We start from the raw sequence: 115,343 nt of genomic DNA, 5'->3' as shown, positions 1-115,343 counted from the left end.
AGCTATAGAAAATGATATAGTAATCTTTTTAAGCATCGGTTATTGCTTTTCTTGCTAAACTATCAGCCTCCTCATTATGTTTATCGCCATTATGAGCTTTAACCCACTTCCAACTAATTTTGTGTTGTGAAGCAATATTATCCAATTTCTTCCACAACTCCATATTTTTTACTAACTTTTTACTACTTGTCTTCCAGCCATTCATTTTCCACTTATTTATCCATTCTACTATACCATATTTAACATAGAGACTATCCGTATACAAATTAATATTACAAGAAAATTTTAATACTTTTAGTCCATTAATCACTGCTGTCAACTCCATCTTGTTGTTTGTAGTATTTTCTTCCCTACCATAAACATCTTTTCTATAGTCTTGAAATAATATAATAGCCGCCCATCCCCCTGTGCCAGGATTACCAGAACATGCCCCATCCGTGTATATTGTTACTTCCTTTCTACTCATTTTAACTATAATAAATTAATAAAGTATATAGTTGCTCTCCTATGAAAGTAGAATTCTAATGAAACCTATAGATATAAAGGCAGCTTAAGCTGCACCTTTAAATTTTATTATAGAAACAAAGAAAAGTGCTACAATGAGCGTTGTTAGAAGAAAAAGTAAAAAATAGTTTTTATGTTTCTGCTGCTCTTTCATACTCAAAACAAATCAATAGAACATAAAATAATACTAGCAAACAGAAAAAATAGATAAGGAATTGAATAAGAAAACATTCTTTTTTGTGAGTTGTGATCTTTCAATTTCATAACAGATACAGCATACCAGATAAAAATGCAACCTCCAAAGATTGCCATACCTAGATAAAATAAAACCTTTCTCAAGAATAAGGCTGGAAGTAAACTAGTCAATACCAGCAATACACTATAAACTAATATATATTTTCTTGTTTTCTCTGCGCCATAAACAATATTGAACATTGGAACTGACGCTTTCACATAGTCTTCAGAATTATTTAAAGATAAGGACCAAAAGTGTGGCGGAGTCCACATAAAAATTATTAAGAATAGAACAAAACTTCCCCAACTCACAGAATTAGTCACAACTGCCCAGCCAATCATTGGAGGAAAGGCACCTGATGCACCACCGATAACAATATTCTGCGGAGTACGCCTTTTGAGCCAAATTGTATATATGAAAACGTAAAATAATATACTAACTGCAAGCAAAATAGCAGAAACATAGTTTACTGCTATTGCCATAATGAATACTGACAATATTCCAAGAGTTACACCAAGTTCAAGTGCACTTTCTGCAGAAACCTTACCAGAAGGTATAGGACGAGTTTTTGTTCTTTTCATGAGCAGATCTATGTCCCTATCATACCACATATTTATAGCACCTGCAGATCCTGAGCCAAGAGCAATACACATAAGAGATACTAATGCCAGAAAAGGATGAATATTACCTGGAGCAGCAACTATTCCAGCAACTGCAGTAAATACCACAAGGTACATTACCCTTGGCTTCAGTAAATGCCAAAAATCTAATACTGTCGATTCAACATTGAACAAAGTATTTGTGTGCATTCTATTTTATCATTGGTGGTTTTTCAAAAGCATGAAAAGGTGGCGGTGAAGACACCGTCCACTCCAAAGTATCACCTCCCCAAGGACTATCTCCAGCTTTCTTGCCCCATTTGAAGAGATGTATAACTATAAACACAAAAAACATAACTGAAATGAAGGACATGTATGAACCAATTGAGGATATATAATTCCAAGGTATAAACGCGTCAGGATAATCAGGTATACGTCTTGGCATACCAGCTAATCCAAGGAAATGTTGAGGTAAAAAAGTGATATTTGTACTAATAAAAATAAGCCAAAAGTGTATTTTCCCCAGGCACTCATTGTATTGCTTACCAGACATTTTACCTATCCAATAATAAAAGCCAGCAAAAGCTCCAAATAAAGCAGCTAGCGACATGGCATAATGAAAGTGAGCAACAACATAATAGGTATCGTGCAAAAGCTTGTCTATTCCAGCATGAGACAGAATTATTCCAGTTGTGCCGCCGCCAACAAACATAAAAATAAAACCAAGTGCAAATAGCATAGGTGTTTTAAATTCGATCGCTCCACCCCATATAGTTGCAATCCAACTAAAGACCTTTACACCAGTTATAACACCAATAAAAATTGTGGTGGTGCTAAAAAATACAGCAATGTTCTCACTAAGCCCAATAGTGAACATATGATGAGCCCAAACCATGAAACCAAATACTGCTATACCTAGCATAGCATGAATCATTCCCATATAACCAAATATAGGCCTATGAGAAAAAGTTGACACAACTTGGCTTATGATGCCAAATGCTGGAAAAATAATTATATAAACTTCAGGATGACCAAAAAACCAAAATAGATGCTGAAATAACACAGGATCACCACCACCAGCAGGATCAAAAAAGGAAGTACCAATATTACGATCAGTAAGCAGCATAGTAATAGCACCAGCAAGCACTGGCAAGGCAACAATTAGCATGAATGACGTTAGTAAAACAGACCAAACAAACAGTGGCATCTTAGTCAATGACATTCCCTTTGCACGCATGTTAAATATAGTAACTATAAAGTTAATCGCTCCAACAATCGACGATATACCAGCAACATGGAGTGCAAATATAGCAAGATCAACTCCTGCACTTGGATGAAACATCACTTGTGATAAAGGTGGATACAAAGTCCAACCTGTTCCAGGACCTTCACCAACAAACACTGAAAAGATAAACAAAATAAAAGATGACACTAATAACCAAAAACTTAAGTTGTTCATACGAGGAAATGCCATATCTAATGCACCAATCATAAGAGGCACAAACCAATTACCAAATCCTCCCATTAGAGCTGGCATTATCATAAAAAATACCATTATTAACGCATGCCCTGTAACCATTACGTTATATAATTGATAGTTGTTGTTGAATACATTAATGTGTATTAGCTGAGTACGAATAATTACAGATAATAATCCACCAATAATTCCAGCTAATATAGAAAAAATAATGTATAGAGTTCCTATATCTTTATGATTAGTAGAAAATAGCCAACGTCTTATACCTTTTGGTACGTCACTCATAATCTATACCCCAAATTTAACTTGCTAACTTTTTATTTTCAATCCACTTACTAAAATCTTCCTTACTTACTGCTTCAATAACAATTGGCATAAATCCATGACCTTGACCACACAATTCATAGCATTGCCCATAATAAATACCAGGTTTTTTGACATTAAACCATGCTTCATTAAGCCTACCTGGTATTGCATCGATTTTTACACCAAAAGCTGGCACCCCCCAGCTATGTATCACATCTCCTGCTATCACTTGCAAACGAACGTTAGTATTGACTGGTAAAACTACGTTATTATCAACAGAAAACAGTCTCAAATCTCCTTTGACAAAATCGCCCTTTTCCTTAATATAGCTATCAAATGACACACCTTGATATTCTGGATATTGATAGCTCCAATACCATTGATGACCAATAACTTTTAGTATTATATCAGCTTTAGGTATTTTTTCCTGTAGCTTAAGTAATTTGGCATTTTTAAAAGCCAATGCACTAACAATAATCATTGGTATAACAAACCAAACAATTTCTAAAAAGACATTATGATGAGTTTTACTTATATTTGTCACTTTACTTTTACGAAAGCGAAACATTGCATAAGCTAGTAACGCCCACACAAAAAGCATTATTGTAACCATTACACTCATCACAAACGAATGTGACTTAGCTACAACTTCCATTATCTCAGTTGCAGGAGCAGGAAACCCAAACTGCCAAGAAGTAGGAGCAGAAGCAACTGATATACTTGAATAAAATATTAACAACAGCGCTAACAACTTCACCATGTTTATTTTCTATAAAATTAAGTGACATTGACATACTATGATAATAGTATATATAAACTTACTATGCAAGCAGAAATTAGCAATGGTTAATATTTTTTTAGCATTCAATAGCTATAATTATAATACTAATTTGAGAAAAAAGCATTTACATGAATCTGTTTTAAGTTAAAATATTATAATATTTTAAATTAAGTATTTACTTTAAGTAAATTTTATAATAAGTTTAGTAGTGTCTGTTATTGCTAATAACCCTCTAGCCTCACACCTAAAAGCAGTAACAGACACTACTAAACTTTATGGTAAATTTATTTAATTCATATATCAGTATACTGGCTTACACCAATATTTATATATTATAGAAAATAACCATAGAACTTACTATATATCAATATAAAATTTCCTATATACAAGGAATAGATAGACAATATATGGAAAAGAAGCCATGCTGAAGTAAGTAAAATAGCGAGGTTTAAGTGGCGTTGAAATTATTGAATGACAAAGTTGTGGAATCAGCAAGAGAAATGCTGAAAGAAGTGCAAAATAATGCATATGTTGCAAAAAACAAATGCTATATGAATAGAACATCTAAAATTTTGAAGAAAGTAAAATTGTTTACTTTTCTTTAACTTCGTAGAAAAACTGGATTAAATCAGAGTCAATTTAAAATAGATACAAGAAAACCATAATATTCCCATATCGAGACTATTAGTAAGCATCACAAACAAGAGTTATTCATCTTTGATAAATCGTGATTTAACACACATTCGAAAGCTGGATACGGTTAGTTTAAAATAGCACTAGAATAAGGTTAAAGTAAAATTAGGTAGATAAAAACTTCATCTCTTTATTAGACCAAATATCAACACTAATTGTATAAATATATTTCTTGAATAAATGTATAATTTATAAGATAAGCCTTTTTTATCATGGATAATTCTAGATTGAGAGCGCTTTGTGCAAATTTATTACCTCTCTTTCTCACTTCATAATTAAACAACTTTGCAATACTTTAATCTATTCAAATTGACCATGATTTAATCCAATTTTTCTACAAAGTTGAAGGGAGTAAACAATTTTACTTTCTTTAAAATTTTAGATGCTTTATTCATATAGCATTTGTTTTTTGCAACATATGCATTATTTTGCACTTCTTTTAGCATTTCTCTTGCTGATTCCACAACTTTTTGTCATTCAATAATTTCAACGCCACTTAAACCTCGCTATTTTACTTACTTCAGCATGGCTTCTTTTCCATATATTGTCTATCTGTCCCTTGTGTAAGGTAAACTGGTATTACACGATCATCTATATGTTTGAAACTTCAATAAATGCCTGGTCCGATGTTTGTGTAACTCAGATAATTAATAAAGAATATAAAGGTGAAACTTAAAAATAATGTTAGATAAAGATAATCCAATAATAAAAGAATTCAAGGAAACTGGAGCGATTTTGCACGGACATTTTGTGCTGTCATCAGGACTGCACAGTGATACATATATACAATGCGCTAAGATTTTTGAGAATCCAAATAAAGCAATGAAAATCTGTGAGCTACTGGCAAATAAGATAAAAAAAGAACTAAACAGCTCTATAGATTTAATACTCTCTCCTGCAATTGGTGGGGTAATTGTGGGCTATGAAATTGGCAGACAACTTGGAATGAAAACAATATTTTGCGAGCGTGTTAATAGCAAATTTGAACTGCGCCGTGGATTCGAAATCAAACAAGGTGAAAAAATATTACTAGTTGAAGATGTGATAACTACAGGTAAATCTTCACTTGAAGCTGTGAAATGTGCAGAAGATATGGGAGGTAAAGTCATTGCTGAAGCTTCCCTAATAAAGAGGAATAGTGAAACAAAATTACCTTTTCCTGTTATATCTTTACTTGAGCTCAGCATTAAAAATTACAGCGAAGCAGAGCTTCCTGAAAAATTGAAAAAACTGCCTGTAATAAAACCAGGAAGCAGGGAATATTTAAGTAATTGCTCCTCAAAGTAATCTTACTTTCAATATCATCTAAATGCGCCTTATATTTATAACATTTCTAGCTTTTTTACCTATTTGCAGAATTAGAGAGCAAGAACTTCTACCACGAATTTTGCCTCTCTTTTTTTCTAGTAAATTTCCTATCCATTTGGCGGAGTGGTAAGATAAAACGAACAAGATAGTACTAAAGAATAATAATGTAGCAAAAATAAGGTAATGATAGTAAATCTTTTAGGACTTTGCACTAAAGTTTAGAATGGAAAATGGCAAAATTAGAAGCAAAATAGAAAGATTGGAAAGAGAGAATAAAAGTTTAGAGCTTAGAGAACAGAACATCAAAAATAGAAAATGCTGAATTTAAAGAAAAAGTTCGGTTTAAATTCAAAAATCCATCAATACTAATACCAATTATTTCTATATCAAAGAATAGATAGAAAGTAATAAAAAAGGAGCCATACTAAAGCAAGTAAAATGGCGAGGTTTAAATGGTGTTAGATTAAAATTATTGGATAAAAATGATGAAATTAACATTAAAGAGATGCTGAAGAAAATACAAAATAACACAAATTGTAGCAAAGAAGCACAGTATAACAGCTAAAATTTTGAAGAAAAAAAATTGTTTACTTCCATTTAATATGCCAGAAAAACTGGATTAAATCAGAGTTAATTTGAACAAGATAAAGTGAAACAGGAAGAATTTTTAAAAAACTTAATGAGACTATTGGTAAGTATCTTAAACAAGAGTTATTTTTCTTTGATGAACCGTATAATTTGGTACATTAGGAAGTTGGATACGTATAGTTTAAAAAGGGCGTTAAGGCACAGGTTAAAGTAAAATTAGAGTGCAGTTAATCCAGAAATGGAGATAGTTCTAGCTTATGTAGTAAAAAAAATGTTTCATTTCAAGAATAGCGCTAACTTCATGGATAAAGTACCTTTACACCAAATGTTAACGCTGATTGTATGAATATATTTCTTAAAATAAATATAGAACATTTTATATAATTAAAGTCTATAATACAATTGCTTTGCTTGAGGCACTTTCTACAAAAAGAGAACTGGTATTACTAAAGGTAATGTCTCGAACACCTTTAGTACAAAAAATTAAACAATAGTACGCCAAGTACAAAACCTCTTACTGTTTTAACCATCCAGATTGAAAAGTTATATAACATAGATTAACTAGATGATAGGAAATTTTACAAAAATCCATTTTTAACTTACACTACAATTTTAAACCTGCAATTTATGGGCAATAGCCTTATAATTAAATCTTTATCAGTGTTATGTATCTTTTTATTCTCCTTATACGTAATACTGCCAAATTTCTTTGATAATAAGTTTTTCATCTCAAAAAAGAGAATAAGCTTAGGGCTAGACCTAAAAGGTGGGTCATCTTTACTCCTTAGTGTAGATTTGGATTTCTATTTCAAAGAAAAGTTGAGTATATTAGCCGATGAGATAAAAGAAAGCCTGCTGACAAAAAACATTGAATCTAGTGTACAAGGCGGTAAACAAGTAGTTGTGATTTTAAATAATATTGATGACCATAAAAAAGTTTCAGCATTAATTCATAAAATAAACCCAAATTTAGAGATGAGTAGAAAAGATACTTCGATTTTCATTTCATACAGGCCTTATTATAAGGATTCTTTAACCAATCAAGTAGTTTCAGAGTCAATAAATAATGTCCAAAAGCGTTTAGATAAACTTGGTACTAAAGAGGTAAGTATACAAAAACAAGGACAGAATAAGATATTAGTTCAAGTACCTGGAGTAGAAAGTACGGAACAAATAAAATCTCTGCTTGGCAAAACTGCTAAGCTAACTTTCCATTTAGCGAACACTAACGTAACTAAAATACAGGATATAGACCACGAAACAACTGTCATACTCAAGGATTCTTTAGGTAATTCTTACCCAATATTCCGCAAGACTGAAATAAGCGGTGATTCCCTGCTTAACGTATCAGTTAGATTTAGTTCATTTAGTAAACCAACAGTACATTTTAAATTTGATCGCATAGCAAGTAAAAAATTCGCAAAAATCACTAAAGAAAATGTGGGAAAGCCCTTTGCAATTGTTTTAGATAACATAGTCTTAACTGTGCCAGCAATACGTGAACCAATTCTAAATGGAGAGGGAGAAATTAGTGGTAATTTTACTGAAAAACAAGCAAGCGAACTTGCAATACTTTTAAAATCTGGCGCATTACCAGCACCACTTGAAATAATAGAAGAAAAAAATATTGGTCCAAGTCTTGGAGAAGAGTCAATAAAAGCAGGAGAAATAGCAGCGATAATCTCTACCATAGCAGTTGCTTTATTTATCATTATCATTTACGGCAAATTAGGCTTATTGGCCTCTGTTGCACTGCTTTTTAATGTAGTCTCCATACTGTTAATTTTCACCTTACTTGAAGCAACTCTTACTCTACCTGGAATTGCCGGCATTGCGCTAACTGTCGGTATGTCAGTAGATGCAAATGTTTTGATATTTGAACGTATTCGTGAAGAAGTAAGATCAGGAAAAAGAATAGTTCGCGCTATTGAAGAAGGATTTAAGAATGCAATAAAGACAATCCTTGATTCAAATATCACTACGTTAATTGCTGCTGGGATAATGTTTGTTATTGGTAGAGGAGCAATTAGAGGCTTTTCTGTTACCCTATCGATAGGGACCTTATGCTCAATGTTTTCTGCAATTACAGTCACAAAACTCCTAATAAAATTATGTATCAACCCCAAAAAGCTGGTGCTTTAAGTTATTAATATCAATTCTCATTGTTAGTAAGTCAAGTAAGTAATATTGTAGAGTAGGAAGAGATGTAATGAATTTGGCATAAAGTGCTCTCAAGCAAAGCAATTGCATTATAGACTTTATTACGGCAATAGTCTTGAAGAGCTCAGGTAAGTATAGTGATAAATATGTAATCTTCGATATTTTTAGGTACCTTATAAACTTCTGACTTATGTCAATTATCATAATCCATAGTAAGAAAGGCTTCTCGTATCCTTTATTGCAACATTTGTTCAAGAAATGTATTTATATAACCAATGCCTAACATTCAGTATAAGTAAATTAAAACTCTCTCCATTTCTAGATTAACTGCAGTAAGGAAGGCTAGCTAAAATTTTCAAGTGATTTTTATAGCTCTCATGCTTAGATATAAACCAGTTTCTCACACACATATTTTACTACATGATCCGCATTGATATTAAAATATTCATAAAGTGTTTTATAAGGTGCTGATTCTCCAAAGCTTTTCATGCCGATAAATATACCATTTGAACCTATATATTTATGCCAGCCCATTTCACTTCCAGCTTCAATTGCAACTTTAACGCTGTTATTATTTAATATTACCTCTTTATATTCATCGCTTTGCTCATCAAAAAGTCTCCAGCATGGCATAGAAATAACCCTTGTACCTATACCTTTTTTCTGCAATTTTTTTCTCGCTTCAATTGCAATTTCAACTTCAGATCCAGTTGCAAATATTGTCACTTCTAACTTTTCTAAGCATTCACACAAAATGTATGCACCAAACTTTGACAAGTTAGTAGATTGATCCACATCAGAGTGGAATTTGCGCATGTAGCCCAAGTTTTGCCTTGAAAGCGCAAATAGTGTAGGTGACTCTTTTTTTTCTAATGCAATGCTAATACACTCTAGAGTTTCAATTGCATCAGTCGGCCTAAAAATATACAAGTTTGGCACAGCACGCAAAGAAATTAAATGCTCTATCGGCTGGTGAGTTGGACCGTCTTCTCCTACTCCAATTGAATCATGAGTCATTACATATATAACCTGTTGTTTCATTAAAGCTGAAAGACGTATAGCAGGTCGGCAATAATCAGAAAATACCAAAAAAGTGCCGCCATAAGGAAGAATTCCACCATGAAGAGCCATCCCATTCATACAAGCAGCCATAGCATGTTCTCTCACTCCATAATGGAGGTAAGAGCCACTATAGTTATTACTATCTATTACCTTCATATGCTTATATTTAGTGCAATTTGATCCAGTAAGATCAGCAGATCCTCCAATTAATTCTGGCATAGACTTAGTTAAAAGTTCCATTATCTTGCCAAAAGAAGATCTTGTAGATTCATTTGGCATTGTTTTATGTATTTGTTTCTTTAAGTTAGCTAAATCATCATTGATATTATCTGGTAAGCGTTTATCCAGCCTTCTTTGAAGCTCTTTATTTTTATTAGATTTCAGTGCTTGACACCACTGAAATGAAACTAAATTATAATTTAGTTTTGCTCTCTCAACCGTTTCCATCCAAGCATTTTTCACGTCTTTTGGTACATAAAATGGCTCGTAATTCCAGTTTAATTTCTCTCTCATCTGTTTTATATCTTCCTCCGTAAAAGCACCACTATGAGCAGAAGGCGCACCGGCACGACTTGAGAATTTTCCAATGATGGTTTTGCAGCAGATCAATGTAGGTTTGTCAGACTTTTGCGCTTGTTCTATTGCAAGAGATATAGAGTTAAAGTCATGGCCATCAATTTTGTTAACATTCCATTTATATGCTAAAAAACGCTTTTCAGCATCATCAGAGCAAGAAAGGTGAGTAGCACCATCTATAGAAATATCATTATCGTCAAAAAGGGCTATCAACTTATTCAATTTAAGATGTCCAGCAAGTGATGCTGCTTCATGGCTTATTCCTTCCATGAGACAACCATCCCCTAGTGTTACATAAGTGTAGTGATTGATTCCAAACTGCTTTTCAAGTATCGACTCAGCAAGTGCCATGCCAACAGCAGTAGCAAACCCCTGCCCTAATGGGCCTGTTGTTGCTTCTACTCCAGGAGTCAAACCAAACTCTGGATGACCTGGAGTTTTGTATGTGAGTTGCCTGAAGTTTTTTAGCTCATCTATACTAATATAACCCGTCAAATATAATATAGAGTATAGCAACATTGAACCATGGCCATTTGATAGAACAAAACGGTCTCTATTATACCATTTAGGATCGTTAGGATTATGATTAAGATACTTAGCAAATAGTACAGCTGCAACATCTGCCATTCCAAGTGGCATACCTGGATGCCCAGAGCTCGCTTTCTGTATTGCATCAATTGATAAAAAACGGACGGCATTTGCCATGGATTCTAAAGGTAAGCGATTCATGTGTTAATAGAAAAACTCAAAAGTGAAAGTGAAGTATAAGAAATTATATTGGTAAAAACAAGTTGACACTCAATGCTAAAATCCTTAATAACCTAGAGTTAAATTGTGAGAGTTTTAATATGACAACTATTATCAATAGAAAGTATAGGATCAGTCGTAGACTTGGTATAAACTTATGGGGTAGAGCAAAAGATCCAGTAAATAAAAGGAAATATCCTCCAGGTCAGCGTGGCATACTTGGATTCAAAAGGTTATCTGATTTTGGTAAGCAATTTGCTGCGCATAAGAAGTTTAAGTTTTACTATGCAATTTCAAGTAAGCAGCTCAGGCGTACCTTTTTAGATGCTTATAACAGAAAAGGTTATACAGCTGATAACTTTATTGGTATTTTAGAATCAAGGTTAAGTTCTGTCTTATACCACTCCGGCCTTGTGCCAACAATTTATTCAGCGAAACAGCTCATATCTCATAAACATATTACAATTAATGATAAAGTTGTTAATATACCAAGTTATCGAGTAAAACCTGGTGATATAGTAAAAATAAGAGAGAGGGCAGCAAAAATTCCTATAATAGTAGAGGCCACACAAAAACAAGAGCGCAAGGCTCCTGATTACTTAGAGGCAGACAGTAAAGAGTATTCAGTAAAGTATTTAAGAACGCCTCAATATTCCGAAGTTCCTTATTCAGCAGATATGGAAGTTAATTTAGTAGTAGAGTTCTACTCTAGGTAAATAATAAAGAGCCCGTGTGGCGGAATCGGCAGACGCAGCGGACTTAAAATCCGTGGGTTTTGTGAACCTTGGGAGTTCAAGTCTCCTCATGGGCACCAATTTAATTTATCAGAAGATATGAAAATTTATTAGGAGGTATATATGAAATGGCTTGATGTAGAAAATATCGCAGAAGCTTTGGAAGAAAAATTTCCAAGTGAGGATATAATTAACATTAGCTTTACTAAGCTTAAGGAAAAAGTCTTAAATCTAGAAGGATTTAGTGATAATGAAAAACATTGCAATGAAAAAATACTTGAAGCTATTCAAGCAGCTTGGATTGAGGAAAGATCTTAATACAAATTCTCATTATCAATTAGTCAAATGGTATAACATTGCAAAGCTGTTGAACTACGGAATGAGAAAGAGATGCAATAAATTTGCACAAATCAATATCTTTAGGTAATTTAAAATTTTTAATTTATGTTAATTAACACAATCCATAATAAGAAAGGCTTATCGCGTTGTAAAATATTATAACATTTATTATGAAATATATTCATACAATCATGTGTTAACATTCAGTGTAAATAAGCTAGAATTCCTTCATTTCTAGGGTTAATTGTACTGTAGAGATAAAAATTTTCCCTGCTTAACTTTACTTTAACATGTGTTTTAACGCCCTCTTTAAACCACTAGTATCCAATTTTTGAATGTATGCCAACTACAATTTATCCTTGCTACTTAAATTATAATTTAAGAAAGAAAAATACTCCTAATTATTGACTTTAATTTAATCTAATTTTTCTACAACATTGAGGGGAGTAAACAATTTTACTTCTCTTCTAAATTTTATATGCTTTATTTATGTAGTCAATGCTGTTATTGAAATGCAATATATTTTTGCTACGGCTGTTATACTGTGCTTTTTTGCCGCAATTACAGCATTTAATTTCTTTGCATATATGCGTTATTTTACAGTTTCTTCAGCGTTTATTTTTCAGTATGTACCCTTTCTTCACTTTGTGTAGTGCTAATTGGGTATAATCAGGGCTTCTTTTGCCTTTCTTTTCCACGTTTTGCAAGTTTCTTAAACATTAAAGTAACTTGTCTTTTTCTAGATTATACAGGAGGTCTATTTCACTGTGTTATTATGTGCTTGTACACTAAGATTAGTATAGCTAGTTTAAAACTATAATTTAAGATGAGATGCGGGAGTGATGAGATTTGAACTCACGACCTCATGCGTGACAGGCATGCGCTCTAACCAACTGAGCTACACCCCCCATTTGTCTTTGGTATTATTAACTTTAAAGTTAATAAAAGCACTGCTTTTTGTCAATATTTTTTGTTTGCATTTTGTTGTCTTAATATATTATTATACAAATAATTTAATTTCACACATGGCTCACGCAAGTAGTCCTATTAAGGGTTCTGCCATGGAGGATAAACTATTTGGAGGATAAGAGTATGACAAATTTACCTAGAGTCACTATACGTGATTTGGCTGGATCTGGCGTACATTTTGGTCATAAAACTAGTCGCTGGAATGCAAAAATGGCTCCATACATATATGGGATACATCAAGAAAATCATATACATATAATTGATCTGCAGAAAACATTACCATTGTTACAGGCAGCCATGAAAGTTTTATATGATGTTGCATTTCAAGGTGGACGTATTCTGTTTGTTGGTACAAAATTTCAAGCTTTGGATATTATTGCAAGTGAAGCGGTTCGTTGTGGTCAATATTATGTAAATTATCGATGGCTCGGTGGTATGCTTACTAACTGGGGAACTATTTCTTCTTCGATAAAAACGCTAATTCAATATGAGAAGATACTAAATGATGAAAATAACATCTTAACGAAGAAGGAATTGGGAAATATTGAAAAGAAAAGGCAGAAATTTGATAAGGCGCTGGGTGGTATTAGAGAAATGGGAGCAGTTCCAGATATTTTATTCATCATTGACACTAATAAAGAGCACATTGCAGTCAAAGAAGCTAAAAAATTAGAAATTCCGGTAATTGCAATACTTGATACTAATTCTGATCCAGATAGTATTACTTACCCTATACCGGGAAATGATGACTCAAGAAAATCAATAGAGCTCTACTGTAGATTAGCTGCTGACTCTATATTAGCTGGAATAGAAGCTAGTTTGGTAAGGTCAGGAGTCAAAGTTGGTGATATAAAAGATGAAGAGCTTATTCAAAAAAAAGGAGATGGCATTATACGAACTAAAAAGTGACGTAGTAAAGTTTATAATGAAAACGAAAAGGAGGTAATAACAAATGAAGATAAATCAAGATAATATAAGGGAACTACGTGACAGGACAGGGCTTGGTTTAAGTGATTGTAAAAAAGCGTTAGAGGAGTGCAGTGGTAACATCAAGGAAGCCATTGATAAGTTACGTGCAATAGGGCTTGCTAAAGCTGACAAAAAGGTTGATAGAGTAGCTTCAGATGGACTAATTGCTATGCATTTATCTGAAAGCTGTGGTGTATTGATTGAACTGAATTGCGAAACTGATTTTGTTGCAAGAAATGAGAAATTTATAGAACTAATTTCAAATTTAGCATTAATTGCTTACCAAGAACGCTGTACTAGCATTGATAAATTGAAAAACGCCAAATACAAAGGCATTGGCACAGTGCAGGAAGCTATCATAAATGGTACATCAGTTCTTGGGGAAAAGCTAAAACTAAGTAAGCTTTGTTATCTAGAAGCTAAAAACGGAGTTATTGCCGGTTATGTGCATGGTGATGTGCATAGCTTAGGTAAGACTGGTGCTTTGGTTGCATTGCAATCATCTGGCGATAAGTCAAAGTTGCAAGAAGTTGGAAAACAAATAGCAATGCATATAGTTGCTATGAAACCTGAAGCTCTCTCTATAGATAACTTAGATCAAACAAAGGTAAACAATGAGCGTTCTATAATTGAAAAGCAAGTAAAAGGTTTAAATAAATCTGAAGAAGTGACGAAAAAAATAGTAGACGGTCGAATGGCTAAGTACTATGAAGAAGTTGTTTTACTAGAACAAAAGTTTATAAAGGATGACAAAATGAAAATTTTTGATTTCATGAGATTAAGTGAGTCTAGTGTTAATGCTTCAGTTGAACTATCCGATTACAAGCTGCTTGTTTTAAGTGGTAAAGGTTAAGTAACTTAAAATGCATGCCTCAACTGATGAAGGAAGTAAAATAAAATACTCCAGAATATTATTTAAAATCTCTGGCGAGGCTTTGATGGGACCTCAGCCTTTTGGTCATGATATGGGAGTCATAGGCGAGTTATGTAAAGATATAGCTGACATTTACAAGCTTGGAGTTCAGGTATGCATTGTTGTTGGTGGTGGTAATATCTTTCGCGGCGCATCTGCATCTTTGAGTGGTTGTGAAAGAGCGAGCAGTGATTATATTGGAATGCTTGCAACTATAATAAATGCTTTAATTTTACAAAACTTTTTAGAGAAAAATTCAGTAAGTTCTAGGGTACTTTCTGCAATACCTATGTCCACTATATGTGAACCTTATATAAGAAGGAAAGCTATTCGTCATTTAGAAAAGGGTAGAATAGTGATCTTTGCAGCAGGTACAGGTAATCCATTTTTTACTACAGATACAGCTGCAGCTTTACGTGCTGTTGAAACAAATTGTGATGCTATCTTAAAAGGCACACAAGTAAATGGTGTATACTCTGCTGATCCCCAAAAAAATGAAGATGCTATAATGTATGATAGACTTTCTTACATAGATTTATTAACTCGTGATTTAAAAGTCATGGATGCATCAGCAATCTCACTTGCACGTGAGAATTCTATTCCAATTATAGTTTTTTCTTTGAAAGAAGAAAAAATAGTCAATATTGTTAAAGGTTATGGTACTTACACCATAGTTTCAAATTGTAAATAACAGTAATTTATGTTAAACGACGTAAAAACTAAAACAAAAGGAAGGATGCTAAAAACTATTCAATCTTTTCACAATGATATTAAAGGTATACGCACTGGTAGAGCTAGCGCATCATTACTTGATGGAATAGTTGTAAATATCTATGGTGGGCATCAAAAACTAAATCAAGTTGCAGGTGTTTCAGCTATAGACAATAAAACCCTGTTAATTAAAGTTTGGGACATTAGCATTATAGGTGAAGTAAAAAATGCTATATTAAATGCTAACCTAAATTTAAACCCTGTTATTGAGGGTAATATCATAAGTATAATTCTCCCAGATCTAACGCAAGAAACCCGTAAAAGGTTGGTAAAGTTATTGCACCAATTTGCTGAGAATGCGAGGGTTGCCATTAGGAATATACGCAGAGATATTATGGAAGAAATAGAAAGAATGCAGGAAAATAAAGAAATCTCAGAAGATGATTTTTATAATGCTAAAAAAGAAATACAGGATATTACTAATGATAATATTAAAAAAATTGATGGTGAACTATCTATCAAAGAAAAGGATATATTAAATTACTAAGCGAATATGAAAGTAGTGAATAACATCATTTCAGTGCCAAGGCACTGTGATCTAGAAAATTTCATTTAAGTCAGAACTAGGGAATTCTAAATGTTGAATCTTAAGTCTCTACCAAAACATTTAGCAATCATTATGGATGGTAACATTAGATGGGCAAACAGTAGAGGAATGGTAAAAATTGATGCTTATAGAAAGGGTAGTGAAGTTGCATATAATATTACTAAGTATTGTACAGCTCTAACCATACCCTATTTAACTTTATACGCGTTTTCCATGGAGAATTGGTTTAGACCTAAAGAAGAAACTGACTGTCTATTTGACTTATTTTACTCCATTCTAACTGATGGAGATAAAGTTAATTTCTTTTACAACTATAACATTAAATTGAATTTTATTGGTAATTTAAGTCTCTTACCTAAAAAAATACTTGACCAGCTTAAAAAAGTAGAAGAAATGACACGTAAGAACAATGGTCTATTGCTTACCATAGCAGTCAGCTATGGAGCAAAACAAGAAATTATACACGCTGTAAGGAATATCACAAGAGAAAATATTGATTGTATATCAGAAGGCGAATTTGAGAAATTTCTATATACTAGAAATCTGCCAAAGTTAGATTTATTAATTCGCACTGGTGGTGAAAAAAGGTTAAGTAACTTTTTATTATGGCAAGCAGCCTACGCTGAATTGTATTTTTGTGATACTTTATGGCCTGATTTTTCTTGTCAAGATTTGAGCAAAGCATTAGAAGATTATACAAAAAGAGAAAAAAGATATGGCAGATAATAATTTTATAATTAGGACACTATCCTCAATCGTAATATTGCTCATATTTTCTTTTGCAACATATTTCAGTGATTTATCGTTTTACTTATTAATTTTTTCGATAGCAATTTTATCTTCCTTTGAATGGCATAACCTAACCCAGGGAAACAGAATCTTGTATGTTTTCGCATTATTATTGATTGCACTACCAAATGCCTCATTAATATATCTATACAATCTACCACAAGGAAAGTACACGTTAATATGGCTCATCTTAACTATTTGGAGCATCGATATCACTGCCTATCTATTTGGAAAAAATTTTGGTGGGGCTAAAATTTGCCCAATTATTAGCCGTGGCAAAACTTGGTCAGGACTTCTTGGTGCAATCTTAGCTGGAATAGTGTGTACAATTTTGGGATCAATACTTTTTAGCCTATTTTCAATTTTGCATTCTCCAATCATTGGACTTGCAGTTGCTCTTCTAGCACAACTTGGAGATTTTACTGAATCACTTGTCAAAAGAATCTATAATGTTAAAGATAGTGGAAGTGTAATACCTGGCCATGGAGGAATACTTGACCGTATGGACAGTTTCATTTTCACCACTCCCTTTATTGTCATCTATATAAGTTAACTAGCAAGTACTATCAAAGCTCATCCTTAGCCATTACTTCCTCCTTGACTGCTTCTACAGTGCAGTCATGAATAAATGTCTTTTCACAGTAAGGACAAGCTATTTTCTCCTCTTCTCCCATATCTAAGTATATTAATGGGTGACCAGAACCCTCGTTGTTTTCATCACCATGACAACAAACTTTTCTTTTATTAACCCTCACTTCTGCCATGTTGCTCCTTGTAATTTATAATATTTTATGTATTGAATATATATGTTTAGGAATAGAAAATAAACACTATTCTTCACTTCTTATCCTGTTTAAATCAATCAACTCTTTCTGAACACCCACTGGCACAAATTTGCTAACACTCTCTCCTAATCTCGCTATTTCTTTTACAAAACTTGATGAGATAAACTGAGCATCCTCAGAAGCAGGAAGAAAGACGGTTTCAATTTCAGGAAGAAGTTTATAGTTTACCCAACTCATCTGAAACTCATAATCAAAATCTGACACTGCTCTTAATCCTCTAATAATAACAGAAGCGTTCTGCTCTTTAGCAAATTTTACTAATAATCCATTAAAAGATACAACATTTACGTCAATTCCTAATCTTTTAATTTCATTTTTAGCCATGCTTGTACGTAGCTTTGTATCGAAAGTAGTGTGCTTATTAATATTTTCTGCAACACCAATAATTAGTCTATCTACTATCTTGCATGCTCTTTTTATTATGTCAATATGTCCAAAGGTGATAGGGTCAAATGTACCTGGATAAATACCTATTCTACTATTAATGTTCATTATTTATTTTTATACAAATCGCTTTAAAAACTTTTGATAGACATAATAACATTTTTTACCTAAAAATGAAAACAGACAGTTGGCCTGATAGCTCAGTTGGTAGAGCAAAGGACTGAAAATCCTTGTGTCGCTGGTTCAATTCCTGCTCAGGCCATTTTTCCTTTCTTGTCAAAACTAATATTTTATTGTAAAATATTTTGTAATGTATTATAATATTAGTATGGATATTGAGAAAATAAATCATAATATATCAATATTATAATAAAATGTTTAACACCCTATTAATTATAGTTCTATTATTAAGTAATATCATTTATGCTGACGTTAGTGAAAGTGCATATCAAATAGACAGTGATATAGTAGTTGGTCTGTTAAAAACAGAAAAAGAAGCATATCAACATGAACTTGGCTTATTTCAAAATCTCTATGAGATGTTCAACAATCTTGGAGCTAAAACTGTGCTTATCGATTTTAACCTTAAAAAAATCCAAGAAGAATCACTTAGCCTTACAAAACAAGACAAGCTGCTAGCAGAAAAGCTGATGTTAGACCAAATAAAAATTAAAGTTGGGCACTTCATTAAGAAGTACAAAATAAACAGAATACTTATTCTTGGAAATTGCTATAATTTACATTCAGAACCCTTTCCGCCTACTCCTTGTTACCAGCTTGTTATTGAAGCTATTGTGAAAATAGTCGATGATAATCCTACAATTCATTTGCTTGGCATATGTGGTGGCTTACAAGGAATTATGAGCACAAAAGGAATTGAAGTAGTACATGCGAAAAATTTTGTAAACAATGAAGAACAGAAAGGATCTCATTTGAAATCTGTGCCTAATTCACAGCAAGAAGGTATTTCTCTCCAGCAGATAAAGATCATTCCAAATAGTCGTCTAGCAGAGGTGGTAGCTAAATTTTTACCACCTAACGAAAATGGCTGGTTTTCAGCATATTTCCCAGGTGCTCATTCATGGTTAGTGAGCAATACGTCAGAAAACAGGAAGAAATTGGGGTTGCTTGGATATAAAATTGCAGCATTCTCCAACAATGGAATAATAGAAGCTATTGAAGATAAGCATGGTAACATTTACTTTCAAAGTCATCCAGAAGGACTTATTGTAAAGTCAGATAAAAGACTCCACTTATCCAACTACAAGGCACATCAAGTTTCAACACTGGTTGCTATAGCAATTATAAACGATTTTCTTTATCGTACTTAATGAAGCATTATGAGGACTTTGATTGAGATTTAATGACCAATAAAATTGCAAAGTCGTTTAATTGTAGAGTGAGAAGAAAGAGAGGTAATAAATTTGCACAAAGTGCTCTCAAGCAGAGCAATTGTATTATAAACTTTATTATATAAAATGTTCTGTTTTATATATAACCAAAATCTCTTAATAAGATTGAGCTCAGGTAAGTATGGCGATAGGCATATAATCTAGATATTTTTAGGTATCTTTAAATTTTTTGACCTATCACAATAAACCCATTTATCCATTAAATTGGAGGGAAGTAAATAATTTTTATTTCTTCAAAATCTTAGGTGCTTTATTTATGCAATTAGGTCTGTTCTTGAAATGAAACATATTTTGCTACGGCTGTTATACTGTGCTTTTTGCTACAATTATAGTATTTAGTTTTTTTATACATATGCGTTATTTCGCACTTCCTTCAGCATTTCTTTTGCTGATTTCACGACTTTTTTATCTAATAATTTCGATTTCAATGCTATTTAAACTTCGCTATTTTGCTTACCTCAACATGGTTTCTTTTAGTTTTTTCAATGCACTGCCGAATGCAGAGTTCTATTTACTCCAAACGTATTACATGTATACTTATTACTAAATTAATTTTAAAATGATAAAAAATGAATAAATCTAAATCGATCCGTAATATTGCAATAATCGCACACGTTGATCATGGAAAAACTACTTTACTTGATAACATGTTAAAACAAAGTGGCACGTTTCGTGATAATCAAGAAGTTCAAGAGCGAGTGATGGATAGCGGCGATCAAGAGCGCGAACGTGGAATTACAATACTTGCAAAATGCACATCAATAATGTGGGGTGACGAAAAGATCAACATTATTGATACACCAGGACATGCAGATTTTGGTGGAGAAGTAGAAAGGGTATTATGTATGGCAGATGGCGTGCTGCTACTGGTTGACGCTGCAGAAGGTCCTATGCCACAAACTAAGTTTGTATTGTCAAAAGCACTAAAAGCAGATTTGAAGCCAATTGTAATAATCAATAAGATCGACCGACCAGATAGCAGAATTGATGAAGTGCTGAACGAGATATATGAACTGTTTTTTAATCTTGATGCAATTAACGAGCAGCTAGATTTTCCAGTATTGTATGCCTCTGGTAGAAACGGCTGGTGTATTAAAGAACTTTCTGATGAAAGAAAAGATTTAAGTCCATTATTTTCAGCGATTATAGATTACATAAAACCTGCCAATTATGATCAAAATGCATCTTTTGCTATGCTAGCTACTTTACTTGAATCTGATAAATTTCTTGGCAGAATATTGACAGGAAAAATTTATCAAGGAATTGCAAAAGTTAATTCAGATCTTAAGGTACTTAATCTTAATGATAAGGTAATAGAACGAGGGAGATTAACTAAGTTACTTTCATTTTCTGGCTTAAAACGTATTCCAGTAGAGCAGGCTGTAGCAGGTGACATAATCGCAATTGCAGGACTTGCAAAAGCTTCAGTTTCAGATACTATAGCTGGATTAGAAGTTACAACTGCAATAAGCTCAACTCCGGTTGATCCGCCGATAATGGCAATTACTCTTAGTGTTAATGATTCACCTTTTGCTGGACAAGAGGGAACAAAACTTACTTCCACTATTATAAAGGATCGTTTATATGCAGAAGCAGAAACAAACGTTGCAATTACCGTAACCCCAACGCCAAATGGTGAAGCATTTGAAGTAGGTGGACGTGGTGAACTGCAGCTTGGAGTGTTGATCGAAAATATGAGAAGAGAAGGTTTCGAACTTTCAGTTTCGCGTCCTCGAGTATTATTTAAAGAAGAAGGCGGTAAAAAGCTTGAACCTATAGAAGAAGTAGTAATTGATGTAGACGATGAATATGGTGGAATCATCATGGAAAAACTCAGCTTCAGAAAAGGCAAAATAACTGATATTAGGCCTTCTAGTAATGGCAGAACAAGGTTAACATTTTTAGTGCCATCAAGGGGATTGATTGGTTATCAAGGAGAGTTTTTAACTGATTCTCACGGTACTGGTATAATCAATCGTCTATTTCACAGTTATGCTCCATATAATGGTCCAATTTCTGGAAGGCGTAATGGAGTTTTGATTTCTACGGATAAGGGTGAGGCTGTGGCGTATGCAATTTTTAACCTGCAAGACAGAGGAATCATGTTTATTAAACCACAAGATAAGGTATATTGTGGTATGGTTGTTGGCCAGCATAATCGTAACAATGATTTAGAGATAAATGTACTAAAAGGTAAGCAATTAACAAACATAAGAGCTGCAGGTAGTGATGAAGCTATAAAACTTACCCCACCAAAAACAATGACTCTAGAAGACATGATAGCGTATATAGATGATGATGAATTGGTGGAAGTCACTCCAAAATCTATACGCCTACGCAAGAAATTTCTCGATCCAAATGAACGTAAACGTGCAGAAAGAGCAAAGAGTAAATAGAAGTTGAAAATTGTCAATAGTAGTGTATAATTACTAACGTTTCCTAATTGTACTTAATTGTAGCTTTTTCTAAATTTCTAGATTTAAAAAATGATGTAGACCTTAAAGGAAGAATAGTTTCTTTGCAGAAAGAGGCAGCCATCTTTGAAGATAAACTTGATTTTACTAAAGAGAAAGGCACCAAAATTGTAGTAATAAAAATAGCAAAAAACCTATCAGGTTAAGATTAAACAACTTTAGGAAGGAATTTCATAGAAGTTTTATATGATCAATGAAGAAATTATAAAAGAGCACTTAAAAAAAGTCACAGAGCAAAAAAGTGGTAAAGATGTAATCGCTCTTGGCATAATATCTTCAATCGTTATTAAAGGTAAAGATATTGGCTTTGTGCTTGAAGTTTCTGGTGATACACAAGCAAATGAGGAATTAAGAAAAAATTGTGAGAAAGTTGTTAAAGCTATACCAGGAGCAGGAAAAGTAACTGTGGTTGCCACTGGAAGAAAACAAGCTGGGCAACAAAGAACTAAACTTCATATAAAGGGAGTGAAAAATATAATTGTTGTTGCCTCCGGTAAAGGAGGTGTTGGCAAATCTACAGTTGCACTAAATCTTGCTTTCTCTTTGGCAAAATTAAAACATAAGGTTGCACTGGTTGATGCAGATATATATGGACCTTCAATTCCCAAAATGCTTGACGCTGAAAAATTAAAGCCAAAGATACAGGATGGTAAGGTAATGCCCATAGAGAAGTATGGATTGCATACTATTTCAATTGGCTATTTTATTGATAAGGATCGTGCAGCAATATGGCGTGGCCCTATGATCACGAAAGCGTTTTATAGTTTGCTAATGGGAACGAGATGGCTGGATATAGAATATTTGATAATTGATACACCACCTGGAACTGGTGATGTACACCTAAGTTTAATGGAAAATTTTAACTTAACTGGAGCAATAATAGTCTCAACTCCACAAGAACTCGCCTTGATTGATGCACGTAAAATTTATAATATGTTTACAAAACTTAGTGTATCGATTGTCGGCATTGTGGAAAATATGAGCTATTTTATTCAAGATAACTCAAAAATATATATATTTGGAAAAGATGGCACAAAAGTAATGTCCGAGGAACTAGGAATCAAACTCTTAGGAAGAATTCCTCTAGACCCACAGATATGTTACGCTTCAGATTGTGGAAATCCTTTAATACTAAGTAAAGACTTAGCAAAAATTTATGAAGACTTTGCTAAAGATGTTAGGTCTTTAATATAGAGTCCTATAAAGTTTATTTAAACTATTTTCAAAATAGATAAAATATAATTTTAAAATTATGTAAATAGAATGAATTACGATGTAATTATTTCAGGTGGTGGATTACTTGGCCTTATTACTGCTATTGGCTTAGGTAATAACTCTGTATCCATAGCCGTGATTGAAAAAAACAATTTGCCACGTGTAGTTGACGATAATCGAGCATTTGCTATTTCCCAAGGCTCAAGAAAAATACTAGAGAAGTTAGGGATCTGGCGCTTTATAGAAAGCGAAGCTGAGCCAATACTTGATATATGTATATTAGATGAAAATAGCCCCATCACTGTGCATTATGATCATAAGATGGTTAGTAAAGAACCTATGGGCTATGTTATCAACAACACTGTTATATGGAACGCGATTAATAACAATTTTTTGAATAAGATAAATATATATTCCCTGCACTCTTATAGAGCAATTACTTGTGATGCAGGATACGTGGAAGTTACTCTTGACAATAACCAGAAATTGATATCATCACTATTTATTTGTGCTGAAGGCAAAAACTCAAAACTACCAGTATTATTTTCTATACCAATAATAAAATTCGATTATAAACAAATCAGTATAGTATTTAATATAAAACACAAATTGCACCATCAAAACTTAGCTGTGGAGAGGTTTTTTCCTGGTGGCCCGTTCGCAATTCTGCCGATGAAAAGTGGTTATGCTTCTTCAATAGTTTGGACAGAAAAATCTGAAATTTCAAAAATGCTAATGAATCTACCCAAGGAAGAATTCATCATAGAACTTAAGAAAAGGTTCGGTTCTTATCTAGGAGAGATTAAGCTAGATGGCGAAAGAAAATCTTATCCTTTGAGTTTTGCTTTTGCAAAAAAGCTGTACAAAAGCAGAGTTTTGCTTATTGGGGATGCAGCACATTCAATCCATCCAGTTGCAGGTCAAGGACTTAATCTCGGGATTAGAAACGTAGAGAGCGTTATAAGGCAGATAGCTGCTGCAAAAGTAGCCGGTATTGATGTTGGCAGTAATTACTTGTTAAAGAAAATTTCACGTGATAGATGCTTTGACAATTTCACAATGGCGCTTGCAACTGATGGATTGAATAGGATATTTTCTAATAGAATATTCTGTGCTAAAGCACTAAGAAGTTTTGGCTTAATGGCAGTTGAAAATTCAAATTTCCTTAAAAAACGCTTCATCCGACATGCTATGGGGTTTATCTAAAATAGTTTTAGTTGCTAAATCAACCTTAAGGCACAATATCATATTCGTTCAGCTAAGCGGTAAAAGACAATAAACAGAAGATTACAGAAAGGGCTAATTCCTTTCAAAGAAGGCATTTCTTTATTACGATTGTATAATACCAATTTCCATTGTTAGTAAAGATCTAAATAAGTGACAAATTTTTATGCACCAAATTTTACTTGTGTTTTAGTACTAGTTTTCCTTGTATAAGGTGAGATGAAGTAAGTAAAGTTGAAATCAAAATTATTGGATAAAAAAAGTCGTGAAATCAGCAAAAGAAATGCTGAAGAAAATGCGAATAGCACATATGTTGTAAAAAAAACTAAATACTGTAATTGCAATAAAAAAGCATAGTATAACACTGTAGCAAAAATATGTTGCATTTCAAGAACAACACTAACTGCCATAAATAAAACACCTAAAATTTAGAAGAGAGAAGAGAAGAAAAATTATTTGCTTCTCTTCAACGTTATAGAAGAACTAGATTAAATCAGAACGCTACCGTTAAAGAAATGAGAATAAGAATCTGAGAAAAATTTAGCTTTAAAATGTCAGCAAGTCTACAATACACCATAATATACAAAATACATCAAGACCAATTCACAATGAACAAGATAAAATAAACAGGAAGAATTAAAAAATTAAAATGTTAATACTGATTATATGAACATATCTCTTAAATGAATGAAGCCTTAGTAAAGGCCATAACAAAATGGATTTACTTGAGAACGCTTTGTGGCAAATTTATTACCTCTCTTTCTCACTCCATAATTAAACAACTCTGTTGTATCACTTATTTGAACTTACTAACAGTGAGAACTGGTAATAGTTTTATATTGCCACTTCGCAAGTTACACCACAGCGTTGTCATTATTTTTGAAACAATTATAAAAACACCAAAAAAATACAGCAGTGATATTCTATCAAATATTGCCAAAGCAAAGCTGCATCTATTGCTACTATCATAATCATCTGCCACCTATGGTTATGAGTATATTTTACTATACCACTGCTAATGTTACATTGTCAGTATTTGTACAGAATATAAATGAGAGAACTAAAGGCATAAGCAGAAAAAGTTCCTTCCCAATTATTTCTATTTTATGTATTTGCAAATTCCTCTACTGCATCATCTTTACACATCAAACTTCCAGGCATTATTTTGAAATAACTATAGAAGCACCAAAAAATACAGCAGTAAATGCATCTAGTACAAAAAGTGCTGGACATATGGCATTCTGCCAAATATCGCAAGCAAAGCTCGCCTATCATCACACTATCCGTGATCATTTGTCCTATGCTGTGAGTGTAGTTTACTATTTTGTATATCACTAATAATGTTACATCACTTTTATCAGCACCAGCATTTTTATCAAACGCAGTAGAAGAAATCTTTTCATTATATCTTCAATAGTTTTTACTTTACCATACTTTAATTAAATTTAAGTAAATTCTACTAGAAATAATATTGTAAGAATTTCTTTTGAGCCTTGTCTTTAAGAAGCTATACTGAAGTATAGTAATATCAATTTTCATTACTAGTGAGGTAAATAAGTAACATTGCAGAGTTGTTTAATTGCACAGTGAAAAAGAGAAAGTAATAAATTTGTATAAAGCACTCTTAAACAAAGCAATTATATTATAGACTTTATTACACAAAATGTTCTATTTTATATATAGCCAAAATCTCTCAATAGGATTAAACTCGAATGAGCATAATGATATATGCAATCCGATATTTTCATGTATATTAAAATTTTTTGACTTATCCAACTAGTGCAATCCATAACAAGAAAGGCTTCGTAGAGATAATTTTTTTCTACCTAATTTTACTTTAATCTATGTTCTAACACCCTTTCCAAAATTGCCCGTAGCCCATTTTGTTTAGTGTGCTTCTAATAATCTCAGAAGCAAATAATTTTTCTTCTCTTCTAAATTTTATGTGCCTTATTCATGGCAGTTAGTGTTGTTCTTGATGTGTTTATCAGTTTCTTACATTTGATCTAGAACACAGCTAAACTAAAATTAGGTAGATAAAAATTTTATCTCTTATGAATATATTCCTTAAATAAATGTTACAATATTTAAGAATACGAGAAGCTTTTCTTGTCATGGATTTATATTAATTGGTATAAGTTTAAAACTATGGAAACAATAGGTTAAGCGTGTTAAGAGCATTAGCAAGACGAGATTTTAATTGATTTGCATATTTATTCCAATCTTGTATTTCCTTTCTTGCAACACCTGAGCAAACTGCGGCTTTTGCAACTGCAGAAGACACCATAGAAACTAATCTTGGGTCAAATGGAGTAGGTATTATGTATTCACGTCCGTAGCTCATTTTACGACCTCCATAAACTGCAGATATTTCTTCAGGTGCTGGCTCACGAGCAAGCTTTGCTATTGCATCTGCAGCTGCAATTTTCATTTCATTATTTATTGTCATTGCATGTACATCAAGCGCTCCTCTAAATATATAAGGAAATCCCATTAAATTGTTAACTTGATTATTGTAATCTGATCTCCCAGTTGCAATTATTGCATCTGGCCTCACAGATTTTACAAGTTCAGGTCTTACTTCTGGGTCAGGGTTGGCAAGAGCAAAAATGATTGGGTTTTGACCCATATTACTTAACATCTCTTCATTCAATACATCTTTTGTAGATAGCCCAATGAATACATCAGCGTCTTTTATTGCATCAACTAGAGAACGTTCTTTAGTGTCCGTTGCATATTTTTCCTTCCACTCATTCATGTCCTCATTTCTTCCTTTATATATTACTCCTTGTTTATCACATAGCACTATATTTTTAGCACCCATGAACTTGAGCATTTCTAAACATGCAATACCTGCTGCCCCAGCGCCATTTATAATAATTTTAACATCTTCTAATTTCTTTTCAGCAATATCAAGAGCATTTTCTATGCCAGCCGCAACAACTACTGCAGTTCCATGTTGGTCATCGTGAAACACTGGAATGTCCATCAATTCATTCAGACGCTTTTCTATTATAAAACAATCTGGTGATCTTATATCCTCTAAATTTATTCCTCCCCAACTTGGCCCAAGATATCTTACTGCATTAATAAAATCTTCTATATTTTCTGTATCGACTTCTATATCGACTGCATCAATATCAGCGAAACGCTTAAATAGCACAGCTTTGCCCTCCATGACAGGTTTTGAAGCAAGAGGACCAATATTACCAAGCCCAAGTACTGCAGTACCATTTGAAATAACAGCAACACAATTGCTTTTTGCCGTATAATTATAGACTACATCAGGATTTTTAGCTATTTCAAGACATGGAGCTGCAACTCCAGGTGAATAAGCAAGTGACAAGTCATGCTGAGTAGACAAAGACTTTGTTGGTAAGGTAGATATTTTACCAGGATTGCCACCTCTGCTATGATACTTCAGTGCATCTTGTTTTGTTGTACTATATAAATCATCAGTCATCACTACATCCTTATATTTTGAGCTTATGGCCAGTAAACTTTTAAGTATATTAAGTTTTTATAAATGTTCAATTGCAAACTATTAACTTGTGAATTGTGCTCTACTTCTGTATAAGCTTATCATGCTGGATTGAAATTGCACTACATGTTTAAGAAAAACTTGCCCAACTCACTTACAATTTCCCGCGCACTTGCAATACCAGCAATAATATTGAGCTTTTATATAGAAAACAAATATGCAAACTCGATAACAATATCAATATTTATATTTGCATGCATTACAGATTTTTTTGATGGTTACCTAGCACGTACGTGGAAAGTTCAATCAAAATTTGGCAAGCTGTTTGATCCAATTGCTGATAAATTAATAGTGGTTTCAACAATAATGATGCTAGCTTATAAGCATAAGATCAATGATTACACGATAGTACCATCAGTTATTATCGTTTGTCGGGAGATACTAGTTTCTGGCTTACGGGAATTTCTAATAGCTAAGAATGTTAACTTACCTGTAAGTAAAGCTGGAAAAATCAAAACATTTTTACAGATGGTTGCTGTAGTGGCACTAATAATGAACGATTACGAAGCAGCTCAATATATGGGTGCAATTTGTTTATGGATTGCTGCTGTTATGACTGTGTGGTCAGGCTATAGTTATACTTTAGCTGGTATTAAGCAGATTGATTAAATTTCTTGAAGATTAATTAATAGACAAAATAGGTTGCTACTTCAGTAGTTTTGATTAAATAATTAAAATCTTGTATACTATATTAGTTCATAGATCAATAGGATTCGCATGACTAGTAACTTTGGAATTAAATTTTCTGCTGAAGATTTTTCCGAGATTTCTGGCCAACAGTTGATGAAAAAGTTAAAAAAGATAAGTTTAAATAAGAGTTATTAACACTAAAGAAAAGGGAATTATATAGACAATATGTACCATTGGTTATAATGATTCCATTTGCGTTGCTCATGATTACTGAGCTGGAAAAAATATATGTAGAGCGACCAGGTGTTATTCAGTATAATAAGTATTGGACTATGCTATATTTTACTACCTTTTTCAGTTCTATCTCCTAATTTGCAAGTTATATCTAATTTACAATAATAGAAAGATAACACAATAAAGAACGAGAATTAGAAAATATTAAAAATAAAAGAGAAGTAAAAAAGAAAAAGTATAATCGTCTTAATACAGGTCATTGCTTAGCTTATATCGAAATAATATCAACTGTGTTGGTCATTATTGGTCAGATAATGGGTAAAGTATTGCCATTTGAAGCGGTAGAGGGAGCGCTTTTTCACAGCCGGTATACTTTTCTTTTGTCATAGCTTTTTACAATTAGAAAAAAGAAAATAAGAAAAGTGAAACAGAGAAATTTAGCCATAGTGACGAACTCAGCAGAAATAATAGCGATATACCTCTATAGCATGTAGATTAACACTTACGGTTCTTCTGCCATGTTAATAAGAAGGACAATGTTAATAACATCTGCATCTTGCACATTCTTATAAGAAGAGAGTTGAAGAATGTGATGAAAGTTGGTGAAAATATAATAGGCACTGGCATGATCTAACGTATATGATGAAATATTCATAGTAAATAATGCCATTTCAGCCCGTAATGCTGTTATATCACTGCGATATAGATCACATTAATAAGCAGCAGCTGTTGATAAATCTCAACACATTGAGTTTTTTGCCGTTTTATCTGCATAAGCTGAAGATAAATAAATGTCCTAAGTTCTATTAGAAGCTACTTTTAAACCTTAGTTTATCAAATAATAATGTCCATACAATTGGTCTATGAATTAAGAAATGACGCTTTAACTTTTAAATAATTCCAGAAATTTATTTATCTAGATAATATTTAGTCTATACTTTACGTTATTTTGATCAAAGAAAATCTTTATGTATAAGACTTTAATCGTGTACTTTATTTTTTTAATTTGCTCCTTTATGCAGTCATATGCGAGTGATGATACTCATCTTGAAAAAAGTGAGACTAAGCTATATGAAGAAGCAGTTGAGCTTTTTGACCAAAAAAAGTATAAACAAGCTATCAGAGTATTTCAAAAAATTGAAGATCTATATCCTTTTTCATATTGGGCAATGAAAGCAAAATTGTTGTCTGGTATTTCTCACTACAATATAAGCAACTATAGCAGTGCTGCAAGTGATATGGAAGATTACATATATATTTATCCAAATGGTGAGGATTTACCATACGTGTATTACTTAAGGGTACTATTTTATTATATACAAATTAATAAAGTGCAATTTGGGCAACAAACTGCATATAAGGCTTTGGAGCTGGCTACAGAGTACGTTAACCTTTTTCCAGATAGTAAATATACAGAAGAAATAAACGAAAAAGCAAAACTAATCACTAAGCATATATTAGCAAAGGAATATTCTATCGGTAAGTTCTATTTTAAGCGTGGTGAATATTTAGCAGCAATTAAGCGTTTTCAAAATATAATAAGCAACAGTGATTCTAGCTATTTCCCCAGATCCGTTAACTATTTAATAGCAGCTCATTTAGCTCTTGGTCTTGATCTAGAAGCTTGGCAGTATGAAAGCCTATTAGTAGAGAATCCCAAAGAGAATACCGTAGAACAACAACCTTGAAAACTTTCTTTAGCTTTCTCCAACTTTAGTATATAATTCATAATTTTAACTATTTGAATATGGCTGGTCATTCACAGTTTTCAAATATAAAACACCGGAAAGGTGCCCAGGATGCAAAGCGCTCTCAAAAATTTACAAAACTCATTAGAGAAATAACAGTCGCTGCAAAGCAAGGGCTACCTGATCCCGAACTCAACCCGCGTCTTCGCTCTGCCATATTTGCCGCACGCAAAGAAAATCTGCCAAAAGATAAGATAGAAACAGCAATAAAAAATGCAGCTGGTAATGTTGCTGGGGAAAATTATGAAGAAATACAGTATGAGGGCCATGGACCTTCTGGTACTGCACTCATTATTCATGTCTTGACGAACAATCGCAATCGAACTGCCTCTGAGATGCGTTATATTTTTTCTCGCAAAGATGGAAGTTTAGGAGAAACAGGAAGTGTTAGTTATCTCTTTGATCATGTAGGTCTGATCGTTTATAAAGCAGAAGGTATAAATTTTGAAGATTTATTTAGTCATGGAATTGAATTAGAAGTATTAAATATTGAGGAAAATGACACAGAAGAAGTATATGTTATAACCTGTAAAGTGAAAGATTTTGGCAAAGTACGCAATGCTTTCTATGCAAAGTTTGGAGAGCCAGAACTTGCTCGCCTTTCATGGCAGCCAAAGGACCTAATTAAAATTAGCGATAAAGAATTGATCGATAAATTATCTAGATTGATTGAAGAGCTGGAAGATAATGATGATGTGCAATACGTTGAAGGTAATTTTGCTTTTGCTGATCTGCAACTTGAGTTATGAAATTAACCATACTTATACTACTTTTTGTCTTACCATTACATATCACTAGAGCATCAACAGATCTTTCAATGTCATTCTTAAGTGTAATCAGAAGAAAAGAATCAGTGCCAAACAAACAACTGTGTGAACATTGCGATATAAGAATAATTTCTACCAAGAGAGAGATTATTCCAGTGACTAGACATCATAATTTAGTAAATTCAATTACAAATGAACACATTAAACAGTTATGTGATAAAAACTGTGATTTAGTATCATACACTGAAATGGCAGGAGAGAATTTAAAGATAACAGAAAGCAACACAGTAAACTTAGTGCATGATAAAAAGTTGTTATTCATATCCAGTAACATAAAATCTTCTTTCTTTGCTGTAAGAATTGAACAAGAATTAGCACCAAACACAGCGATGAAATTAATTGAAATATACAAAGATCTTGGTATTGATTTAAAAAAAGATATTATATCAGAAAGTAAACTAGAAGTTCTTTTTGGGAGATTGCTTAATAAGCAGGAGATTGAAGAGAAAATTTTATATACTTCATTGACAACAAACAAAAAGGCCATTAGTTTGTATCATTACAAATTAAAAAACGGCAGAGAAGGGTATTTTAATAAAGAAGGAATAAGCTTAAAGGACGATGGCAAAGTTTTCATAAAGCCTTTAAATAGAGGAGATTATCGTATATCTTCACTATTTGGCAATAGAAAGCATCCTATTCGTGGTAAAATTGCTTTTCATAAAGGGATAGATTATGCAGCCAAACCTGGCACTCCTATATTTGCTACTGCAGAAGGTATAATAGAATACATAGGAAATAATAGAGGATACGGCAAGTACATCAAAATAAAACACAAGAATGGGTATTCAACCTGCTACGCACACGTGAACGGATTTAGTAGTGATGTGAAGCTAGGCTCTAGAGTAAAGCAAGGACAAGTTATCGCTTATGTTGGTAGCACTGGCGTTACAACAGGACCACATTTACATTACGAAGTTATATACAACGGCAAATACGTTGATCCACTTACAATAGTACATAAAAGCAAAATGAGGTTACTTGGTCATGAATTGAGGGAATTTAAATTATTAATAAGTAAAATAGATAAAACTATCAATAGGGAGAGTTCAAGTGACAAAAAAGTTTAAGGATGATATAGGTAATAATATGATAAATGATAGAAAATTGAGTCAACTCCAGATTTTTCCTATACTAATAGTATTAGGATTAATTTTATCAGTACTTTTTGCAGCATATGATAATGCAACTACACTTGGAATTGCTACTATTTTAATGTTGGCTTTTTCTCAAGGATTTTTTATCAATGACCCTAATGAAGCAAGAGTAATAGAATTTCTTGGTCATTATATTGGAACTTACTTTAAGCATGGGATGTTTATCACACTTCCATTTTCAAACAAATATATCATTTCCCTGAAATTTCAAAATATCAATACAGAAAAAATAAAAGTGAACGATGCAAACGGGAGTCCAATCGAGATCTCAGCAGTGATTGTTTGGAGAGTAAGTAGTCCTGCAAAAGCACATTATAATGTTAATAATTATCATGACTTTGTTTTCGTACAAAGTGACTCGGTAATTAGAGAATTGGCAAGCAATTATCCATATGATAGTGAAGGTGATGAGGAGTCTTTGCGTAAAAATTCCAATAAAATTTCAAGTGAATTGCGGTTAATGTTACAGCAAAGACTAGACATTGCTGGAATTGAAATTACAGAAGCAAGGATATCATATTTAGCATATTCATCTGAGATTGCACAAGCAATGCTAAGGCGTCAACAAGCACATGCTATCACTTCTGCAAGAAAATATATAGTGCAAAATGCAATAGGAATTATCGAAGAAGTAATGGCTCATTTTGAAAAACATAAAAGCATACAATTGGATAAAAAGCAGAAAGTTCAATTGATAAATAATTTACTAATTTCCTTGATCTCTGAGCAAGATGCACAACCAACGATTAGTTTAAATAGTAATTAATTACAAATGGCAATACTAATTCTCATTGTTATTATTTTAATAAATGACATTGCAGAATTATCTAATTGCGAAGTGAGAAAGAGATGTAATAAATTTGCACAAAACGCTCTTGAGTAAAGATAAATTTTATACTAAAAAATCAACAGTACTATGATAAGAGAGCCAGTGAAATATATTAAGTAATTTTTCACATCTTCATGAGCTACATAATTGATCCATAAGTCTAATAAAAATTCACATATATAAGAAAGATTGCTAATATTATCTAGAAAGAAATCATTATTATAATTATGCCAAAACGTACAGATATAGAATCTATACTAGTAATAGGGGCAGGTCCGATAATTATAGGTCAGGCATGCGAATTCGATTATTCTGGAACTCAGAGTTGCAAGGTATTAAAGAACGAGAATTATAAGGTCATTTTGGTTAATTCTAACCCTGCAACTATAATGACTGATCCTGAGTTTTCTGATGCAACATACATTGAACCTATATTACCCGAAGTCATAGAAGAAATCATAATTAAAGAGAAGCCAGATGCAATATTACCAACAATGGGCGGGCAAACTGCTTTGAACTGTGCAATGAAACTCGCAGATGATAAAGTATTGGATAAATACAACGTAAAGCTAATTGGCATAAACAGAGAAGCAATTAAAAAAGCGGAAGATAGAGAATTATTTCGCCAATCTATGGATAAAATAGGGCTAAAATACCCTAAAAGCATCATTATAAAAAATCAAGAACAAATAAGGGAAGCTCTCGATTATATAGGGTTACCTGCAATCATACGCTCATCATTTACTCTTGGTGGTACAGGTAGTGGCATAGCGTATAATAAAGAGGAGTTTTTTAACATTGCAGAGGATGCCCTGAAAGTTTCACCGATAAATGAAATTCAGATAGATGAGTCCATTATCGGCTGGAAAGAATACGAAATGGAAGTTATCCGCGATTGCAAAGATAATTGCATAATAGTCTGCTCGATAGAAAATGTCGATCCTATGGGAGTGCACACAGGTGACAGTATTACCGTTGCTCCTGCTTTGACTCTACGTGATGCAGAATACCAACAAATGAGAAATGCATCTATAGCAGTACTTAGAGAAATTGGTATTAGTGCAGGTGGTGCAAATGTCCAATTTGCGGTTAATCCTAAAGAAGATGGAAGCCTTGTTATAATTGAAATGAATCCAAGAGTTTCTCGTTCTTCTGCACTCGCCTCAAAGGCAACAGGTTACCCCATAGCAAAAATTGCAACAAAGCTTGCTGTTGGCTATTCACTTGATGAAATACGCAATAATTGTACACCAACTATACCTGCTGCATTCGAACCAGTGGTTGATTACGTTGTTACTAAAGTTCCTCGTTTTGATTTTGAAAAATTTAAGGGAACAGATTGTGAACTGTCAACTTCCATGAAATCAGTGGGAGAAGTAATGTCTATAGGTCGCACTTTTAATGAGTCATTACAGAAAGCTTTCCGCTCACTTGAAACTGGCCTTACAGGACTTGACGAGGTATTTTCTAAGGACACGGATGTTGATTACATAAAATCACAATTAGCAAAATTGCTACCAAATAGATTGCTAATTGCTGCTGACGCAATGCGTCATGGGATTAGCATAGAAGAAATAAATTCAATTACAGGGTATGACTTATGGTTTTTGCAGAATATACAGCAAATCATCTTGGCTGAACAAAAAATTAAAGAAATTGGCTTGCCTGAAACAGCATACGAAATATTAGAACTAAAAAAGATGGGGTTTTCAGATGCAAGGTTGGCAAAGTTAAGCAATAAATTTATTCCAGCTTCGTGTACTGCAGATCAAGTAGAGCAGATTGAAAAAATGAGAAAAAAGTTTGGTGTTAGTCCAGTTTACAAACGTGTAGATACGTGTGCAGCTGAATTTGAATCTAGTGCTGTTTACATGTACGGTTGTTATGAAGGAGACGTTATAAATAGAACTGAATGTGAAGCAGACGTTTCTGACCGAAAAAAGGTTGTAATTTTAGGTAGCGGACCAAATCGTATTGGTCAGGGTATTGAGTTTGACTATGCGTGTGTGCATGCAGTTTCTGCTGCCAGAGAAATGGGATATGAAACAATAATGATTAATTGTAATCCTGAAACTGTTTCAACTGATTATGATACCGCTGATCGTTTATATTTTGCTCCATTAACTATAGAAGATGTACTTGAAATACTAAGTAAAGAGCAAGAAAATGGTACACTAGTAGGTGCTATAGTTCAGATAGGTGGTCAAACACCTTTAAGGTTAGCAAAGATACTGAACAAAAGGGGTTTTAATATCTTGGGTACGTCTTTTGACTCTATAGATCTTGCTGAAGATCGTATGAGGTTTAGAAACCTTGCTTTACAGCTTAATTTAAAACAACCAGAGAACTTTATCTGTTATTCAGCAGAAGAAGCGTTAGCTAACGCAGAAAAAGTAGGTTTTCCATTAATAGTTAGGCCATCCTACGTCCTAGGTGGTCAATCTATGTCAATTAAGTACGATATTGAGAGCTTTAAGGAATATGTACTTGATCAAACTAAAATTTTTAGACATGGGTCGCTGCTGCTTGATAAGTTCTTAGTTAATGCAGTTGAGGTCGATGTTGACGCTATATGTGATGGAAAAAAAGTTTTCATTGCAGCAGTTATGGAGCATATTGAAGAAGCAGGAATTCACTCTGGTGATTCAACTTGTTCAATACCGACAAACACATTAAATGATGAAATCATAAAAGAGATTGAGCTACAGACTGAAAGAGTAGCCCTTAAATTGAAAGTAAGAGGTCTGATAAATATTCAATTTGCCATACAAGAAAATGACATATATATACTTGAAGTGAACCTAAGAGCTAGCCGTACAATTCCTTTTATTTCCAAAGTAATCAATGTTCCTATTGCAAAGCTTGCTACTCAGGTTATTTTAGGTAAAAAATTAAACCAAGAAAAAAAATCTCTTAATCACTTTGCAGTTAAAGCTGCTGTTTTCCCGTTTGCGCGTTTTTCAGGAATTGATACCCTACTTGGTCCAGAAATGAAGTCAACAGGGGAAGTAATGGGAATCGACTCATCCTTTGAAGCAGCACTTGCAAAAGTGCACATGGCTGCAGGATATAAGCTGCCAACAAAAGGGACAGCTCTAATCTCAGTACAAGATGATGATAAAGAGTATATATTACCAGTTGCACGAATGTTGAAAGAGATGAATTTTAGAATATATGCCACCAAAGGTACAGCTTCATACCTGAACAATAACGGCATTGCTGCGGAAGCTGTAAATAAAATGAGAGAAGGTAGGCCACATATAATTGACATGCTCAAAGATGGAAAAATAAATCTGGTAATCAATACCTCGAAAGGTATAAAATCAGTCTCAGACAGCAGAGATATTCGCAGAACTGTTATTTTACAAAATATAGCTCACAGCACCACGGCTTCTGGAAGTAAAGCTTTAGTGCTTGCAATTCAATATATAAAGAACAGCAAGCTAAAAGTGAAGTCATTGCAGCAAATACAAAACTTTTAGTACTATAGCTAAAAAATAGTTTTGTATATATAAAGTTTCATATTCTTTATGCAAAATGTTCTGTTTTATATACAACCAAAGTCTCTCAATAGGATTTAGCTCAAATAAAATATGGTAATAGACATATAATTTTAATAGAGATAAAAATTTTGTCTATCTAACTTTACTTTTAGTCTCGTTAAGTTTTTTACTCTTACTGTCCACCTCTATTATTTATCAGTCTTTTTCAGTGAAAATTGGTGTTATTATACAATTGTACATCACATTAGATATACAAAATTTAAATAAGCTCACCTAGTGCCCTATTGATCAAGAATTTTCGTGTTCTTTCTAAGATAAAAGAAATTGCAAAATGCAATAGTTATTTTTATAGTCTACAAAAAAAACGTAGAGGTATACAATGAATCCAGTAATATGCGCACTAGATACTCAAGATTTAAATGAGGCCATATCTTTGGCTAATACTTTGCGCGATAAGGTTGGTATGATAAAGCTGGGGCTAGAATTTTTTGCCGCTCATGGTCCTTTTGGAGTAGGAGAAGTTGCAAAGCACAACGTACCAATTTTTTTAGATCTGAAACTGCACGACATTCCAAACACTGTAGCTAAAACAGTTGAAGCAATAAAAGTTTTGAACGTTGAAATACTAACACTACATATCAGTGGTGGAACAAAAATGCTTGAAGAGGCTCTAAGTATAGTAAAAGATACAAAAATGAAACTGATTGGAGTAACAGTATTAACCAGTATGAACAACGAGGATTTAAGTGAGCTTGGAGTAGCAAGAGAGGTAAAATCACAGGTAATTCTATTTGCAAAGCTTGCAAAGAAGGTTGGGTTACATGGAATAGTTTGCTCTGCGTCAGAAGCTCAAGAAGTGCGTCAAGAATGTGGTAAAGACTTTAAAATTATTACTCCAGGAATTCGTGTAAATTTTGATCATGATGACCAAAAAAGGATAGCAACACCAAAAGAAGCAATGAATTCAAGAGCTGATTATATCGTAATTGGTAGACCAATCACAAAAAGTGATAATCCTGCAAACAGTGCAGAACTAATATTGAAATCACTTAATTAAAACTGAGACTCTAAAAAAACTAAAAGTCAGAAAATTATCTATCTTATAGAGGATCCAGATTTTGTTAATTAGGTAAAAGCCAAAGATATAAACCTGTGCACCTTTCTTGTCATCCAAAGTATTTTTGATTTTAATGCCTAAGCATGGTTTCTTTTTCATTATTATCTATCCGTTCCTACATAGTGGAAATTGGTATAAACAGCCTTACAGTGTCGCTTTTTGACTTACTAACAGTGAGAATCAGTATTAATGTAGTTTCTTGGGGAATAGACAGTGGCAAATTGCATACACAAAATGTTACAACCTTGCTACACTTACAGCAATATCTGCTTTACTCATCACTGGTAACTTTGATATAATTATTAAGCTAAGATCTATAAAGTTTATAAATGGCAACTTTAAGTGTAAGAGAAGCTTTATGTACAGCAATTAGAGAAGAAATGCAAAATAACCATGATGTATTTATCATGGGTGAAGAAGTTGCTGAGTATAATGGCGCTTATAAAGTAACAAAAGGACTGCTGAAAGAGTTTGGAGAAAATAGGGTAGTTGATACGCCCATTACTGAACACGGATTTGCTGGTCTTGCCATTGGAGCGGCATTTGCTGGACTAAGGCCAATAGTTGAATTCATGACTTTTAATTTTTCTATGCAAGCTATTGATCAAATTGTAAATTCTGCAGCAAAAACAAACTATATGTCGGGTGGACAACTTGGATGTCCCATAGTATTTCGTGGACCAAACGGTGCTGCAGCAAGAGTTGCTGCACAACATTCTCAATGTTTTGCATCTTGGTATTCGCATGTACCTGGGTTAAAAGTAATAGCACCTTATTTTGCCTCTGACTGTAGGGGGCTGCTCAAAGCAGCAATTCGTGATCCTAATCCAGTAATATTTCTAGAAAATGAGATCGCTTATGGGCATCAGCATGAAATTCCTGATTCTGAGCTGTCGAATAAAGATTATCTACTTGAGATAGGTAAAGCTGCTGTTATCCGTGAAGGAAAGGACGTAACCATTACTGCTTTCTCATTGAAATTAACTGACGCTTTAAGCGCAGCAGATTTACTTTCTGGTGAAAGTATAGAAGCTGAAGTTATTGACTTAAGAACTTTAAGACCTCTCGACACTGAAACCGTTATTAATTCTATTAAAAAAACTAATAGATTAGTCAGCATAGAAGAAGGTTGGCCATTTGCCGGAATAGGAGCAGAGCTTTCAGCTGTTATTATGGAACATGGTTTTGATTATCTTGATGCTCCAGTTGTACGCGTAACTGGCAAGGACATTCCCCTTCCCTATGCTGCAAATCTAGAAAAAAAAGCATTACCGCAAGTAGAAGATATAGTTGAAGCTGTACATCAGGTTTGTTTTAGAAGAAAATAAGCTTCACATCGTTCCATTAAAACAGTATTCCTGCTTATAATTTCATACCAATTTTCATTAACAAGAAAAGCTTTTAGTTTGGAAAAAATATAATTTATGATAATTTGCTAATTTTTCTATTCTCTAATGTATCAATCACCTATCTTCAAAGCTTGAATAAAAGCATTATGTGGAATGTTCACGTCTCCTACAGAATGTAGTCTTTTCTTACCTTTCTTTTGCTTTTCTAAAAGCTTCATTCTTCGTGTTACGTCTCCACCATAGAGTTTAGCTGTTACATCCTTTCTGTATGAATTAATCGTTTCTCTTGCAATAATTTTACTACCTACTACCGCTTGAATTACAATTTTATATTGCTGACGTGGTATTAAATCTTTCAAACGTGCACATATTTCACGTCCTCTTTTCTCGGCCTTACTTTTGTGAACAATACAGGCTAATGCATCTACAGATGTCCCATTAACTAAAAAACTTAATTTATCTATTTGACTTTTCTGATAATTAGAAATTTCCCAATCTAAACTTGCGTATCCCTTAGAAATTGATTTCAACTTATCATAAAAATCAAAAATAATTTCAGATAGTGGCAACTTATACTTCAACAATGCTATCGTCATGTTATCAACATAAGATAAATCTTCCTGTTTTCCTCTCCTCTCCTTACATAGAGATAAAACTTCTCCTAAATATTGGTCAGGTACCATTATGGTTGCAGCAATCCACGGTTCTTCTACTATTTCAATCTTCATTAGATCTGGCATGTTACTTGGGTTATGAATATTCAGAACTTCACCACTTTGCGTTGTAACTTTATATATAACACTAGGTGCAGTTGCCGTTAAGTCTAAATCAAATTCTCTCTCAAGCCTTTCTTGAATAACTTCAAGATGCAGCATTCCCAAAAAACCGCAACGAAATCCATAGCCAAGCGCATCTGAAGCTTCAGCTTCGAAGGTAAAACTTGCATCATTCAAATGTAACTTCTCCAGCGCCTTTCTTAAATATTTAAAATCATCTATTTTGTTAGGAAAAATACTACAAAATACCACAGGGTGTACTTCTTTAAAGCCTGGCAATGCCTCACTGCAAGGTCTTTTTTCCTCAGTAATAGTGTCTCCTACTTTGTAAGCTTCTACTTCTTTCATTGAAGCAGTTATAAAACCAATTTCACCCACTGATAATTCACTTGTTATTACCTTTTTAGGAGTGAAAACACCGATATTGTCTACTTGATATGCAGCATTATTAGACATCATAACAATCTTCATACCTTTTTTTAGCACTCCATTTTTAACTCGGACTAAAATTACTACCCCCAAATAATGATCATACCAACTATCAACTAAAATCGCCTGCAGTGGAGCATTTATATCACCATGTGGAGCTGGAAGCTTTGTTACTATTGCTTCCAATACATCTCTTATTCCAAGTCCAGTTTTTGCCGATATTAAAATTGATTCACTAGCGTCAACACCAAGTACCTCTTCAATTTGAAGCTTTACCTTTTCCGGATCTGCAGCAGGAAGATCAACTTTATTGAGTACAACTATTATTTCATGATTATTGTCAATTGCCTTATGTACATTCGCAAGAGTTTGAGCTTTAACTCCATGACCACTATCTACTACTAAAAGCGAACCTTCACATGCAGCTAAGCTTCGACTTACTTCATACGAAAAGTCAACATGACCTGGAGTATCCATAAGGTTCAAACAATATCGATTACCATCATTTGCAGTATAGTTTAGCCTTACCGTCTGTGCTTTGATCGTGATCCCACGTTCTCGCTCTATATCCATTGAATCAAGCACTTGATTGGTCATTTCTCTTCCCTTAAGACCGTTACATTCCTCTATTAAACGGTCAGCAAGCGTTGATTTACCATGGTCTATATGTGCTATTATAGCAAAATTCCTTATATTATTCATTGATGGCCTATTTTACTACTCATTTAAGTAGAACTATTTTACATTTTAAGTATTATAATGGCAATTATTTGTTAATAAACTTATCTACTCCTTTAATATAGAAGACACTTTTTTTGAGTGAGAAATTACTTTATTAATCATATAACTTTCATGATTGTTATCTATTTTAGATAATTCATACAAATAGTTCACCATTATTCCAGCTGACTGAACTATACCCTTTTCAGAAGTATCCGCCATCCAATTCAGTTGTTTTATCGACGCACCATTACTTAAATGAAAATGCGCTACTGGATCATAAGCACTACCATTATTGTTTTTAACCTTTAGCAAATAATGTGCACAAAGTTTCAGCAAGCATTGTTTAATTCCATTTTCACATTCAACGTTAGTTTTCAGTTGATTTATACCTCCTAAAATCTCGGCACTAGATTGTTTTATATTTAGTTTGCATAATAAAGTAATATCCTTGATTAAATTCTCCTTTAGCCATTTTACAAAGCCAGGTATTGGAGAAAGAGTTGCGTACAACTTTATACTTTTAAAGTCCTGTGATAATTTTTCCACAACCCTTTTGATCAAAAAATTACCAAGACTGATTCCAGATAATCCTGCTTGGGTATTTGATATTGAATAGAATATGGCAGCATTTGCGTTACTTGGATCGCTTGAAGGTATCGACTCATCTAAAAGATGTTGAATGCTATCTGCAACTTCATTCATCAACGCAACCTCTACAAAAATTAAAGGTTCATTTGGTATTTTATAATGAAAAAAAGCAAAACAAAGACGATCAGAATCCAGCCTATTTTTTAAATCACCCCACGAAGAAATTTTATGCACAGCTTCATATTTTATAAGTTTTTCTAACAATGATGCAGGTGAATCCCAAGTTATTTGACGAAGATCTAATAGATCAACATCAACCCAAGTACAGAGTATACTTTTTAATTCATTCTCTAGAGGATTTAGACTTCTATATTGGCTCTTTAATTTAAGCACATCAGAACGCATATCAACAATAAATTTAAGACCTTCTGGTAAAGAGATAAACTGCTTCAATATTTTAGAACGTGGTGATTCAAGAATTTTTATTAAGTCCTGTTCAAACTTATAGCTCAATTCGGAATCTAGATCTGTCTTATATCCTTTTATTTTTTCATCTATTTCCGCTTTGTTAGGATTAAATTTTTCTGCTAGAGTTTGCAGAAACTTTATTCTGCCCTTCTCTGATAAACTTAAGTACAGATTACCAAGAGATACAGTGTTTTTACGTGCCGAAACCTCCCCACCCTTTGGATTTAAGCACTCACTCATCTTCAAAACTAAACTATCAATATCTCGACTATTGCTTAAATTTGGGCTAACATTGCCAATCCATGATCTTACAGCATCCGCCATTCCACCCAATATTTTAGAAAAACCTTTTGCTGTTTTTTTATCTTCAATTTTCACTACATTAATTTTAACTAATAACTCTTTTGCTATGAATTCCTTTCATAGTATATCTATATTAAACCAAAGAAAAATCTTAATCTACATAACAGTTACTTTTATCAAATGATTAATAATTTTAATAACATAATTAACCATAAAATGTTAACAAAAAAAATGTTATGACAAAAGCAAAAGAAGCCAAATAGTTATATCAAGGCTTCAAGCTGAAAAGCTTGACTTCAGCAAACTAATACCAATTTTTATTGTTAATTGGTCAATAAGTGCACTGTAGAGTTGTTTAATTGTGGAGTGAGAAAAGAGAAAGGTCGTAAATTTATATAAAGTGCTCTCAAGCAATAGGTACCTTTAAATTTGTTGACTTATGCTAATTAAATAATCCATGACAAGAAAAGTTTCTCATGTTCTTAAATATTGAACATCTGTTTAAGAAATATATTTATACAATCAGTATTGACACTCGGTGCAAATAAAAAGATAGAACTCTATAGAAATAAAAGTTTTGTTTACCTAATTTTACTTTAACCTGTGTTCTAATGCCCTTTTTAAACTACCAGTATTCAACTTTTGAATGTGTGCAAAATCGAGATTTTTGCATATTTAAGGTGTATATAGACTTGCTAGCATTTAAACCAAATTTTTCCTGGATTCTTGAACATTAATATTAGTTTTTTGCACTTATACTTCAACTTATTCAAATTGACTCTGATTCAATTTAGTTTTTCTACAACACTGATGAGAAGTAAACAATTTTCCTTCTCTTCCAAATTTTAGATACTTTATCCATGCAGTTAATACTGTTCTTAAAATACAACATATTTTTGCTACAGTGTTATACTATGCTTTTTTGCTGCAATTGCAGCATTTAGTTTTTTATAACATATATATCATTTCGCATTTTTTTTAGCATTTTATGCTGATTACATAACTTTTTCATCCAATAATTTGATTTTAAAACGCCATTAAAATTTCACTATTCTTCCTGCTTCAGTATAGCTTCTCTTCCATTATTGCCTATCAGTTCAGTTCCTTGTATAGGGTAAACTCTTCCTAGGGGTTTGAAAAAACATTATACCATTAGTAAAGAAAAACAATAACAATTAAATGATACTGTAAAAAAAGCCTACTTGATGTTATTATTGAGTATTTTTTAAACTTCATCGAGAATGATCGTCAGTAACACAAAACCTAAAAACAAACAGGGCACTTATAATAGAATAAAAACGCGATAACACTGAAGCCTAGCTAAAAGTAGACAGTTGCCTAAAAATGGTAGAATCATCAGCACATTGTAGAAGAATTTTAGTTACTAAATCCTCTAATTTTTACCCTCTTACTTAACACATATCAGCATCATCTATTATTTTAAAATAAACCATTACTAAATATACATTACTGTGAACTTCTACAGATTTAAGATGTAGCTTCTTTTATATCATCCAAATCTTCTATTACAAGATCAGGTCATATACCAATTGCAGAAGCAAATTTTCCACTTCATCTATAGTAACATTAGTATTTTCTTATATACATACTTTAACTTATTAAAACTGACTACGATTCAACCCCTAATTTTTCTACAAAGTAAAGTGGAGCAAACAATATCCATACTCCTTCAGCATTGCTTCTATTATCTATCCGTCCCTTTTACAGGGTAAATTGGTATGAGTACATAAATTTAAGCAATTTTGTAAATCTTCTGTCTATTGCAATAGTGCACTTATCATAAATAATTTACTTGATAAGTGAAATATTATTAAATCTATAATCAGCAATTTTCATTGATTTTTCATGCTACAAAAACTCTGCAACACGAACAGAAAAACCTTCTTAAAGTACTCAATAAGTACTATTTTAAGCGTCCTATTACCGATAAACGGTGTATATTTAAATATGAACATGCGGCAATAATTTTTCTCAATTGTCTTCAAACTCAGCTCATTTTTCTCTAATATGCTATACAACAATAAATTGAAAACATTTTCTTTTGTAAACTTGCTAATTCTATAACTACGCTCAACAACAGCCTTACCTATTTCCCCAGCTCTTCTCTCTCGCAATCTTGATATCATTTTCTGCAAGTTTATACAGCTGAATATTACGCACTGTGATAATAGAAAAAGGAAGCATTTGAGAAAAATGACATCGTCTGCTAAGTGTAAAATTACCATAAATCTTAATGTTCATACAGCGTACTTTAGGCCTAATGATTGCAAGCAATTTAAAAAGTTTATTTTAAAGTATAACGTTCACGTAATTTATTCAAGGGATTTACTTAATGGCAAGATTTGCCCTGATATACTACAATCTTCAGAAGCTAGCTCTACAAACTTGTCTGTTAGTTTATCAGGTAATATTAACTCAGATATATCTTTTCCAGGAAACGCTTGCTTATACATTTCACTATCAACAGGTCCTTCCGAATACACAGCATTTACACACAATTTTGTATGTTTTGTCTCAGATGCATATATCTTTACCATAATTTCCAGTGCAGCTTTACTTGCAGCATAAGGTAGCCAATATGGATAAGAAGAAGGAGAAAGCGTCACTTCTGACGTCATGAATACCACTCTTCCAGAATTGGACTTTTTTAGCACTGGATCTAAGTTTTTTAGTAAGTACCAATTTGCAGTAAAATTTGTATTCATTACATTCTGTAATTCCTCAAGCTCGCACTCATGAACAGGGTTCAATTTACCTAAAATTCCAGTACATGCAACTAATATATCAAGTGCCCCAGACTCTGATAATTTTAGGCTTTCTATCATATTTACTAATATCTTTACATTCTCAAAGTCCAAAAGATCAAGTTGAATTAGCTTAACAGAATCCACTTTAAATTCCTTAAGCTTTTCAATTTCATCATATAGCGGCTTGAGATTATCAATGGATCTAGAAATCAAAATTACATATGCACCTTCTCTTACAAACCTTTTTGCAACAGCAGATCCCATTCCACCTGAAGCCCCGGCAATTAAAGCTATTTTGCCTTCTAACTTACCCATTTCTTTTTCCTTAGCGAGAGACCCATAAAAACATTTTAGCTGAAAATTAAACTTTGCTCCATATATAAAAATTAAACTCACCATATAAAAAAATAGTAATGACACTACCACACCACCCAAGCTTCCATATATTAAATCTAGTTGATCAAAGGAAGCCCTTAAGTATTGCTTGAAAGCTGAAGCAGAAACTATCCAAAGCATAACAGCTATACAAGATCCAGGAAATACATCTGACACATTTTGTCTTATGTTAGGCAGCATAAAATACAGCCAGGAAACCACTATGAAAAGTATGAATTCAATGAGAAGATATTTAGTATAACTTAGCCCATGGTAAGAAAAATCGATTAGCATTGGTACTAACGTAGAAAACACTATAGTTAGAGTTATGATAAGCGTAACCATCAAGAATTGTAATATACTTAATATTCTTCTTAATATATAAGGAGGTGAAACCGGAACTTTATAGGCCTTATTCAATATCGTTCTCAATCCTTCAATTGTCGATGAAGCAGTCCAAATAGCACCCACAATTGCCAAAGTTAATAAACTTTGTGGCGGACCTGATATTATTTCCCTAATGCGCGGCATTAAAGATACCAAAATATCCTGCGGCATGCTATCAATTATAAATGTCCAGCCAATATTATATTGGTCTAAGAAATTTGCAAATGTTGACGATAAAGTTATTAAGACAATAAGAAATGGAAATATCGATAACAAGATTAAAAATGATAAGTATCCTGCATATTCCATTCCATCATTATAAATTGTATCAATCAAAGCACGATAAAGACAATAAACAATACTATAAAATCTCTGCAATAACTTATTCACTATATTACAAATAAACCAAGTAAAATATTCTAAATAAAATAAAATATATTTTTAAGCAAAAAACCCTCTAGTAATACTGTGTATTGTTATACACTATTATTTTTTTGTCATCCATCCATGCTCTCCTTTTAAATAAAACTCATTTACTTATTTAGGTGATATATGATAATGCAAGAAACCCTATAATATATGAATTGAATAGAGGTCACGGCAATCAAATTAGCCCCTAGCCCAGTTTAATCTTTGAATCTTTAGCAGGAATTAATCTTAGATTTAATAATATTATATGGTGCAGCTACTGCGGAACAGTTAATAGAGAGTGAATTAACTTAAAGTAATAGCAAATCAACTGCAGATTCGTAAAACACTTTTGTCTTGCTCTCGTTCTTCATTCAACTTATTAACATAACTAATCTTTCCTTGCTTAAAAGTTCCTGGTTGTGTTGTATTTTGCTCTAAGTCTCTTTCTTGTTTCCCAGGATTAGCCATACTTTCATCATGTTTGCTCAACTCACCCTCCAACTCTTCTTCAAGAATCGACCTCTTAGCATCAAGTTCTTTCCATGTATCTACAATCTCACGTATAGGGTAGTCTCTTTTCTCTAGCTCTGATCTTTTTCCATCTTTAATGACCAAATAATCACCTTTGGCTTTCCGACAACATTCTTTTAATTGATACTTCCACATAGTCCAGTAAGCATCACTATACTTATCTTTATTTGCTACCAATATACAAATTGGCACCTTTAACAAGGTAGCTAATATATTTACCGAATTCTTTACTATCACTGCAGGAGTAAATAAAAAAAAATAACCAAAAAATTTTGCGACCAGATTTTGTTTGCCTATTAAATACTCTCCCAACTCCATAGGAACATAGGTCAGCAATTTAGCACAAATCTTAGCTAAGCCTGCAGCAAAAATAACAGGAACAGATATAATACTCTTGTCTAGCTCCAAGTTATTACTTTGATCTCTAATTTCAAAAAAACTAGTGTTTAGTCTCTTATAATCACTAATATATAATAATTCTCCATTTTTCCCTTTTTCGTCAACAACTTCTTTGACTCCATTACTTCTATTATCCCTAACTTCCTTAGTAGACATAGAAGAATTGGTGAATTCAAATGAATATGTAGACTTTTTAGTTTTTTGAGCTTCAAAAATTGGCAAATCTTTTTCAAGGTCTATTCTTGAAAACCCAAATAACTCATAAAACCCACGATAATCATCATTACTACGCTTATCCCCACTAATCTTGCCTTTATCAATTAAAAATCTAATGGTAAAATAAGACTTGTCACCAATTTCCGTAACCTTAGTTAATTCAAAAAATGGCCATCCATCTTTGTTTTTATTGCCATATAAAAGTTTATAAGTTGGATTTTTATCCTTATCTAGTACAGGATTTCCATGCATATCAATATTTTCTATGATTTTACCAAATTTTACAATTCGATCATAGTTTTTTGGATATCGAAATTTTTGTCCATCTTTATATATCATTACCTTTCTAAGGTCTTTGACATAAACTTGAGACTCGTATGGAGTAAACAGATCCTTTACTTTCAGTATAAAATCTGCTCCTACTTTCTTTAATGTCTCTAACATATCATCAGACTAAGATTACTATAAACACTATAGTTTAATAATAAAATTAACACTTTAATAATCTATTAATATAGAGCTGGCAATTTTACAAGAAAATATGCTTATAAAAGAAAAAAATTGTAAAGGTAAGAATTATATAAGTAATGCTTGATAAGTACTTTATACATGTAATTATAAAAATCCTTAGAGGTATGCTGTGTATATAATCTTCACACACTACCTGCATTCCAAGAACTGCGTGCCAGAAAATATAAAACAGTAATACAACAAAAAATAGAAGCTCTAGAGGATGATTAATAGCCTGAAATAATTTTTCATTAAAAGATAAAGATCCATTAGCATAAAATGCACAAGAAAATGAATAAATAAACCATGGAAGTAAAAATATTAAAACTATAGCAGAAGTACGCTGAACCCACCAATAATATACTGCATTTCCAGGTTGACTCATATTAACACAAATAAAAAAGCTATAGTAGAAAAAAGCAGCGTTACTGCCAGTAGCATAGCACTTTTTGAAACATCAGCAATCTCTAAGTTAAACCCAGCATCCCATAATAAATGACGAATACCATTAAGAAAATGGTATAAAAAACTCATAAAGCATAGAACATAAGCTAGCTTAGCAATAAAAGTAGATAATAATACTTCTAAATACTCTACCACAAGTAGAGCAGGAAAATAAATATGTAATATAAAATACCAAGAAAGCACCACTAATAAAAGGAATAGTAAGATACCAGTCAATCTGTGTACCATAGAGAAGAAACCAGTAACTTGTATTTTATATATCTGTAAATGCGGAGAAAGTGGTCTATCACTCATAAAATTCCATTATTAGGAAATTAAAAAAATAAAGTAGAAGTAAAGACAGCAGTATAGTACATAATAGCATCACTATTGAAAGTGATGAATCATGCACAAAGCCCAAGGAGGTAATCCAGCTGCAGATTCCCCTACTGCTACCTTGTTACGACTTCACCCCAGTCACTGATCCCACTTTAAATAACTCCTTCCTTACGGTTAGGTCATTAGTTTCGAGTGAAACCAATTCCCATGGCGTGACGGGCAGTGTGTACAAGACCCGAGAACGTATTCACCGTGGCATGCTGATCCACGATTACTAGCGATTCCAACTTCATGCACTCGAGTTGCAGAGTACAATCCGAACTGAGATGGCTTTTAAGGGATTGGCTTGGCCTCGCGACTTTGCAGCCCATTGTAGCCACCATTGTAGCACGTGTGTAGCCCACTCCATAAGGGCCATGATGACTTGACATCATCCCCACCTTCCTCCAGTTTATCACTAGCAGTTTCCTTAAAGTCCCCAGCATTACCTGATGGTAACTAAGGATGAGGGTTACGCTCGTTGCGGGACTTAACCCAACATCTCACGACACGAGCTGACGACAGCCATGCAACACCTGTGTGAAATCCGGCCTAACCGACCCTATTCCTTCGAATAGGTATAATTTCCATGTCAAGGAGTGGTAAGGTTTTTCGCGTTGCATCGAATTAAACCACATGCTCCACCGCTTGTGCGGGTCCCCGTCAATTCCTTTGAGTTTTAATCTTGCGACCGTAGTCCCCAGGCGGAATGCTTAACGCGTTAGCTGTAATACAGAAAGTAAACTTCCCATATTTAACATTCATCGTTTACAGCGTGGACTACCAGGGTATCTAATCCTGTTTGCTCCCCACGCCTTCGCGCCTCAGCGTCAGATTTGAACCAGATAGACGCCTTCGCCACTGGTGTTCCTCCTAATATTTACGAATATCACCTCTACACTAGGAATTCCTCTATCCTCTCTCAACCTCTAGATTAGCAGTTTTAAAAGCAATTCCAAAGTTGAGCTTTGGGATTTCACTCTTAACTTACTAATCAGCCTACGCGCCCTTTACGCCCAATAATTCCGAATAACGCTAGCCCTCTCCGTATTACCGCGGCTGCTGGCACGGAGTTAGCCAGGACTTCTTCTGTGAGTACCGTCATTATCTTCCTCACTGAAAGAGCTTTACAACCCAAAGGCCTTCTTCACTCATGCGGCATGGCTGGATCAGGCTTTCGCCCATTGTCCAATATTCCCCACTGCTGCCTCCCGTAGGAGTCTGGACTGTATCTCAGTTCCAGTGTGGCTGATCATCCTCTCAGATCAGCTATAGATCATTGCCTTGGTAAGCTATTACCCCACCAACTAGCTAATCTAATATAGGCTCATCTAATAGCAATAAATCTTTCCCCCGTAGGGCGTATACGGTATTAGTTGCCGTTTCCAACAATTATTCCGTACTACCAGGTAGATTCCTATATATTACTCACCCATCTGCTACTTAGCTATATTATAGTAAGCTATAATATAACCACGTTCAACTTGCATGTGTTAGGCCTGCCGCCAGCGTTCATTCTGAGCCAGGATCAAACTCTCAAATTTAGACTTTAACCTATAAAAGGTTAAGGGTATATCGGATAAATCCGATAAAAAAATAATTTAGCCTTATACTGCTGTCTTTATTTCTACTCTAGAAATATTTTAACTTCCAACTATTCAAACAACTTTAAAAATATTATTACATGACGTAATAACTATGTCAATATATTTTTGCAAATTAATAAAGCACTAAGATATAAGTACATATCTATTGAGATATTACTATGAAGAAATACATCTTTTTACTTGCATTGGTATCAACATTAGTAAGCATTATTATATTATACTTATTACGTAATATTGATAACACAAAACAATCTATAACCGCAGGTAATCAGTTTTATAAAATACTATTCTTTAAAAAAGAGAATAACCTACTAGAAAAAACAGATTCAAATTGGAAGCATTTAGCAAATTTTGAAGGTGCATTTAATCACATCTTAAATTTAACACTAACAGACGCACTATCTATTTATAGTGATATGGCAAATAATAAAGAAATTCCTAATGTTTTACGCGAGCTAGCTCAATATTTAGAAGTAATAAATTTACTTCACTTAAATGGTAAAAAAATAAATGAAGATAAAATCAATAATCTAGAATCAAGCACAGTATACCCCTATTCAAGCCAAGAAGCTATTGCTATAGTAAAGATACATAATAATGACATTAAAGGTGCGATTAAAACATTACTTTTACTATTAAATGATAGGAAATGCCCAACTCTAATAAAGGATAGAGCACAAGAATTACTTCAGATATACGGGAATTAAAACCTGTTAAATTTTCTGTATAATCATATATCTTTAGCAGTGCACTTGAGTATCTAGTCATCATTTTTAGGTGCTGATGAAAACGAATTATTTACTTCGCAATTTGTATGAGTTAATGACAAAAAATAGAATATTCAGCATCTCACGCTTAATTTCCTGCATTAAAAGCATTTAAGACAGAGGATTTTGAACACTAGTTCATGAGTTTCTTTTGCCTTTTTCTTGCTTAATAAATTTCTGAAGTATTTATGGTAGAAGCAACTTAAGTCGGCAGCATTATAAAAAAAGTCAACTTAAAAAGTGAATTATCTACTTTTCTCTATGCTATGCAAGAAATCTATCCAAATTAAAGCTTAAAAGAAAATTTTAGTACCTGATAACAATACAATTCAGAGTATAAAATTTTTATTCTTTCTCAATAAAACATAAAAAGCCCCTTTACTACCATGTTTTTTTGTAGCCCTTTGATAATATAGAATCATATGCCGAACTTTAGTATCATCTAACCACCTACTTAAATTATTTTTTATAGTGTCCGTTTTACCTGTTACATTACTTTGCCCCGTAATTATCAATAAACACCTACTTCCTGCTTGATAATTTTTAATAATAAAATCTATCAATTTACAGTAAGCACACTCTATATTATAGCCATGAAGGTCTAGTCTATCATTTATAAAATATTTACCCTTATCAATTTTTGATTTTGTGTTATAGTCAAGGCAAAATGACAAGCTAATATTGTTAGTGCTAAAAAATTTTTCTTGTAAGTCAGAAGTACCTTTATTGACTATAGATTTTACATCCACCTTATGATCTACTTTCAAAGTAACTTTTTCACATTTTGTTAGCTTAACGTTTTTTTTCCAATCTAAATCATCGTCTAACATAAATATATTAATTAAATTATACAATTTTACAACAATATCTAAATATAGTAAAATGTTGCTCATCTTATAAAATTAGACTTTCGACAACATGATGAAACCGTCAAAACTTAATGAGAACTTTTGGTTGTATGGGAAACACACCTGCATGTCAGCACTAAAGAACAAAAATAGGCTGTGTATAGAACTATTGGTAACAGAAAATTTCTATAGAGAATATGAAAAAGAAATTATGCAATGTGCAAATAATAAGGGTATTAAACTCCAGCTAGTGAAGAATAAAATACTTAATGAAGTTCTATCTAAAAGTGCTAACCACCAGGGAATTGCTTTAAAAGTTGCCCCTATTTCCCATACCTTGAGCATTGAAGAAATATCTAAAAACTCGAGCGACAGCTCTATTATAGTCATCTTAGATCAAGTTACTGATACGCACAACATTGGATCAATTTTAAGAACATCAGCTTGTTTTAATATTAACGCATTGATTTTACCATATAACCATTCACCAAGTGAAAATGCTTCTATCGCAAAAGCAGCAAGTGGAACATTAGATGTTGTCCCTCTAGTATACGTCACAAACATAGTAAAAACTATGGAATATTTTAAAAAAGTAGGTTACTGGTGTTATGGTTTTGATAGCAATGCTAAAGAGAACATAGATGAAATAAAGAGCTTTGGGAAAAGAATAGTAACCATTTTTGGTTCTGAAGAGAAAGGAATACGGAAGTTGGTTAAAGAGAATTGTGATCATCTTTTAAAAATCCCAATGTCAAATGTAACTGATAGCTTAAATGTTTCAAATGCAGCAGCAATAGGATTGTACTCTATCTATACTAAAACATTGCATATTAGTTATAATAAAAAGTGATTTTATACTTGATAAAAGTGCAGTTTCGTATTACAATAAGTATTATTAAGGGACAACAAGGAGTATATTATTATGTCTTATATGAAAAATGAGCAGGATATCCGTTCTCAAGGCGTTTACTATAGCGCTGGGCTTAGAAATTATCTAACTAAAGTATATAATTATATGGCTTTAGCTTTGGGTGTGACAGGGCTTGTTGCATTTCTAACGGTATTTTTTGGTCTTTTCCAGGTAATTTATTCTAATCCAGTTCTGTCGATTGTAACAATGCTATCTCCAATTGCACTGGTATTTTACATGTCTTATAGGCTTCACTACCTAAGTGCTCAGTCTACAGTCACTGTATTTTTCCTGTTTTCAGTTCTAATGGGAATTTCTCTATCCTATATTTTTATAGTTTACACTGCAGAAAATATAGCAAGAGCATTCTTTATCACATCAATCATGTTTGGTTCTATGGCTTTATACGGCAACAGTACAAAAAAAGACTTGACTAGTATTGGTTCATTTTTAATTATGGGAACCTGGGGATTAATCATTGCATCTATAGTTAATTTATTCCTTGGAAGCAGTCCTCTCTACTTTACAATATCATTCATATCAGTAATAATCTTTACCTTCATGACTGCATACGATGCTCAGAGAATCAAAGATATTTATTATAGGTATAATGATGGCTCAGAGGTTACAATTACTAAGCTAGCTATACTTGGTGCAACTAATCTTTATTTTGATTTTATCAATATATTTCTTAATTTACTCAAGTTACTTAACTTGTTCAACAATAGGGATTAGATGCTTTCCTTTGGAAAAAGGAGTGAGAGTTCTATAGTTTTTTTTCTAACATCTTTAGTGATATTGATGCTGTGTCTTGCATATGCATCGGTACCACTGTATAACATTTTTTGTAAAGCTACTGGATACGGTGGTACAACAAAAAAAGCAACAGGTGCGATAACTAACATAACCAGCCAAAAAATTAGGGTTTATTTTAACGCTGATATAATGCCAGAATTACCATGGAAGTTCAACTCAGAAACTAACTATATTGACATAAATATAGGAGAACAAAGCCTAGCTTTTTATTACGCAGAAAATCTATCTAATCAGCCTTTACTTGGAATGGCAGTATATAATGTCATACCTTTCAAAGCAGGTAAGTATTTTAACAAAGTTGCGTGCTTCTGTTTTGAAGAGCAAATGTTGTTACCTAAACAAAAAGTAGCTATGCCAGTAGCTTTCTATATAGATCCTAGTATAATGCTTGATGATAGCACAAAAGATTTAAGTGAAATAACACTATCATATACATTTTTTAAGCTTAAATAGTAGAAAATGTGAGTCTCTTATACCAATTTTCAAGGTCAACTGCATTGGAGTAAAAATTTTGTCTACCTAATTTTACTTTAACTTGTGTTTTACTATTCAGGATACTTATCAATAGCCTCATTAAGTTTTTTTTAACTTTTTCTGTCTACCTTTATCCTGTTCATTGTGATTAATCTTGACATAAGATACAAAAACTTCATTTTTTGCACATTAATGCAACATATTTTTGCTACAGATGTTATACTGCGCTTTTTTGCTGCAATGAGACAGTACTTGTTTTTTTGTAACACATGCATTATTTTGTACTTCCTTCAGCATTTTTTACCAATTCCACGACTTTGTCATCTAATAATTTTGTTGATTATAACACAATTTAAAAATCTCGCTATTTTACTTACCTCAGCAAAGAATTTTAACTTATTTGCACCAGATGTCAACCTAATTGTATGAATATATCTTCTGAACAAATGTCGCATAATATCTGAGAATGCAAAAAGCCTTTCTTATCATGAATTGTTGTACTAGTTGGTATCCATTACTATACTGATCTGAGCCCTCAATCCTATGAGAGACTTTTGATTATGTATAAAACAGAACATTTTCGTAATAAAGGCAATAACACAATTGCTTTACTTGAGAGTGCTTTGTACAAATTATTACCTCCATCTTTTCCACTCCGTAATTAAACAGCCTGTAATGTCTCACCCATTTAACCTACCACAATGAAAATTATCATTAGCACTTGCTTATTCCCTCTGGTTATTTTTTTAATCTTATATCTTAGAAGTGGCACTTATTTTTCCTTTATTGGAATTAGTAATTCACTTCATCAGTAATTTGTTTATTACCAGCACTTTTTTTGCTGTATCACGTAGTAGTACAAATAAGATTTAGCACAACCTCTACACTGTCATTGAGGGCATCATGGATAACAAAAACACCCTTACTATGTGTTTAATTTCTCTGTTTTCCAAGCACTTTTCGCAGTCACTCAATCAATTAGTAGTGTTGCTAAATTATTACTGCCTGAAATGTTTTTGGCCTCTGCTTTTTATTTCAACTGCAATTGGCACATCTGTGACGCTGTACTTGGCGATAACTTTTTCAATGGATATCTGATATTACTATTGCATCTATTTTCTTCACAAGAAGCTTCTAATATATACATAATTAAAAAAAAGTGTTAGTGAACCAAGTCATATAATGTATAAACAAGATCAAAAAGCAATATCACAAAAACCTAGACTGAATTTACCGTAGCGGGTATTGCATCTATATTCACTGTTTTAGTTGCTAATAATAGCTAAGTGATAATATTGCACCGTACCGTAGTGCACATTTACTAGATATTTTTGCTTGTATTCAATAAGGTATTTTGTCTTATGATTCTCAACTACTGCCTAATAAGAAGTATAGCTTCCGTATCACCTATCTCTTTATTAACTCAGGTGTATTACTGCTTTTTATATTTTTTATTTACCTCATCTCTTCCAATGGCTCTATGTTAAAGATAGAAAGTCCAGAAGCGATGACATGTGCTAAAGCTCGTACAAGAAACATTCTCGCAGCGGTAAGACTTAGGTTATCTTCTAGTATGAATCGCATATTTAAATTACTCTTTCCATAACCCCATAAAACGTGAAATGCTTCTGCAACTTCAAGCAAATAGAAAGTGATTCTGTGCGGTTCATAAAGCCTTGCTGAAGTTTCCACTACATCTGGCCATTTTGCCAAGGTTTTTATGAGAGAGAGCTCTTCATTGGTCCTCAAGAGTGAAGGATTCGCTTTTGGGAGTTTTTTTGGAGCGTTGCACATCAGTGAATGAGCACGAGCATGCGCATATTGCACATAAAAAATAGGATTGTCTTTTGACTGCTTTTTAACTTTAGTAAAATCAAAGTCAAGAACCATGTCGTTCTTGCGTGTTAGCATTATAAAACGAGTAATATCTTTACCAACTTCTTCTACTACATCCCTTACTGTCAGAAAGTTTCCTGATCTCTTCGACATCTTAACAAGTTTTCCATTCTCAAAAAAATTCACAATGTTATGCAGTTTTACCTCTATTTTTGCTTGATTATCACTTAGCACAGGAATAACTGCTTTCAACCTTTTTGTGTAGCCACCGTGATCACTACCAAGTGCTACTATCATATTGTTAAAACCACGTGATATTTTATCAAAATGGTAAGCAATGTCTGAAGCAAAATAAGTCCAACTGCCGTCTTCTTTTTTCAGTGCACGATCAACATCATCACCAAATTCTGTAGAGCGAAACAACATCTCCTTCCTGGAAATCCAATTTTCACTCCCTTTACCCTTTGGTTCTTTTAGGTATCCTTCATACACTAAGCCCTTATCAGATAACAGCTTTATACTTTTTCCAATCTTACCACTTTTTTGTAGCTCATACTCTGAAGTGAAAACATCATGCCTTACTCCAAGTAAATTCATGTCTTCCTTTATCATCTCTAAGATGGAGTTTAAAGTATATTCTCTAATTATTTGATTATCCTGCTTTTCTAGAAGCCCTTTGCCATATTTTCTGGCTAGACCTTCTCCTATTGGCTTTAAATATTCACCAGGGTATAAACCTTTTTCAATGTTAATTTTTTCTCCTAGAGCTTCTCTATATCGCAAATACACAGAACGAACTAGCCTGTCTATCTGTACTCCTGTATCATTAATATAGTATTCCTTAGTAACCCTATAACCAACCTTTTTCAGCAAATTTGTTAAAACATCACCAAATACTGCACCTCTTGCATGACCAATATGCAGTGGGCCAGTTGGATTTGCAGATACAAATTCAACATTAATAGCCTGGTCATTTCCAATGTTGAGAGTACCAAACTCCGTTTTTAATTCATTTATCTGCTCTAAAATCTCATACCATACTTCTACCTTCAAGTTTATATTGATAAAACCAGGGCTAGCTATTTCTACTTTTGCAATCTCATCAAATAGTGCAAATTCTCTAGCTAAAACCTCTGCAATCTCGACAGGTTTCTTCTTTTCGTGCTTTGCAAGCACCATAGCAACATTTGTATAAATATCACCGTATGCTCTATTGCTTGGAGGCTCCACAATAAAACTTACTGCACTTGACGTTCCTTGCTTTAACTCACTTAATTTACTTAAAATTAAGGAAGAAATCCGTTTAAAAATATTCATCGACTGAAAAAATCACGAAAACCTCTAACAATATAGCAAATAAATAAGGCTAATGAAAGGGTTGCGTTATATATACCAAATTATTGGATAGAAAAGTCGTAAAATCAGCAAGAGAAATGCTGTAATTGCAGAAAAAGTGCAATATAACAGACCGCATATTACGCTAATTCTCATTATTAATGAGTCAGACAAGTGATATTACAGAGTTACTCAATAACGAAGTGAGAAAGAGAAATAATAAATTTGCATAAAGAGCTTTCAAGCAAAGCAATTGTATTACAGACTTTTAAATTTTTTTGACTTATGCCAACTAGTACAATCTATGATAAAAAAGGCTTCTTATGTTCTTAAGTGTTGTGATTTATTCAAGAAATATATTCATACAATTAATGTTAACATTCGGTGAAATAAACTATAACCCCTTCTATTTCTAAAATAGAATGCACTGTGGAAATAAAAATTTCATCTACCTAATTCTACTTAACCTGTGTTCTTGCACCAAATCGCAATTTATCAAAGAAAAATAACTCTTGTTTTTATAATACTTACCAATAGCCTCACTAAGTTTTTTTAAAACTCTTCCTGCCTACTTTACCTGCTCATTTTGATTTCAACGCTATTTAACCCTCGCTATTTTACTTATACTCCACCACGGCCTTTCCCATTATTATCTACTAATTCCTTGTACAGTGAAAATTAGTACTAGAACACAGTTTAAAGCAAAATTAGGCAGACAGAATTTTTATCTCTACAGTACAGTTAATCATAGAAATGGAAGAAGCCTTTTGCGTAATAAAGTCTATAATACAATTGCTTTGCTCGAGAGTGACTTATGCAAATTTATCACATCTCTTTCTCACTCCGCAATTAAATAATTCTGCAATGTCATTATACATTACAAGAGTTGTGATATGTATTATAGCAATAATAATATAAATAATTAGAAAAATCGTACTGGTAAATGAGAAGTTATACATTTTTAAAATAGTATTAAGTTATTATAGGTTAAAACAGTTAGGAATTTAATGATTTTCTTCTAAGTTCAGTACATTTATCCAATGATAGCAGTATAACTTGAATTTTTTTGATTTGCATAGCACTTTAACAGTCATACCACTTATATTTTCGTTAATTTTGCATACAATCCATCTTTACTCATTAAAGAGTCATGGGTTCCTACTTCTTCTACTTTTCCATGATTAATTACTATAATCCTATCAGTTTTAAGTGCAGTTGATAGCCTATGTGTAATCATGATTGTTGTTCTATTTCGCATTAGTTTACTTAGTGCCTTTTGCACGAGGTTTTCACTTTTATAATCAAGAGCAGAAGTTGCTTCATCCAGTATTAAAATTTGGGGATTTTTTAGTATGGCCCTTGCTATTATAATACGTTGTTTTTGTCCTTCGGAAAGTTTTAATCCTCTTCTTCCTACAAATGTGTCAAATTTATCAGGCAGCTTTTCAACAAATTCCATCGCATAAGCACTGATAGCTGCTTGCTTCACTTCCTCATATTCAGCATCTGGTTTGCCATACAGTATATTTTCCAGTATTGAACACGAAAATATCATATGATCCTGTGGCACTAAACCAAACAATGATCTAAGATTACTTAAAGCAATTGATTTAATATTACACCCATCAATAGTAACGCTACCTTTGCTTGGATCATGAAAACGGAGCAGAAGCTTTAAAATAGTACTCTTACCACTACCAGATGGGCCAACGATCGATACTGCCTGGCCAGGCTCTATAGAAAATGATACATCATCTAGTGCTGGCTTATCAGGTCGAGACTCATAAAAAAATGTTACACCATTAAAGGAAATTCCCTTTTGAATATCACAAATTTTTACAGGATCATCAATATCCATTATGGAGCTTTTCATATTCTTAAATTCAAACAAACGCTCTATTATTCCAAAGCCACGCTGTAGGTCACTAATGTTATCACTCAAATTGTTTACAGCTCCTGCCGCAAGTGCTGAGTAAAATACAAATGAAGATAATTCTCCAATGGTTATATTCTTATTTAAGACTTCTTTAATACCAAAAAAGAGTAAAATTACCAATGAACCTATCACACACGCTATAACCAAGGTTACTAAAATAGCACGCAAGAATACTAATTTTACATATGACCTCGACACTGAATCTAAATACTCCTTAAAACGGATTTTTTCATTTTCTTCCAATACAAATGATTTGATAGTTACTATAGACCTAAAATTTTCTTCACTAAATGATGCAAGCTCACTTAGCTTATTCTGAGCAAAGCATGCATAATTGCGTACTTTCTTCCCAAGTGAAGTCATGATAATGAGTAGTATTGGTATTATTGCCGCAGCATATGCAGTTAAATGTAGGTTTGTATATAGTAGCATAACAACACTACCAATCAAAATTACAGAATTTCGTAATATGGTTAGTAAGCTGCTATTCATTATCGATTGCAGCACAGAGGTATCAGTAATTAGCGCTGAGATGACATCTTGAACACTTGTATTCTCAAAGAAACTTGGTTGCAAATCAGTAATATTGCCATACAAGTCATATCTTATTTTTGCAATAACTTTTTCGCTGCCAATTCCAATGAAATATAACCTAATAAATGCGGTGAGAGAAATGACTAAAACTATAAACATAGTAACTAATAGCTTGGTGGTAAAATTGTGCTCCGCACCAAAATCAATTATGTTACTCAAGCCTCTACCAAAAAGGAGAATTGTTAAAGCTGAAAATAAAACGGCAATAAAAGCTATGATAAAATAATGCAGATTAGGTTTTATGTAATAAAATAATTGCCTGATATTAGATCGCATCTTATTTTGAAGTTTCTGAAATTAAGTATATGGGTTTTAATTTCAGGAGAAAGAGGAAAGGTATAGTATAAATGAACTAGTTTATAGTGCGTCTTTCAAAGAAAGACACTTACGAAAATTTAATATGATAGCCTAATTTCTACTAAAAGGCAGCATCATAACAACTACGATGCTCAAAAGATAAAAAAAATCACCGTAGCTAAGTAGCGGTAAGATTATGCCAGTGATTGGAAAAATGCTCAATGTTACCACATATGTTTATTACAAATTGTGTAATAAATTGAATTAAGATACCAAAAATCACCAGCAAATTAAATAGTTCATTTTTTCTATATGCAATAGAAAGTAAGCGAGCAGAAATGGTGCAGAATAACATCAATGTGGCTAAACACATAATCAAACCAAATTCCTTTACTAAAACAGAAAATTAAAATCTGTGTTGACAATCAGGAAGAAAGATCTTTACACTGCCTTCACCAGGCCAAATATCAGTTAACTGACCTTTTTTGAATACTTCTAATGATTTTAAAACTTGAAGATTGTCGTGCTGCGTAAATTAAAGAGAAAGTTATAAATCCTCACAACCTTAGATAAGATGAACTGAAATTTTGACAATATGTACCAACTTTCTGTGCCCTTTGTCTCTATACCAAGTATTAACACACCCACCATTAAAATAATAAATAAAGTAAGACTTGCAAATAAGAGGTTAAGTATAGTTTTTGTATTGAGAAAAGAAAATGTCACTAAGGTAATCAATGATAGAATTATATAAAGTATGTGGCGTCGTATAAAAGTAATCTTGTGGCAAAGAAAGACTGTGCAATTACATGGCTTGCAGAATAGACAATAATGAATCTCATAGCTAACAAAAAAACTACTGGAAGAATAAGATAATCATCCAGTGTTCTATAATAAAGTTTAATATTCATTTTGTTCCAATATATAATGCCACTATTCCATAACTTATATTATGAGATTCAACTTTCTTAAAGCCCACCTCTTCAATTTCCATTTTGAATTCAGTCTGAGCTGGAAACTTTCTGATGCTCTTCACTAAATATTCATAAGAGCTCTTGTCTTTAGCAACTACATTGCCAATCTTAGGAATTACTTTGAGTGAATATAAGTCATAAAGTTTAGTAAATATCCTGTCTTGATAGTGCATAGGAGCAAATTCTAAGCAGATAAATTGTCCATTGGGTTTTAGTACTCTATACATCTCACTTAAAGCTTTTTTGCGATCGGAAACGTTTCGAATACCAAAAGCTATTGTGCAATAATCGAACTCAGAGTTTTTAAATGGCAAATTTTCCACACTTGCATGCACCCAACTAAAATTAAGCTGATTTGAGTTTATAGCTTTATTACGTCCTTTACTTAGCATGTTTTGATTTATGTCACATACTGTAACCTGGACACTCGGCTCTCTTCTTACTATTCTTATTGCTATGTCTCCTGTTCCCCCAGCTACATCTAGAACCTTAGAGCCCTTTGTAAAAGGCACGCTATTTACCATCTTATTCTTCCATAGTCTGTGTACTCCTAGGCTCATTATATCGTTCATGATATCGTAATAATTTGCCACAGAATCAAAAACCTTCTTAACTAATTCTGACTTATTCATACCTTTCTTAATTTTTATTAAACATTGCATAAAGTTATTGAACCATTATCATAAAAATACATCCAGTAATTCTATTACTAGAATACTTTCTTAATTTTTAATTATGTCCTTCAATATCATACCCAGTTTTGGGCTATGCTATTATAAAATTCAAGCACACCTAAAATTTTCTATTGAAATAAGTAAAAAATTCTCTACTCTTGAGCAAGATAAATCTTGATGAACCATGCATACTAAGCTTAAGTAGCATAGAAGATTTAAATTACTTCATAAAACATTAGATATACTTTATATACTAACTTTTCTATATTATTTTCTAACTTAGGTGTTCTTGTTAAACTTAAAAAACTAGACCACTTGAACGACAAAGGTATTTTAAAATCAGGTGGTTAAATTAATGTACTAATAAAGAAAATATATTATAATAAGATTTCTGTACTCAAGCGAATCATTAAGTGGTAATAATTCTTCCACAGAAGATCATCTCTCTTATCGTGATACTTTCTGTAGCAATTGTCGATATGGCAACTGACCTGTATTCAGTTGCACTACCAAGTATTGCCAATTATTTTGAGGTAGGAGGTCATGTAGTACAACTTACAATTAGTTTAAATTTAGTTGGATTTGCGATGTCTGGATTAATTTATGGTCCATTATCTGACTATTATGGTAGACGTCCAGTAATGCTGATTGGTATGACAATTTTTACTTTAGCAAGTATTGCATGTTACATAGCTGATAACATTGTGCTCTTAATACTAATTCGCTTTATACAAGGGGTAGGAGCTGGGGTTACAGGTGTTGTTGGATACGCAGCAATAAGGGATATGTACTCTGGTAGTGAATACTCAAGGGTAATTTCAAAGTTAAATATGATAGTAGCACTTTCACCTGGAATCGCTCCAGTGATAGGTAGTCATATGATTTCACATGGTTATCACTGGAAATTTTTGTTTTTTATCATATCACTAGCAGCAATTATTATGCTTACATTTATCTACTTTAAGTTACAAGAAACACTCAATATTAATAGAGCTAAGATTAGCATAACTAATATAATTATTGATGTCTCTAAGCAATATATATCAATATTTAGGAATTACCGTTTTCTTGGATTTTCAGCTATTCATGGATTAACTTTCATGTGGCTCTGGGCATATATTGCTAACTATCCTTTCATATTTGAATCTATGGGCATTGATGTGCGAAATTTCGGTTATTTTATATCAATCATAGTCATATTTTACATAATCGGAACTTTAATTAACAGAAGATATATCCCGAAGGTAGGAGTTAGCAGGATGTTAATGATAGGTTTAGTATTACCAATAATGTCTGACTGTTCGCTAATATATCTTTATCTAATAGATAAATTAAACATATCCACCCTCATAATATTTTGGGTTCCAAACAATATTGGACTTGCATTGATAATAAGCAATAACGTAACCTCTGCATTAGAAACTATCAGAGGCATAGGTCTAGGTAGTGCAGTCCTCTCATTCTGCAATATGATGTTTGGAACTATCGGAATATATATAGTGGGAAAATTCTTTTCTTATGGAGTTTTATCAAATTTACTACTGACAGTTATATGTTCTACAATCGCAATTCTTATATACTTCTTACTTAAATATGCTGAAGAATACTTGAATAGCTGATGGTAATAGACTTTACCACTACACTGCACCAATGTACGCGGTTTGAACATTTTCTTCCACTCCATCTTTACTCTCTTTACTAGTTACTATGCAACAGAATCCCCTTGCGTAACTTATTTAAATTAATTAAGATGAAGGATATCTAATACTAATTTTTACTATACAAGAAATTGATAGACAATAATAGCAAAGTTTAAATAGTGTTAAAACAAAAGTTATTAGATGAAAAAGTTATGAAATCAACAAAAGAAATGCTAAAGAAAGCGTGAAATAACGTACATGTTGAAAAAAACTAAAAAAGTACAGTATAATAACCAGTAGCAAAAACATGTTACATTTCAAGAATAGCACTAACTGTTAAAATTTGGAAGAGGAGAAAAATTACCAGCTCCCCCTCTTTCAACGTCATAGAAAAATTATATTGAAGAGGCAATAAATTTATATAAAGTGCCCTTAAGTTAGAATTGACGAGTAAGTGTGGTAGTAGATATACAATCTTCGATATTTTAGGTACCTTTAAATTTTCTAGCTCATGCCAACTAGCAAATTTACTGTTCAAAAAATATATTCATACAATCAGCGTTAATATTTGCTATAAATAAGCTAGAATTCCCTCCATTTCTAGAATTAACTGCACTGTAGAAATAAAAATTCTTTCTACCACTTAATTTTTTACTTCAACCTATATCTAACACCCTTTTTAAACCACATGTGTTCAACTTCTGAATGTGTGCCAATCCGTGATTCATTAATATGAATTGATCTTGACGTAAATACACAAAAACTTCATTTTTAAGGTGTACTTGTAAACTTGCTGATTTTGCACATATACTCCAAGTAGTAAACAATTTTTTTCTCTTCTAAACTTGACGTATTTTATCTATAAAGTTAGTTCTACTCTTGAAATAGAACATATTTTTGCCACTGGGTACTATACTGTACTTTTTTGCTGCAATTACAGCATTTAGTTTTTTAAACATATGCGTTACTTCCATTGTGTGCTTTTAATTTTCATATTCCTCTCTTCACTAATAACCCTTTGGCTTTTTAGCTTTAGCTAGGCACTATTATGAAAATAGGTTAATTTTTTATAAAAAGTCTGTGCTATTAACATAATAACAAGAATTACACAAGTAATAAATATGAAGACAACTAGGCAGTTTCTAGCTTTATTTTTGTTAAGAACGCTGACTCAACTTCAGATACCTTCTGCTCACAGTGAACACTTCCGGATCTCGAGAAGTCAGCTTGAGTATAGCTAATATATTAATAAACAATAAAGCAGCGATCGAAATATCGGCAACATCCCATAGCAACTGAACTTTACCTATTGAACCAAGTGGAATAACCGCAGTGAAAATTACAATCCAGATTTTAGTGTATTTATCATTTTGAAATACATAACGTATTGTCTGCTTCGAGCAAAAAAACCAGGTGAAAATAGTAGTAAAAGCAAAACAAAACATTATGGCCATAATTAGATAGTCAATACAAGGCCAATTTATTACTTTTCTAAAAGCAAATATGCACATGTTAGTACTCTCTAAATTAGTAACCCAAGAATCTGTAACAAGCAGTACCATCGTTGTAATAAATACTATGAATGCAACTATAAAAGGTGATATTATCGTGATTAAACTCTGTTCGATAACAAATTTATTATTATTTTTCTTAGGAACAATTGAAGAGTGTACAACTCCTTCAAGGCCAAGCCCTATGTCTGTTGCAAAAATACCTCGCAAAGTTCCTACTTGAATAATAGTTAACGTTTCTGAAACTAAACCTAAAGATAAACCAAAATTGAAGCTACTAGTTGTAAAAAAACTGCTTGTTATTAGCTTTAGAGAAGGAAGAATATTTTCATTAAATTTAAATAATATAATACTGCAAAGTGTGAGGTAACTTACCGTCATTATCGGTATCATAGCAGATATGAAAATTTTAGTTTTCTTTAAGCTGAGAGCTGAAATAACAAAAAATATTATGGCCATTATAATCCCACCAGTAACCACAGGCACATCTATCATATCAAGTGGTATTGACAAAGAATTTACCTGAACAAGGTTACCAACGGTTGTTGAAACCATCATCATAATAACTAGAAATATAACTGTAGCTTTTCTAGAATTAAATGCATCAGCCATATAGGCCATAGGGCCACCTATAAACCTTCCATTCTTTTTCTTTCTGTTCTTTATACTCAGGTAACAAGTGATATATTTTATCACAGAAGTAATAACAACAATTATCACCATCCACAAAATAGAACCAGGTCCTCCAGTTTTTAGAGCAACAGCAGTTCCTGAAATATTTCCAACTCCTAAATTTCCTCCTAAGATTGTAAATAGGGCAGCTATAGAGGAAAATTTATTTTCCCCTTTCTTAACTCCAATAAATGAAAAGGCATGTGGCAACCTAAATATTTGCAACCACTTTAGCCTAATTGATAGGTAAACACTAGCGACTAGTATTAGTAATATCGTTGGTAGTAATAAAATAGACTTTACTATATCCATCTATGTGCTGAAAATAAGCATCTTGACTTAGTATATAAACAAAAGTTGAAAATGCCCAAGCCTATTTTTATGAAAGTTCGCATAATTAACATTGGCGATTTTAAAAATTCAAGCAACTCACAGAAATGCAAAAAACCACTTAATCAACCTTACCAATCCATTTATTATAGAAATATGGTTTTTAGACATAAAATTTATCTTCAATCGTTGTTCAAGTAATAAAAGCACAGTATTAAATTAGACGTGATGCTTTATTCTGCTTAACTCATGAAATTGTAGTTATTTATAATCCAAAGGTTAGCTACTTGTCGAGTGTATAGGATATTAACGTTTGCCTTTTCCCGTTTGGTAGATTTTCTTTAATATTTTAACTAAGGTAATCTTGGTTATACAATGTTGCAATTACAAAAGCACTCTTTATTAGTAAAGTGTCATATAAACTACCTACAAATTGCAATGTTCGTACAGATATAAGCTTAGTGGTTCATTAATGCTTATTAAAGCATTAACTCTCAAAAAAATTTAGGTTTAGGTAGTATGATGTTTGAATTTATGCACATGTTGCATGGAGATTTTAAATCGTGCTTCAAGATTTATTTGCTTATTACATAAAAACTAACTTAACGGTTGCTTTTCATTAAAATTAGAATACAAGTTGACAAAGCTTAATCTGATCAAAGTGAAGCTATAGGTAATAAAAAAAATTCAACAGATATATGATAGTAACAGCGCTTACTTTAGTGGTGTGAACACCACATTGGTATTACCTTACTCAGCAGAAAAAGAAAGTAAAAGTATCGCGAAAATATCATCAACCTAGCAGTCGTTGTAGATATGTCAATTGTCAATATGAAACTAAGTTTTAATTTTATTATAGACTTTATTACGCAAAATGTTCTGTTTTATGTACAACCCAAAATCTCTTAATGGAATTAAGCTCTGGTAAGTATGGTGATGGGTATATAACCTAGATATTTTAGGTACCTTTAAATTTTTCAACTTATACTAAGTACACAATCTATGATAAGAAAAACTTCCTGCGCTCTTAAATATTGTGACATTTATTCAAGAAATATATTCATATAATCGGTGTTGATATTAAGCGTAAATAAAGTAGAACTCTCTCTATTTTTAGGATCTACTGTACTGTAGAGGTAAAATTTTTTTTATCTACCTAATTTTACTTTAACCTGCGTTTTAATGCCCTTTTAAAATTACCAATGTCCAATTTTTGAATGTGTATAAACTATATTCATCAAAGATGAATAACTTTTTTTACATATTACGATGTACTGTAGACCTACTGATATTCAAGCTAATCTTCTAAATTTTAGGTATTCTATCCATTAGTTTTTTACAACATTATCTGTTATTTTATACTTCTTTCAGCATTTCTTTTGTTGATTTCACGACTTTTTAATCTAATAATTTTGACTTTAATACTATCACTGCAATTTATTAGCTTGTTAATAAATTTGACACTATCTATTTATTTGTGCTATTATCTTAATAACATACTAATTATTTTAGTGAGGTATATAATGAAAAATATATTTAAAAAAACTAGTGCACCTTATCTTGTAGGTAGTGCTTTGGCTATTGGAGCTTTACTAACACTAGGAGTATTTACTGTGTCTCCTTATGTTGCTTTCTCAGCTCCAGTCGCAGCGTTAAGTGTTGTCCTTCCACTTATTATTGGTAGCACTGTATATTCCACTATAGTTATTGCACTTTCATCTGCAGCAATTAGTAAAAACAACACCATTTCCGAGAAAGATGCTAAACCTGCTAAGAAAGATAGCTTAGTGCAGGCTCAAAAGGAAAGGGCTGCAGAACAGAAAACTCGTCTTGTTAATAAGCAAGAACAATCATCTAAAGAAGAGGGAAATTTGAACTACTTAGATCTTGAGATTCATTCTAGTAAACAAGAGAAACATGCTAATAGTTTAGATTTTTTAGATCTTGCAACTTCTAGAAATTTAAATGATTTAGAAGATGAATTATATTTTGATGCACAAAGTCAAAATACTGAGGTTCTTAACACAGAAAATCAGCCAACTGAAGAAGGAACTAAAGTTAATGGTTATTTTAATCAAGCAGTAAGCGCAGTTAATTGGCTTGCTGGTCAAGCAACAAAAGTTATATCCCATTAGATACAAGCTATTTGCCTCACGTTTTTCCCATAACAAGGCATATTATGCAATCTCTACTTAATCTTCAGAAAAACCGGCGTAGGTTTAGGTAATGTAGTACCTGAATTTACGCACGCGTCGCACATAGATTTAAAATCTCGTTGCCCTTTTGGGATTTGCAATTGGTCGAGTATTATCTCTGCTGACTTCGGGACAATTGGCTGCAATAGAATACCAATTATCCTGATATATTCCAGTAGTTTATAGATTACTAGATTCATACGCTCCCTGTCAGTTTTGTTCAGTATCCATGGTGCTCTTTTATCTATATAAGCATTAGCTTCGGAAGAAATGTTAATAATCAGAAATATAATATGGTTAAATTCATACTTTGATAAATGATCCATTACTTGATCAAATATAGCTCTATAATTTGGAAGACTTTCCTCACCTTTAAGTAAGCTTTGGTCAATCATTGGTACAACTCCAAAGCATTGTTTATGTAAAAATGAAATTGTTCTTTGCACTAAATTACCTATATCGTTCGCAAGTTCTGAATTTATTCGGCTGATCATGTTCTTCTTACTGAAATTACCATCCTGGCTGAAGATTGCTTCCCGCAGGAGAAAATAGCGCAGCTGATCAACACCAAACTCTTTAACTAAGCTGATTGGATCTATAATATTACCGAGAGACTTGGATATCTTCTTCCCCTCATTTAACCACCAACCATGAACTGCAATTTGCTTTGGCAGTGGCAAATCTGCTGCAAGGAGAATTGCTGGCCAATATACAGCATGAAAGCGTGATATGTCTTTACCAATTACATGAACGTTAAAGGAGTTATTAGCTAGATTTGATGTCATCCCAGCGCGCGATGTTGAAATCTTTATTTCCTTCTTGACCTCAGTGTCGGCCACTTGAATAACAGACTGTGATTCTACCCAAAATTTTTTATATTCTTCATTTTCCGTGTTAGGAAAACCTATTGATGCAAGATAATTAGTTAATGCATCTATCCAGACATAGATTATGTGTCTGTCATTTCCTGGCACTTTTATTCCCCAGTTAAAACTGGTGCGAGAAATTGAAAGGTCAGTCAGTCCTGATTTTACAAACGATATTACTTCATTTTTTCTACTTTTAGGAAAGATAAAATTTGGCTGGTTTTTATATAGTTCTAGCAATTTATCTTGCCAACTCGACAGACGAAAAAAGTAACTTTCTTCTTTTACCCATTCAACCTCAGCACCTGTTGGCGCTTTGCCATCTATCAGCTCTGATCCCTGATAAAATGCCTCATCACGGATTGAATACCAACCAGAATAGGAATCTAGATATATTTGCCCTCTTTTTTCAAGCCTATCCCATAAAGCTATAACCGCTTTCTTGTGACGTTCTTCTGTGGTGCGAATAAAATCATCATATTGAAAATTCATTAACTCAGCTAATTCCCTAAACAAAACGCTTACTTCATCTGTAAATTCTTTTGGATGCATTCCCCTTGCTCTAGCTGCTTTTTCAATTTTTTGCCCGTGTTCGTCTGTACCGGTAGTAAGTTTAACATTTTTTCCAGCTAGCTTCATAAACCTGGCTGTAACATCACAGATAAGGAAAGTATATGCGTGACCAATGTGTGGCTTGTCGTTTACGTAATATACTGGCGTGGTGATATAAAAATTTTCGAATTGCTCCATTATCTAGTGCCTAAAGCTCTATTGTATCCACACTACGATAAAAATCAATAAGCTACTGATTTTTCTCATTGCAAGTTATACGGATTTATGATAGAGAAAAGCTGCTAAGCGTATTTAATATAATCTTTTCAAAAAAGCTATTTATTAAAACTTAATTGAAATAAGAGATAATTAAGTGCAAAATTGAAAATCATAACAAGAATAAAGGTAAATTTCCCTGTTTATCCTATTCATAGTTCTGATTCTCTCCGATATATTTGATACTCAAGCTGACGAGAAATAGATATAATATGTAATGTAGTAAACTACATTCATGAAATAGTAAACTACTTTTTACAATAGTAATAATTCAGTGCAAGCTTACTTGCAATACTTGGAAAAATGCCCTTGGCCTACACTTTTCTCGCTTAGCATGTTTTAGATTTACTGCCTCTATGAGGAACAAATGATACAAAAAATAGAAAGTGTAGAGTAGACTATATTCCTAGATTAGTCTCTAAATAATAAGAAAAACATGCTGATCCTTCTTTACCACTTTGGAAAAAAGACGGCATTTTTAGAATAAAATCTAACTATTCATCACACCACAAAGTATATAGTTAACGTCCACACCTTTAGTTAAATTCCATTCATTCTTTATTACGTTATATTCCATACCAGCCATGTCTTGTAATGTTACATTACCTTCTCTTAGGTGATTCGCAATCTCTGATGGCTTAAGAAACTTACTCCAATTATGCGTACCTTTCGGCAGCAAGTTTAATATATACTCCACACCAATTATTGCAAGACAGAAGGATTTAATAGTTCTATTTATTGTTGATATAAATACTAATCCCTCTGGTTTTAATAATTCTATTGCTTTTTTCATAAAAAGTTCTAAATTATGTACGTGCTCAACTACCTCCATCAACAGAATCACATCGTATTTTTTGTTATTGCCTAGCTCTTCAATACTGGTATGTATGTACTCTATATCTAACCCTACTTTTTTTGCATGTAACTGTGCCACTTTTATGTTTTCTCCACATACATCTATTCCTAAAACATTAATACCAACACGTGCCATTGACTCTGATAAAATGCCACCACCACACCCAACGTCAAGCAATGATAATTCTTTTAGATCACATTTCTTTAACTCTTTTATCTTCTTGATAATGTAAAGCACTCTTATAGGATTCATCATATGTAATGACTTAAATTTGCCATTTTCATTCCACCATTCGCCTGCCATTTTAGCAAATTTTGATACCTCATTTTCGTTATAAGTTTGTGTTTTTTTTTTCTCACTAGAAAAGACTATATTGCTGAGCTTATCAAGGCGTTTTTTATGTCTGCTTTCTTTTGAAAATTCTGTTTCAAGGAATTTTTTGACTATATCTTTTGCTAATCCATTAGCAGTAAATCTTGCACCAAGACACAATACATTTGCATTACCATGTTCTCTGGCTAATCTCGTGATCTCAACACTATTACATAAAACAGCGTGTATTCCTTTAAAGCGATTTGCTACAATACTCATACCTAGACCTGTGCCACAGATTAATATTCCATAATCTGCTTTTTTGTTTGTTATATCTTCCACTATCTTAATAGCATAGTCTGGATAATCTACGCACTTTTGCTCAGCAGCACAGCCACGGTCTAGCACTTTATAACCCAGAGTTTTCAGGTAAGGCTTTATTTCCGATTTTAATTCATAACCAGCATGGTCTGAAGCAATTGATATTATATCTGACATATAAGAAAATGATCTTGCATGGCTTAAAGACATCTAAATATGGATAATTCATTTTAAGCTTTCTGTCAAGCCACCAAATACTCTTAATCTTTTTGAAATTCTGAAGCTTAAAATAAATTTTAAGCCAGATATAAATAAATTCTGTATAATTTTTGTCCTATTACTAATTCAATAAGATGGGCTATATAGATGTTATAAAATCAAGGTTATTATTATCCGATATAGTATGCAAGAAAGTCAAGTTAACAAAAAGAGGAAATAATTTTATTGGACTCTGTCCATTTCATAATGAAAAAACACCATCTTTTTCGGTGAGTAATACTAAAGGATCGTATTACTGCTTTGGTTGTTCTGCTCATGGTGATATATTCAATTTCATTTCACAAACTGAGGGGCTGAGTTTTAAAGAAGCACTAGAAAAGCTGGCATCAGTTGTAGGTGTTGAGTTACCTAAAAATCGTAATGTCACTGAAAAGAACAGTAAATTTCTTTCAACGCTAAATTTAGCTACAAGTTGGTTTATACAAAAAAATAAAGGTGTTATAGTTTATCTAAAGCAGCGCAAGATCTTGCCTGAAATCATAGATAAATTTAAAGTAGGCTATGCACCAAGTTCTGGTTTGAAAGAATATTTAAATTCCTTGGATATTGAGGACAAAATTCTAATTGATGTTGGATTAATAAATAAGAATTCTCGTGATTATTTTAGTAATCGGCTGATATTTCCTATATGCAACATCGCAGGAAAAGTTATCGGTTTTGGAGGACGCACGCTGAGTTCTGAACAACAGCCAAAATATTTAAACAGCCCAGAAAGCCAGCTATTCAAGAAAAGAGAAAACCTATACGGGTTAAATTTTGCTTTAAGTGAAATACGCAAAAAACAGCATGTATTTGTTGTTGAAGGATATATGGATGTGATAGCACTGCATCAAACAGGAATTAGCAATACAGTTGCTCCACTAGGTACTATAATTTCTGCAGAACAAATAAAAAATCTATGGAGATTTGCTAAAGAAATCTCCATCTGTATGGACGGTGATAGTGCTGGACGTAATGCCGCAATCAGAGTTGCAAAACTTGCTCTGCCAATATTAGAGCTTGGGTATACGTTAAAATTTGTGACTTTGCCGACCGATAAAGATCCATATGATGTATGTAATGAGCTAAAATATAAGAAAGAAACCATACTCTCTGCGCTTAACTATTCAACAAAACTTCATTCTGAATATTTATGGCATCACATAATCGATAGCAATTTGCAAAACTATGAGAAACTTGTCCCAGAAAAATATTCAATTCTTGAACACAAGTTCATGCAATATGTCAATGCTATCAGTAACAGCAGTATTAGAAGGTATTATAGAGATTACTTTTATAATAAGACTAGTGAGCTAAGAAACAATTTCAAAAAGAAGATTTTTAATAATAAAACAAGAGTAAGAAAAAGTGAATATCTTTATAACAAATCTCCAGAATTAATTGAAGCAGAACAAAATCAAGCCATAATTCTACGTATAATCCTAGAATTTCCTGACATCTTGAATCAACCTATATATTTTGAGCAATTTTCCCATTTTAAATTTACTAATGCTAAAATAAAAAGATTGCAACAGCACATAATTAACGTAGCAAATAGTGGACGTGAGCTCAACAAAAAGGTTTTATTACAAGAGCTAGAACAGTTTAACATTGATGAAACCATAAAGTTTATATTTAAAAAGACTAGCGTACTCAATAATCAATTGAACACAGAACAATCTGCGAAAATTGTATGGAATAACATAGTGTTACAGAAAGTATTAAATACATTACAAAAAGAAAGAATCGAAGCAAGGCTAGGAGGTGATTTTGACTTAGAGGAAAGACTGATAGAACAAATAGAGCAAATAGAAAGTAATATACGAGAAATGCAAATGGAGTTTATTCAAAAATAAATTGCTATATTTTTAGATTATTTGTCATTTTTGTTGCTTTCTATGCAAGCATAAAATAATAGACTTTTTGACTGTTATCAGTCATTCAAGCATTTCATAAAAATGAAAAAAAACTAACTCGACAAATTTCAACAACTTTGTTACCAAGAAATTTTTTAGCAAATTACACCAAATTATGGTGGCTGCATGCCTTTTAAATTCTTTTATGTTTAACTAAATCACGCTTAAACTAAGTGTCAGCAAATTACTATAGCGCTTACCTTTTTATTAAGTAAATTTCTTTAAAATTTACAACTAAGTAAAAAACATCATTCCGCTACTTGTTAACGTAATCTATAAAATCATGTACAGATTCTAATACTTATTCCTACCGAATAAGAAACGGATAGATAATAATAGTATAATAGCTGTAACAAAAATATGCTGCATTTTAAGAATAACATTGACTATATAGATAAAGCACCTAAAATTTAGAAAATAAAGAAAAATTATTATTCCTCATCAACATCATAGAAAAACCAGATTAAATCAGAGTCAATTTGAACAAGTTGAAGTATTGATACAAGAAACCTTAATATTACCATTGAAGAAATGAAAATAAGAATCTAAGGGAAATTTTTAGCTTAAATGTCAGAAAATTTACAGTACAACGTAATATGCAAAAAATGAAGTTTCCTTATACTATACCAAGACTAATTTACAATGAAAAGGTAAACAGAAAGAGTTTTAAAAAATTTTAATGAGACTATTAGAGTTATTTTCCTTTAATGAATCACAGTTTACACACATTTAGAAGTAGACAAAATTTCTATTTCTATAGTGTGCAGTTAATCTTAGAAATGGAGAGAGTTCTATCTTAAATGTTACATCCCCAAGAACAAGAATTGGCATAAGATAATTCATGCCATAATATCTGCAATACAACCTCTTTTAACAAAAATTCAACTAATTCCTGTAATAATTATACCAGATAAAGCTAAAAACAGAGGATTATTAGTGAGGAAGAATATGAACATTGAAAATATACAGCAAGAATTTTTTTCTTTATTTGATAAAATAAAAAAGGAACGTGATCCTATTTATAATGCTATGGTTGATTTTAATATAGTAAAGTCTTTAATAGAAAGAATGGGATTCTTAATTTTCAACGTTGCATGGCGATAAAAAGAGCGAAATGCACGGTTTTATTGCTGAGAAAGGAAAAGGGAAAGATAAGAAAAAAGTAAGGTATTATGTCGTAATTGATGATTGATATGAAATGACTTTGAATTAGTACAATAGGAAGGAAGTGTATTATCAAGATTAATATTGATGCCAAAGGCATAAAATTTTTTGAAAGTAATATGACTCAAGAGCAGTTAAAAGATCCATTAAAAGCAAAGAAGTATTTCTATTGACAAGCTTCTATCTTCAGTTAGCACAATAGAAATAATGTAAATAACCTAACCTTATTCAAGGAGCTTGAGCAAAGACTAAGTCAAAAGAATTATAAGTTAAAACAAATCAGCTCTAAGGCACGCTACGCTAATTCACAAACTAAAAAATACCCAATAGAAGCTGGACCCTGAAAGACTGTTTTTAACAGTGTGAAAACAATGGCAGAAGCTGCCACTAGCGTACAGCCACTTTCTACTTATTCGCCAAAAATGTAAAAGATTCTGACTATTTATCTTCAACTTATATTAACCACTATAACGCTCTACTTACAGAATCTGCCAGTAAGAATGCCAACATTAGTCCGACTATAGATAAAATAAAAATAAAGAGCTATACAAATTGCTAGAAAAAGATAAAGCCCAACTGGAAGTTGTGGAGTAATAGAAGAAATAGTAGAAGGTACTTCAGCAGAATATACTGATATTTATAATCGAAATAGAATCGCATTAGCCAACAAAAACAGAGAATTGCCTTGGACTAAACACATTAAGAAATGACAAGAAAAAGATATAAGGTATGTCAATATAAATTAAGGTTAAAGTAATTACTTAGCAAACAATAGGTTTCATATAATGGTAATCCTATAATAGATGAATAGGAGCCACGTAGAAACAACACGAATATTCCAGCTAAGCCTTGCATGTTGCACCCCCCTGCCCTATTTTTCCATTCTTCTGACGCTAAATAGTACTTAATTTCTTGTTCACTTAGACGTTTAAATTTTACTATTGTAACTACAGTTCTGATATGTTCTTTGGATCGATCAGGAGTTAATAAACATACACTAGTATACACCCTATGCCTTCGTCCAGATAACAAACGGATACATCTTTCTGCTTGCTCAATATTTTTAGCTTTAAGCAAGATTCTTCTACCACAAGCAACTACTGTATCAACACCGAGCACAAAATAATTTGGATTTGAATTTTGTATTTTTTCAGCTTTGCTTTTTGCCATGCGGATTGAGTAATTCTTTGGAAGTTCCCTTTTTAAAGGAGTTTCATCTATATCTGCTGGCAAAGTTAAACCTGGCTCAATATTTATTTGTTTTAGTAAAGCTATACGCCTTTCTGATGATGAAGCAAGAATAAGGTTATTTAGAGATTGTTCTATCACCTGTACCTTTAAGCCTTCTAGTTATCCTACCATTTTTTGCATTCCTATCATAAATGCTCATCTCTACTAACACTCTATCTCCAATAAAGATGCGTACTTTACTTCTTCTTACTTTCCCTGATACATGACAAATGATCTCATGCCCGTTATTCAACTTCACTTTAAATTCTGCTGAGGGTAATAAAGCAGTTACTACTCCTTCTACTTCAAAAAGTGTTTTCAATTTTCCGTCTTTTACCATTTATTACATTATAGTTCAACAATTCATATCAGTCTATCATAGATCTTAAAGAAGATAAAAGTCCTTTTGGACTATTCTTCTATCATTTAAGTTTTTTTCTTTTTGCTACTAGTGCTCAAGTACTAACACATTATCAAGAATTTTTACTTAGCTTAACTGAACATTTTGCTCTATCCAACAACCCATTAATGAAACCAATTTCGCTTAGTTTATCAAGTAAATCGGAAGCAATGTTAGTATACTCATTGATAACAATTGGAGCTGGCGTATCACAATTGGCTAATTCACATATTGCAACACGCAAAATAGATAAGCTTATGAGATTTAACCGTGAAAGAGACCAACTTGGATGTAAATAATACTCTATTATTTTATCATATTCTTCACTGTTCCTTATAACTTTATATAACAGTTTTTCTAAAAATTGATGATCAAATTCTTCGCATTCAAAAATATCTGCTAACTTACTTACATAGTTTTTAAGCTCACAGTTCTCCAACCCAAAAGTGCTTTCGTCATAACCTATAAAAATATTTGAGTAAGCAACTTGCACAGCAAGAAATCTTGCTGCACTTCTTTTTGTACGCCACTTTTTTTCTATAGGCTCTTTCTCCATTACCTTAATTTATTATATAAATCTACCATATGTAAAACAGCTGAGGCTGCGTGACCACCAACATTCTTTTTATCTTTATCAGCCCTTACTAGAGCCTTATCTTCACTATCAGCGGTGATTATACCCATACCAAGAGGTACTATATTATGCATAACAACTTCATTCAAGCCTTCGATCACTCCTTTACAAACGTATTGATAATGATCTGTCTCACCACGAATTATACACCCAAGAGCTAAATAACCATCATAGTTAACATGCTTACTCTTGAGTGCAAAAAGAATTGCTGCCGGTATTTCAAATGTACCAGGAACTTTAATTACATTATAACTAGCATTACTGCCTTTTAATTTATCTGTTGCACCTTCAAGCAAAAGGTTTGCTACTTCAGTATAATAAATTGAGTTAACTATTAGTATTTTCAACATTTATTTCCGCCTTTCTTGCTAAAAACAATTTTATTAATGATTGCTGAATTAAAGTTATGATATTACTAAATATCCAATATGTTATCAAACCGGCAGGAAAAGAAGAGAAAATGAAGATAGAAATGTAAGGAAAAATTTTCATAACACTGGCTTGAATATCATCCTTGTTGGTCTGATCTCTTTTACCGATCTTTTGCTGAATCATTATGGTAATACCTAAAATTATAGGCAAGATACCTATAGAAATAGGAAAGTTATAATTAAATAACCCAAATAATGTAAAAATGTTCGTTGGATCAGGGGCTGAAAGATCCTTAATCCACAAACAAAAAGGAGCATGCCTCATTTCTATAGTAACAAATAATACTTTATATAAAGCAAAAAATACTGGTATTTGTATTATTATAGGAAGAATGCTTGATATTGGATTCACATTGTTTCTTTTGAACAATGCAATTGTTTCCTTATGTTGCTTTAAGCTATCATTTTTATATAACTCTTTTATACGAGCTATTTCAGGTTGCAAGCTTTTCATTTTAAACACTGAAATATGTGATTTATTGGATAAAGGAAGCATAAAAAGCTTAATTACTAAAGTCAGTAACAATATTGCTAGGCCAAAATTCCTTAAAACAAAGTTAAAATATTCAAGCAGTAAAAACACCGGCTTGGTTATAAAGTAAAGAACACCAAAATCCACAGCTTTATCAAATAAAGGTATGTTGAGAATACTTTTATAGTAATCCAGCAAATTCAGCTTTTTTGCTCCAGCAAAAAAGTAATTCACATTAGAAGCACTAGTACCGGAAAGTATGTTCTTGCGAGGTTTAGCAAAATCCACTTGAAATTTATCAATACCGTTAGCACTCGTATGTTTAATGCTTACATTTGTTTTGTCAGACCCTTCAGGTATGATAGCTGTAAGCCAGTATTTATCAGCAAAACCAAACCAGTTTTTTTTACTTGTGCTTGTTTTTATTAAATGTTTCTTGGCAATATTTTTATATGTCCACTCTTCTAGTTTATTATCAAATGCACCTAGCACACCTTCATGTGATATCCAATAAGACTCATTAATACTATCACGTTTACGATTAATTTTACCATAAGGAACCAAAACTATATCACCATTTGTATTATTTTCAACAACTTGCTCAACTTTAAACATGTAGTTATTATCAAGGCTAACCCTCATCTTAAACACAATGCCATTTTCATTATTCCAAAATAAATTGATTGCCTTTTGGTTAGTAAGTTCAGTTTTATCTGCTTGCCAGACTGTCTTGGAATCTGGAACTTTTACCTTACCACTTGGATCGAGCCATCCAAATTCTGCAAAATATACATCTTTCGATTCTGCAGGTGATAGCAATACTACCTGTGGGGAAGAAAGATCTGGTTCTAAGTGGTAATTAGTTAAAATTAAGTCATCAAACCTTGCACCTTTTAAAGAAATTGACCCTTTGAGCATATTATTGGTTAAATTAATTCTTTGTTCTCGAGTGGAATTAATAATTTCGTAACGGCTTTGATGTATTATGGGAGCAAGATCGTTAAAAGACTCTATGTGTTCAATGTTTTCAATTGATGAATAATTTTGAGCTTCGTTGAAAAAGTTATCGTAAATAATGCGCCAAGATATCATAATCAACATGGAAAGTATAGCTGCCAAAACTAGATTTCTTGTTTCTGACATAAAACTTAAGCTAAATGTATCTCCTTAAATAGTATACTAAATATTGTACCAAGACAATAAAATTTACTTATTTTCAATAATAACCTTTAATGCTAATCTTTAAAATTTATTTTAATGGTCTCAAATTTTAACAGTAAGCCACTTTTTATCATCCAATTTGCTACTAATAGTAATTCTTCACTAAACGGGGGAGAGCTACACTGAAGTATGGTAAAATAGCAAGGTTTAAATGACATTGACATCAAAATCATTAGATAAAAAAGTTGTGAAATCATTAAAAGAAATGCTGAAGAAAGTGCAAAATATGCATATGTGCAAAAAAACTAAATGCTGTAACTGCAGCAAAAAGCATAGTATAACAGCTGTAACAAAAATATGTTGCATTTTTAAAATAGCATTGACTACATAAATAAAGCACCTAGAATTTAGAAGAGAAGTAAAATTGTTTACCTTCAACGTCGCAGAAAAATTAGATTGAATCAGGTTTAACAAGTTGAAGCATGGATATAAAAAATTAATATTACCATAAAAGAAATGAGAATAAGAACCCAAGAAAAACTTAGCTTAAATGTCAGCAAGTCTATAGTACACTGCAATATGCAAAATTGACACACATTTAAAAGTTGGACCATATTTTTTAGAAAAGACGTTAAAACAAAGGTTAGTAAAATTAGGCAGACAAAATTTTTATTTTTACAGTGCAGTTAACCCTAGAAATAGAGAGAGTTCTAGTGTATTAAGCGACTTTGATTCTATATATAAAATAGAACATTTTGCGTAATAAAGTCTGTAATACAATTGCTTTGCTTGAGAATTAGTATTATTTCAGCACGGCTTCTTTTTCATTATTGTCTATCTGTCTCTTGTACAGTGGGAATTAGTCTTGTTAAGACTCTACAAGTTAATATAGGAGCAGAGATAAACATTGCAGAACAAGTGCCAATTAAAACACCAAAAAAGACAATCAAACTAAAATCTCTGACCGCATCTGTACAAATTAATATCAAAGGGATAGCAGCAAGAAGAGTTGTACCTGAAGTTAAAACAGTGCGAAATAATGTAGCATTAATACTCGCATCTACTATATCACTCATCTGCCTATTTTTATCACTTTTTTGACATTCTCGAATCCGATCATATATAACTACTGAATTATTGATTGAATAACCAATCACAGTAAGGAGAGCTGCAACTAATGAAATATTAAATTCAATATCAGTCAGGCTGATAAAACCAACAGTTAAAATCACGTCATGAATCAGTGCTATTGTTCCACCAAATCCACATTGCCAATTAAACCTAAACCAAACGTAAAAAAATATTCCAATAACTGCAATAAATATAGACAAAATCCCTTCAAGTATCTGCGTTGAACTTATTTGTGGGCCAACGTAGTCTGTTTTACGATAGTTTATTGAGTCACCCAGCTTTTCTTTTAGTATATCTTTGATCTTTTTAATTTTATTCTCATTTCCTTCTTCTTTAAAACGCATGACTAAATTACTACCAGCTTTTAAACTCTGCACCGTAAAACCACTTTCTTTTAATATATTTAAAATAGTATGATCTTCACTTGAAGATTTTATTTCCATCAAAATTCCACCTGTAAAGTCTATGCCTAAATTTACTCCACGTAACACAACAATAAAAAGCGAAAAAATGACAAGAATAACACTAATTAATGTAGTCAATTTTCTATACTTACTGAACTTAATATTGAAATTACTTGGAGTGAACCTAACTGCCATGTTCCTTACTCAAAATTGAATTTTATACACTTTTAAAAAGATTCACTAATATATTATGTAGTTTCGCATACTAAATTTTGTTTTTTTACAGTTAAACACCTCAAGTTATACAATTTTATCAGTTGATATAAACCTGATATCAATCCCCCATTGCTAATTAGTCAAATAAGTAGCATTGCAGAGTCGTTTAATCGCGAAGTAAGAAAGAGAAAGTAATAAATTTGCCAAAACACGTTCTTAAGTAAAGCAACTGTAGTGCACTGTAGAAATAAAAATTTTGTCTGCCCAATTTTACTTTTACCTGTATTCCAACGCCCTTTTAAAAATACCCGTGCTCAACTTTCGAATGTATGTCAAGCGAGATTCATCAAAGATGAACAATCTTGTCTATGACACTTACCAATAATATCATTAAGTTTTTTTAAACTCTTCCCTACCTACATTTATCTTACTCATTGTGAATCAATCTTGGCGTAATATACAAAAATCTCATTTTTTACATATTACAGTATACTGTAAACTTGCTAACATTCAAGGCAAATTTTCCAAGGTTTTCTTGTATTCATACTTCAACTTGCTTAAATTTACCACAATTCAATTTAGTTTTTCTACGATGTTTGAAGACAAATAATTTTTCTTCTCTTTCAAATTTTAGGTACTTTATCCATGCAGTAAATGCTGTTCTTGAAATGCAATATATTTTTGCTAAAGCTGTTATACTATACTTTTTGCTACAATTACAGCATTTAATTTTTTTATACGTATGCATCATTTTGTACTTTCTTCAGCGTTTCTTTTGCTGATTCCACAATCTTTTACCCAATAATTTTGATTTCAATACCATTGAAATCACTTTTTCCATTATTGTCTATCCGTTTCTTATTCAGTGCAAATTGGTACAAGATCTTCTCAATAAGGGCAAAGCAGCAAAAAGTGAACCAAAAGCAATGAGAAAAGACCCAACCCAAATTATAGGCATTCCAGGCTTATAATGTACTTTAGTGGCGATTCTGCTCTTATTTTTATCAATCTCTCCAATTACAACATAAATATCAGAAAATAAATTGTGGTAAATACTGCTTTCAATATTTTTCTGACCCTCCACAAGATAAAATCTATATTCAGGAGTTACTTCACCTAGTATCTTGTTGTTCAACATATTTCTAATATCCATTATGCATCTCACTGCATGAAAATTCTTCTTTCTTATAAATTCAGTATTTCGTAAAGTAACTTTGAATTTATTGACTGTTATGCTATCCCCTATTCTAAGGTAATCTTCTTTTTTTTCTTGCCAACCAATTGAATAGGCTATACCAAGTACTAGAATTGCTATTCCAGCATGAGCTAACATCATAGCATAGTAAGACTTGGAAATTCTTCTTGCTAATGAAATTGATTTACCAATTTCCACTTCAAACAAGTGGATTCTTTTGCCGTACGCTTCCAAAACAAAGACTAATAGTGCCATGGAGATGGTAATTGATAGTACAATTATTAGATCCATATGAAAGATAAATGGTAAGCTCGCTGCAGCACTACAGAATGAGATTCTATACTCATGGAATATTGGCAACAGATTATTTCCCTGCCAACGGCAGTATTGCCCTATCATAGTGAGCACTAGAATAGCCAGTGCAATAGGGTTAAATAAAGAATTGTAATATGGTGCTCCAACTGAAATGAGTTCACCAGTTAAATATTTAAGCATTATAGGATATAAAGTGCCAACAAACACGATGAAAAAGGCAGTAATCAATAACAAATTATTCATCAGTACCATCGTAAAGCGGGAGAAAATAGGAAAGTTTTGCCTTGGTGTGTTCTTTGGTATTATACCAGAGCTTGACCGTACATTCCTTCCCTTGATCCCAATATCAGCTACTTGGATGACGGGTGGCAACATAAGAGATCCACCCTTTTTCGTAAATGCTATAAATATTGCTAAGCTACTGGCTGTAATGACGCCAAGTAAACCTAGTATATACAGTCCATATTCTGGATCATTTGCAAACGTGTGAACTGAAACGAGTATTCCAGAACGGACTAAAAATGTTCCAGTTACACTCAATATAAAAGTTGTGAGCGTAAGTAAAATAGCAAAATTCCTTAAAACATTGAAATTTCGTACCACAAGTAACAGATGTGTCAACGCTACTGCAATTAACCATGGCATTAAAGAAACGTTTTCTACTGGATCCCAAAACCAAAATCCACCCCAACCAAATTCGCGGTATGCCCACCAACTGCCAAGACTAATGCCTAAGGTAAGCAGTGACCAAGAAATAAGTACCCAAGGTCTAATAATTCTAGCCCAAATATTTCCTTCGATGTTTATAATTAACCCGGCCATAGAGAGCGAAAAGGGAACACTAAATCCAAGGTACCCCAAATATAATATTGGTGGGTGAATGGCAAGACCTATATCCTGCAATATTGGATTAAAACCAAGGCCATCTATTTCCATGCTTGGCATTTTAGTAAAAGGATTGGACTTAAGTGAAGTAAATAGCAAAAAACAAAAGCAGATCAAGCCTTGAGTGATTAAGGATACCTTCTTCAATTCACTACTATCACCAATAAAAATATTCATCAGAAATAGGTAAAAAGTAAGCACTAAAGTCCAAAGCAACATGGACCCTTCTTTATTTCCCCAAACGCCACAGATTTTATAGATCAAAGGTTTTGTCGTATGAGAGTGGTAATATGCGTTTTCGAGTGAGAAATCATTTGTAATGTGGCAGTAAATCAAAATAGCCATTGACGCTGATACACAGAAGAATATGGCAGTAGTAATAAATAGGTAAGAATTAAGTGGCAGAAATAGATACGTTAAGGATAATAAGCAGGATAATAGTAGTAATATATTCCCAAACTCAGGCATAAATCATAGTTATTTGTATAAATAATATTACTAATAACGAGCTATAAATTAAAGTCTTAATATAGAAATAAAATATGAAAAAATTTCCTTGATAACTTTGCCAGCCTTCTTATCGCAGTATTGATGCATCGTATCTAATTTTTCGCAATTATATGCACCTTCATGTCTTCTATACTGTCAGCTAGTGCTGTAAATCACATCTGCTAAGCATTTTAAAAACATTGAAAAACGCTATAAAATAGATACTGAATAACTAGCTAACGAGGTTTCTTTTGCCTTTTTCCTCCTTAATAAATTTCTTAAGTATTCATAGCTAAAGCAATTTAAAAGTATCTGGCATTTAAAACTTCTAAAATATTAATTTGCCATGTTTTTTATTTAGTTAAGTTGTACAAAAAGTCTATTAATAGAAAGTAAAACTAAATATTAATACCAATTATCATTGTTAGTAGGTCAAATAAGTGATATTGCAGAGTTATTTAATAATGGAGTAAGAAAAAGGGTAACAAATTTGTACAAAGCACTCTCAAGAAAAGCAATTGTATTATAGACTTTATTATGTAAAATTTTCTATTTTATTACAAGCAAAGTCCCTTAATATAATTGAGCTTAGGTAAGTATGATGGTAGGTATATAACCTCAATATTTTTATGTACTTTTACTTTTAAATTTTTCGACTTATTACAACTAGCACAATCCACAATAAGAAAAGCTTCATTTCTAGAATTAACTACACTATAGAAACAAAAATTTTTCTACCTAATTTTACTTTAATCTATGTTCTAACGCCTTTTTTAAACTACCCGCGTCCAATTTTCGAATGTGTACTAAATTACAATACATCAAAGATAAATAACTCTCATTCGGGATATTTACCAAGTCTCATTAAGTTCTTTTTAACTCTTTCTGCTTACCCTTACCTTATTCATTATGAATTAGTCTTGACATAATATATAAAAACTTCACTTTTTGCACATTAAGTATACTGTAGACTGACATCTAAAACAAATTTTTCCTAATTCTTATTCTTATTTTTTCAATGGTAATATTAGTGTTTTTTTATATCCATATTTTAATTATTCAAATCAACTCTAATTTAATCTAGTTTTTCTACGGTGTCAGGAAAAGTAAATAATTTTTCTTCTCTTTCAAATTTTAGTGCTTTATCCATATATGGATCATTTAGCACTTTCTTTAGCATTTCTTTCACTAATTCTACGACTTTTTTATCCAAAAATTTCGCCTTTAAAGCCATTTAAACCTTATTATTTTACTACTTCAGCATGTCTTCTTTTCCATTACTATATATCTGTTCCTTATACAGTAGAAATTAGTATCAACATAGAAATAAAAGGAGACAAAATTCTTCCACAATCTCCTATTTATCATTCATCACACCGCTCAACTAAACGAATACGTAGCTAAACACTAAAATCTAAAAAAAAAGAAATATGAATGCCAGTGTAAAGCATTGATATCACAGAGTAAAAGGAAATGTGACATAGGGTGAGGCAATACAAAAAACATTAGCTATGTTCTTTTCACAACAATGCACCTTCTCATCCCTGCTAAATCATACATGTATTCACAGAAAGTTAGCTCGTACGATGGAACCATTTTGTCAATATCACTTTGATCTTCACCTATTTCCAATATAGCAAACCCATTTTTCTTAAGGCACCTTCTTAATATTGGAAAAATACTCAGGTAACAGCTTAAGCCATCAATTCCACCATCAAGAGCAATTTTCGGCTCTTTTTGCACTTCAGCTTGCAGGTCTTTTAATCTGCTTCTTCTAATGTACGGAGGATTGCTGATTATAAGATCGAATAAGCCTCTGCACTCTGTCCACAAATTTGGAAATACTTTAGCTCTATCAAGTAGATTATGTTTTTTTATGTTCTGATAGGCAACTCTACATGCTTTCAAGCTTTTTTCAAAACCTATACCAACAGCATGTTCATATTCACTAAGTATGGATATCAATAAACAACCTGTGCCTGTACCAAAATCTGCAATTTTCATTTTCTGTTTCTTGTTTGGATAATATTTTAACACTGCCGAGACTAGTATTTCACTATCTGCTCTTGGGTCAAAAACATGCCGATTAACTATAAAATTTTTACTCCAGAATTCACGTTTGCCTATTATTTGCGATATTGGGTATCTTTTTACTCTTTTCTTCGTTAATTTCCAAAACAGCTGTTCTTTCTCTATCGATACTTGATCAGCGTAGTTCATAATTATGAAAGATCTTTCTACGCCAAGAACATGTTGCATGATGATTTCACAGTCCAAATATGGTGATTCAACTTTATACGATGATAATAGCTTTGATCCTTCTTGAATTAAAGTGCTGATTGTTTTCATTTTTCTCAAAATTTGACCTTTCTAATCATAGGATGACACCCTATGGGAAGTATAAAATTTAAGATTAGAGTAACTGTATTAAATCTTAGTGTCAAATCAAGGTTGCACCAATTCTCATTATTAATAGTCAAACAAATAACATTGTAGAGATGCTTAATTACGGAGTGAAAAAGAAAGATAATAAATTTGCACAAAGCAATCTCAAGCAAAACAATTGTATTATAGACTTTATTATGTAAAATGTTCTATTTTATATAGAATCAAAGTCGCTCAATAAGCTAGAATTCTCTTCATTTCTAAAATTAACTGCACTGTAGAGATAAAAATAAGGTAGTTCCTTAGACTTGTTGACATTTAAGCTCAGTTTCTCCTAGATTCTATTCTCATTTCTTTAATGGTAATATTATGATTTTCTTGCATTCATATTGCAAATCGATCTAGATTCAATCTAATTTTCAATAACATTGCGAATGTAGATAAACAAATTCTCTTCCCTTCCAAATTTTAGATGCTTTATCCATACAGCTAGTGTATAACTCTTTAAATACAACATATTTTTGTGCTACGGCTGTTATACTATGCCCTTTTGCCACCCATTACAACATTTAGTTTTTTTACAGTAGAAATTGGCATGAGCTAAAAAAGCAGACAAAGTTGACTTTACTTCCCATTACTTTTTGGCTTATCGTTATCATCTTCAAATTCATCATCGAATACATCATCATATTTTTCTTCTTTAAGCCCATCATCTTCTTCAAATTTGTCATCTTCATCATCGAATACATCATCATATTTTTCTTCTTTAAGCCCATCATCTTCTTCAAATTTGTCATCTTCATCATCGAATACATCATCATATTTTTCTTCTTTAAGCCCATCATCTTCTTCAAATTTGTCATCTTCATCATCGAATACATCATCATATTTTTCCTCTTTATATTCATCATCGTCTTTAAATTTGACATCATCTTCATCATCAAATCTGTTATCACCTCCTTTATTAAATTTATCGTCAACATCTTCATCATCGATCTCTTCCTCTTTAAGCTCATTATCGAGCTCTGATTCATCGTATACCGCATTTTTAGTTTGAGCCTCAATAGGATAATTAGCAGTATTAGGCCCTTCAATAGGGTTGTTTTCTTCGTTATTGATCTTACCTTTACTAATATCAGAAAAAACTTTGTTTGGATCATATGGCTCCTGTGTAGGCACATGAGTCTTCTTAAGTAGCTTTTTTATGAAGGCGCTATCACTATAATATAAGATTTTCTTTGATTTAATTGGATAAGTCGACTCTATCAAAATTATCTGTTCATCACGTGGTAACATAATAATTTCTTGAGGTAACAGCAATGCTCTCTGCGTTTCAGAGATATGCAACGATCTTGATGCAGGATTTAAGTCTAAAAATTTAGGTCTGTTCAACGATTCTTGTTGTACAGTTTTGTTCCCTATAAGTTGCGATATCAAGTTAGCTGTCTCAATGTTATTAGCTGCAAAAGTTATTCTATAAGTTGAGTTTGACAAAAAGGAGTTCATTCCCGCTTCTTCGTATATTCCTTTCAGTTGCTCAGTATCTTGAACAATTAGGAATAATCTAACTCTATAGCCACGAAAATATGCAATACCAGTTTGAAATTGTTCCATTTTTCCAAGTGTTGGAAATTCATCCATCAAAAACAACACACCATAAGGCTCATCATCCGACGGCAATTTTCTACATAAAAATTCAGTTGCTTGCTGGTAAAAAACTTGCATTAAAGGCCTTAACCTGTTTAAGTTATCTGGAGTTAAACCAACATAAACTGTAACTTTTTTCCTCTTAAAATCTAGAATATTAAAGTCACTTGATGCAGTTGCAGTATCAATTAATGGATTTGCCCACAACTCAAGAGATGAGTTCATGGTTGAAACAACGCCCGACCTTTCTTTGTCAGCCTTTTGCAAAAAAGCAGCGATGTTCATATATGCTACAGGATGTATTATTTTGCCCATTGTGTCCAAAACAACAGCAAGATTGTAAACTACATCATCACTACGCATCGTACGCACAACTTCACCAAAAGATTTAACTTTTTCTGACGCAGCAAGTAGATATAATACTACTCCAACAAACAAGCTTCTTGCTTCGTTCTGCCAAAAGTCTTGTTCAGGCATAATTAAGTTAGCTATTTTTTGCACATCGTCAACCATTTGACCAGGTTTTTCACTAATCCATTCTAATGGATTATAGCAGTGGCTTATTCCATCTGGCTGTGCTGGATTCCATACATACACTTTTTGCCCTTGTCGCTCCCGCCAGCCACTTGTTATTTCATAATTTTCCAATTTTATATCGTGTACAATTACTGAGTCAGTCCAAAATAACAAATTGGGAATCACAAAACCAACACCTTTACCAGAACCTGTAGGTGCAAATAGCAATGCATGTTGATATCCATCAGCAATGAAGTAACCTCTTTTATCCTTACCAAGCAATAGTCCCTTTTTGCTTCTTAAGCCTGCCTTTCGTATCTCTTTCTCTGATGCCCATTTCGAATCTCCGTGGAGCGATTCTTTTTTTCTAAATGGCCGCCACTCAATTATTCTTTCTCTTAAATTCCATAAAATAATCATTAAAACAACAACAGGTAATGCAAAAGATATAATTAATTTTATCTTAAGCTCTAAATTATATAACCATGGATGATGCCAACAATTTTGTATATGATCAAAAATTGTTGGCCAAAGAGCTTGAGGGAAAGGCGTCAAGCTAGGGTTGATTGCCTTAAAGTTCACACCATCTGGACCATCAACAAATAGATAAAATAGTATACCAGACAAATAGAAACAAAACTCTAGTATACTAAAAGCCACAACACCACCTATCAAAATATTACGTAGATGGTTACCACTATGACTCATAAACTACTTTTTCTTAATTATGTATAAATTTAAGCATTTTCATTAAAAGATCTAGTAAATAATATTTCAGAAATATTTCTTTTTCCTCCACTAGTTCTCTTTAGCTGGACAACAACATCAATTACATTTCTAATATATGGTATAATCTGATTCGGAGGAATACCAAGGTTTGCTTGCATAACCATCAATTTTATTTGCTCGAGAGCCATTGCTGGACTATCTGCATGAAGAGTTGATATTGACCCAGGATGACCAGTATTTATTGCCCTAAGAAAACTGAAAGCTTCTGCTCCACGGAGCTCACCAACTATTATTCTATCTGGCCTTAAACGCAAGCACGCTTCTATCAAGTCTTGAGTGATCACTTTTGCCCTACCCTGCCCTCCTTTTGAGGCAATAAGGTGCACCCTGTTTGGATGATCATTTAAAACAATTTCTCTTGCATCCTCAACAGTAATAATCCTTTCTTCAGTTGGAATGGCACGCAAAGTAGCATTAGTAAAAGTGGTTTTACCGGTAGAAGTTCCACCACTAATTATGATGTTTTTCTTGTTTACTACAGCGTATTCTAAAAATTCTTTTATTTTCTTTTGCTTTAACAGTGAATCTAGATGAAGATTCACTGGATTATCGACTGCTTCTATAGCAGTTTCAGAAAAAGCTCCCATTTTTTCATAATCGTCCAACGCTAATTGTAGACCAGAGGGCTTGCGAATTGACATGACGACTTTATCAGACTCACACGCCGGCGGAAATACTATCTGTATACGATAACCATTCGGTAGTGTAGCTGAAAGTAAAGGCGCTTCTTCGCTAAGTTTTTGCTCTGTAGCTTGAGCGATCAGTCTGCTAAGAGATTTTAGATGGTTAAGATCGAATATTTCTAATTTTTCACATCTTGTTTTACCGCAACTTTCAATCCAGACTTCCTTTGGCTTATTTATTGATATTTCGTTTACGCCTTCCTCTTGAAATATGCCTTGTAATGGCTCCAAATACGTGTCAAGTGCAGCATAGTTCATTTCATTGATTTAATATTGCTTGTGGAGGAAATACTATATCTTGGTTAACAAATACCTTCAATGTGGTACCTTGATCAACGTAAACAGTTGGGTTCTTGTCTGTAGATCTGTTAACTATATCCCGCATATCTTTAGAGAAATCATCGGTTGATTTTCCAATCGCCTCTTTATAAACAGACTTGTTTTTTCTCTGAATAGGTCTTAACAGTTGGTTTACATCTTCTAGGCCTATGTTTACTTTGTCTTCCCCAATTTCTAGTGATTCTGCCATTTCCTTTTTCAATATTCTCAGCAAATCTTGCTCGTTTTGAGCATTACGAATTCTTCCAATAGCCCCAAGGTCCAATTTCCACTTTTCTCTTACTACATTCTCAACTGCACTTTTAGCTGCACCATCGTTCTGTAGCCCCTTGATAATAGTACCTTTGAGTGGAAAAGTATCTATTTCAGTTGCAGTGATGGACTGTATTGCATCTATGGCAGTTAACGTATCGATCAGATTATAGGCCTTTTGCCCTATAATAGATGAACCAATTGAGACACCTGCAAGCAATATTGAAGAGAATAATGCACTTGCTATTTTGTTATCAACTATTCCAGCTATCCCTGCTCTACCAAGTTCATCAGTACCAGGTGATGAAATAGCAATATCTATTCCATGAGGAAGAATGATCCTATTCCAGTTTATGTTTATGCGAGCTCTCGTAACATTTGAATCAAATGAATAACTGCCTATTAATCTTGAACCTTTAGGTATTAAAACTGTATCACCAGTTTCTGCATAAACGTTGCTACTAACTACGGCACGCAGCATTCCTTGTAAATCAGAATCTATCGCAGTTTCAAGAACAGCATCGATAATCTTGCCTTGAGTGATCATGAACCCGAGTTTTCCCACTCTGGTAGCTATGCTTGACTGTACTGAAGAATCAGATAAAATAGCATCAACAGTCTTGTTCTCCTTATTATTATTAGCTGAAATTGCTAACATTTGCGCGCCACGCCTATCTTTAGGATAACCACCGCTCCCTATTGTAGGAAACGTGGTAGGTAAGTTGCTAGTAATATTGCTATAAGGAAAATTTTGCTTTGATAATACAGGTATATTGGATATAGGGATTTCTTTTGGCTTTTCTTCTTCTTTTTTTACTACTTTTTCTCTTTTAGTCTGCTTTACTTCTGGTATAACTTGTGGCACAGTAAGAGGAGGCAAAGGCGGCAAAGAATCAATGATTGCTCTTTCATGAACTATTATATTTTCTGGAACTTGTTCTAACTTTTCTTTTAATTCTTGAACATTTTGCTTTGTTTCTTCTTTTTTAATGATCTCTACATTCTCTTTGTTGGAAGAAGGTCTAAAATAGAGATAATATACTCCAATAACTAGAGTCACTAAAATAATAACCATTAATACTCTATGACCTTGATTAGAACCAACTGTTACTACCTTGCTCTCTATTTCTGATTCATTTTCTGGATTACCGCGCCATTCTTTATTCATATTACATGTACCACAACTAAAGTGACTTATTCATGATTTCAACTTCATCGTTCTCATAACGCATGAACAACTTCTTATATACTCCTTTTATTATAACATAACCATCGAACAATAACCTTTTACAAGGTAGTCTAGTTTTACCCTCTGCTGCAAAAATCTGAGGTATCTTACTACTATCTCTAAATTTAAAATAGGTTAAATAGCCATCATCAAATAATTCAATCGGTATCATATCCGCATTGCCACCTCCATCAATATATGTATAATTATACTTCGTGTCATTTTCCTGTATTATCTTTTCTGGCTTATCTACAACATATTGCATTTGAGTAAGTGAGGACATTTCATCTGAATCAATATCAAATTCATCTTCTTCTTGAGGGTAATAAAAACGTACTACATAAGATATATCCTTTTCAGTAGAATAATCACGACTTACTTTCTCAGCATCAGTACCAGGACGTTTATCATAATTTGGCCTTGAGATCAAATCAAAAATATAATTCCTCTTTTTAGTTGTCGTAATGATCATATTAGTACGGCCACTAACTTCAAACGGCATAATAAGCAACTTATTGTCATAAGGGCTAATTCTCCAACTCGATGCGTCGCCAACAGCAATATTTTTAACTTTCTCTCCTTCTGCAAATTCAATATAAGAATAGTAACCTTGACTAAAAATAACCGTGAATACTTCGTTAGGGCTGTACACAAAAGTTTTTATTCTACTGTCTATGGAAATGGGCTTACTGTAACTGATTAATGCATTTAAGTTGCTACTTACCAATAAAGCTAAAATTAATAATATTTTATACATATTCATCATCTACTCTATAAGAAGTAACTTGAAACCCTAACGGGTTAACATATCTTTGCTGATCATTCATTTCAAGCGGTGCATACCTGTACGACATGATAACTATTTTGTTTTTTCTTATAGAACTTCCACCTTTTTGTGTAAATTCCACAGTAAACCTTACCTGAAAGGTATCATCATCCAATTTCTGAGTTGAGCGAATCTTAAAATCATTTTTGACAAAGCCTGAATATAAGTTAAAAAGGTCATCCATATTTTGTGATCCTATATAATTTTTAAATTCATTATATACATTAGGTGAGGAAAATAATCTAATTTTTGTATAATAGTTATAATTGTAGCTATATGGATCAAAAACTTCCCTTGCTCTTATGTACTCTGCAATAAAATGATTATTTAGCACTTCATCCGCAGAATATTGTTTTACTGTGACAGGGTCAACCAATCGCACTATTCCTGATTTTTTTTCAATTTCTATAATGAATGGTTCAATAGTGCTGCTAGTACTAATCTTAAATATAGCTAATATAGCTACAAGAATTGCTACTAATAATACTAATGTAAATAGAAGCAAAATATTTCTCTGAACAATAACTGTGCTGTAGCGACTGAAATTCCAATCCATATCCTTATCTAATAATTCACTACTTTTCTCGCGTTTAAAAAATCTCAGCACCTTAAATATCCTTAAAAAACCTCAACCTATATTAACAAACATAGTAAATTAACAAGGTAGTTATAATAAAAAAGCTAAAGAACCCTTAATTCATGACCTAGTCTGCTAAATTTTGTTTCCATATACGAATTGTTATATATATTACGCTCCATAATAAGTGGTAAACACTTTGTAACCTCTATATCATTATCTTTTAACTCTGATAGCTTTCTGCCATTATTTGTAAGTAGCTGGATTTTTTTGATGCTTAATTTCTTGAGCATTTTAGCTGCAACAACAAAACTTCTCTCATCATCTTCAAAACCCAATATTCTATTTGCATCTACAGTATCGAGGTGATATTTCCTTTGCATATCATATGCCCTTAATTTATTAGTTAATCCAATACCCCTACCATCTTGCATCAAGTATAGTATAATGCCATTTCCAGAATCAGTCATTATTTGAATTGCTTGATGTAACTGGCTTCTGCAATCGCATGACAAGCTATCTAATAAGTCACCTGTATAGCATGAAGAATGAATTCTTACTAATGGTTCACTATTTTCACCTGGATTATTAATAACAATTGCGTAATGCTCCTTTCTGCCATTATAGGTTCTATAAGATATGATATTTACTCTTTGAGTCTGTTTTAAAAATAATGATGTTCTGCACACTTCATATACATCCTGATTTTGTTGAAAGTTATTTATAAATAGCATGTCTAGTGCAATAACGTCATTTTTCTCACACCAACCTCGCATTTCATGTTTATATTTGAAATTCATGTCAATCACTAATGCATATGGCAATAATTCTGAAGCTTTTAGCAAAGCAATAGCGCATTCATCTATTGTTTTTGAATGTTTTAATTCTTTTGTATAATCTTCTTTTGGACAGCTTATTAACTGAAATAGTTCATTAAAATTGTTTATCAATAAGCGTTTGTTGCCATGCTCTACGTTTTGAGATATACACGTTACCTTACTTGAAGGCAGAGTAACATATATCTTATCTGAGATAAGCTTATACTGATTAAACAAGTCTCTTTCTAAAATCTCGGCAGCAGTGACCAATAGATAATTACTTTTATCATATATTATAATTGGCATACCACGCCTAACTTCGCTGATAGCCCTCTCCACTTTATTTCTACTTCGATTCCCTATAAACATTTCGCCTACATTAAACAACAAAAAAATATGGTGCGGCCGAGAAGACTTGAACTTCCAAGGCCTTATGGGCCACAGCGACCTCAACGCTGTGTGTCTACCAATTCCACCACGGCCGCACTTTATTCTAGCTTTTATACAACTACTTTAAATTACTTAATCATTTTAGAATTTTTTATCTAAAGTGTCAATCTAATACTAGAATAATTTAAGAACTACCTGTATCATCCAGTTATGAACTTCAGATCATAAATTCCAATTATTTAAGATGATTCTACTACTAACCTTTAACTTAAATTTCTATACAAATGAATATAGCTAACATCCTTATTTTTTTAGCTTTATCTTTTGTAATTAGCTTTCACTCCATTCAAGCACAAATATTATACACCTGGTCTCAGGTTATTCCAAATAATGAATTAAGCATACGTGCAATTATAGACAATAACACCTGTCCTGTTGCTCATGTTGATAATAAAAAAGTAGAGATGTTAAACCGCAGCTCAATTAACAATGACGATCACATTGAAACAATTTGTGAACTAACAGTAGAAACTGGTGCTCAAAACATTAGCATTGATGGAATACAAATTCCTATATTACCAGAAAAGATTAGTAGAATCGCTTTTATTGGTGATACAGGCTGCAGAATAAATACATTATTTCAACAAGAATGTAATTCAGTAGATAATTGGCCCTTAAAAAAAAATTTAGATTCTATTGCTCTTCATGAACCAGACTTAATTATCCACGTTGGCGATTACCATTATAGAAAAACTAAATGTAGAAATGCACAAAAGTGTGGCAACATTTATGGGTACAACAAAGAAGCTTGGTACTCTGATTGGTTTGAGCCTGCAAAAGATATTTTATTACAATCTTCCTTTCTTTTTATTAGAGGAAACCATGAAAATTGCGATAGAGCTTATGAAGGATGGTTTAGATATCTGGATTCATACTCTTTTTCGCCTGAAAAATGTAAAAACTTTGTTCCTAGCTGGTTTTTAGATATCGGACCGATGAAATTTTTTGTTTTTGACTCTTCTTATGGTGAGGATATTTTTACAACTCAAAGTAAAATTGATTCTTTTAAAGAACAGTTTAATAAATTAACACAAGATAGTTCTAGCAAGCCCACGTGGTTTTTAACTCACAGACCACTTTGGAGATCTCCAAAAAAGGAATTTCTGATATTAAAAAGTCATGGCAACCTTACACAAATTGAAGCTTTTAGTGATAAATTTCCAAACAATGTTACTACTATAGTTTCTGGACATATTCATATAGCTCAAATTTTATTAATGAATAATGTACCAGACCAGATTATAGTTGGAAATGGTGGTGCATTATTACACGCTCAAGACCAAGATCCTGTTTACCAAAACATAGAGTTTAGCTGCTCAAATGGCAAAAATTACTTAGCACATGAAGTTAAAAACTTTTTTGGCTTCGGTTTTTCAATATTAAACTTAGATGATCATAAATTTACTTTCTATGATCAAAATAATGAGGAAATATATTCTGCAAAGCTAACGAAAGACTTTAAGCTTAAGATAGATTAAAGCTATAACTTTAAGAACTCTACTTAAACATTTTCCTTAACTGATTGATTTCATCAGCAAATTCTGAATCAGTTTTTATAAAGTTTTCTATTTGTTTCACTGCATGTATAACAGTAGCATGATCTCTGCCACCAAAGCTTCTTCCAATGTCTGGCAGGCTTTTGTGTGTAAATTTCTTAGCAAAATACATAGCTATTTGCCTTGGTCTTACAAGACCGCGGAGCCTTCTATTAGAATGCATATCTGTAACCTTTATATTAAAAAATTCAGCTATCTTCTTTTGTATTTCTGCTATTGTAATTGATCTATGATTTGACCTAAGAAGGTCTATCAGAGTTTCACTAGCTGATTCCACTGTCACACTCCTTCCAATCAATGAAGTATGGGCAACTTTGTTTAATGCGCCTTCTAATTCTCTTATGTTAGATTTTATATTCTTTGCCAAAAACTCTAGGACATCCTGTGAAACATAAATATTCATTTGCTCCACTTTGGCTTGCAGTATACCAAGTCTTAATTCGAAAGTCGTTTCATTAATGTCTGCCACCAACCCCCAGCCTAGCCGTGACTTTATTCTTTCTTCTACTCCATCAAGATCACTAGGAGACCTATCAGCTGATATAACCAATTGTTTGTTTTGATCTATCAATGCATTAAAAGTGTGAAAGAATTCTTCTTGTGTGCTATCTTTACCACTGATAAATTGTACATCATCTACCATCAATACATCTACCGATCTAAACTGCTCTTTAAATAACATAATGTCTTTGCTCCGTAGTGCTGTAATATATTGATACATGAACTTCTCTGCCGACAAATATACTACCTTTCTTTTTGCTGATGGAGAATTAACTATGTGCCAAGCTATAGCATGCATTAAGTGTGTTTTACCGAGTCCAACTCCGCCATACAAAAACAGAGGATTACTCCCTGATATCGGATCTATGGACTCTGCCACACGCCTTGCAGCCGTAAATGCTAATTCATTTGGCTTTCCTACCACGAAATTATCAAAAGTAAATCTCGGATCTAGTGGTGAACCAAGATTATTAATACTTTCCTCCTTGCTTTTTAATATGATGCCAGGGCTTGAATTCTTTTCTTCGGTTACTTGAATATCAATAGAACATATATTTTTATCTTCATTTTGCCATAATAATAATATCTTTTTCATGTAGTGAACTATAATCCACTCTTTTATGAATTTCGTTGGTGCAGATAACAAAACTTCTCCATTACTACTACTAACAAATTTAAGTGAACTTAACCAGCTGTTATATGTTGCTTCTCCATAAAAGTTATAAAGAAGATTTTGGATTTTTTCCCAAGCAATATTATGATCCGTTACTGTAACAATTTGATCGAAAAACATAGCAGAAACCTCAGGCTTAATTAAGCTCATACACTACACCAAGACAAAAGCAATAATTAGAAAAGTAATAAGATAATTAACAGCTTGCTGCAAAAAACTAATACTACTTAATACACACTTAAAATTATGGCGATTTTTAATGCGTTGTAAAGGGTATAAAAGCACTAAAATTGATCATTTTTATTTCAATAAATGAAACATCGCTTGTGTCAAGGATTAGCAGTATATTAAAAAAGTAATGATACATTGATACGTAAAAAAGATATTAAACCTGTTGGTAAAAAAGTAAAGCACTTATATAAGTAAGACTAACCTAACGTGAATTTACTGAAACAAGTCTATGATTATATTAAGCAATTTGAATTGTTGCATTGAATTTGGCATTGAATTAGAATTCTATATTGAAGGAATAGAGAGAGAGCATTTATTTCTTAATAGCGTTAAAAGTAAAATAGCTTTGCTTGGGTTTTCTTGCGAGAAAGAGAGTTCTATACATCAATATGAGATAAAAAGTGGCTGTTATAATGATTCTAATAACCTAATTAAGCATTTTGAGTTAGCAAAAGAATTACTTACCGAAACAGCACAAAAACTTGGCGGGAATATTTCTTTTAAAGCAAAGCCATATTTGGATAGAGCAGGCAGTGCATTAAACGTGCATGTTAATTTGGTAGATTCAACCAACAGTAATTTATTTAACTGTAATGAAAAAAAGTACAGTGATTACTTAATTCATGGTATTGGTGGGTTATGCGCTATGATGAAAGAACACATGCCATTTTTCGCTCCAAGCAATGATTCATATTTAAGGTTTCAATATCCAGATATTCACACGCCAACTACAATTAGTTGGGGCGTGAACAATAGAACTGCTGCAATAAGAATTCCCTGTCTCGGTAGTAAGTGCCGTCTAGAACACCGTGTTCCTGGGGCAGATTGTAAACTTGAAAAAGTGATCACAGCAATAATTGAAGGTATTACTTTTGGAATAGGAAACAAAATTGCCCCGCCAAACAGAGTATATGGCATTGCATCTGACCCTCAATACAAGATGGAAAATTTAATATAAACTCTAACTACCAGATATAGATTCAACACAGCTAGTATTAATTCAACTGGTATAATTAAGCTTATATCAATTCCCACTGTATAAGAACAGATAAGCAATAATGAAAAAGAAGCCATGCTGAAGTAAGTAAAATAGGAGATTTTAATAGCATTGAAATCAAAATTATTGAATGAGAAAGTCGTAGAATCAGCAAAAGAAATGTTAAAGGAAGTGCAAAATAATGCATAAGCAAAAATATGTTGCATTTCAAGAATAGTACTAACCATATGGATAAAGCACCTAAAATTTGAAAGAGAAAAAAATTTGTTTATCAACATCTTCAACATCGTAGAAAACTAGATTTAATCTAGATTAATTTAAAATATAGACACAAAAAAAACTAATATTACCATCAAAGAAACGAGGATAAGAATCCAGGGAAAATTTAGCTAATGTTAGCAAGTTTACAACACACCACAATATGCAAAAATGAAGTCTTCGTATATTACTTCAAGACCAATTCACAATTGGCAAAATAAAATATAGACAAGAAAAGTGAAAAAACTTAATTAGACTATTGATAAATATCATAAACAAGAGTTATTCATCCTTGATGAAATTGTGGTTTACCCACATTCAAAAGTTAGAAATGGGTAATTGAAAAAGAGCATTAGAACGCAGGTTAAAGTAAAATTAAGTAGAAAAAATTTTTATCTATACAGTGCGGTTATCTTAGAAACGGAGAGTTCTAGCTTATTTATATCTAATGTTAACACTGATTGTATGAATATATTTCTTGAACAAATGTCACAATATTTAAGAACAAGATTAGCATAAGTCGAAAAATTTAAAGGCATCTAAAAACATAGAGATTATATACATACTGCCACACTCACCTGAGCTCAATCCTATTGAGAGACTTTAGTTCTATATAAAACAGAACATTTTGCACAATAAAGTCTACGATAGATTACCTTACTTGAGAGCGCTTCGTGCAAATTTATTACCTCTTTAATTCTCACTCCGCAATGAAACAGCTCTGCAATGCTATTTATTGACTTATTAACAATGAAAACCAGACTCATCTTTTATGAGTCACTTACTTATTACTTTATAACATACACCATCTTAAAATCCATAATATCTTTTTTACCTTCTCGACGAGAGTATATATCATACTTTTTATTGTAATAGATTTTCAACTCATTAACATTTTTCTCTTCTGTGAAATACCATTGACTCTTAATGAATTTGTTTAAAGTCCGTATCAGTTATTAGGCCATAAATATGGCACCTAGAGTTTTTTTAATTCGACAACATAGTATTAAAGCTCGTTTTCCTTTAAAAAATTCCAAAAAACATACTTTGTGCCTAGATTTTCTAATCTAGAACCTATCACCATTTTCTTGATTAAGAACAGATATAATCAGTATTTTGCTAAAACTTTTAACGAGATTATTTAATTTTTATATAAAGCGTTATTTTATATGATTGGCCAGTAAAGTTTTTACTGAAGAACTTTCTTTCATTTTTTGATCTTTTCTTCGAGACGTATAAAAGCAGGCAGTACATAGAACTGATATACTCCTTTAGTTCTTCCTCATCACGAAAAATAAAATCCTGCAATATATATAAATTATCTATCAAAGAACAGATATCTGTAAAGACATGTTCTTTACTAGTTCATAAGCCCATCCATTATCCATAGTTTGATTGTTATTTTTTCTGCTTTCGTTGCTTTGCTTTTTCAAAAAAATCCTTAAAATAACTAGTAATTGCATTCAATACATCACATCTATACATTACTCTAAAAAACATACTCCACTTTAAGAGCAACCAGGCTATTAAAGCCTTGCCTTATATTAACTTTAATAATGAAATACTGAAAGTAATTACAAGCATTGGAATTAAATTTAACTTTTTTGCTTTCCTAATATAAAGCTATGTAAGTGTTTTTTGTAAATTAAGTATCTTTTTATTTAGGTAATAGTTAATAAGATACAAAAACACCCTCAGAAAATTCAAAATCTTTAAGCTTAATAATATCCTCTCGTTTTGGACCGGTCGAAATTAGATGAATCGGTATACCTACTAATTCTTCCACTCTTCTTATATATTTCACCAAGTTAATAGGCAATTTCTCAGCTAATTTTTCACCTCTAGTACTTTTTTTCCAACCAGGAAATTCTTCATATATTGGCTCTAATTCTTCTTGAATTGAATGTGATGCAGACAAATAATCATACATTTTTCCACTGTACTGATAACCAGTACATATCTTAATTTTATCAAGAGAATCAAGGACATCTAATTTAGTTAATACAATGCCTGAAACTCCAGAAAGTTGTACTGCTTGTCGTACTAAAACTGCATCAAGCCATCCACAGCGCCTTTTTCTATTGCTTACTGTTCCAAGCTCCTTGCCTATAGTGAATAAGCTATTTCCTATTTCATTTTTTTGCTCAGTAGGAAATGGGCCATTGCCTACTCTTGTTGTGTAAGCTTTTACTACACCAATAACATAAGCATTAGAGGATAATCCGGAGCCTGTCATTGCTTGTGATACTATGGTATTACTTGAAGTAACAAAAGGATAGGTTCCATGATCAATGTCTAAAAAAGTCCCTTGGGCTCCTTCAAATATTATTTTCTTACCTTCTTTCACAAGATTACCTAATATTTTCCAAACTGGCTTCCTATATGGAAGGATTTTTTCTGCAATCTCTTTAATTTCCCTTAATATTTTTTCTTTCTTTATCACCCGACAGCTTAGGCCTTTCCTGATAGTATTGTGGTAATTTAAGAGAGTATCTAACCTTTTGTTAAGTTCATCTGCATCTTCTAAGTCACAAAGGCGTATAGCTCTTCTCCCAACTTTATCTTCGTAACATGGCCCTATCCCTTTATTTGTTGTGCCAATTTTGTAATTTTTATTTAGATTTTCAAACAGTTTCTCCTTTTCTTTATGTACACTAAGTACTAATGGGCAGCTTTCCGATATCATTAAATTATGAGGATCGATATTCATTCTTTTAATTTTCAACGACTCTATCTCTGAAATTAGAGCATATGGATCAAGGGCAACGCCATTCCCTATTATGGATATTTTACCTGCCCTTAAAACAGCGGAAGGCAGTAAATTTAATTTATAAACTTCATCATCTATTACTATGGTATGTCCTGCATTATTTCCTCCTTGAAATCTTACAACCACATCTGCATTCTCGGAAAGATAATCTACCACTTTACCTTTACCTTCATCGCCCCACTGTAGGCCAATAATTACAATATTATTCATCAACATCTTCTGAGTTAACATGCAAATATTAATGCAGTACTCTGCAAATGACAAGGAGTAATGTTCTGAATTTCTAGATTTTAGCAATTCTTTTAACAATTATTAGAATCATCTTAGTGACACTTAGCCCACATCTGTAAGAATATCGTGATTTCAAAAATTCAAGTAGCTTGCAGAAATACAAAAAAATTACTTGATAAACTCGACAGCTCTCCATTTTAGTCCATGAAGATATTTCCAGTTATCCTCAACTGTACAGTTTATTAAACAACGAGGTATCATGCAATTATCCTCTTATGTTTAATTTTTTGCACTATGTGTACCTTATAACTTTGCAACACTTCTAGATTTTTCCCTATATAAGCTGAAACACACTCATAAAGCGTTTAAAGTATAGCATGTTGATTTGCAGAATCAGAGAGCGAGCAACTTCTACCATAGGAGATATCTTTAACAAAAATGTGTTATATTTCAGAACAGCATTGACTATATGGATAAAGCACCTAAAAATTGTGGAAGGAAAAAAATTGTTTATTTCTCCTCAATATCATAGAAAGACTAGATTGAATTAGAGTTAATTTAAATAAGTTGAAGTATAGATACAAGAAAGCCCTGATATTATCATTAAAGAGATAAGAATCTAGAAAAATTTAACTCAAATGTTAGCAGGTCTATAGTATACCTTGAACGTGTAAAAAATGAAGTTTTCGTATATCATGCAAAGGTCAATTTATAATGAACAAGATAAAAATAGTCAGGAAGACTTAAAAAAAGTTAATTAAGACTATTGGTAATAACAATTCTCATTTAGTGAGTCAAACAAGTAACATTGCAGAGCTGTTTGATTGCGGAAGAAAAAGAGAGGTAATAAATTTACACAAACTACCCTCAAGCAAAGCAATTGTATTATGGATTTTATTATGCAAAATGTTCCTTTTCATATACAACCAAAGTTTTTTAATGAGATTGAGCTCGATGAGTATGGTGGTAGGTATATAATCCCAATATTTTTAGATACTTTTAAATTTTTTAACTTATGCTAACTAACACAATTTATGAAAAGAAAGGCTACTCCTATTCTTAAATATAGCGACATTCGCTCAAGAAATATATTTGTAGAATTAGTGTTTATATTCGGTATAAATAAGCTATAATGTTCTCTATTTCTAGGATTAACTGCACTATAGAGACAAAATTTTTCTACCTAATTTTACTTTAACTTATGTTTTAACGCCCTCTTTAAATCACCCATTTTCAATTTTCGAAGATGGATGACTCTTCTTGACTATTTTCATCTTATTCATTATAAATTGACCTTTACGTAATATACGAAACTTCATTTTTCACACATTCAAGGTATACTATAGATTTACTGACATTTAAGTTAAATTTTTCTGGATTCTTATCTCTTTAATAATAATATCAGGGCTTTCTTGTATCTATACTTCAACTTGTTTAAATTAACTCTGATTCAATCTAGTCTTTCTATGATATTGAGGAGAAGTAAACAATTTTTTTCCTTTTCTAATTTTAGGTGCTTTATCCATGTAGTCAATGCTGTTCTGAAATGTAACGCATTTTGCTACGGCTGTTATATTGTACTTCTTTGCCACACCCACAGCATTAGCATTTCTTTATGTTAACTCTACGAAATTTCTTCATCCAATAATCTTGATTTTAATGCCATTTAACCCTTGCTATTTTACTTAACTTCAGTACGCTTCTTTTTCATTATTGTCTATTCATTCCTTAATCATAGTGTATAAAAGAGAGATGTGAAAAACTTATATCTCTTCACATCAAAAGAACTTGCTTTTTAACATGAATAATTATATATTTTTAATAAATCAGAGTTGTATTTAAAATGAAGAGCTTAAAGGAATTATCTTTAAGAATTAAGAATATTAGGTCTGTACAGAAAACTACGAAAATAATGCAAATGGTCTCTGCAGCAAAGTTACTACAGAGCCAAAAAAAGTTATCAAGTTCAAAATTGTATATATCTAAGCTGCATAGCATCATTTCTTCACTAATATTATCAACAGACCAGGAATTATTGGCAAAAATCTTCAATACTGGTGATAATGATTCTTATCTAGTATTTATCATTGCATCTGATCGTGGCTTATGTAGCAATTTTAATTCCTCTATTATAAAATCTAGCCAAGAGCACGTAAATAAGTTGATTGCGAGTGGTAAAGGAGTAGATATCGTATTTCTTGGTAAAAAAGCTTTTGATATAGGTAAAAATAGGTTCGACTCTAAAAGCATTTTAAAAATTGTAAATAGTAAAGAGGTTACGCTAAAACGTATAGAAGCTTTAGTTGATAGTATGGATCTTAATAAATATGATAAGGTTAAAGTTTTTTACAACAAATTTTACAATACTTTCACACAGAAGCCAATTTTGGAAATGATAAAACCATGGAGTAAAAATTCATCTTTGATTGATGATTCTCTAACCAATTCAACAATCGGCTATAACTACGAATATGAACCACCAAATACTGAATTTATTTTACGATCTTTGATCCAAAATTACGTTGTAGCTGCCCTTTACTCTGCTTTACTTGAAAGTGCAGCAAGTGAGAATAGTGCTAGAATGTTTGCTATGGAATCTGCGAATAGAAATACTAAGGAAATGCTAAATAATCTGGCATTACTTTACAATCGTTCTCGTCAAGCAGCGATTACAACTGACTTAATCGAAGTGATAGGTGGTGCAGAATCTTTATAGAAGCTTCATGAACAAAAATGAATATATTAAATATTGCAGCAGACATAACTAAATTAATAAAAAAGCAAAACCAAGACGCAGAGGTTGTAATATATGACACTAACAAAATCTTGGTTTCTCAACGCCTATCAAAAATTGAACAAATATCACAATCTAAGAATTGCACTATAGGGATTAGAGCTATAGCAGGTAAAACAAAAGCTGCATATATTTCGACAAACGATTTAAATAATCTTAGTGACACGGTAAATAAAGTAGTAGAAATGGCAAAAAATGCACAAGAAGATCCTTGCGTTAATTTTACCATAGATAGAGATAGTTGTACATCTTCTAAAGATTTAGGTATCTTAGATAATAATATTGTAACTATTGATAATTTAAAAGAAATTGTTAAAATTGCAGAAAACTCAGCTCTTGCACATAAAAATATCATTAATTCTGAAGGAGCCTCTTCTTTACATATTTTAGTAAATACAGTATTATCTACTGTCTCTGGTTTTATTGGCTCATTTAGTAAATCAACTTTTGCTAATCATGTTTCTGTTGTTGCTGGAAGGGAAAGTGAGATGAAGGTTGGCTATGATTACGATATAGCATGTAACTTTGGTGATTTGAAATTGCCAGAGTTAATAGGAAAAGAAGCAGCAAAAAGAGCAATTGATCAATTGAATTCACGCACAATTAAAACTGGTAAATTTCCAGTTATTTTTGAAAAAAGAGCAGCAAAAGAGCTAATAAGAAGTTTTGCTTCTGCTATAAACGGCAGCAGCATTGTGAATAACAGCTCTTTCTTGAGAAATAGTTTAAATACTCAGATTTTTAATGATAGAATCAACATTATTGATGACCCATTATTACCAAGGGGAATAGAATCAAGACCATTTGATGGAGAAGGAATAACTAGCAGAAAAAACATATTTGTAAAAAACGGAGTACTACAAAATTGGATTTTAGATCTATACTCGGCTAAAAAGTTAAACTTAGAAACAACTGGAAACGCAACTCGTGCGAGTAATGCTGCAATTATTCCTGCAGCTAGCAACCTTTACGTCGAAAATGGTAATATATCAGTTAAAGAATTAATTGAAGAAGTGAAAGAGGGAATATATATAACTGATTTATTTGGTTTTGGTATCAATTTAATCAATGGTGATTACAGTCAAGGTGCATCAGGATTTTTCATAGAAAATGGCAAAATAACGTACCCAATACACGAGATTACTATTGCCAGCAATTTAAAAAAAATGTTTAGCAACTTAGTCATCGCGGACGATCTAACCTTCTGTGGGCAATTTAATTCACCAACAATTAAAGTTAGTGAAATGACAGTTGCAGGTTCGCTTAATAATTAAAAAATTTAGTTGCATCAAGTATAACAATTATGTATTATAGTTGTGTAATGTTAAGAATAGACTATGAAATATGGAAGTTTGATTTCAGCAACTAAGCTTTAGGCATTCTCAATTATAATTTCAAAGTTTTTCATCACATTAGTAATGTTAGTTAATGAATTTGGGAGTTTTTTTAATGGAATTCGGTAATATAAAGTGGTTTAATGCTGAAAAAGGTTATGGTTTTATTAAGCCAGAAGTTAATGGCAGTGATGTTTTTGTACATATCAGCACGCTAGAACGCTCAGGAATAAGACCTGATTCACTTAGAGGAGAAAATAAGGAAAGGGGAATAAAAGGAGAAAGAGTAAGCTATGAGCTTAAAGAAGAGCGCGGTAGAAACGGAGAAGGAAAAAAATCTGCAATAAATTTGAAGTTGTTAGGAGATTAATTTGCGTTCCGATAATAAAAGTTTTTAGTAAAGCTGATATATTGTGAACGATTTTTACGAAATGGGGCTTCCACTATTGCTTGGACAAGCTCTAGATAAAAATAGTCTTTCTGTTCCAACTCCAATTCAAGCACAGGCAATTCCCTTAGCTTTAAAGGGTAAAGATATCCTTGGCTCTGCTCAAACTGGAACTGGGAAAACTTTGGCGTTTGCTATTCCATTAATTGCTAAGTTATTAGGTGAGTTTGACGTTAGTTCAGCTTTAGTTATCGTACCAACCAGAGAGCTTGCACAGCAGGTAATGAATGAAATAAGGAAGCTTTTGTTTCAAAACTCTGTGCTAAAGATTGCTTTATTAATTGGTGGTGAGCCTATTTTCAGGCAGCTAGGTCAGCTTCAGAGAAGCCCACAAATTATAATAGGCACCCCTGGCCGTATTATAGACCATATTGAACGCAAAACTCTGATGACTGGTAATGTTAGCACTCTTGTACTTGATGAAACAGATCGTATGCTTGATATGGGTTTCAGAATTCAAATTGAAGAGATTATGAAATATCTTCCAAAAATGCGGCAAACCCTTATGTTTTCCGCATCTCTTCCTGATAATATAGTTAAACTTGCTGAGAAGTACTTGAATCACCCAGAACGTATTTCTGTTGGAAATGAAGCTACAACTCCTGCAAAGATCAAGCAAGAAATTGTTTATGCATTAGAGTCAGAAAAGTATGGAAAGCTTGTTACACAATTACGTCAACGTGAAGGATCGACCATTATTTTTGTCAAGACAAAGCAAGGAGCAGATCAACTGGCTTACAAATTGCGCAAGGATAACCATAGTGCTTTGGCAATTCATGGTGACTTGCAGCAGCACAAACGCGAGAGAGTTATTAATTCTTTTCGTCATGGCAATAATCAAATTATGGTTGCAACAGATATTGCTTCTCGAGGTCTTGATATCTCCCATATCCAACATGTTATTAATTATGACGCACCACAATCGCAAGCTGACTATATTCACCGCATAGGTAGAACTGCACGTGCTGGAGCTAAAGGGTACGCACTATCCTTTATTACCCCTCAAGATAAAAAAAGGCTACCTGCACTAACAGATAAAAAAGGAGAGCTAAATTTTGATTATAATGTACAATTTAAGAAACGTAGCAGTAAAAAAGTTTCTAGAAGGCTAAGTGCACTAAAAATTAAGCATGGTAGAAAAAAGACTAGTACTTTTTAAAAGAAAAGTAGAGCACTAGAGAATATATACTAATATATTTACCACTTTTCCATTCCTAAAAAATCCCAGAGTAAAAAAATACTTTGGAAAAGTGATACCAATCCTTATTATTAGCTAGGTAAATAAATAACATTGCAGAATTATTTAATTGTAGAGTAAAAAAGAGAGAGGTAATAAGCTTACATAAAGCGCTCTCAAGTAAAGCAACTATATTATAGACTTTATATGGATATAAGTACCTAAATTTGAAAGAGAAGCAAAATTACTTACTCCTACTCAACATCGTAGAAAAACTAGATTGAACTAAGTCAATTTAAATAAGTTAAAGTATGAACATAAGAAAATTCTAATATTATCATTCATGAAATGATAATCCAAGAAAAATTCAGCTTGAATATCAGCAAGTCTACAGCACATCGGAATATGCAAAAAATTAAGTTTTCGTATATTACGACAAGACTAATTCACAACAACAAGATAAAGCTAAATGAAACTATTAGTAAGCATCCTGAACAATAATTATTCATCTTTGATGAATCGTAATTTTGCACACATTCGAAAATTGGACCACGGTTGATTTGAGAAGCTTTCCTTGTCATGAATTGTGCTAGTTGGTATAAGCCAAAAAATTTAAACGTATCTAAAAATATTGAGATTATGTAACTGCTACCACACTCACCTTGGCTCAATCTTATTAAGAGATTTTGGTTGTATATAAAACAGAACATTATACATAATAAAGTGTATAATATAATTGCTTTGCTTGAAAACGCTTTGTACAAATCTATTATTTCTCTTTTTCTCACTCTGCAATCAAATAACTTTGCAATGCCACTTATTTGCCTACTAACAATGAGAACTAGTATAAAAATAGAGAGCCAAAACTTCTAATTTTAAAGTAAATTCGATGAATATTGAATATGGAAGAAAAAGGTTTTTATGTTTCAAAATAATTGAATTGACTTCATATGCATAATCAGTATAATTTAACTAATTCACACTGACTCTTTCGTCTAGTGGTTAGGACACCACCCTTTCACGGTGGTAACACGGGTTCAAGTCCCGTAAGAGTCATTTAAGGCGCCAAGAGTACAAGTAGTCAGTCTTCTGCTTGCAGTTATGGTAGTTTTTTTAGTAGACTGAACTTTAAGCTTATAATCTAAAACAAAGTCACTATATTTACAACGTAATGCAACTAAAAAACATGATAATGTCTTCCTTTTTAAGGCTAAGGATTATTAGTAAACCAAATAAGTGGTATTGCAGAATTATTTAATTGTGATAAAAAAGAGAGGTAATAAGTTTGCACAAAGTGCTCTCGAACATAATAATTGTATTATATACTTTATTATGCAAAACATTCTATTTTATATACAATTAAAACCTCCCAATAAGATTAAACTCTTTTGATTTATTAATAATCAAAACTAGTATAAATAAATCACAATCAAAATTCTTCACTATGTACCCCTAAAGCACAGCTAAAACTTGCTATTATTTATATTAAATGACCTTATATTGCTAAAAGGATTGATTAAAGCTAGTTTCAAAATTTTTATATTACTACTTTTAATAGCAACCCTTTACGTCCGATAGCTCTCTACATCCACTTAACAAGAGGTGGCATTGACATCATAATTGCATCTGGATTACCATTTGTCATTAAACCAAACTTTGTGCCACGGTCATATAACAGATTAAATTCTACATACCTGCCGCGTTTTATTAATTGGGCCTCTCGTTGTTCTTTCGTCCAAGGCTTGTGCATATGTTGACGTACAATATGTAAATAAATTTCCAAAAAATTTTTACCTACTGCTTTTGTAAACTCAAAATCATTTTCCCATCTACCAGAATTAAGATTATCGTAAAAGATCCCGCCAATACCACGTGGCTCTTTTCTGTGTCGCAAGAAAAAATATCTGTCACACTGTTTCTTGAATTTTGGATAATATTCAACATCAAATTTATCACATGTCATTTTGATTGATCCATGGATGTACTTATAATCTTTTTCGTTTTTATATGCTGGAGTAAAGTCCATCCCCCCACCGAACCATTGTTTTGATGTATACATCAACCTTGTGTTCATGTGTGCTGCAGGAATAAGTGGCGATTGCATGTGAGACACTAAAGATATACCACTTGCCCAAAACTCTCCATTACTCTCACTTGCACCAGGAATTTCATCTATAACTGAATCTGTAAATTTTCCATATACCTCTGAAACGTTTACTCCCACTTTCTCAAAGATGTTACCATAGATAATTGTAGATTCCCCTCCACCACCACCTGGACGATTCCATTTCCTTCTTTCAATTTTGGGACCTGTAGGCGACTGCCTTTCAATTAACAAAAAAGACTCAACAATTCTATCCCTTAGTACACAGAACCATTTGAAAGCTTGTGTTTTTTGTTCTTTCATAATATTTTGCCACTAATACTAACTTAAAGAGATTTAAATGGTAATTATCTATCAAAGATGTTAATAAACCTATAATAATTAAACAAATATAATGAAATATTTTTATATACACAATGAGTAAAAGATACATAGATAGCAAAAAAGAGAACAGGGTTGACTTCATATTGAGGAATCACGGAATGTCAGTTGTCATTATGGCAGTTATTATGTTCTTACCTACAGTAGCAATATCAGTACTCTACTTTCTTGATATATATGATCATCACACTAACATAGAGATTAATCTATTAGTTAGTACTTTAATGACTCTCTTTATAGTATATAATATAAAACATTATAGATACTTACTTAATATTATTGAATTTCAAAATGCAATATTTGCAAATGCACTAAACCACAATACAGAATTTTGCCTTATTCTACACAAAAATGAAGATGTTGTTTATGCCGATGCAAGGTTCTATGAAAGATTTAAAGATCACATAGATAATGATGTTACACTAGGCAAAATTCTTGAAGTAGGGGATATCTTAGAAAAAGATAAAAAAGCATTATATCATGCACTAAAGAATAACTCTTCTGTACAGGTACGCATTGCCATAAATAAGAAAAATAGAATATCTAGCTTTCTTCTGCTTTGTGAACCAATACCAGATAATCCACAAATTGCTATAAGTAGTAATAAGATCTTAAATTTATCACTAGCACCAATAGCAAGACCACATGGGTATTTCGTGTTGAAAGCAACACAAATGAACAAAGAACAGGTATACGAGGAATTAATAGAAAAGCACAATATAGGAACTTATATTGCAAATACTAAGGGAGTAATTTTATCTGTAAATAAAAGGTTTTTGGACATATTTGAACTGAAAAAATTAGAAAAAGGCAGTTCAATTAATGATTTTATATTTCAATCTAAGTATAACAATACAGCAGCTGATAATAACATTTTATTTTTTACTGTAAGTGGCATCCCATTTAAGGCTTATATGAGCACTGCTATGTTTTGTGATAAACATCACCATAGCTATACATATGGCCTTATTACACCAGTTGAGTCAAACGTTATTGATTATCAATTACACCCTTGTTTTGCAAATTCATCAATCGCTATTGCACAATGTGATATAAACGGCAGTTTTATAAAGAAAAATACAGCACTGATAAAACTTGCAGGACCAGACAATACTTCAATATTTACATTGATATCTGATAATTATCATATGAAAATACGTGAATACTTCTCGAGCAACAGGATAAATAATGCGTCTTTTGATGTGCAACTCAATAACAATGATAACATGAAAATATATTTCAATAAGTTTCTTCATAATAGAATGATGTTTATACTTTGTTATTTTGTTGACAACACTGAGCACAAAAACTTGGAGATAAAGCTTGAGCATTATCAAAAAATGCAAGCCATAGGTCAACTGGCAGGTGGTATTGCACATGACTTCAACAATATACTCACTGGAATAATAGGATTTTGTGACTTACTTTTACTACAGCATTCAGCTGGTGACCCATCTTTCGGAGATATAATACAAATACAGCAAAATGCAAAACGTGGATCAAATTTAGTTAAGCAATTGCTCGCTTTTTCAAGAAGGCAAACTATGCAACCAAAGATTATTGATGTAAATAGTACGATAGCTAATCTTTATGAAATGATAAAAAGATTAATAGGTGAAAATATAAAATTTACTACTTATTATGGTAGAGATTTAGGTATGGTTAGAGCTGATCAAGGACAATTAGAGCAAGTTATACTTAACTTAGCAGTTAATGCTAGTGCTGCTATGGAAAAAGGAGGAGAGTTAACTATACAAACTTTTAATAAAAAGATTGATTCATTAAATTCTACACCTCAAGGTATGTTTTCTCCAGATAAGGAAGCAATTGAACACGGGAATTATGTTATGATTGAAGTAATTGATACTGGATGTGGTATGGCAAGTGATACCGTTGAAAAGGTATTTGATCCATTTTTTTCCACCAAAGATATTACCTCTGGTACAGGCCTTGGTCTCTCTACTGTATATGGTATTATTAAACAAACTGAGGGGTACATCTATGTTGCTAGTGAAGTAAATCGTGGAACTAAATTTAGCATATTTTTGCCTATGGTTTACATATTAGATGATAATCATAGAGAGAAAGGTAGTGAAGAAATAGAGAAACCTGTAGCAAATGAAGTGAAAGATAATAGTATAAATGGTATAATTTTATTAATTGAAGATGAAGATTCAGTAAGGGAATTCACCACCAAGGCATTAAAAAGAAAAGGATTCGATGTAATAGAAGCTAGTATGGGTAGCAAAGCATTAGAAATAATAAGTAAAAAAAATCAACATATAGATCTAATAATCACTGATGTAATAATGCCAGAAGTCAGCGGTCCAGAGATAGTAAAAGAAGCCCTAATTCACAGGCCTGATATCAATGTTATTTTTATTTCTGGATACGCAGAGGATGCTTTTTTGAAGAACGACAACATTAATATAGAAGATTTTCACTTTTTACCAAAGCCATTTACTCTAAGTGAATTAGAAAACAAAGTTCAAAGTGTATTACATAAAGTAAAAAAAGAGGTTTAATTTTAGGAAATAAAAAAAAATTCTAACGCAAAAGCTTTTAAGATATGGGTTATTTAATATAAAATATAAAGAATATAAACAAGGTTATTACAAAGTAAATCAAAAGGGCAGAGTTATAAAATCACTATTAGTATAGATTTATCGACAACTTTTGCTGCTGTAGGAAAAATTACTTTATTGGTAGATTTTGATTCTCAAAGAAATGCTAATATTAACTTAAAAATTTCCTATTGTAGTAGAAAAGAGAAAAATACATATAAAAATATTACTAAGTAGCAAAAATAAATTGATAAGATCAGGAATTTTCAATATAAAAGAATGCATTAGAGGAATACACGTTGTTTAATCGTGGAGTGAAAAAGAGAAGTAATAAATTTGTACAAAGTGCTCTCAAGTAAAGCAATTACATCACAAACTTTATTACGTAAAATGTTTCTGTTTTATATATAATCAAAGTCTCTTAACAGGATTAATCTCAGGCAAGCACAGTGATAAGTACATAATCTCAACATTCTTATGTACTTTCAAATTTTTTGACTTATGCCATCTAGTACAATTTATGATAAGCTATAACTCCTTTCATTTCTAGAATTAATTACACTGTAGAAATAAAAATTTTATCTATCTAATTTTACTTTAACCTTATTCTAATACCAATTTCCACTGCACAAGAAACGGAGATAGACAATAATGAAAAAGAAGTTATACTGAAGCAAGCAAAATAGCAAGGTTAAAAGTTATGGAATCAGTAAAATAAATGCTGAGAAAGTATGGATAAAGCACTAAAACTTAAAAGAGAAGAAAAATTGTTTATATTCCTCAATGTTGTAGAAAAACTAGATTGAATCAGAGTCAATTTGAACAAGTTGAAGCATGGATACAAGAAACCCTAATACCACCATTAAAAAAATGAGAATAATAATTAAGAAAAAATTTAGCTTAAATATCAGCAAGTCTATATACACCTTGAATGTACAAAAAATGAAGTTTTCATATATTACGGTAAAACTAATTCGCAATGAACAAGATAAAGGGAGACAGATGGTTTAAAAAACGCGTTATAAAACACAAGTTAACAAAATTTTTATCTCTACAGTACAGTTAAATCTTAGGAATAGAGAAAGTCACAGCTTATTTATGCTGAATGTTCTAACACTGATTGTATAAATATATCTCTTAAACAAATATCACAACATTTAAGAACACAAGAGGCCTTTCTTGTTATGAATTATGCTAGCTAGCATAAGTCAAGAGTTTAAGGTACCTAAAAATATTAAGAGATTTTGATTGTATATAAAACAGAACATTTTGCGTAACAAAGTTTATGATATATTGCTTTGCTTGAGAGTGCTTTATGCAAATTTATCACCTCTCTTTTTCACTCGCAACAAACAACTCTGTAATGTTACTACTTATTTAATCCATTAACAATAAGAATTGGTATGACATTCAAGCTAAATTTTCCTAGATTCTTATTCTCATTTTCTTTAATGGCAATATTATGGTTTTCTTATATCCATACTTTAACTTATTCAAATTTACCATAATTCAATCTAGTTTTTCTACAACATTGAGAGTAAGCAACAATTTTTCTTCTCTTCCAAATTTTAGTAATTTATCCATGCAGTTAGTGCTGTTTTTATAAAATGCACATATTTTGCTAGAGTCTGTTATACTGTGCTTTCTTTGCTGCAATTACAGCATTTAGTTTTCTTACAACATATGTGTTTCAGCATTTCTTTTGCTGATTTCACAACTTTTTCATCCAATAATTTTGATTTCATGTCATTTGAAAATTTTGCCATTCTACATATTTCAGTATATTTCTTTTCCATTATTGTCTATCAGTTTCTTGTACAGTGGAAATATTGGTACCAGCTACTTGACAACAACTTATTGAACAGTAATAGTGAGGTATAACAAATAAAGAAGGTTGGATAAAATAGTTAACAAAGTAAAGGCACTAAGGTTTAACTTAAAATAGCCTGACAAAATTTGTATCACGCTTCCAAATGCTGGTGCCCAAGAAAGCAATGTAACTGCATAGACCAGTGAATTTTTTATGATTTTTGGCGTTTTATGCTCATTCTCTAATTTATGGTACGATTTCCTGATAGAAATTGTTATTCTACCTAAATACCAATTGACCACTCCACCAAAGCTTGATCCCAGTACTCCAAAAAGTAACGTAAGTAGTGGATTATAATATGACCTAAAATACAACATAGTATAAAATACAAAACCACGGTGTATAGGTAAAATCAGAGATGATACTAGGTTATCTGTGAACAATAGGAGATAATTTTCCATATAAATTTACCAGACTGTTGTACCATCTTTGCTGTCAGAAACTGTAACTCCCATTTGTTTTAATTGATCTCTTATTTTATCTGCAGCATCGTAATCTTTATTTTGTTTTGCTATTTTTCTTAAATCTATCAATTTTTTTATCTTTTTATAACTCACACTAGCAGCAAACCACTCTTGATAGCTTGACTCAAGAAGACCAATGAATCTTGCACTCTTAATAAAACTTCCAGTTAACTTAAGCTTCTCATTCTTATTATTTGTTTTATTAATTTTTGTAGCCATTTCATGCAATATAGCTAAAGCTTCAGGAATATTTAGGTCATTTTTTAAAGCTTTTATAAAGTCTCTAGAGATCTCTGTACCATTCATGATGCTTGCTAC

93 protein-coding genes, 5 tRNA genes, 1 rRNA gene and 6 pseudogenes (2 of these 105 cut by a window edge) are annotated in these 115,343 nt (G+C 32.4%); 48 read left to right on the top strand and 57 right to left on the bottom strand.

Features of this window, described 5'->3' with window-relative positions:
• From GOY07_RS01965 to coxB, 5 genes are all read right to left on the bottom strand, one after another.
• On the bottom strand, nt 1-36 hold the start of the coding sequence (locus tag GOY07_RS01965; protein ID WP_175837811.1) for a YhdP family protein. The gene continues 2,916 nt to the left of window position 1, outside the view; the window shows 36 of its 2,952 coding nt (coding positions 1-36); the start codon lies at nt 34-36; the stop codon falls past the left edge of the window.
• Nucleotides 29-466: a ribonuclease HI gene (rnhA, locus tag GOY07_RS01960; RefSeq protein ID WP_175837809.1), complete on the bottom strand. Its 438-nt coding sequence runs from the start codon at nt 464-466 to the stop codon at nt 29-31. The genes GOY07_RS01965 and rnhA overlap by 8 nt, the downstream gene beginning before the upstream one ends.
• A gap of 194 nt (nt 467-660) precedes the next feature.
• The gene (locus tag GOY07_RS01955) at nt 661-1,548 is read right to left on the bottom strand and encodes a heme o synthase (RefSeq protein WP_175837807.1); all 888 of its coding nucleotides are present in this window, start codon (nt 1,546-1,548) and stop codon (nt 661-663) included.
• A gap of 1 nt (nt 1,549) precedes the next feature.
• Nucleotides 1,550-3,100 carry a cytochrome c oxidase subunit I gene (ctaD, locus tag GOY07_RS01950; RefSeq protein WP_175837805.1) on the bottom strand — a complete coding sequence of 517 codons (1,551 nt, stop codon included), beginning with the start codon at nt 3,098-3,100 and terminating at the stop codon, nt 1,550-1,552.
• Nucleotides 3,101-3,116: 16 nt separating this feature from the next.
• Nucleotides 3,117-3,881, bottom strand: coding sequence for a cytochrome c oxidase subunit II (coxB, locus tag GOY07_RS01945; RefSeq protein ID WP_175837804.1), 765 nt, complete (start codon nt 3,879-3,881; stop codon nt 3,117-3,119).
• Nucleotides 3,882-4,354: 473 nt separating this feature from the next.
• On the opposite strand from coxB, the gene GOY07_RS01940 reads away from it, so the two are divergent.
• Complete coding sequence (locus GOY07_RS01940; protein WP_175837802.1) at nt 4,355-4,507, top strand: hypothetical protein; 153 nt, start codon at nt 4,355-4,357, stop codon at nt 4,505-4,507.
• Nucleotides 4,508-4,915: 408 nt separating this feature from the next.
• Here GOY07_RS01940 and GOY07_RS04190 read toward each other — a convergent pair whose 3' ends face one another.
• A complete protein-coding gene (locus GOY07_RS04190; protein ID WP_218938980.1) occupies nt 4,916-5,059 on the bottom strand; it encodes a hypothetical protein in 144 nt (47 codons plus the stop codon).
• A gap of 217 nt (nt 5,060-5,276) precedes the next feature.
• Between GOY07_RS04190 and pyrE the strand changes: the two genes are divergently transcribed.
• Both pyrE and secD read left to right on the top strand, forming a co-directional pair.
• Nucleotides 5,277-5,882 carry an orotate phosphoribosyltransferase gene (pyrE, locus tag GOY07_RS01935; RefSeq protein WP_175837800.1) on the top strand — a complete coding sequence of 202 codons (606 nt, stop codon included), beginning with the start codon at nt 5,277-5,279 and terminating at the stop codon, nt 5,880-5,882.
• A 1,236-nt stretch (nt 5,883-7,118) separates the two neighbouring features.
• Entirely contained in the window at nt 7,119-8,633 is a 1,515-nt protein-coding gene (secD, locus tag GOY07_RS01930; protein WP_175837798.1) for a protein translocase subunit SecD, read from the top strand.
• 399 nt (nt 8,634-9,032) lie between these two features.
• Here the strand turns inward: secD and tkt are convergent, their stop codons facing one another.
• Nucleotides 9,033-11,018: a transketolase gene (gene tkt / locus GOY07_RS01925; RefSeq protein ID WP_175837796.1), complete on the bottom strand. Its 1,986-nt coding sequence runs from the start codon at nt 11,016-11,018 to the stop codon at nt 9,033-9,035.
• 119 nt (nt 11,019-11,137) lie between these two features.
• On the opposite strand from tkt, the gene rpsD reads away from it, so the two are divergent.
• The 3 genes from rpsD (at nt 11,138) to iscX (ending at nt 12,088) form a co-directional block, all read left to right on the top strand.
• Nucleotides 11,138-11,752 (top strand): 30S ribosomal protein S4, encoded by a 615-nt coding sequence (gene rpsD / locus GOY07_RS01920; protein WP_175837794.1) that lies wholly within the window; start codon nt 11,138-11,140, stop codon nt 11,750-11,752.
• 10 nt (nt 11,753-11,762) lie between these two features.
• Nucleotides 11,763-11,850: transfer RNA gene (locus GOY07_RS01915), tRNA-Leu, on the top strand.
• A gap of 43 nt (nt 11,851-11,893) precedes the next feature.
• The gene (gene iscX, locus GOY07_RS01910; protein ID WP_175837792.1) at nt 11,894-12,088 is read left to right on the top strand and encodes a Fe-S cluster assembly protein IscX; all 195 of its coding nucleotides are present in this window, start codon (nt 11,894-11,896) and stop codon (nt 12,086-12,088) included.
• 855 nt (nt 12,089-12,943) lie between these two features.
• On the opposite strand, the gene GOY07_RS01905 is transcribed toward iscX, so the two are convergent.
• A tRNA-Asp gene (locus GOY07_RS01905) sits at nt 12,944-13,017 on the bottom strand.
• Between the two features lie 184 nt (nt 13,018-13,201).
• On the opposite strand from GOY07_RS01905, the gene rpsB reads away from it, so the two are divergent.
• From rpsB to GOY07_RS01875, 6 genes are all read left to right on the top strand, one after another.
• Nucleotides 13,202-13,987, top strand: a complete 786-nt coding sequence (gene rpsB / locus GOY07_RS01900) for a 30S ribosomal protein S2 (RefSeq protein WP_175837790.1) — start codon at nt 13,202-13,204, stop codon at nt 13,985-13,987.
• 43 nt (nt 13,988-14,030) lie between these two features.
• Nucleotides 14,031-14,900 (top strand): translation elongation factor Ts, encoded by an 870-nt coding sequence (gene tsf, locus GOY07_RS01895; RefSeq protein WP_175837788.1) that lies wholly within the window; start codon nt 14,031-14,033, stop codon nt 14,898-14,900.
• Nucleotides 14,901-14,910: 10 nt separating this feature from the next.
• A complete protein-coding gene (gene pyrH, locus GOY07_RS01890) occupies nt 14,911-15,651 on the top strand; it encodes a UMP kinase (protein ID WP_175837786.1) in 741 nt (246 codons plus the stop codon).
• Nucleotides 15,652-15,660: 9 nt separating this feature from the next.
• Nucleotides 15,661-16,218 (top strand): ribosome recycling factor, encoded by a 558-nt coding sequence (gene frr, locus GOY07_RS01885; RefSeq protein WP_175837784.1) that lies wholly within the window; start codon nt 15,661-15,663, stop codon nt 16,216-16,218.
• Between the two features lie 90 nt (nt 16,219-16,308).
• Nucleotides 16,309-17,004 carry a polyprenyl diphosphate synthase gene (gene uppS / locus GOY07_RS01880; protein ID WP_175837782.1) on the top strand — a complete coding sequence of 232 codons (696 nt, stop codon included), beginning with the start codon at nt 16,309-16,311 and terminating at the stop codon, nt 17,002-17,004.
• Nucleotides 16,994-17,620 (top strand): phosphatidate cytidylyltransferase, encoded by a 627-nt coding sequence (locus GOY07_RS01875; RefSeq protein ID WP_175837780.1) that lies wholly within the window; start codon nt 16,994-16,996, stop codon nt 17,618-17,620. The genes uppS and GOY07_RS01875 overlap by 11 nt, the downstream gene beginning before the upstream one ends.
• Nucleotides 17,621-17,633: 13 nt before the next feature.
• Here the strand turns inward: GOY07_RS01875 and GOY07_RS01870 are convergent, their stop codons facing one another.
• Together GOY07_RS01870 and coaD are read right to left on the bottom strand one after the other, a co-directional pair.
• Complete coding sequence (locus GOY07_RS01870; protein WP_175837778.1) at nt 17,634-17,831, bottom strand: zinc-finger domain-containing protein; 198 nt, start codon at nt 17,829-17,831, stop codon at nt 17,634-17,636.
• A gap of 66 nt (nt 17,832-17,897) precedes the next feature.
• Nucleotides 17,898-18,404, bottom strand: coding sequence for a pantetheine-phosphate adenylyltransferase (gene coaD, locus GOY07_RS01865; protein ID WP_175837777.1), 507 nt, complete (start codon nt 18,402-18,404; stop codon nt 17,898-17,900).
• Between the two features lie 81 nt (nt 18,405-18,485).
• Here coaD and GOY07_RS01860 point away from each other — a divergent pair.
• Together GOY07_RS01860 and GOY07_RS01855 are read left to right on the top strand one after the other, a co-directional pair.
• Nucleotides 18,486-18,558 (top strand) — tRNA-Phe (locus GOY07_RS01860).
• A 91-nt stretch (nt 18,559-18,649) separates the two neighbouring features.
• On the top strand, nt 18,650-19,627 hold the full coding sequence (locus tag GOY07_RS01855; RefSeq protein ID WP_175838512.1) for a glutamine amidotransferase: 978 nt from the start codon (nt 18,650-18,652) through the stop codon (nt 19,625-19,627).
• A gap of 29 nt (nt 19,628-19,656) precedes the next feature.
• Here GOY07_RS01855 and GOY07_RS04645 read toward each other — a convergent pair.
• A pseudogene (locus tag GOY07_RS04645) lies at nt 19,657-19,884 on the bottom strand (IS630-like element ISWpi10 family transposase); the annotation flags it as partial.
• Between the two features lie 81 nt (nt 19,885-19,965).
• A pseudogene (locus GOY07_RS04640) lies at nt 19,966-20,142 on the bottom strand (IS630-like element ISWpi10 family transposase); the annotation flags it as partial.
• A gap of 135 nt (nt 20,143-20,277) precedes the next feature.
• On the opposite strand from GOY07_RS04640, the gene typA reads away from it, so the two are divergent.
• From typA to GOY07_RS04520, 5 genes are all read left to right on the top strand, one after another.
• The gene (typA, locus tag GOY07_RS01845; RefSeq protein WP_175837775.1) at nt 20,278-22,104 is read left to right on the top strand and encodes a translational GTPase TypA; all 1,827 of its coding nucleotides are present in this window, start codon (nt 20,278-20,280) and stop codon (nt 22,102-22,104) included.
• Nucleotides 22,105-22,151: 47 nt separating this feature from the next.
• Entirely contained in the window at nt 22,152-22,328 is a 177-nt protein-coding gene (locus GOY07_RS01840) for a hypothetical protein (RefSeq protein ID WP_175837773.1), read from the top strand.
• A gap of 40 nt (nt 22,329-22,368) precedes the next feature.
• Complete coding sequence (locus GOY07_RS01835) at nt 22,369-23,376, top strand: Mrp/NBP35 family ATP-binding protein (RefSeq protein WP_175837771.1); 1,008 nt, start codon at nt 22,369-22,371, stop codon at nt 23,374-23,376.
• A 69-nt stretch (nt 23,377-23,445) separates the two neighbouring features.
• On the top strand, nt 23,446-24,603 hold the full coding sequence (ubiH, locus tag GOY07_RS01830) for a 2-octaprenyl-6-methoxyphenyl hydroxylase (RefSeq protein WP_175837770.1): 1,158 nt from the start codon (nt 23,446-23,448) through the stop codon (nt 24,601-24,603).
• Between the two features lie 252 nt (nt 24,604-24,855).
• Entirely contained in the window at nt 24,856-24,978 is a 123-nt protein-coding gene (locus GOY07_RS04520; protein ID WP_256359461.1) for a hypothetical protein, read from the top strand.
• A gap of 1,789 nt (nt 24,979-26,767) precedes the next feature.
• Here GOY07_RS04520 and GOY07_RS01825 read toward each other — a convergent pair.
• Complete coding sequence (locus tag GOY07_RS01825) at nt 26,768-28,084, bottom strand: malic enzyme-like NAD(P)-binding protein (protein WP_175837768.1); 1,317 nt, start codon at nt 28,082-28,084, stop codon at nt 26,768-26,770.
• Nucleotides 28,085-28,228: 144 nt separating this feature from the next.
• On the opposite strand from GOY07_RS01825, the gene pgsA reads away from it, so the two are divergent.
• From pgsA to GOY07_RS01785, 8 genes are all read left to right on the top strand, one after another.
• Nucleotides 28,229-28,771: a CDP-diacylglycerol--glycerol-3-phosphate 3-phosphatidyltransferase gene (gene pgsA / locus GOY07_RS01820; RefSeq protein ID WP_175837766.1), complete on the top strand. Its 543-nt coding sequence runs from the start codon at nt 28,229-28,231 to the stop codon at nt 28,769-28,771.
• Nucleotides 28,772-29,994: 1,223 nt separating this feature from the next.
• Nucleotides 29,995-30,714: an outer membrane protein assembly factor BamD gene (locus tag GOY07_RS01815; protein WP_175837764.1), complete on the top strand. Its 720-nt coding sequence runs from the start codon at nt 29,995-29,997 to the stop codon at nt 30,712-30,714.
• Nucleotides 30,715-30,773: 59 nt separating this feature from the next.
• The gene (locus GOY07_RS01810; RefSeq protein WP_175837762.1) at nt 30,774-31,523 is read left to right on the top strand and encodes a YebC/PmpR family DNA-binding transcriptional regulator; all 750 of its coding nucleotides are present in this window, start codon (nt 30,774-30,776) and stop codon (nt 31,521-31,523) included.
• Nucleotides 31,520-32,671 carry a peptidoglycan DD-metalloendopeptidase family protein gene (locus GOY07_RS01805; RefSeq protein ID WP_246224462.1) on the top strand — a complete coding sequence of 384 codons (1,152 nt, stop codon included), beginning with the start codon at nt 31,520-31,522 and terminating at the stop codon, nt 32,669-32,671. Before GOY07_RS01810 ends, GOY07_RS01805 begins: the two co-directional genes overlap by 4 nt.
• A gap of 19 nt (nt 32,672-32,690) precedes the next feature.
• Entirely contained in the window at nt 32,691-33,524 is an 834-nt protein-coding gene (locus GOY07_RS01800; RefSeq protein WP_175838509.1) for an SPFH domain-containing protein, read from the top strand.
• A gap of 290 nt (nt 33,525-33,814) precedes the next feature.
• Nucleotides 33,815-37,069, top strand: coding sequence for a carbamoyl-phosphate synthase large subunit (gene carB / locus GOY07_RS01795; RefSeq protein WP_175837760.1), 3,255 nt, complete (start codon nt 33,815-33,817; stop codon nt 37,067-37,069).
• 400 nt (nt 37,070-37,469) lie between these two features.
• On the top strand, nt 37,470-38,147 hold the full coding sequence (pyrF, locus tag GOY07_RS01790) for an orotidine-5'-phosphate decarboxylase (RefSeq protein ID WP_175837758.1): 678 nt from the start codon (nt 37,470-37,472) through the stop codon (nt 38,145-38,147).
• 389 nt (nt 38,148-38,536) lie between these two features.
• Nucleotides 38,537-39,535, top strand: a complete 999-nt coding sequence (locus GOY07_RS01785) for a pyruvate dehydrogenase complex E1 component subunit beta (protein ID WP_175837756.1) — start codon at nt 38,537-38,539, stop codon at nt 39,533-39,535.
• A gap of 131 nt (nt 39,536-39,666) precedes the next feature.
• Here GOY07_RS01785 and lepA read toward each other — a convergent pair whose 3' ends face one another.
• From lepA to GOY07_RS01740, 10 genes and pseudogenes are all read right to left on the bottom strand, one after another.
• Nucleotides 39,667-41,463: a translation elongation factor 4 gene (lepA, locus tag GOY07_RS01780; protein ID WP_175837754.1), complete on the bottom strand. Its 1,797-nt coding sequence runs from the start codon at nt 41,461-41,463 to the stop codon at nt 39,667-39,669.
• Nucleotides 41,464-41,547: 84 nt separating this feature from the next.
• The gene (locus GOY07_RS01775) at nt 41,548-42,951 is read right to left on the bottom strand and encodes a malonyl-CoA decarboxylase (RefSeq protein ID WP_175838507.1); all 1,404 of its coding nucleotides are present in this window, start codon (nt 42,949-42,951) and stop codon (nt 41,548-41,550) included.
• Nucleotides 42,952-43,337: 386 nt separating this feature from the next.
• Nucleotides 43,338-43,844: pseudogene (locus tag GOY07_RS04635) on the bottom strand (IS630-like element ISWpi10 family transposase); the annotation flags it as partial.
• An 852-nt stretch (nt 43,845-44,696) separates the two neighbouring features.
• Nucleotides 44,697-44,990 carry a hypothetical protein gene (locus tag GOY07_RS01770; RefSeq protein ID WP_175837752.1) on the bottom strand — a complete coding sequence of 98 codons (294 nt, stop codon included), beginning with the start codon at nt 44,988-44,990 and terminating at the stop codon, nt 44,697-44,699.
• A gap of 186 nt (nt 44,991-45,176) precedes the next feature.
• A complete protein-coding gene (locus tag GOY07_RS01765) occupies nt 45,177-45,926 on the bottom strand; it encodes an SDR family NAD(P)-dependent oxidoreductase (RefSeq protein WP_175838506.1) in 750 nt (249 codons plus the stop codon).
• 18 nt (nt 45,927-45,944) lie between these two features.
• Nucleotides 45,945-46,763 (bottom strand): annotated as a pseudogene (locus GOY07_RS01760) (YihY/virulence factor BrkB family protein); the annotation flags it as partial.
• 345 nt (nt 46,764-47,108) lie between these two features.
• Nucleotides 47,109-48,374: a hypothetical protein gene (locus tag GOY07_RS01755; RefSeq protein ID WP_175837750.1), complete on the bottom strand. Its 1,266-nt coding sequence runs from the start codon at nt 48,372-48,374 to the stop codon at nt 47,109-47,111.
• A gap of 85 nt (nt 48,375-48,459) precedes the next feature.
• Nucleotides 48,460-48,825 carry a succinate dehydrogenase, hydrophobic membrane anchor protein gene (sdhD, locus tag GOY07_RS01750; protein WP_175837748.1) on the bottom strand — a complete coding sequence of 122 codons (366 nt, stop codon included), beginning with the start codon at nt 48,823-48,825 and terminating at the stop codon, nt 48,460-48,462.
• On the bottom strand, nt 48,822-49,199 hold the full coding sequence (gene sdhC / locus GOY07_RS01745; protein WP_175837746.1) for a succinate dehydrogenase, cytochrome b556 subunit: 378 nt from the start codon (nt 49,197-49,199) through the stop codon (nt 48,822-48,824). Before sdhC ends, sdhD begins: the two co-directional genes overlap by 4 nt.
• A 103-nt stretch (nt 49,200-49,302) precedes the next feature.
• Nucleotides 49,303-50,806: ribosomal RNA gene (locus GOY07_RS01740) — 16S ribosomal RNA — on the bottom strand.
• 221 nt (nt 50,807-51,027) lie between these two features.
• On the opposite strand from GOY07_RS01740, the gene GOY07_RS01735 reads away from it, so the two are divergent.
• Nucleotides 51,028-51,576: a hypothetical protein gene (locus tag GOY07_RS01735; RefSeq protein WP_175837745.1), complete on the top strand. Its 549-nt coding sequence runs from the start codon at nt 51,028-51,030 to the stop codon at nt 51,574-51,576.
• Between the two features lie 389 nt (nt 51,577-51,965).
• Here the strand turns inward: GOY07_RS01735 and GOY07_RS01730 are convergent, their stop codons facing one another.
• Nucleotides 51,966-52,466: a Smr/MutS family protein gene (locus GOY07_RS01730; protein ID WP_175838504.1), complete on the bottom strand. Its 501-nt coding sequence runs from the start codon at nt 52,464-52,466 to the stop codon at nt 51,966-51,968.
• A 91-nt stretch (nt 52,467-52,557) separates the two neighbouring features.
• Here GOY07_RS01730 and rlmB point away from each other — a divergent pair, with 91 nt between their 5' ends.
• The 3 genes from rlmB (at nt 52,558) to GOY07_RS01715 (ending at nt 54,663) form a co-directional block, all read left to right on the top strand.
• A complete protein-coding gene (gene rlmB, locus GOY07_RS01725; RefSeq protein WP_175838502.1) occupies nt 52,558-53,334 on the top strand; it encodes a 23S rRNA (guanosine(2251)-2'-O)-methyltransferase RlmB in 777 nt (258 codons plus the stop codon).
• A 72-nt stretch (nt 53,335-53,406) separates the two neighbouring features.
• Nucleotides 53,407-54,129, top strand: a complete 723-nt coding sequence (locus GOY07_RS01720) for a Bax inhibitor-1/YccA family protein (protein ID WP_175837743.1) — start codon at nt 53,407-53,409, stop codon at nt 54,127-54,129.
• Nucleotides 54,130-54,663, top strand: coding sequence for a cytochrome c oxidase assembly protein (locus GOY07_RS01715; protein WP_175837741.1), 534 nt, complete (start codon nt 54,130-54,132; stop codon nt 54,661-54,663).
• A gap of 1,476 nt (nt 54,664-56,139) precedes the next feature.
• On the opposite strand, the gene argS is transcribed toward GOY07_RS01715, so the two are convergent.
• The 4 genes from argS to ubiE all read right to left on the bottom strand — a co-directional run bounded on the left by argS (nt 56,140) and on the right by ubiE (nt 62,288).
• Nucleotides 56,140-57,837: an arginine--tRNA ligase gene (argS, locus tag GOY07_RS01710; protein WP_175837739.1), complete on the bottom strand. Its 1,698-nt coding sequence runs from the start codon at nt 57,835-57,837 to the stop codon at nt 56,140-56,142.
• Between the two features lie 1,117 nt (nt 57,838-58,954).
• Nucleotides 58,955-60,661 (bottom strand): ABC transporter ATP-binding protein, encoded by a 1,707-nt coding sequence (locus tag GOY07_RS01705; protein ID WP_175837737.1) that lies wholly within the window; start codon nt 60,659-60,661, stop codon nt 58,955-58,957.
• 199 nt (nt 60,662-60,860) lie between these two features.
• Nucleotides 60,861-61,037 (bottom strand): hypothetical protein, encoded by a 177-nt coding sequence (locus GOY07_RS04330; RefSeq protein ID WP_246224467.1) that lies wholly within the window; start codon nt 61,035-61,037, stop codon nt 60,861-60,863.
• A gap of 552 nt (nt 61,038-61,589) precedes the next feature.
• Nucleotides 61,590-62,288 (bottom strand): bifunctional demethylmenaquinone methyltransferase/2-methoxy-6-polyprenyl-1,4-benzoquinol methylase UbiE, encoded by a 699-nt coding sequence (gene ubiE, locus GOY07_RS01695; protein ID WP_175837735.1) that lies wholly within the window; start codon nt 62,286-62,288, stop codon nt 61,590-61,592.
• 455 nt (nt 62,289-62,743) lie between these two features.
• Here ubiE and GOY07_RS01690 point away from each other — a divergent pair, with 455 nt between their 5' ends.
• A complete protein-coding gene (locus GOY07_RS01690) occupies nt 62,744-63,949 on the top strand; it encodes a Bcr/CflA family efflux MFS transporter (RefSeq protein ID WP_458695340.1) in 1,206 nt (401 codons plus the stop codon).
• 860 nt (nt 63,950-64,809) lie between these two features.
• On the opposite strand, the gene GOY07_RS04515 is transcribed toward GOY07_RS01690, so the two are convergent.
• Together GOY07_RS04515 and GOY07_RS01685 are read right to left on the bottom strand one after the other, a co-directional pair.
• Nucleotides 64,810-64,944 (bottom strand): hypothetical protein, encoded by a 135-nt coding sequence (locus tag GOY07_RS04515; protein WP_256359460.1) that lies wholly within the window; start codon nt 64,942-64,944, stop codon nt 64,810-64,812.
• A gap of 183 nt (nt 64,945-65,127) precedes the next feature.
• A complete protein-coding gene (locus tag GOY07_RS01685; protein WP_175837734.1) occupies nt 65,128-66,465 on the bottom strand; it encodes an alanine:cation symporter family protein in 1,338 nt (445 codons plus the stop codon).
• Between the two features lie 1,541 nt (nt 66,466-68,006).
• Between GOY07_RS01685 and GOY07_RS01680 the strand changes: the two genes are divergently transcribed.
• Nucleotides 68,007-68,618: a hypothetical protein gene (locus tag GOY07_RS01680; RefSeq protein WP_175837732.1), complete on the top strand. Its 612-nt coding sequence runs from the start codon at nt 68,007-68,009 to the stop codon at nt 68,616-68,618.
• Nucleotides 68,619-68,671: 53 nt separating this feature from the next.
• Here the strand turns inward: GOY07_RS01680 and metG are convergent, their stop codons facing one another.
• Together metG and ubiG are read right to left on the bottom strand one after the other, a co-directional pair.
• Nucleotides 68,672-70,294 carry a methionine--tRNA ligase gene (gene metG / locus GOY07_RS01675; RefSeq protein ID WP_175837730.1) on the bottom strand — a complete coding sequence of 541 codons (1,623 nt, stop codon included), beginning with the start codon at nt 70,292-70,294 and terminating at the stop codon, nt 68,672-68,674.
• 568 nt (nt 70,295-70,862) lie between these two features.
• Entirely contained in the window at nt 70,863-72,038 is a 1,176-nt protein-coding gene (ubiG, locus tag GOY07_RS01670; protein ID WP_175837728.1) for a bifunctional 2-polyprenyl-6-hydroxyphenol methylase/3-demethylubiquinol 3-O-methyltransferase UbiG, read from the bottom strand.
• Between the two features lie 176 nt (nt 72,039-72,214).
• Here ubiG and dnaG point away from each other — a divergent pair, with 176 nt between their 5' ends.
• The gene (dnaG, locus tag GOY07_RS01665; RefSeq protein ID WP_175837726.1) at nt 72,215-73,975 is read left to right on the top strand and encodes a DNA primase; all 1,761 of its coding nucleotides are present in this window, start codon (nt 72,215-72,217) and stop codon (nt 73,973-73,975) included.
• 1,008 nt (nt 73,976-74,983) lie between these two features.
• A complete protein-coding gene (locus GOY07_RS01660; protein ID WP_175837724.1) occupies nt 74,984-75,139 on the top strand; it encodes a hypothetical protein in 156 nt (51 codons plus the stop codon).
• Between the two features lie 792 nt (nt 75,140-75,931).
• Here GOY07_RS01660 and GOY07_RS01655 read toward each other — a convergent pair.
• The 5 genes from GOY07_RS01655 to yidC form a co-directional block, all read right to left on the bottom strand.
• Nucleotides 75,932-76,528: a Maf family nucleotide pyrophosphatase gene (locus GOY07_RS01655; RefSeq protein ID WP_175837722.1), complete on the bottom strand. Its 597-nt coding sequence runs from the start codon at nt 76,526-76,528 to the stop codon at nt 75,932-75,934.
• On the bottom strand, nt 76,506-76,769 hold the full coding sequence (infA, locus tag GOY07_RS01650) for a translation initiation factor IF-1 (protein ID WP_175837720.1): 264 nt from the start codon (nt 76,767-76,769) through the stop codon (nt 76,506-76,508). The genes GOY07_RS01655 and infA overlap by 23 nt, the downstream gene beginning before the upstream one ends.
• Before the next feature lie 133 nt (nt 76,770-76,902).
• Entirely contained in the window at nt 76,903-77,385 is a 483-nt protein-coding gene (gene nusB, locus GOY07_RS01645) for a transcription antitermination factor NusB (RefSeq protein WP_175837718.1), read from the bottom strand.
• The gene (locus GOY07_RS01640) at nt 77,385-77,813 is read right to left on the bottom strand and encodes a 6,7-dimethyl-8-ribityllumazine synthase (RefSeq protein ID WP_175837716.1); all 429 of its coding nucleotides are present in this window, start codon (nt 77,811-77,813) and stop codon (nt 77,385-77,387) included. Before GOY07_RS01640 ends, nusB begins: the two co-directional genes overlap by 1 nt.
• Nucleotides 77,791-79,509 (bottom strand): membrane protein insertase YidC, encoded by a 1,719-nt coding sequence (gene yidC / locus GOY07_RS01635; RefSeq protein WP_175837714.1) that lies wholly within the window; start codon nt 79,507-79,509, stop codon nt 77,791-77,793. The genes GOY07_RS01640 and yidC overlap by 23 nt, the downstream gene beginning before the upstream one ends.
• A gap of 229 nt (nt 79,510-79,738) precedes the next feature.
• Here yidC and GOY07_RS01630 point away from each other — a divergent pair, with 229 nt between their 5' ends.
• On the top strand, nt 79,739-79,918 hold the full coding sequence (locus GOY07_RS01630) for a hypothetical protein (protein WP_175837712.1): 180 nt from the start codon (nt 79,739-79,741) through the stop codon (nt 79,916-79,918).
• A gap of 436 nt (nt 79,919-80,354) precedes the next feature.
• Here the strand turns inward: GOY07_RS01630 and secF are convergent, their stop codons facing one another.
• The 13 genes from secF to GOY07_RS01575 form a co-directional block, all read right to left on the bottom strand.
• Nucleotides 80,355-81,257, bottom strand: a complete 903-nt coding sequence (secF, locus tag GOY07_RS01625; protein ID WP_175837710.1) for a protein translocase subunit SecF — start codon at nt 81,255-81,257, stop codon at nt 80,355-80,357.
• 562 nt (nt 81,258-81,819) lie between these two features.
• Nucleotides 81,820-82,029, bottom strand: coding sequence for a hypothetical protein (locus tag GOY07_RS04185; protein WP_218938979.1), 210 nt, complete (start codon nt 82,027-82,029; stop codon nt 81,820-81,822).
• A gap of 111 nt (nt 82,030-82,140) precedes the next feature.
• On the bottom strand, nt 82,141-84,141 hold the full coding sequence (locus GOY07_RS01620; protein WP_175837708.1) for a heme lyase CcmF/NrfE family subunit: 2,001 nt from the start codon (nt 84,139-84,141) through the stop codon (nt 82,141-82,143).
• Nucleotides 84,142-84,719: 578 nt separating this feature from the next.
• Nucleotides 84,720-84,842: a transposase gene (locus tag GOY07_RS04630; RefSeq protein ID WP_369800435.1), complete on the bottom strand. Its 123-nt coding sequence runs from the start codon at nt 84,840-84,842 to the stop codon at nt 84,720-84,722.
• 395 nt (nt 84,843-85,237) lie between these two features.
• Nucleotides 85,238-85,396 (bottom strand): hypothetical protein, encoded by a 159-nt coding sequence (locus GOY07_RS04625; RefSeq protein ID WP_369800434.1) that lies wholly within the window; start codon nt 85,394-85,396, stop codon nt 85,238-85,240.
• A gap of 275 nt (nt 85,397-85,671) precedes the next feature.
• Complete coding sequence (gene prmC, locus GOY07_RS01610) at nt 85,672-86,511, bottom strand: peptide chain release factor N(5)-glutamine methyltransferase (RefSeq protein ID WP_175837706.1); 840 nt, start codon at nt 86,509-86,511, stop codon at nt 85,672-85,674.
• Between the two features lie 660 nt (nt 86,512-87,171).
• Complete coding sequence (locus GOY07_RS01605; RefSeq protein ID WP_175837704.1) at nt 87,172-89,418, bottom strand: type IV secretory system conjugative DNA transfer family protein; 2,247 nt, start codon at nt 89,416-89,418, stop codon at nt 87,172-87,174.
• Nucleotides 89,419-89,447: 29 nt separating this feature from the next.
• Nucleotides 89,448-90,440 carry a P-type DNA transfer ATPase VirB11 gene (gene virB11 / locus GOY07_RS01600; RefSeq protein ID WP_175837702.1) on the bottom strand — a complete coding sequence of 331 codons (993 nt, stop codon included), beginning with the start codon at nt 90,438-90,440 and terminating at the stop codon, nt 89,448-89,450.
• Between the two features lies 1 nt (nt 90,441).
• On the bottom strand, nt 90,442-91,941 hold the full coding sequence (locus tag GOY07_RS01595) for a TraB/TrbI/VirB10 family type IV secretion system protein (RefSeq protein WP_175837700.1): 1,500 nt from the start codon (nt 91,939-91,941) through the stop codon (nt 90,442-90,444).
• Nucleotides 91,942-91,957: 16 nt separating this feature from the next.
• Nucleotides 91,958-92,764 carry a P-type conjugative transfer protein VirB9 gene (gene virB9, locus GOY07_RS01590; RefSeq protein ID WP_175838498.1) on the bottom strand — a complete coding sequence of 269 codons (807 nt, stop codon included), beginning with the start codon at nt 92,762-92,764 and terminating at the stop codon, nt 91,958-91,960.
• Nucleotides 92,751-93,434, bottom strand: a complete 684-nt coding sequence (locus tag GOY07_RS01585) for a VirB8 family type IV secretion system protein (RefSeq protein WP_175837698.1) — start codon at nt 93,432-93,434, stop codon at nt 92,751-92,753. The genes virB9 and GOY07_RS01585 overlap by 14 nt, the downstream gene beginning before the upstream one ends.
• A 74-nt stretch (nt 93,435-93,508) precedes the next feature.
• On the bottom strand, nt 93,509-94,591 hold the full coding sequence (locus GOY07_RS01580; protein ID WP_175837696.1) for a GTP cyclohydrolase II: 1,083 nt from the start codon (nt 94,589-94,591) through the stop codon (nt 93,509-93,511).
• Between the two features lie 28 nt (nt 94,592-94,619).
• A tRNA-Leu gene (locus GOY07_RS01575) sits at nt 94,620-94,707 on the bottom strand.
• Nucleotides 94,708-94,896: 189 nt separating this feature from the next.
• Between GOY07_RS01575 and GOY07_RS01570 the strand changes: the two genes are divergently transcribed.
• Nucleotides 94,897-96,150, top strand: a complete 1,254-nt coding sequence (locus GOY07_RS01570; RefSeq protein ID WP_175837695.1) for a metallophosphoesterase family protein — start codon at nt 94,897-94,899, stop codon at nt 96,148-96,150.
• A gap of 19 nt (nt 96,151-96,169) precedes the next feature.
• Here the strand turns inward: GOY07_RS01570 and dnaA are convergent, their stop codons facing one another.
• Nucleotides 96,170-97,552 (bottom strand): chromosomal replication initiator protein DnaA, encoded by a 1,383-nt coding sequence (dnaA, locus tag GOY07_RS01565; protein ID WP_175837693.1) that lies wholly within the window; start codon nt 97,550-97,552, stop codon nt 96,170-96,172.
• A 310-nt stretch (nt 97,553-97,862) separates the two neighbouring features.
• Here dnaA and GOY07_RS01560 point away from each other — a divergent pair, with 310 nt between their 5' ends.
• Together GOY07_RS01560 and GOY07_RS01555 are read left to right on the top strand one after the other, a co-directional pair.
• Nucleotides 97,863-98,591, top strand: coding sequence for a type I glutamate--ammonia ligase (locus tag GOY07_RS01560; protein WP_175837691.1), 729 nt, complete (start codon nt 97,863-97,865; stop codon nt 98,589-98,591).
• Nucleotides 98,592-98,735: 144 nt separating this feature from the next.
• Nucleotides 98,736-99,628, top strand: a pseudogene (locus tag GOY07_RS01555) (transposase).
• Nucleotides 99,629-100,560: 932 nt separating this feature from the next.
• On the opposite strand, the gene GOY07_RS01550 reads toward GOY07_RS01555, so the two are convergent.
• Nucleotides 100,561-101,868 carry an adenylosuccinate synthase gene (locus GOY07_RS01550; RefSeq protein ID WP_175837689.1) on the bottom strand — a complete coding sequence of 436 codons (1,308 nt, stop codon included), beginning with the start codon at nt 101,866-101,868 and terminating at the stop codon, nt 100,561-100,563.
• Nucleotides 101,869-102,266: 398 nt separating this feature from the next.
• On the opposite strand from GOY07_RS01550, the gene GOY07_RS04180 reads away from it, so the two are divergent.
• Nucleotides 102,267-102,440: a hypothetical protein gene (locus tag GOY07_RS04180; RefSeq protein ID WP_218938978.1), complete on the top strand. Its 174-nt coding sequence runs from the start codon at nt 102,267-102,269 to the stop codon at nt 102,438-102,440.
• A gap of 888 nt (nt 102,441-103,328) precedes the next feature.
• Here GOY07_RS04180 and GOY07_RS04175 read toward each other — a convergent pair.
• Entirely contained in the window at nt 103,329-103,481 is a 153-nt protein-coding gene (locus tag GOY07_RS04175) for a hypothetical protein (RefSeq protein ID WP_218938977.1), read from the bottom strand.
• A gap of 251 nt (nt 103,482-103,732) precedes the next feature.
• Here GOY07_RS04175 and atpG point away from each other — a divergent pair, with 251 nt between their 5' ends.
• From atpG to GOY07_RS01525, 5 genes are all read left to right on the top strand, one after another.
• Entirely contained in the window at nt 103,733-104,605 is an 873-nt protein-coding gene (atpG, locus tag GOY07_RS01545) for an ATP synthase F1 subunit gamma (protein WP_175837687.1), read from the top strand.
• A 17-nt stretch (nt 104,606-104,622) separates the two neighbouring features.
• A complete protein-coding gene (locus GOY07_RS01540; RefSeq protein WP_175837685.1) occupies nt 104,623-105,957 on the top strand; it encodes a TldD/PmbA family protein in 1,335 nt (444 codons plus the stop codon).
• 175 nt (nt 105,958-106,132) lie between these two features.
• A complete protein-coding gene (locus GOY07_RS01535) occupies nt 106,133-106,387 on the top strand; it encodes a cold-shock protein (protein WP_175838496.1) in 255 nt (84 codons plus the stop codon).
• Between the two features lie 43 nt (nt 106,388-106,430).
• Nucleotides 106,431-107,624, top strand: coding sequence for a DEAD/DEAH box helicase (locus GOY07_RS01530; protein ID WP_246224454.1), 1,194 nt, complete (start codon nt 106,431-106,433; stop codon nt 107,622-107,624).
• Nucleotides 107,625-108,626: 1,002 nt separating this feature from the next.
• Nucleotides 108,627-108,698, top strand: a tRNA-Glu gene (locus tag GOY07_RS01525).
• 526 nt (nt 108,699-109,224) lie between these two features.
• On the opposite strand, the gene hemF is transcribed toward GOY07_RS01525, so the two are convergent.
• Nucleotides 109,225-110,049, bottom strand: a complete 825-nt coding sequence (gene hemF / locus GOY07_RS01520; RefSeq protein ID WP_175837684.1) for an oxygen-dependent coproporphyrinogen oxidase — start codon at nt 110,047-110,049, stop codon at nt 109,225-109,227.
• Between the two features lie 113 nt (nt 110,050-110,162).
• On the opposite strand from hemF, the gene GOY07_RS01515 reads away from it, so the two are divergent.
• The 3 genes from GOY07_RS01515 (at nt 110,163) to GOY07_RS01505 (ending at nt 113,702) form a co-directional block, all read left to right on the top strand.
• Nucleotides 110,163-112,652 (top strand): response regulator, encoded by a 2,490-nt coding sequence (locus GOY07_RS01515; RefSeq protein WP_175837682.1) that lies wholly within the window; start codon nt 110,163-110,165, stop codon nt 112,650-112,652.
• A 120-nt stretch (nt 112,653-112,772) separates the two neighbouring features.
• On the top strand, nt 112,773-112,928 hold the full coding sequence (locus GOY07_RS04325; RefSeq protein ID WP_367618209.1) for a P-loop NTPase family protein: 156 nt from the start codon (nt 112,773-112,775) through the stop codon (nt 112,926-112,928).
• Nucleotides 112,929-113,525: 597 nt separating this feature from the next.
• Complete coding sequence (locus tag GOY07_RS01505; RefSeq protein WP_175837680.1) at nt 113,526-113,702, top strand: hypothetical protein; 177 nt, start codon at nt 113,526-113,528, stop codon at nt 113,700-113,702.
• Nucleotides 113,703-114,322: 620 nt separating this feature from the next.
• On the opposite strand, the gene GOY07_RS01500 is transcribed toward GOY07_RS01505, so the two are convergent.
• From GOY07_RS01500 to cysS, 3 genes and pseudogenes are all read right to left on the bottom strand, one after another.
• Nucleotides 114,323-114,487: a hypothetical protein gene (locus tag GOY07_RS01500; protein WP_175837678.1), complete on the bottom strand. Its 165-nt coding sequence runs from the start codon at nt 114,485-114,487 to the stop codon at nt 114,323-114,325.
• Nucleotides 114,488-114,545: 58 nt separating this feature from the next.
• The gene (locus GOY07_RS04620) at nt 114,546-114,962 is read right to left on the bottom strand and encodes a YqaA family protein (RefSeq protein WP_367618207.1); all 417 of its coding nucleotides are present in this window, start codon (nt 114,960-114,962) and stop codon (nt 114,546-114,548) included.
• Between the two features lie 6 nt (nt 114,963-114,968).
• A pseudogene (cysS, locus tag GOY07_RS01495) lies at nt 114,969-115,343 on the bottom strand (cysteine--tRNA ligase); it runs 995 nt beyond the window's last position.

Source organism: Wolbachia endosymbiont of Litomosoides sigmodontis, assembly GCF_013365435.1.
GTDB lineage: Bacteria > Pseudomonadota > Alphaproteobacteria > Rickettsiales > Anaplasmataceae > Wolbachia.
Note: the sequence above shows the minus strand (reverse complement) of the source record. Positions and strands in the feature narration are given on the sequence as shown.

What these genes read in the sequence shown, in the direction of transcription:
- GOY07_RS01785 (WP_175837756.1), top strand. Translation starts at nt 38,537, where the DNA reads ATGGCAACTTTAAGTGTAAGAGAAGCTTTATGTACAGCAATTAGAGAA.
- GOY07_RS04625 (WP_369800434.1), bottom strand. Translation starts at nt 85,396, where the DNA reads ATGGCTTTAAAGGCGAAATTTTTGGATAAAAAAGTCGTAGAATTAGTG.
- GOY07_RS01500 (WP_175837678.1), bottom strand. Translation starts at nt 114,487, where the DNA reads ATGGAAAAGAAATATACTGAAATATGTAGAATGGCAAAATTTTCAAAT.
- ubiG (WP_175837728.1), bottom strand. Translation starts at nt 72,038, where the DNA reads ATGTCAGATATAATATCAATTGCTTCAGACCATGCTGGTTATGAATTA.
- GOY07_RS01955 (WP_175837807.1), bottom strand. Translation starts at nt 1,548, where the DNA reads ATGCACACAAATACTTTGTTCAATGTTGAATCGACAGTATTAGATTTT.
- rnhA (WP_175837809.1), bottom strand. Translation starts at nt 466, where the DNA reads ATGAGTAGAAAGGAAGTAACAATATACACGGATGGGGCATGTTCTGGT.
- yidC (WP_175837714.1), bottom strand. Translation starts at nt 79,509, where the DNA reads ATGTCAGAAACAAGAAATCTAGTTTTGGCAGCTATACTTTCCATGTTG.
- infA (WP_175837720.1), bottom strand. Translation starts at nt 76,769, where the DNA reads ATGGTAAAAGACGGAAAATTGAAAACACTTTTTGAAGTAGAAGGAGTA.
- pyrF (WP_175837758.1), top strand. Translation starts at nt 37,470, where the DNA reads ATGAATCCAGTAATATGCGCACTAGATACTCAAGATTTAAATGAGGCC.
- GOY07_RS01605 (WP_175837704.1), bottom strand. Translation starts at nt 89,418, where the DNA reads ATGAGTCATAGTGGTAACCATCTACGTAATATTTTGATAGGTGGTGTT.
- metG (WP_175837730.1), bottom strand. Translation starts at nt 70,294, where the DNA reads ATGGAGCAATTCGAAAATTTTTATATCACCACGCCAGTATATTACGTA.
- GOY07_RS01630 (WP_175837712.1), top strand. Translation starts at nt 79,739, where the DNA reads ATGACATTGACATCAAAATCATTAGATAAAAAAGTTGTGAAATCATTA.
- GOY07_RS01755 (WP_175837750.1), bottom strand. Translation starts at nt 48,374, where the DNA reads ATGTTAGAGACATTAAAGAAAGTAGGAGCAGATTTTATACTGAAAGTA.
- GOY07_RS01570 (WP_175837695.1), top strand. Translation starts at nt 94,897, where the DNA reads ATGAATATAGCTAACATCCTTATTTTTTTAGCTTTATCTTTTGTAATT.
- frr (WP_175837784.1), top strand. Translation starts at nt 15,661, where the DNA reads ATGTTAAACGACGTAAAAACTAAAACAAAAGGAAGGATGCTAAAAACT.
- GOY07_RS01705 (WP_175837737.1), bottom strand. Translation starts at nt 60,661, where the DNA reads ATGCGATCTAATATCAGGCAATTATTTTATTACATAAAACCTAATCTG.
- GOY07_RS01765 (WP_175838506.1), bottom strand. Translation starts at nt 45,926, where the DNA reads ATGGGTAAGTTAGAAGGCAAAATAGCTTTAATTGCCGGGGCTTCAGGT.
- tkt (WP_175837796.1), bottom strand. Translation starts at nt 11,018, where the DNA reads ATGAATCGCTTACCTTTAGAATCCATGGCAAATGCCGTCCGTTTTTTA.
- ctaD (WP_175837805.1), bottom strand. Translation starts at nt 3,100, where the DNA reads ATGAGTGACGTACCAAAAGGTATAAGACGTTGGCTATTTTCTACTAAT.
- secF (WP_175837710.1), bottom strand. Translation starts at nt 81,257, where the DNA reads ATGGCAGTTAGGTTCACTCCAAGTAATTTCAATATTAAGTTCAGTAAG.
- pyrH (WP_175837786.1), top strand. Translation starts at nt 14,911, where the DNA reads ATGCATGCCTCAACTGATGAAGGAAGTAAAATAAAATACTCCAGAATA.
- argS (WP_175837739.1), bottom strand. Translation starts at nt 57,837, where the DNA reads ATGAATATTTTTAAACGGATTTCTTCCTTAATTTTAAGTAAATTAAGT.
- GOY07_RS01580 (WP_175837696.1), bottom strand. Translation starts at nt 94,591, where the DNA reads ATGTTTATAGGGAATCGAAGTAGAAATAAAGTGGAGAGGGCTATCAGC.
- GOY07_RS01535 (WP_175838496.1), top strand. Translation starts at nt 106,133, where the DNA reads ATGGAATTCGGTAATATAAAGTGGTTTAATGCTGAAAAAGGTTATGGT.
- GOY07_RS01640 (WP_175837716.1), bottom strand. Translation starts at nt 77,813, where the DNA reads ATGTTGAAAATACTAATAGTTAACTCAATTTATTATACTGAAGTAGCA.
- dnaA (WP_175837693.1), bottom strand. Translation starts at nt 97,552, where the DNA reads ATGAGCTTAATTAAGCCTGAGGTTTCTGCTATGTTTTTCGATCAAATT.
- iscX (WP_175837792.1), top strand. Translation starts at nt 11,894, where the DNA reads ATGAAATGGCTTGATGTAGAAAATATCGCAGAAGCTTTGGAAGAAAAA.
- GOY07_RS01505 (WP_175837680.1), top strand. Translation starts at nt 113,526, where the DNA reads ATGGATACAAGAAACCCTAATACCACCATTAAAAAAATGAGAATAATA.
- virB9 (WP_175838498.1), bottom strand. Translation starts at nt 92,764, where the DNA reads ATGAATATGTATAAAATATTATTAATTTTAGCTTTATTGGTAAGTAGC.
- GOY07_RS04185 (WP_218938979.1), bottom strand. Translation starts at nt 82,029, where the DNA reads ATGATGCATACGTATAAAAAAATTAAATGCTGTAATTGTAGCAAAAAG.
- virB11 (WP_175837702.1), bottom strand. Translation starts at nt 90,440, where the DNA reads ATGAACTATGCTGCACTTGACACGTATTTGGAGCCATTACAAGGCATA.
- GOY07_RS01870 (WP_175837778.1), bottom strand. Translation starts at nt 17,831, where the DNA reads ATGGCAGAAGTGAGGGTTAATAAAAGAAAAGTTTGTTGTCATGGTGAT.
- GOY07_RS01800 (WP_175838509.1), top strand. Translation starts at nt 32,691, where the DNA reads ATGATAAATGATAGAAAATTGAGTCAACTCCAGATTTTTCCTATACTA.
- GOY07_RS01875 (WP_175837780.1), top strand. Translation starts at nt 16,994, where the DNA reads ATGGCAGATAATAATTTTATAATTAGGACACTATCCTCAATCGTAATA.
- GOY07_RS04620 (WP_367618207.1), bottom strand. Translation starts at nt 114,962, where the DNA reads ATGGAAAATTATCTCCTATTGTTCACAGATAACCTAGTATCATCTCTG.
- carB (WP_175837760.1), top strand. Translation starts at nt 33,815, where the DNA reads ATGCCAAAACGTACAGATATAGAATCTATACTAGTAATAGGGGCAGGT.
- GOY07_RS01825 (WP_175837768.1), bottom strand. Translation starts at nt 28,084, where the DNA reads ATGACTGATGATTTATATAGTACAACAAAACAAGATGCACTGAAGTAT.
- ubiH (WP_175837770.1), top strand. Translation starts at nt 23,446, where the DNA reads ATGAATTACGATGTAATTATTTCAGGTGGTGGATTACTTGGCCTTATT.
- coxB (WP_175837804.1), bottom strand. Translation starts at nt 3,881, where the DNA reads ATGGTGAAGTTGTTAGCGCTGTTGTTAATATTTTATTCAAGTATATCA.
- GOY07_RS04180 (WP_218938978.1), top strand. Translation starts at nt 102,267, where the DNA reads ATGTTGATTTGCAGAATCAGAGAGCGAGCAACTTCTACCATAGGAGAT.
- GOY07_RS01715 (WP_175837741.1), top strand. Translation starts at nt 54,130, where the DNA reads ATGCTTTCCTTTGGAAAAAGGAGTGAGAGTTCTATAGTTTTTTTTCTA.
- lepA (WP_175837754.1), bottom strand. Translation starts at nt 41,463, where the DNA reads ATGAATAATATAAGGAATTTTGCTATAATAGCACATATAGACCATGGT.
- coaD (WP_175837777.1), bottom strand. Translation starts at nt 18,404, where the DNA reads ATGAACATTAATAGTAGAATAGGTATTTATCCAGGTACATTTGACCCT.
- GOY07_RS04515 (WP_256359460.1), bottom strand. Translation starts at nt 64,944, where the DNA reads ATGGAAGTAACGCATATGTTTAAAAAACTAAATGCTGTAATTGCAGCA.
- atpG (WP_175837687.1), top strand. Translation starts at nt 103,733, where the DNA reads ATGAAGAGCTTAAAGGAATTATCTTTAAGAATTAAGAATATTAGGTCT.
- ubiE (WP_175837735.1), bottom strand. Translation starts at nt 62,288, where the DNA reads ATGAATAAGTCAGAATTAGTTAAGAAGGTTTTTGATTCTGTGGCAAAT.
- rlmB (WP_175838502.1), top strand. Translation starts at nt 52,558, where the DNA reads ATGAAACCGTCAAAACTTAATGAGAACTTTTGGTTGTATGGGAAACAC.
- pyrE (WP_175837800.1), top strand. Translation starts at nt 5,277, where the DNA reads ATGTTAGATAAAGATAATCCAATAATAAAAGAATTCAAGGAAACTGGA.
- GOY07_RS01770 (WP_175837752.1), bottom strand. Translation starts at nt 44,990, where the DNA reads ATGATATCAAGATTGCGAGAGAGAAGAGCTGGGGAAATAGGTAAGGCT.
- hemF (WP_175837684.1), bottom strand. Translation starts at nt 110,049, where the DNA reads ATGAAAGAACAAAAAACACAAGCTTTCAAATGGTTCTGTGTACTAAGG.
- uppS (WP_175837782.1), top strand. Translation starts at nt 16,309, where the DNA reads ATGTTGAATCTTAAGTCTCTACCAAAACATTTAGCAATCATTATGGAT.
- GOY07_RS01835 (WP_175837771.1), top strand. Translation starts at nt 22,369, where the DNA reads ATGATCAATGAAGAAATTATAAAAGAGCACTTAAAAAAAGTCACAGAG.
- GOY07_RS01595 (WP_175837700.1), bottom strand. Translation starts at nt 91,941, where the DNA reads ATGAATAAAGAATGGCGCGGTAATCCAGAAAATGAATCAGAAATAGAG.
- GOY07_RS01810 (WP_175837762.1), top strand. Translation starts at nt 30,774, where the DNA reads ATGGCTGGTCATTCACAGTTTTCAAATATAAAACACCGGAAAGGTGCC.
- GOY07_RS01680 (WP_175837732.1), top strand. Translation starts at nt 68,007, where the DNA reads ATGAAAAATATATTTAAAAAAACTAGTGCACCTTATCTTGTAGGTAGT.
- tsf (WP_175837788.1), top strand. Translation starts at nt 14,031, where the DNA reads ATGAAGATAAATCAAGATAATATAAGGGAACTACGTGACAGGACAGGG.
- GOY07_RS01515 (WP_175837682.1), top strand. Translation starts at nt 110,163, where the DNA reads ATGAGTAAAAGATACATAGATAGCAAAAAAGAGAACAGGGTTGACTTC.
- GOY07_RS01620 (WP_175837708.1), bottom strand. Translation starts at nt 84,141, where the DNA reads ATGCCTGAGTTTGGGAATATATTACTACTATTATCCTGCTTATTATCC.
- GOY07_RS01550 (WP_175837689.1), bottom strand. Translation starts at nt 101,868, where the DNA reads ATGAATAATATTGTAATTATTGGCCTACAGTGGGGCGATGAAGGTAAA.
- rpsD (WP_175837794.1), top strand. Translation starts at nt 11,138, where the DNA reads ATGACAACTATTATCAATAGAAAGTATAGGATCAGTCGTAGACTTGGT.
- GOY07_RS01685 (WP_175837734.1), bottom strand. Translation starts at nt 66,465, where the DNA reads ATGGATATAGTAAAGTCTATTTTATTACTACCAACGATATTACTAATA.
- GOY07_RS01720 (WP_175837743.1), top strand. Translation starts at nt 53,407, where the DNA reads ATGTCTTATATGAAAAATGAGCAGGATATCCGTTCTCAAGGCGTTTAC.
- GOY07_RS01805 (WP_246224462.1), top strand. Translation starts at nt 31,520, where the DNA reads ATGAAATTAACCATACTTATACTACTTTTTGTCTTACCATTACATATC.
- nusB (WP_175837718.1), bottom strand. Translation starts at nt 77,385, where the DNA reads ATGGAGAAAGAGCCTATAGAAAAAAAGTGGCGTACAAAAAGAAGTGCA.
- rpsB (WP_175837790.1), top strand. Translation starts at nt 13,202, where the DNA reads ATGACAAATTTACCTAGAGTCACTATACGTGATTTGGCTGGATCTGGC.
- GOY07_RS01815 (WP_175837764.1), top strand. Translation starts at nt 29,995, where the DNA reads ATGTATAAGACTTTAATCGTGTACTTTATTTTTTTAATTTGCTCCTTT.
- GOY07_RS01660 (WP_175837724.1), top strand. Translation starts at nt 74,984, where the DNA reads ATGAACATTGAAAATATACAGCAAGAATTTTTTTCTTTATTTGATAAA.
- sdhD (WP_175837748.1), bottom strand. Translation starts at nt 48,825, where the DNA reads ATGAGTCAACCTGGAAATGCAGTATATTATTGGTGGGTTCAGCGTACT.
- pgsA (WP_175837766.1), top strand. Translation starts at nt 28,229, where the DNA reads ATGTTTAAGAAAAACTTGCCCAACTCACTTACAATTTCCCGCGCACTT.
- GOY07_RS04330 (WP_246224467.1), bottom strand. Translation starts at nt 61,037, where the DNA reads ATGTTATTCTGCACCATTTCTGCTCGCTTACTTTCTATTGCATATAGA.
- sdhC (WP_175837746.1), bottom strand. Translation starts at nt 49,199, where the DNA reads ATGAGTGATAGACCACTTTCTCCGCATTTACAGATATATAAAATACAA.
- GOY07_RS01730 (WP_175838504.1), bottom strand. Translation starts at nt 52,466, where the DNA reads ATGTTAGACGATGATTTAGATTGGAAAAAAAACGTTAAGCTAACAAAA.
- GOY07_RS01540 (WP_175837685.1), top strand. Translation starts at nt 104,623, where the DNA reads ATGAATATATTAAATATTGCAGCAGACATAACTAAATTAATAAAAAAG.
- secD (WP_175837798.1), top strand. Translation starts at nt 7,119, where the DNA reads ATGGGCAATAGCCTTATAATTAAATCTTTATCAGTGTTATGTATCTTT.
- typA (WP_175837775.1), top strand. Translation starts at nt 20,278, where the DNA reads ATGAATAAATCTAAATCGATCCGTAATATTGCAATAATCGCACACGTT.
- GOY07_RS01560 (WP_175837691.1), top strand. Translation starts at nt 97,863, where the DNA reads ATGATTATATTAAGCAATTTGAATTGTTGCATTGAATTTGGCATTGAA.
- dnaG (WP_175837726.1), top strand. Translation starts at nt 72,215, where the DNA reads ATGGGCTATATAGATGTTATAAAATCAAGGTTATTATTATCCGATATA.
- prmC (WP_175837706.1), bottom strand. Translation starts at nt 86,511, where the DNA reads ATGAAAACAATCAGCACTTTAATTCAAGAAGGATCAAAGCTATTATCA.
- GOY07_RS01735 (WP_175837745.1), top strand. Translation starts at nt 51,028, where the DNA reads ATGAAGAAATACATCTTTTTACTTGCATTGGTATCAACATTAGTAAGC.